The 112,356-nt window shown below is 59.4% G+C and carries 114 protein-coding genes, 1 tRNA gene and 4 pseudogenes (2 of these 119 running past the window's edge); 45 read left to right on the plus strand and 74 right to left on the minus strand.

Annotated features, from left to right (window positions below; translation table 11 throughout):
- The 7 genes from rplD to rpsL form a co-directional block, all read right to left on the minus strand.
- Positions 1-403, minus strand: the 5' portion of a protein-coding gene (gene rplD / locus D3Y57_RS09060) for a 50S ribosomal protein L4 (protein ID WP_121152712.1). Its footprint begins 227 nt before the window's first position; the window shows 403 of its 630 coding nt (coding positions 1-403); its start codon is at positions 401-403; its stop codon lies off the left edge, out of view.
- A gap of 2 nt (positions 404-405) precedes the next feature.
- Positions 406-1,161 (minus strand): 50S ribosomal protein L3, encoded by a 756-nt coding sequence (gene rplC / locus D3Y57_RS09065; protein WP_121155674.1) that lies wholly within the window; start codon positions 1,159-1,161, stop codon positions 406-408.
- A gap of 197 nt (positions 1,162-1,358) precedes the next feature.
- Entirely contained in the window at positions 1,359-1,670 is a 312-nt protein-coding gene (gene rpsJ, locus D3Y57_RS09070) for a 30S ribosomal protein S10 (RefSeq protein WP_121155676.1), read from the minus strand.
- A 101-nt stretch (positions 1,671-1,771) separates the two neighbouring features.
- The gene (tuf, locus tag D3Y57_RS09075) at positions 1,772-2,962 is read right to left on the minus strand and encodes an elongation factor Tu (protein WP_121152713.1); all 1,191 of its coding nucleotides are present in this window, start codon (positions 2,960-2,962) and stop codon (positions 1,772-1,774) included.
- A 78-nt stretch (positions 2,963-3,040) separates the two neighbouring features.
- Positions 3,041-5,116, minus strand: a complete 2,076-nt coding sequence (gene fusA / locus D3Y57_RS09080) for an elongation factor G (protein WP_121152714.1) — start codon at positions 5,114-5,116, stop codon at positions 3,041-3,043.
- Between the two features lie 122 nt (positions 5,117-5,238).
- Entirely contained in the window at positions 5,239-5,709 is a 471-nt protein-coding gene (gene rpsG, locus D3Y57_RS09085) for a 30S ribosomal protein S7 (RefSeq protein WP_121152715.1), read from the minus strand.
- A gap of 51 nt (positions 5,710-5,760) precedes the next feature.
- Entirely contained in the window at positions 5,761-6,132 is a 372-nt protein-coding gene (gene rpsL / locus D3Y57_RS09090; protein WP_121152716.1) for a 30S ribosomal protein S12, read from the minus strand.
- A gap of 198 nt (positions 6,133-6,330) precedes the next feature.
- Between rpsL and D3Y57_RS09095 the strand changes: the two genes are divergently transcribed.
- Positions 6,331-7,914, plus strand: a complete 1,584-nt coding sequence (locus D3Y57_RS09095) for an ArnT family glycosyltransferase (protein WP_121152717.1) — start codon at positions 6,331-6,333, stop codon at positions 7,912-7,914.
- Here D3Y57_RS09095 and D3Y57_RS09100 read toward each other — a convergent pair.
- The 5 genes from D3Y57_RS09100 to D3Y57_RS09120 form a co-directional block, all read right to left on the minus strand.
- Entirely contained in the window at positions 7,869-8,789 is a 921-nt protein-coding gene (locus D3Y57_RS09100; protein ID WP_121152718.1) for a cation diffusion facilitator family transporter, read from the minus strand. The genes D3Y57_RS09095 and D3Y57_RS09100 overlap by 46 nt on opposite strands.
- Positions 8,786-9,430 (minus strand): phosphatase PAP2 family protein, encoded by a 645-nt coding sequence (locus D3Y57_RS09105; protein ID WP_121152719.1) that lies wholly within the window; start codon positions 9,428-9,430, stop codon positions 8,786-8,788. Before D3Y57_RS09105 ends, D3Y57_RS09100 begins: the two co-directional genes overlap by 4 nt.
- On the minus strand, positions 9,430-10,701 hold the full coding sequence (locus D3Y57_RS09110; RefSeq protein WP_239026006.1) for a Xaa-Pro dipeptidase: 1,272 nt from the start codon (positions 10,699-10,701) through the stop codon (positions 9,430-9,432). Before D3Y57_RS09110 ends, D3Y57_RS09105 begins: the two co-directional genes overlap by 1 nt.
- Positions 10,702-10,765: 64 nt before the next feature.
- Positions 10,766-12,163, minus strand: a complete 1,398-nt coding sequence (gene lpdA, locus D3Y57_RS09115) for a dihydrolipoyl dehydrogenase (RefSeq protein ID WP_121152721.1) — start codon at positions 12,161-12,163, stop codon at positions 10,766-10,768.
- A gap of 76 nt (positions 12,164-12,239) precedes the next feature.
- Entirely contained in the window at positions 12,240-13,544 is a 1,305-nt protein-coding gene (locus D3Y57_RS09120; protein WP_121152722.1) for a pyruvate dehydrogenase complex dihydrolipoamide acetyltransferase, read from the minus strand.
- A 130-nt stretch (positions 13,545-13,674) separates the two neighbouring features.
- Here D3Y57_RS09120 and D3Y57_RS09125 point away from each other — a divergent pair, with 130 nt between their 5' ends.
- Both D3Y57_RS09125 and D3Y57_RS09130 read left to right on the plus strand, forming a co-directional pair.
- The gene (locus D3Y57_RS09125; RefSeq protein WP_121155678.1) at positions 13,675-14,127 is read left to right on the plus strand and encodes a universal stress protein; all 453 of its coding nucleotides are present in this window, start codon (positions 13,675-13,677) and stop codon (positions 14,125-14,127) included.
- 13 nt (positions 14,128-14,140) lie between these two features.
- Entirely contained in the window at positions 14,141-15,439 is a 1,299-nt protein-coding gene (locus D3Y57_RS09130) for a M28 family metallopeptidase (RefSeq protein ID WP_430739030.1), read from the plus strand.
- A 4-nt stretch (positions 15,440-15,443) separates the two neighbouring features.
- Here D3Y57_RS09130 and D3Y57_RS09135 read toward each other — a convergent pair whose 3' ends face one another.
- From D3Y57_RS09135 to D3Y57_RS09160, 6 genes are all read right to left on the minus strand, one after another.
- Positions 15,444-16,466: an RcnB family protein gene (locus D3Y57_RS09135; protein WP_121152724.1), complete on the minus strand. Its 1,023-nt coding sequence runs from the start codon at positions 16,464-16,466 to the stop codon at positions 15,444-15,446.
- Positions 16,467-16,591: 125 nt separating this feature from the next.
- The gene (locus D3Y57_RS09140) at positions 16,592-17,083 is read right to left on the minus strand and encodes a GAF domain-containing protein (protein WP_121152725.1); all 492 of its coding nucleotides are present in this window, start codon (positions 17,081-17,083) and stop codon (positions 16,592-16,594) included.
- Positions 17,084-17,111: 28 nt separating this feature from the next.
- Entirely contained in the window at positions 17,112-17,519 is a 408-nt protein-coding gene (gene arfB / locus D3Y57_RS09145; RefSeq protein ID WP_121152726.1) for an alternative ribosome rescue aminoacyl-tRNA hydrolase ArfB, read from the minus strand.
- Positions 17,512-18,231 (minus strand): RluA family pseudouridine synthase, encoded by a 720-nt coding sequence (locus D3Y57_RS09150; protein WP_121155680.1) that lies wholly within the window; start codon positions 18,229-18,231, stop codon positions 17,512-17,514. Before D3Y57_RS09150 ends, arfB begins: the two co-directional genes overlap by 8 nt.
- A gap of 134 nt (positions 18,232-18,365) precedes the next feature.
- Positions 18,366-18,944: an NAD(P)H:quinone oxidoreductase gene (gene wrbA, locus D3Y57_RS09155; RefSeq protein ID WP_121152727.1), complete on the minus strand. Its 579-nt coding sequence runs from the start codon at positions 18,942-18,944 to the stop codon at positions 18,366-18,368.
- A gap of 132 nt (positions 18,945-19,076) precedes the next feature.
- Positions 19,077-19,769, minus strand: coding sequence for a pirin family protein (locus D3Y57_RS09160; protein ID WP_121152728.1), 693 nt, complete (start codon positions 19,767-19,769; stop codon positions 19,077-19,079).
- 94 nt (positions 19,770-19,863) lie between these two features.
- Between D3Y57_RS09160 and D3Y57_RS09165 the strand changes: the two genes are divergently transcribed.
- Complete coding sequence (locus D3Y57_RS09165) at positions 19,864-20,781, plus strand: LysR family transcriptional regulator (RefSeq protein WP_121152729.1); 918 nt, start codon at positions 19,864-19,866, stop codon at positions 20,779-20,781.
- A 104-nt stretch (positions 20,782-20,885) separates the two neighbouring features.
- Entirely contained in the window at positions 20,886-21,599 is a 714-nt protein-coding gene (gene ctrA / locus D3Y57_RS09170; protein ID WP_121155682.1) for a response regulator transcription factor CtrA, read from the plus strand.
- A gap of 60 nt (positions 21,600-21,659) precedes the next feature.
- Here the strand turns inward: ctrA and D3Y57_RS09175 are convergent, their stop codons facing one another.
- The 4 genes from D3Y57_RS09175 to gntA form a co-directional block, all read right to left on the minus strand.
- Entirely contained in the window at positions 21,660-23,033 is a 1,374-nt protein-coding gene (locus D3Y57_RS09175) for a GMC family oxidoreductase N-terminal domain-containing protein (protein WP_347400422.1), read from the minus strand.
- Between the two features lie 56 nt (positions 23,034-23,089).
- The gene (locus tag D3Y57_RS20880) at positions 23,090-23,668 is read right to left on the minus strand and encodes a hypothetical protein (RefSeq protein WP_239026008.1); all 579 of its coding nucleotides are present in this window, start codon (positions 23,666-23,668) and stop codon (positions 23,090-23,092) included.
- Positions 23,669-23,738: 70 nt separating this feature from the next.
- Positions 23,739-24,329, minus strand: a complete 591-nt coding sequence (locus D3Y57_RS09180; RefSeq protein ID WP_121152730.1) for a DUF1989 domain-containing protein — start codon at positions 24,327-24,329, stop codon at positions 23,739-23,741.
- Positions 24,319-25,017, minus strand: a complete 699-nt coding sequence (gene gntA / locus D3Y57_RS09185; RefSeq protein ID WP_121152731.1) for a guanitoxin biosynthesis heme-dependent pre-guanitoxin N-hydroxylase GntA — start codon at positions 25,015-25,017, stop codon at positions 24,319-24,321. Before gntA ends, D3Y57_RS09180 begins: the two co-directional genes overlap by 11 nt.
- Positions 25,018-25,126: 109 nt before the next feature.
- On the opposite strand from gntA, the gene D3Y57_RS09190 reads away from it, so the two are divergent.
- The 7 genes from D3Y57_RS09190 to D3Y57_RS09220 all read left to right on the plus strand — a co-directional run bounded on the left by D3Y57_RS09190 (position 25,127) and on the right by D3Y57_RS09220 (position 30,572).
- Positions 25,127-26,569: a circularly permuted type 2 ATP-grasp protein gene (locus D3Y57_RS09190; protein ID WP_121152732.1), complete on the plus strand. Its 1,443-nt coding sequence runs from the start codon at positions 25,127-25,129 to the stop codon at positions 26,567-26,569.
- Positions 26,569-27,504 (plus strand): alpha-E domain-containing protein, encoded by a 936-nt coding sequence (locus tag D3Y57_RS09195; protein ID WP_121152733.1) that lies wholly within the window; start codon positions 26,569-26,571, stop codon positions 27,502-27,504. Before D3Y57_RS09190 ends, D3Y57_RS09195 begins: the two co-directional genes overlap by 1 nt.
- Positions 27,504-28,307, plus strand: a complete 804-nt coding sequence (locus tag D3Y57_RS09200; protein ID WP_121152734.1) for a transglutaminase family protein — start codon at positions 27,504-27,506, stop codon at positions 28,305-28,307. Before D3Y57_RS09195 ends, D3Y57_RS09200 begins: the two co-directional genes overlap by 1 nt.
- 42 nt (positions 28,308-28,349) lie before the next feature.
- Positions 28,350-29,099 carry a proteasome-type protease gene (locus D3Y57_RS09205; RefSeq protein ID WP_121152735.1) on the plus strand — a complete coding sequence of 250 codons (750 nt, stop codon included), beginning with the start codon at positions 28,350-28,352 and terminating at the stop codon, positions 29,097-29,099.
- Positions 29,100-29,213: 114 nt separating this feature from the next.
- The gene (gene rplU, locus D3Y57_RS09210; RefSeq protein ID WP_121152736.1) at positions 29,214-29,591 is read left to right on the plus strand and encodes a 50S ribosomal protein L21; all 378 of its coding nucleotides are present in this window, start codon (positions 29,214-29,216) and stop codon (positions 29,589-29,591) included.
- Positions 29,592-29,604: 13 nt separating this feature from the next.
- Positions 29,605-29,874 carry a 50S ribosomal protein L27 gene (rpmA, locus tag D3Y57_RS09215; protein WP_121152737.1) on the plus strand — a complete coding sequence of 90 codons (270 nt, stop codon included), beginning with the start codon at positions 29,605-29,607 and terminating at the stop codon, positions 29,872-29,874.
- Between the two features lie 167 nt (positions 29,875-30,041).
- Complete coding sequence (locus D3Y57_RS09220) at positions 30,042-30,572, plus strand: GNAT family N-acetyltransferase (RefSeq protein ID WP_121152738.1); 531 nt, start codon at positions 30,042-30,044, stop codon at positions 30,570-30,572.
- Here the strand turns inward: D3Y57_RS09220 and D3Y57_RS09225 are convergent.
- Both D3Y57_RS09225 and D3Y57_RS09230 read right to left on the minus strand, forming a co-directional pair.
- The gene (locus D3Y57_RS09225) at positions 30,547-31,086 is read right to left on the minus strand and encodes a GNAT family N-acetyltransferase (RefSeq protein ID WP_347400431.1); all 540 of its coding nucleotides are present in this window, start codon (positions 31,084-31,086) and stop codon (positions 30,547-30,549) included. The genes D3Y57_RS09220 and D3Y57_RS09225 overlap by 26 nt on opposite strands.
- Complete coding sequence (locus D3Y57_RS09230; protein ID WP_121152740.1) at positions 31,068-31,928, minus strand: metal-dependent hydrolase; 861 nt, start codon at positions 31,926-31,928, stop codon at positions 31,068-31,070. Before D3Y57_RS09230 ends, D3Y57_RS09225 begins: the two co-directional genes overlap by 19 nt.
- 44 nt (positions 31,929-31,972) lie before the next feature.
- Between D3Y57_RS09230 and D3Y57_RS09235 the strand changes: the two genes are divergently transcribed.
- Genes D3Y57_RS09235 through D3Y57_RS09250 form a run of 4 tightly spaced genes read left to right on the plus strand, consistent with a single transcriptional unit; the run spans position 31,973 to position 35,729 of the window.
- A complete protein-coding gene (locus D3Y57_RS09235) occupies positions 31,973-32,569 on the plus strand; it encodes a TetR family transcriptional regulator (RefSeq protein WP_121152741.1) in 597 nt (198 codons plus the stop codon).
- 43 nt (positions 32,570-32,612) lie between these two features.
- Complete coding sequence (gene obgE / locus D3Y57_RS09240) at positions 32,613-33,659, plus strand: GTPase ObgE (RefSeq protein ID WP_121152742.1); 1,047 nt, start codon at positions 32,613-32,615, stop codon at positions 33,657-33,659.
- Between the two features lie 49 nt (positions 33,660-33,708).
- Positions 33,709-34,830 carry a glutamate 5-kinase gene (proB, locus tag D3Y57_RS09245; RefSeq protein WP_121152743.1) on the plus strand — a complete coding sequence of 374 codons (1,122 nt, stop codon included), beginning with the start codon at positions 33,709-33,711 and terminating at the stop codon, positions 34,828-34,830.
- The gene (locus D3Y57_RS09250) at positions 34,830-35,729 is read left to right on the plus strand and encodes an NAD-dependent epimerase/dehydratase family protein (protein WP_205590110.1); all 900 of its coding nucleotides are present in this window, start codon (positions 34,830-34,832) and stop codon (positions 35,727-35,729) included. Before proB ends, D3Y57_RS09250 begins: the two co-directional genes overlap by 1 nt.
- On the opposite strand, the gene D3Y57_RS09255 is transcribed toward D3Y57_RS09250, so the two are convergent.
- Positions 35,724-36,257: a Pycsar system effector family protein gene (locus D3Y57_RS09255; protein ID WP_121152745.1), complete on the minus strand. Its 534-nt coding sequence runs from the start codon at positions 36,255-36,257 to the stop codon at positions 35,724-35,726. The two genes, D3Y57_RS09250 and D3Y57_RS09255, sit on opposite strands and share 6 nt — an antisense overlap.
- A gap of 122 nt (positions 36,258-36,379) precedes the next feature.
- Here D3Y57_RS09255 and D3Y57_RS09260 point away from each other — a divergent pair, with 122 nt between their 5' ends.
- Genes D3Y57_RS09260 through D3Y57_RS09270 form a run of 3 tightly spaced genes read left to right on the plus strand, consistent with a single transcriptional unit; the run spans position 36,380 to position 39,823 of the window.
- Entirely contained in the window at positions 36,380-36,622 is a 243-nt protein-coding gene (locus D3Y57_RS09260; protein ID WP_121152746.1) for an acyl carrier protein, read from the plus strand.
- Positions 36,619-37,830 (plus strand): serine palmitoyltransferase, encoded by a 1,212-nt coding sequence (gene spt, locus D3Y57_RS09265; RefSeq protein WP_121152747.1) that lies wholly within the window; start codon positions 36,619-36,621, stop codon positions 37,828-37,830. Before D3Y57_RS09260 ends, spt begins: the two co-directional genes overlap by 4 nt.
- 43 nt (positions 37,831-37,873) lie before the next feature.
- The gene (locus D3Y57_RS09270) at positions 37,874-39,823 is read left to right on the plus strand and encodes an ATP-binding protein (RefSeq protein ID WP_121152748.1); all 1,950 of its coding nucleotides are present in this window, start codon (positions 37,874-37,876) and stop codon (positions 39,821-39,823) included.
- Here D3Y57_RS09270 and D3Y57_RS09275 read toward each other — a convergent pair.
- Genes D3Y57_RS09275 through D3Y57_RS09285 form a run of 3 tightly spaced genes read right to left on the minus strand, consistent with a single transcriptional unit; the run spans position 39,820 to position 42,148 of the window.
- Positions 39,820-40,683 carry a hypothetical protein gene (locus D3Y57_RS09275; protein WP_121152749.1) on the minus strand — a complete coding sequence of 288 codons (864 nt, stop codon included), beginning with the start codon at positions 40,681-40,683 and terminating at the stop codon, positions 39,820-39,822. The genes D3Y57_RS09270 and D3Y57_RS09275 overlap by 4 nt on opposite strands.
- The gene (locus D3Y57_RS09280) at positions 40,680-41,642 is read right to left on the minus strand and encodes a diacylglycerol/lipid kinase family protein (protein WP_121152750.1); all 963 of its coding nucleotides are present in this window, start codon (positions 41,640-41,642) and stop codon (positions 40,680-40,682) included. Before D3Y57_RS09280 ends, D3Y57_RS09275 begins: the two co-directional genes overlap by 4 nt.
- On the minus strand, positions 41,642-42,148 hold the full coding sequence (locus D3Y57_RS09285; RefSeq protein WP_239026059.1) for a DUF2141 domain-containing protein: 507 nt from the start codon (positions 42,146-42,148) through the stop codon (positions 41,642-41,644). The genes D3Y57_RS09280 and D3Y57_RS09285 overlap by 1 nt, the downstream gene beginning before the upstream one ends.
- A gap of 143 nt (positions 42,149-42,291) precedes the next feature.
- Here D3Y57_RS09285 and D3Y57_RS09290 point away from each other — a divergent pair, with 143 nt between their 5' ends.
- From D3Y57_RS09290 to D3Y57_RS09305, 4 genes are all read left to right on the plus strand, one after another.
- A complete protein-coding gene (locus D3Y57_RS09290) occupies positions 42,292-43,497 on the plus strand; it encodes an LptF/LptG family permease (RefSeq protein ID WP_121152751.1) in 1,206 nt (401 codons plus the stop codon).
- A complete protein-coding gene (gene lptG / locus D3Y57_RS09295; RefSeq protein ID WP_121152752.1) occupies positions 43,497-44,591 on the plus strand; it encodes an LPS export ABC transporter permease LptG in 1,095 nt (364 codons plus the stop codon). The genes D3Y57_RS09290 and lptG overlap by 1 nt, the downstream gene beginning before the upstream one ends.
- Before the next feature lie 203 nt (positions 44,592-44,794).
- Positions 44,795-45,337, plus strand: a complete 543-nt coding sequence (locus D3Y57_RS09300; RefSeq protein ID WP_121152753.1) for a hypothetical protein — start codon at positions 44,795-44,797, stop codon at positions 45,335-45,337.
- A complete protein-coding gene (locus tag D3Y57_RS09305; protein ID WP_121152754.1) occupies positions 45,337-45,615 on the plus strand; it encodes a PEPxxWA-CTERM sorting domain-containing protein in 279 nt (92 codons plus the stop codon). The genes D3Y57_RS09300 and D3Y57_RS09305 overlap by 1 nt, the downstream gene beginning before the upstream one ends.
- 92 nt (positions 45,616-45,707) lie before the next feature.
- Here D3Y57_RS09305 and D3Y57_RS09310 read toward each other — a convergent pair whose 3' ends face one another.
- Positions 45,708-46,811, minus strand: coding sequence for a fatty acid desaturase family protein (locus tag D3Y57_RS09310; RefSeq protein ID WP_121152755.1), 1,104 nt, complete (start codon positions 46,809-46,811; stop codon positions 45,708-45,710).
- Positions 46,812-46,936: 125 nt separating this feature from the next.
- Between D3Y57_RS09310 and D3Y57_RS09315 the strand changes: the two genes are divergently transcribed.
- Positions 46,937-48,097, plus strand: coding sequence for an N-acetyltransferase (locus D3Y57_RS09315; protein WP_121152756.1), 1,161 nt, complete (start codon positions 46,937-46,939; stop codon positions 48,095-48,097).
- Positions 48,098-48,206: 109 nt separating this feature from the next.
- Here the strand turns inward: D3Y57_RS09315 and D3Y57_RS09320 are convergent, their stop codons facing one another.
- The 5 genes from D3Y57_RS09320 to D3Y57_RS09340 all read right to left on the minus strand — a co-directional run bounded on the left by D3Y57_RS09320 (position 48,207) and on the right by D3Y57_RS09340 (position 53,821).
- Positions 48,207-48,980 carry an exodeoxyribonuclease III gene (locus D3Y57_RS09320; RefSeq protein WP_121152757.1) on the minus strand — a complete coding sequence of 258 codons (774 nt, stop codon included), beginning with the start codon at positions 48,978-48,980 and terminating at the stop codon, positions 48,207-48,209.
- A 24-nt stretch (positions 48,981-49,004) separates the two neighbouring features.
- Positions 49,005-49,334: an iron-sulfur cluster insertion protein ErpA gene (gene erpA, locus D3Y57_RS09325; RefSeq protein WP_121152758.1), complete on the minus strand. Its 330-nt coding sequence runs from the start codon at positions 49,332-49,334 to the stop codon at positions 49,005-49,007.
- A gap of 57 nt (positions 49,335-49,391) precedes the next feature.
- Entirely contained in the window at positions 49,392-50,546 is a 1,155-nt protein-coding gene (locus tag D3Y57_RS09330; protein WP_239026010.1) for a M23 family metallopeptidase, read from the minus strand.
- Positions 50,547-50,759: 213 nt separating this feature from the next.
- Complete coding sequence (locus tag D3Y57_RS09335; protein ID WP_121152759.1) at positions 50,760-51,227, minus strand: peroxiredoxin; 468 nt, start codon at positions 51,225-51,227, stop codon at positions 50,760-50,762.
- Positions 51,224-53,821 carry a bifunctional [glutamine synthetase] adenylyltransferase/[glutamine synthetase]-adenylyl-L-tyrosine phosphorylase gene (locus D3Y57_RS09340; RefSeq protein ID WP_121155688.1) on the minus strand — a complete coding sequence of 866 codons (2,598 nt, stop codon included), beginning with the start codon at positions 53,819-53,821 and terminating at the stop codon, positions 51,224-51,226. The genes D3Y57_RS09335 and D3Y57_RS09340 overlap by 4 nt, the downstream gene beginning before the upstream one ends.
- A gap of 145 nt (positions 53,822-53,966) precedes the next feature.
- Here D3Y57_RS09340 and D3Y57_RS20175 point away from each other — a divergent pair, with 145 nt between their 5' ends.
- Positions 53,967-54,161 (plus strand): hypothetical protein, encoded by a 195-nt coding sequence (locus D3Y57_RS20175; RefSeq protein WP_162987067.1) that lies wholly within the window; start codon positions 53,967-53,969, stop codon positions 54,159-54,161.
- On the opposite strand, the gene D3Y57_RS09345 is transcribed toward D3Y57_RS20175, so the two are convergent.
- From D3Y57_RS09345 to D3Y57_RS09350, 3 genes are read right to left on the minus strand one after another with little or no spacing between them, the layout of a single operon-like run.
- Complete coding sequence (locus D3Y57_RS09345) at positions 54,145-54,771, minus strand: sigma-70 family RNA polymerase sigma factor (protein WP_121152760.1); 627 nt, start codon at positions 54,769-54,771, stop codon at positions 54,145-54,147. The genes D3Y57_RS20175 and D3Y57_RS09345 overlap by 17 nt on opposite strands.
- A 19-nt stretch (positions 54,772-54,790) precedes the next feature.
- On the minus strand, positions 54,791-54,928 hold the full coding sequence (locus D3Y57_RS20180) for a hypothetical protein (RefSeq protein ID WP_162987068.1): 138 nt from the start codon (positions 54,926-54,928) through the stop codon (positions 54,791-54,793).
- Between the two features lie 52 nt (positions 54,929-54,980).
- Positions 54,981-55,775: a response regulator gene (locus D3Y57_RS09350; protein ID WP_121152761.1), complete on the minus strand. Its 795-nt coding sequence runs from the start codon at positions 55,773-55,775 to the stop codon at positions 54,981-54,983.
- Positions 55,776-56,034: 259 nt separating this feature from the next.
- On the opposite strand from D3Y57_RS09350, the gene D3Y57_RS09355 reads away from it, so the two are divergent.
- From D3Y57_RS09355 to D3Y57_RS09365, 3 genes are all read left to right on the plus strand, one after another.
- Positions 56,035-56,214 (plus strand): NepR family anti-sigma factor, encoded by a 180-nt coding sequence (locus tag D3Y57_RS09355; protein ID WP_121152762.1) that lies wholly within the window; start codon positions 56,035-56,037, stop codon positions 56,212-56,214.
- A gap of 10 nt (positions 56,215-56,224) precedes the next feature.
- A complete protein-coding gene (locus D3Y57_RS09360) occupies positions 56,225-57,802 on the plus strand; it encodes a sensor histidine kinase (protein WP_121152763.1) in 1,578 nt (525 codons plus the stop codon).
- A 242-nt stretch (positions 57,803-58,044) separates the two neighbouring features.
- A complete protein-coding gene (locus D3Y57_RS09365) occupies positions 58,045-58,173 on the plus strand; it encodes an entericidin A/B family lipoprotein (RefSeq protein ID WP_121155690.1) in 129 nt (42 codons plus the stop codon).
- A gap of 10 nt (positions 58,174-58,183) precedes the next feature.
- Here the strand turns inward: D3Y57_RS09365 and tatC are convergent, their stop codons facing one another.
- The 9 genes and pseudogenes from tatC to pepN form a co-directional block, all read right to left on the minus strand.
- Entirely contained in the window at positions 58,184-58,951 is a 768-nt protein-coding gene (gene tatC, locus D3Y57_RS09370; protein ID WP_121152764.1) for a twin-arginine translocase subunit TatC, read from the minus strand.
- A 17-nt stretch (positions 58,952-58,968) separates the two neighbouring features.
- On the minus strand, positions 58,969-59,400 hold the full coding sequence (tatB, locus tag D3Y57_RS09375) for a Sec-independent protein translocase protein TatB (RefSeq protein ID WP_121152765.1): 432 nt from the start codon (positions 59,398-59,400) through the stop codon (positions 58,969-58,971).
- A gap of 29 nt (positions 59,401-59,429) precedes the next feature.
- Positions 59,430-59,693 (minus strand): twin-arginine translocase TatA/TatE family subunit, encoded by a 264-nt coding sequence (locus D3Y57_RS09380; protein WP_121152766.1) that lies wholly within the window; start codon positions 59,691-59,693, stop codon positions 59,430-59,432.
- A gap of 28 nt (positions 59,694-59,721) precedes the next feature.
- Positions 59,722-60,306, minus strand: coding sequence for an SMC-Scp complex subunit ScpB (gene scpB, locus D3Y57_RS09385; RefSeq protein ID WP_121152767.1), 585 nt, complete (start codon positions 60,304-60,306; stop codon positions 59,722-59,724).
- The gene (locus tag D3Y57_RS09390; protein ID WP_121152768.1) at positions 60,303-61,025 is read right to left on the minus strand and encodes a segregation and condensation protein A; all 723 of its coding nucleotides are present in this window, start codon (positions 61,023-61,025) and stop codon (positions 60,303-60,305) included. Before D3Y57_RS09390 ends, scpB begins: the two co-directional genes overlap by 4 nt.
- Positions 61,022-62,028, minus strand: a pseudogene (locus tag D3Y57_RS09395) (glycoside hydrolase family 3 N-terminal domain-containing protein). Before D3Y57_RS09395 ends, D3Y57_RS09390 begins: the two are co-directional and overlap by 4 nt.
- An 89-nt stretch (positions 62,029-62,117) precedes the next feature.
- The gene (locus tag D3Y57_RS09400) at positions 62,118-62,849 is read right to left on the minus strand and encodes an SPOR domain-containing protein (protein WP_121152769.1); all 732 of its coding nucleotides are present in this window, start codon (positions 62,847-62,849) and stop codon (positions 62,118-62,120) included.
- A gap of 1 nt (position 62,850) precedes the next feature.
- Positions 62,851-64,560, minus strand: a complete 1,710-nt coding sequence (gene argS / locus D3Y57_RS09405; protein ID WP_121155692.1) for an arginine--tRNA ligase — start codon at positions 64,558-64,560, stop codon at positions 62,851-62,853.
- Between the two features lie 70 nt (positions 64,561-64,630).
- Complete coding sequence (gene pepN / locus D3Y57_RS09410) at positions 64,631-67,237, minus strand: aminopeptidase N (RefSeq protein WP_121152770.1); 2,607 nt, start codon at positions 67,235-67,237, stop codon at positions 64,631-64,633.
- 92 nt (positions 67,238-67,329) lie between these two features.
- On the opposite strand from pepN, the gene D3Y57_RS09415 reads away from it, so the two are divergent.
- Together D3Y57_RS09415 and D3Y57_RS09420 are read left to right on the plus strand one after the other, a co-directional pair.
- Positions 67,330-68,559, plus strand: coding sequence for a M48 family metallopeptidase (locus tag D3Y57_RS09415; protein ID WP_239026011.1), 1,230 nt, complete (start codon positions 67,330-67,332; stop codon positions 68,557-68,559).
- A 4-nt stretch (positions 68,560-68,563) separates the two neighbouring features.
- Positions 68,564-69,391, plus strand: a complete 828-nt coding sequence (locus tag D3Y57_RS09420; protein WP_121152771.1) for a Rossmann-fold NAD(P)-binding domain-containing protein — start codon at positions 68,564-68,566, stop codon at positions 69,389-69,391.
- Here the strand turns inward: D3Y57_RS09420 and D3Y57_RS09425 are convergent.
- The 5 genes from D3Y57_RS09425 to ribB all read right to left on the minus strand — a co-directional run bounded on the left by D3Y57_RS09425 (position 69,295) and on the right by ribB (position 73,757).
- Positions 69,295-70,212 carry a DMT family transporter gene (locus D3Y57_RS09425; RefSeq protein WP_347400423.1) on the minus strand — a complete coding sequence of 306 codons (918 nt, stop codon included), beginning with the start codon at positions 70,210-70,212 and terminating at the stop codon, positions 69,295-69,297. The genes D3Y57_RS09420 and D3Y57_RS09425 overlap by 97 nt on opposite strands.
- A 24-nt stretch (positions 70,213-70,236) precedes the next feature.
- Positions 70,237-71,238, minus strand: coding sequence for a threonine aldolase family protein (locus tag D3Y57_RS09430; protein WP_121152773.1), 1,002 nt, complete (start codon positions 71,236-71,238; stop codon positions 70,237-70,239).
- Positions 71,239-71,269: 31 nt separating this feature from the next.
- On the minus strand, positions 71,270-71,968 hold the full coding sequence (gene aqpZ / locus D3Y57_RS09435) for an aquaporin Z (RefSeq protein ID WP_121152774.1): 699 nt from the start codon (positions 71,966-71,968) through the stop codon (positions 71,270-71,272).
- Between the two features lie 65 nt (positions 71,969-72,033).
- A complete protein-coding gene (ribH, locus tag D3Y57_RS09440) occupies positions 72,034-72,456 on the minus strand; it encodes a 6,7-dimethyl-8-ribityllumazine synthase (RefSeq protein WP_121152775.1) in 423 nt (140 codons plus the stop codon).
- Positions 72,456-73,757, minus strand: a complete 1,302-nt coding sequence (gene ribB / locus D3Y57_RS09445; RefSeq protein ID WP_121152776.1) for a 3,4-dihydroxy-2-butanone-4-phosphate synthase — start codon at positions 73,755-73,757, stop codon at positions 72,456-72,458. The genes ribH and ribB overlap by 1 nt, the downstream gene beginning before the upstream one ends.
- A gap of 376 nt (positions 73,758-74,133) precedes the next feature.
- Between ribB and D3Y57_RS09450 the strand changes: the two genes are divergently transcribed.
- Both D3Y57_RS09450 and D3Y57_RS21100 read left to right on the plus strand, forming a co-directional pair.
- Entirely contained in the window at positions 74,134-75,927 is a 1,794-nt protein-coding gene (locus D3Y57_RS09450) for a TonB-dependent receptor (RefSeq protein WP_277873343.1), read from the plus strand.
- Entirely contained in the window at positions 75,924-76,616 is a 693-nt protein-coding gene (locus D3Y57_RS21100) for a TonB-dependent receptor domain-containing protein (protein ID WP_277873344.1), read from the plus strand. Before D3Y57_RS09450 ends, D3Y57_RS21100 begins: the two co-directional genes overlap by 4 nt.
- Before the next feature lie 128 nt (positions 76,617-76,744).
- Here the strand turns inward: D3Y57_RS21100 and D3Y57_RS09455 are convergent, their stop codons facing one another.
- A complete protein-coding gene (locus D3Y57_RS09455) occupies positions 76,745-78,868 on the minus strand; it encodes an oxidoreductase (RefSeq protein ID WP_121152777.1) in 2,124 nt (707 codons plus the stop codon).
- A 34-nt stretch (positions 78,869-78,902) separates the two neighbouring features.
- Positions 78,903-80,161, minus strand: a pseudogene (locus D3Y57_RS21605) (alkene reductase).
- On the opposite strand from D3Y57_RS21605, the gene D3Y57_RS09465 reads away from it, so the two are divergent.
- The gene (locus D3Y57_RS09465) at positions 80,065-80,814 is read left to right on the plus strand and encodes an SDR family NAD(P)-dependent oxidoreductase (protein WP_239026014.1); all 750 of its coding nucleotides are present in this window, start codon (positions 80,065-80,067) and stop codon (positions 80,812-80,814) included. The pseudogene D3Y57_RS21605 and the gene D3Y57_RS09465 sit on opposite strands and share 97 nt — an antisense overlap.
- A gap of 123 nt (positions 80,815-80,937) precedes the next feature.
- Here D3Y57_RS09465 and D3Y57_RS09470 read toward each other — a convergent pair whose 3' ends face one another.
- From D3Y57_RS09470 to D3Y57_RS09490, 5 genes are all read right to left on the minus strand, one after another.
- Positions 80,938-81,435, minus strand: a complete 498-nt coding sequence (locus tag D3Y57_RS09470) for an Lrp/AsnC family transcriptional regulator (RefSeq protein WP_121152778.1) — start codon at positions 81,433-81,435, stop codon at positions 80,938-80,940.
- Between the two features lies 1 nt (position 81,436).
- Positions 81,437-81,910, minus strand: a complete 474-nt coding sequence (locus D3Y57_RS09475; RefSeq protein ID WP_121152779.1) for an Lrp/AsnC family transcriptional regulator — start codon at positions 81,908-81,910, stop codon at positions 81,437-81,439.
- 224 nt (positions 81,911-82,134) lie between these two features.
- Positions 82,135-83,430 (minus strand): spinster family MFS transporter, encoded by a 1,296-nt coding sequence (locus tag D3Y57_RS09480; protein ID WP_162987069.1) that lies wholly within the window; start codon positions 83,428-83,430, stop codon positions 82,135-82,137.
- A gap of 14 nt (positions 83,431-83,444) precedes the next feature.
- Positions 83,445-84,203 carry an SDR family NAD(P)-dependent oxidoreductase gene (locus D3Y57_RS09485; protein ID WP_162987070.1) on the minus strand — a complete coding sequence of 253 codons (759 nt, stop codon included), beginning with the start codon at positions 84,201-84,203 and terminating at the stop codon, positions 83,445-83,447.
- Between the two features lie 117 nt (positions 84,204-84,320).
- Positions 84,321-85,841, minus strand: a complete 1,521-nt coding sequence (locus D3Y57_RS09490) for an amidase (RefSeq protein ID WP_121152781.1) — start codon at positions 85,839-85,841, stop codon at positions 84,321-84,323.
- 443 nt (positions 85,842-86,284) lie between these two features.
- Between D3Y57_RS09490 and D3Y57_RS09500 the strand changes: the two genes are divergently transcribed.
- Positions 86,285-87,058 (plus strand): SDR family NAD(P)-dependent oxidoreductase, encoded by a 774-nt coding sequence (locus D3Y57_RS09500; RefSeq protein WP_121152783.1) that lies wholly within the window; start codon positions 86,285-86,287, stop codon positions 87,056-87,058.
- Between the two features lie 71 nt (positions 87,059-87,129).
- Positions 87,130-87,945 (plus strand): SDR family NAD(P)-dependent oxidoreductase, encoded by an 816-nt coding sequence (locus tag D3Y57_RS09505; RefSeq protein WP_239026015.1) that lies wholly within the window; start codon positions 87,130-87,132, stop codon positions 87,943-87,945.
- Positions 87,946-87,986: 41 nt separating this feature from the next.
- Here D3Y57_RS09505 and D3Y57_RS09510 read toward each other — a convergent pair whose 3' ends face one another.
- Positions 87,987-88,637, minus strand: a complete 651-nt coding sequence (locus D3Y57_RS09510) for a nuclear transport factor 2 family protein (RefSeq protein ID WP_121152785.1) — start codon at positions 88,635-88,637, stop codon at positions 87,987-87,989.
- A gap of 400 nt (positions 88,638-89,037) precedes the next feature.
- Here D3Y57_RS09510 and D3Y57_RS21105 point away from each other — a divergent pair, with 400 nt between their 5' ends.
- A complete protein-coding gene (locus tag D3Y57_RS21105) occupies positions 89,038-89,166 on the plus strand; it encodes a hypothetical protein (RefSeq protein ID WP_277873345.1) in 129 nt (42 codons plus the stop codon).
- Positions 89,163-90,553 (plus strand): annotated as a pseudogene (locus D3Y57_RS09515) (chloride channel protein). The gene D3Y57_RS21105 and the pseudogene D3Y57_RS09515 overlap by 4 nt, the downstream one beginning before the upstream one ends.
- A 280-nt stretch (positions 90,554-90,833) precedes the next feature.
- Here the strand turns inward: D3Y57_RS09515 and D3Y57_RS09520 are convergent.
- A tRNA-Thr gene (locus D3Y57_RS09520) sits at positions 90,834-90,908 on the minus strand.
- An 86-nt stretch (positions 90,909-90,994) separates the two neighbouring features.
- On the opposite strand from D3Y57_RS09520, the gene D3Y57_RS20185 reads away from it, so the two are divergent.
- Positions 90,995-91,162 (plus strand): hypothetical protein, encoded by a 168-nt coding sequence (locus tag D3Y57_RS20185; protein WP_162987071.1) that lies wholly within the window; start codon positions 90,995-90,997, stop codon positions 91,160-91,162.
- Positions 91,163-91,229: 67 nt separating this feature from the next.
- On the plus strand, positions 91,230-91,379 hold the full coding sequence (locus D3Y57_RS09525; protein WP_121155700.1) for a lmo0937 family membrane protein: 150 nt from the start codon (positions 91,230-91,232) through the stop codon (positions 91,377-91,379).
- A 6-nt stretch (positions 91,380-91,385) separates the two neighbouring features.
- Here D3Y57_RS09525 and D3Y57_RS09530 read toward each other — a convergent pair whose 3' ends face one another.
- On the minus strand, positions 91,386-92,894 hold the full coding sequence (locus D3Y57_RS09530; RefSeq protein ID WP_239026016.1) for a lipopolysaccharide biosynthesis protein: 1,509 nt from the start codon (positions 92,892-92,894) through the stop codon (positions 91,386-91,388).
- Positions 92,895-93,027: 133 nt separating this feature from the next.
- Complete coding sequence (locus D3Y57_RS09535) at positions 93,028-93,213, minus strand: hypothetical protein (RefSeq protein WP_121152786.1); 186 nt, start codon at positions 93,211-93,213, stop codon at positions 93,028-93,030.
- A gap of 105 nt (positions 93,214-93,318) precedes the next feature.
- On the opposite strand from D3Y57_RS09535, the gene D3Y57_RS09540 reads away from it, so the two are divergent.
- Together D3Y57_RS09540 and D3Y57_RS09545 are read left to right on the plus strand one after the other, a co-directional pair.
- Positions 93,319-94,077: a Crp/Fnr family transcriptional regulator gene (locus D3Y57_RS09540; protein WP_239026017.1), complete on the plus strand. Its 759-nt coding sequence runs from the start codon at positions 93,319-93,321 to the stop codon at positions 94,075-94,077.
- Between the two features lie 20 nt (positions 94,078-94,097).
- On the plus strand, positions 94,098-94,289 hold the full coding sequence (locus tag D3Y57_RS09545; RefSeq protein ID WP_121152787.1) for a hypothetical protein: 192 nt from the start codon (positions 94,098-94,100) through the stop codon (positions 94,287-94,289).
- A 38-nt stretch (positions 94,290-94,327) separates the two neighbouring features.
- Here the strand turns inward: D3Y57_RS09545 and typA are convergent, their stop codons facing one another.
- On the minus strand, positions 94,328-96,160 hold the full coding sequence (gene typA / locus D3Y57_RS09550) for a translational GTPase TypA (RefSeq protein ID WP_121152788.1): 1,833 nt from the start codon (positions 96,158-96,160) through the stop codon (positions 94,328-94,330).
- Positions 96,161-96,270: 110 nt separating this feature from the next.
- On the opposite strand from typA, the gene D3Y57_RS09555 reads away from it, so the two are divergent.
- A complete protein-coding gene (locus D3Y57_RS09555; protein ID WP_121152789.1) occupies positions 96,271-96,564 on the plus strand; it encodes a plasmid stabilization protein in 294 nt (97 codons plus the stop codon).
- Between the two features lie 166 nt (positions 96,565-96,730).
- On the opposite strand, the gene D3Y57_RS09560 is transcribed toward D3Y57_RS09555, so the two are convergent.
- From D3Y57_RS09560 to D3Y57_RS09570, 3 genes are read right to left on the minus strand one after another with little or no spacing between them, the layout of a single operon-like run.
- Positions 96,731-96,838 carry a DUF2474 family protein gene (locus D3Y57_RS09560; protein ID WP_121152790.1) on the minus strand — a complete coding sequence of 36 codons (108 nt, stop codon included), beginning with the start codon at positions 96,836-96,838 and terminating at the stop codon, positions 96,731-96,733.
- On the minus strand, positions 96,822-97,829 hold the full coding sequence (cydB, locus tag D3Y57_RS09565; RefSeq protein ID WP_121152791.1) for a cytochrome d ubiquinol oxidase subunit II: 1,008 nt from the start codon (positions 97,827-97,829) through the stop codon (positions 96,822-96,824). The genes D3Y57_RS09560 and cydB overlap by 17 nt, the downstream gene beginning before the upstream one ends.
- Positions 97,829-99,235, minus strand: coding sequence for a cytochrome ubiquinol oxidase subunit I (locus tag D3Y57_RS09570; RefSeq protein ID WP_121152792.1), 1,407 nt, complete (start codon positions 99,233-99,235; stop codon positions 97,829-97,831). Before D3Y57_RS09570 ends, cydB begins: the two co-directional genes overlap by 1 nt.
- Positions 99,236-99,376: 141 nt before the next feature.
- Between D3Y57_RS09570 and D3Y57_RS09575 the strand changes: the two genes are divergently transcribed.
- Together D3Y57_RS09575 and D3Y57_RS09580 are read left to right on the plus strand one after the other, a co-directional pair.
- Positions 99,377-100,576 carry a toxic anion resistance protein gene (locus D3Y57_RS09575; protein ID WP_430739031.1) on the plus strand — a complete coding sequence of 400 codons (1,200 nt, stop codon included), beginning with the start codon at positions 99,377-99,379 and terminating at the stop codon, positions 100,574-100,576.
- Complete coding sequence (locus D3Y57_RS09580) at positions 100,573-101,277, plus strand: hypothetical protein (protein ID WP_121152793.1); 705 nt, start codon at positions 100,573-100,575, stop codon at positions 101,275-101,277. The genes D3Y57_RS09575 and D3Y57_RS09580 overlap by 4 nt, the downstream gene beginning before the upstream one ends.
- 10 nt (positions 101,278-101,287) lie before the next feature.
- Here D3Y57_RS09580 and D3Y57_RS09585 read toward each other — a convergent pair whose 3' ends face one another.
- The 8 genes and pseudogenes from D3Y57_RS09585 to D3Y57_RS09620 all read right to left on the minus strand — a co-directional run bounded on the left by D3Y57_RS09585 (position 101,288) and on the right by D3Y57_RS09620 (position 111,836).
- Positions 101,288-101,959, minus strand: coding sequence for a class I SAM-dependent methyltransferase (locus tag D3Y57_RS09585; RefSeq protein WP_239026060.1), 672 nt, complete (start codon positions 101,957-101,959; stop codon positions 101,288-101,290).
- A gap of 53 nt (positions 101,960-102,012) precedes the next feature.
- Positions 102,013-103,140, minus strand: a complete 1,128-nt coding sequence (gene prfB / locus D3Y57_RS09590; protein WP_121152795.1) for a peptide chain release factor 2 — start codon at positions 103,138-103,140, stop codon at positions 102,013-102,015.
- 54 nt (positions 103,141-103,194) lie between these two features.
- Positions 103,195-105,720 carry a penicillin-binding protein 1A gene (locus D3Y57_RS09595; RefSeq protein WP_121152796.1) on the minus strand — a complete coding sequence of 842 codons (2,526 nt, stop codon included), beginning with the start codon at positions 105,718-105,720 and terminating at the stop codon, positions 103,195-103,197.
- Between the two features lie 42 nt (positions 105,721-105,762).
- Positions 105,763-106,038 (minus strand): ribbon-helix-helix domain-containing protein, encoded by a 276-nt coding sequence (locus D3Y57_RS09600; RefSeq protein WP_121152797.1) that lies wholly within the window; start codon positions 106,036-106,038, stop codon positions 105,763-105,765.
- Entirely contained in the window at positions 106,035-106,757 is a 723-nt protein-coding gene (gene phbB / locus D3Y57_RS09605; RefSeq protein ID WP_121152798.1) for an acetoacetyl-CoA reductase, read from the minus strand. Before phbB ends, D3Y57_RS09600 begins: the two co-directional genes overlap by 4 nt.
- 29 nt (positions 106,758-106,786) lie before the next feature.
- Positions 106,787-107,793 (minus strand): annotated as a pseudogene (gene hemH, locus D3Y57_RS09610) (ferrochelatase).
- Complete coding sequence (locus tag D3Y57_RS09615; protein WP_121152799.1) at positions 107,793-110,042, minus strand: xanthine dehydrogenase family protein molybdopterin-binding subunit; 2,250 nt, start codon at positions 110,040-110,042, stop codon at positions 107,793-107,795. Before D3Y57_RS09615 ends, hemH begins: the two are co-directional and overlap by 1 nt.
- Before the next feature lie 63 nt (positions 110,043-110,105).
- Positions 110,106-111,836: a class I adenylate-forming enzyme family protein gene (locus D3Y57_RS09620; protein WP_121152800.1), complete on the minus strand. Its 1,731-nt coding sequence runs from the start codon at positions 111,834-111,836 to the stop codon at positions 110,106-110,108.
- Positions 111,837-111,905: 69 nt separating this feature from the next.
- Between D3Y57_RS09620 and lgt the strand changes: the two genes are divergently transcribed.
- A protein-coding gene (gene lgt, locus D3Y57_RS09625) for a prolipoprotein diacylglyceryl transferase (protein WP_121152801.1) crosses the window boundary here: on the plus strand, positions 111,906-112,356 show its 5' portion. It continues 413 nt past the right edge of the window; only the first 451 of its 864 coding nucleotides appear in the window; it begins with the start codon at positions 111,906-111,908; the stop codon falls past the right edge of the window.

A 112,356-nucleotide genomic window follows, 5' to 3' on the forward strand; every position in this document is an offset into this window, starting at 1 on the left:
TGCCATTTTCGACAGCCAGATTGTCCATGACAATTAGCGTGCCGTCCTTGATCTTCGACGACAGGGCCATTTTGAGGCCCATCGCACGGATTTTCTTGTTTAGCGACGGGTTGAAGTCACGAACGCGAGCACCGTGAGCTTTACCACCGCCGATGAACGTTGGCGCGCGACGGTTACCGTGACGGGCGGTACCGCCACCCTTCTGGTTACCGAACTTTTTACCGGTGCGCGCAACATCAGCACGCTCGCGAGTGCCACGGGCCGTGCCGCGACGCTTTTCGAGCTGCCAGACGACAACACGGTGAAGAATGTCGGCGCGTGGGTCGAGACCGAACACGTCTTCATTCAATTCGACGTCCGAAGTTGACTTCGCGCCGTCGAGAGTCTGAACTTGCAGTTTCATGATCAGCCCTCCTGGCCGTCGGTCGCTGCTGCCGTCGTCTCAACGACTTCGGCAGGCGTGTCCGCTGCGGTGTTGGTGTTGGCAGGAGCCTTGACCGATGCAGGATATGGAGCGTCGGCATGGCGCGCGATTTTGGTCGCGTCCTTGACCATCAGCCATGTCCCCTTCGAGCCAGGAACCGAACCCTTAACGAACAACAGGCCGCGCTCGACGTCGGTCGATACGATCTCGAGGTTCTGCTGGGTACGCTGACGATCGCCCATATGGCCGGCCATCTTCTTGCCCTTGAAAACTTTACCTGGATCCTGACGTTGCCCGGTCGAACCCAGCGAACGGTGAGACACCGAAACACCGTGGGTTGCGCGGAGACCGCCAAAGTTCCAGCGCTTCATACCGCCCTGGAAGCCCTTACCCTGCGTATGACCCGTCACATCGACCATCTGGCCGGGGACGAAATGATCTGCAGAGATTTCTGCGCCGACATCGACGAGAGCATCTTCCGAAACGCGAAATTCGTAAACGCGCGCCTTCAGCTCGACTTCGGCTTTACCGAAGTGACCGCGCTGTGGTTTTGCAACGTTCTTGGCTTTCGCAGTACCCGCACCAACCTGAACAGCGACGTAACCGTCACGATCAGCAGTACGCTGCGAAATAACCTGGTTATTCTCAAGCGCCAAAACAGTGACGGGCACATGACGACCGTCGTCCTGGAACAAGCGGGTCATCCCCATTTTCTTCGCGATCACGCCAGTGCGCATGACCATGCTCCTCAAATGCAACAGAGGCCCGCAAGGACTATTCCTTACGGGCTTGCCTCAGCCCCATATATAAATGCGTGTCCCCGTCAGGGCTGGTTCCTCCGTTAGGAGGAGACGGGGGACGCAGACCCCAGCAAGCTGGGCGGTATCCCGAATCTCCGCTTGCGAATCCCGAAGGCCGCGGCGGAGACAGGTCATTAGGCCAAACGGATCTCTACGTCTACCCCTGCAGCGAGGTCGAGCTTCATCAAAGCATCAACTGTCTGCGGCGTAGGCTGAATGATATCAAGCAGGCGCTTGTAAGTGCGGACTTCGAACTGCTCACGCGACTTTTTGTCGACGTGCGGTCCACGGTTCACAGTGAACTTCTCGATGCGCGTAGGCAACGGGATCGGACCACGGATGAGGGCGCCTGTGCGCTTTGCCGTATCGGCAATATCACCAGTGGCCTGATCGAGCACACGATGATCGAACGCCTTCAGGCGAATGCGGATATTCTGCGTTTCCATGTCCATACCGATGCGAAAGAGCCGACCCGTCTTGCGGGCTTACATAAATAGCAAACCGCCCGACTCTCGGTTGAGAATCGAGCGGTGTGCGGTCGTCTATATTACTTGGTGATCGAAGCCACAACCCCGGAGCCGACCGTGCGGCCGCCTTCGCGGATCGAGAAGCGCAGGCCCTGCTCCATCGCGATTGGCGCGATAAGCTTGACACCGAGCTGCACGTTGTCGCCTGGCATGACCATTTCAGTGCCCTCTGGGAGGACAACTTCGCCGGTCACGTCGGTCGTACGGAAGTAGAACTGCGGACGGTAGTTTGCGAAGAACGGCGTATGACGGCCACCCTCGTCCTTCGACAGGACGTAAACTTCCGACTGGAATTCGGTGTGCGGCTTGATCGAACCGGGCTTGCAGAGAACCTGTCCACGCTCAACTTCTTCACGGCCAACACCGCGGATGAGTGCACCGATGTTGTCGCCGGCCTGACCCTGATCGAGCAGCTTGCGGAACATTTCGACGCCGGTCACGACGGTCTTCTTGGTGTCCTTAAGACCGACGATTTCAACTTCTTCGCCAACCTTAACGATGCCGGTTTCGACGCGACCGGTAACAACCGTACCGCGACCCGAAATCGAGAACACGTCCTCGATTGGCATCAGGAATGGCTTGTCCAGCGGACGAGCAGGCTGTGGGATCCAGCTGTCTACAGCGGCCATCAGCTTCAGAACGGCGTCATGGCCGATCTCAGGCTGCTTGTCGTCGAGCGCACAAACGGCCGAACCCTGGATGATGGGGATGTTATCGCCATCGAAATCATACTTCGAAAGAAGTTCGCGGATTTCCATTTCGACGAGCTCAAGGATTTCTGGATCATCGACCAGATCGACCTTGTTCATGAACACGACGAGCTGGGGGACACCAACCTGACGAGCGAGCAAAATGTGCTCGCGAGTCTGTGGCATAGGACCGTCAGTTGCGGAAACGACGAGAATGCCGCCATCCATCTGAGCAGCACCGGTGATCATGTTCTTCACATAATCGGCGTGGCCCGGGCAATCGACGTGCGCGTAGTGACGAGCTTCGGTTTCATATTCGACGTGTGCGGTCGAAATAGTGATGCCGCGCTCGCGCTCTTCGGGAGCCTTGTCGATGTTGGCATAGCTGGTGAAAGTCGCGCCGCCGGTTTCTGCGAGCACTTTCGTGATTGCAGCCGTCAGTGAAGTCTTACCGTGATCGACGTGACCGATCGTGCCGATGTTACAATGCGGCTTGGTCCGCTCGAACTTTGCTTTTGCCATGATTTCCTACCTTCGTTTTTCAAATATCTGCGGGCGCGCCGCGCCGGTGCGGCGTGGCCCATAATCACAATTTTACGATTACGCCAGCTTCGCTTTGACTTCTTCTGCAACGTTTGCCGGAACTTCCTCATAATGAGAGAATTCCATGCTGTACTGAGCACGTCCCTGAGTGAACGAACGCAGCTGATTCACATAGCCGAACATGTTAGCCAAAGGCACCATTGCCTCGACGGTTTGTGCGTTACCACGAGTGTCGGTGCCCTGAATCTGCCCGCGGCGTGAGTTCATGTCGCCGATGACGTCGCCCAGATAATCCTCTGGAGTGACGACTTCGACCTTCATGATCGGCTCGAGCAGCTTGATGCCTGCCTTCTGGGCACCTTCGCGCATCGCTGCACGTCCGGTGATTTCAAAAGCCAGCGCCGACGAATCGACGTCATGGTAGGCACCGTCTGTAAGATGGATCTCGAAATCGATGATGGGGAAGCCGATGAGCGAACCGGTGTTTGCGATTTCGCGCATACCCTTTTCGACCGACGGGATATATTCCTTGGGGATATTGCCGCCCTTGACCTCGTCGAAGAACAGCACACCTGTGCCACGCTCACCAGGGACCAGCGTCAGCTTTACGCGACCGAACTGCCCCGAACCACCCGACTGTTTCTTGTGGGTGTAATCGATGTCGACAGTCTTGCCGAGATACTCGCGATAGGCGACCTGTGGCGCGCCCACGTTGGCTTCGACCTTAAATTCGCGACGCATACGATCGACGGTGATTTCGAGGTGAAGCTCGCCCATCCCCTTGATGATCGTCTGACCCGATTCGTGATCTGTGCTAACGCGCAACGAAGGATCTTCGCGTGCAAGACGATTGAGAGCGATGCCCATCTTTTCCTGATCGGCCTTGGTCTTCGGTTCCACGGCAACCTCGATGACGGGGTCCGGAAACTCCATCCGCTCAAGGATGATCGGCGCGTTCAGGGCGCACAGGGTTTCACCCGTCGTCGTGTCTTTCAGACCAGCGAGCGCAACGATGTCGCCTGCATAGGCCACCTGGATATCTTCGCGGTCATTAGCATGCATCAACAGCATACGGCCGACCTTTTCTTTCTTGTCCTTAACCGAGTTCAACACGATCGACGACGTATCCAGCTTTCCCGAATAGATACGGGCAAAGGTCAGCGTACCGACGAAAGGATCGTTCATCACCTTGAACGCGAGCGCCGAGAACGGTGCTTCGTCGTTGGTTTCGCGCGATTCGACAGTCTCACCGTCGAGCTTCGTGCCTTCGACAGCAGGAACGTCGAGCGGCGACGGCAGATAGTCGACAACAGCGTCAAGCAAAGGCTGAACGCCCTTGTTCTTGAACGCCGAACCGCAAAGCACGGGAACGAATGCGAAAGCCAGCGTACCCTTGCGGATCAGCGCCTTCAGCGTCGCAGTGTCAGGCTCGGTGCCGTTGAGATAGGCCTCCATGACATCGTCGTCTTGCTCGACGGCCATTTCGATCAGCTCTGAACGAGCTGTCGCGGCTGCGTCGGCGAGATCGGCCGGAATGTCCTGATATTCGAACTTCGCGCCCAGCGACTCTTCGAGCCAGATGATCGCACGGTTCTCGACCAGATCGACGAGGCCCTTAAAGCCCCCCTCGATACCGATGGGGAGATACAGGACTGCCGGACGCGCGCCCAGGCGATCCTTGATCATGTCCACGCAACGCTGGAAGTTCGCGCCGGTACGGTCGAGCTTGTTGACGAAGCACATCCGCGGAACTTTATATTTGTCAGCCTGACGCCAGACAGTCTCGGACTGCGGCTCAACGCCGGCAACACCGTCGAAACAGGCTACCGCGCCATCGAGAACGCGCAACGAACGCTCGACTTCGATCGTGAAGTCAACGTGCCCGGGGGTGTCGATGATGTTGATGCGGTGGTCGTTCCAGAAGCACGTTGTAGCGGCGCTGGTGATCGTGATCCCGCGCTCTTGCTCCTGCTCCATCCAGTCCATCGTCGCGGTGCCTTCATGCACTTCGCCGATCTTGTAGGACTTTCCGGTGTAGTACAGAATCCGCTCTGTGGTCGTCGTTTTCCCGGCGTCGATGTGCGCCATGATGCCGATATTGCGATACATGCTGAGCGGATGGCTGCGGGCCATGACGGTAACTCCGAAAAAGTTTGGAGGCGAACCGCGACGGCCCGCCTCCGGATTATATAGTGACTACCAACGATGTTCTCAACATAATCGCTGCTACCAGCGTCATATCAAAAAACCCGTTGTTACCAACGGTAATGCGAGAATGCACGGTTGGCTTCTGCCATCCGGTGCGTGTCTTCGCGCTTCTTGACGGCGTTACCGCGATTGTTCGCAGCATCCATCAATTCACCCGAAAGACGTGCCGACATCGTATGCTCCGACCGCGCACGCGCCGCCGTGATGAGCCAACGAATAGCCAAAGCCTGCGAACGCTCGGTCCGCACTTCGACTGGCACCTGATAGGTGGCACCACCAACGCGACGCGAACGAACTTCGATGCCGGGCTTCACGTTGTTCAGCGCATCATGGAAAACACCGATCGGATCGCGCTTGGCGCGCGCTTCGACGGTTTCCATCGCGCTGTACACGATATTCTCGGCAACGGCTTTTTTACCGTCCAGCATGACGCTGTTCATGAATTTCGACAGAACCTGATCGCCAAAGCGTGGATCAGGCAGGATTTCCCGCTTTTCGGGACGACGACGACGTGCCATTTCAATTTCCTTCTAAACTTCAGCCTTTAGTGCCAGCAATAAACTGGCGGCTTACTTCGGACGCTTGGCGCCGTACTTGGAACGTGACTGCTTGCGATCCTTGACACCCTGGGTATCGAGAACGCCGCGCAGTACGTGGTAACGCACACCGGGAAGATCGCGAACACGACCGCCACGGATCAGCACGACCGAATGCTCCTGAAGGTTATGACCTTCACCCGGAATATAGCTGATAACTTCGCGCTGGTTCGTCAGGCGGATCTTGGCCACCTTGCGAAGCGCCGAGTTCGGCTTTTTCGGAGTCGTTGTGTAAACGCGCGTGCAAACGCCACGCTTCTGCGGATTTGCTTCCATCGCAGGGACCTTGGATTTGGCCTTCTGCGGGTCGCGACCCTTGCGGATCAACTGGTTAATCGTCGGCATTTGAAGCCTTCACCTTTTGATTGCGGTTACTTTGCCGGTAGCGCGACGTCCCTGACGGGAACGCGTTAAAGCCGGGTGGCTAAACGCCCCCCAGTCCATCACGCAGCGGCAATGTTCAAGCTTTCGTCCCGCCAGACTCACAAAGGGGTCGTGCGAAGCGAGGGCGGCCCTTAACGCAGGAGTCGGACAGGGTCAACATTGACGGCCCAAACGATTGCGCACATCGATGCCCGCCCCTATGCGGCCGCCATGGCCAGCGTCGTGATCGAACAAACCCCGAAGCGAACACAGAGTCTCCTCGACTCGATCGAACAGCTTGAGGGCTGGCGGCTGTTCGCATTTTTCGCCCTGATCGCGATCGTGGCGCGTTGGCAAACCTTCGGCAATCCAGTCGGTGGATTCGACGAGCAGTTCTACCTCGTCATGGGCGACCGGATGCTTCAGGGCGCGCTGCCCTATGTCGACATCTTCGATCGCAAGCCGATCGGCCTTTTCCTGATTTTCGGGTTCATCCGGCTTCTCGGCGGCGAAGGAACGATCCAGACACAGATTATCGCCTGCCTGTTCGTGATTGCGACCGCGATGCTGATCCATCGCCTCGCACGTAGGATAGCGCCACCCGGTGCAGCTCTGGCTGCAGGGGTTGCCTACATATTCTGGCTGAACTTCCTGGAAGGCGAGGGCAGTCAGGCTCCGGTATTCTTCAACCTGACGATGATCGCTGCTGCCCTGGTGGTTGCGCGTGCGTGGCGTAATCGCGGCGCAAACCTCGCCGCCCTCGGCACGGCAGCCATGCTGCTCGCCGGCATCGCCATCCAGATCAAATATACCGCGTTGTTCGAAGGCATTTTCTTCGGGCTTGCGTTGATGTGGACCGGCTGGCGGGCTGGCATCTCCCCTGTCCGGCTGATCGCGTTGGGAGCGCTGTGGGTAGCCGTTGCACTGCTGCCAACGGCGGTCGCGTTGGTCACTTACGTCGCGATGGGTCATGGGCAGGAATTCTTCTTTGCCAATTTCGTTTCAATGTTCGGCAAACAGGGCGACAGCGCGGCAACGAGTCGGGAAGGACTGGCAACCATGGCCGCGATATTATCGCCGCTGCTGGGACTTGCCGCCTTTCCCCCGCCTGCGACAAGCCCCGAAGAACTGTCGGAACGCCGCTTCGTGCAGCTTTGGCTGTTCGCCGCGATTGCCGGTCTGTTGATCTTCGGAAGTTTTCCAACCCCACAATATGCGATGCCACTGCTGGTGCCCGTCGTGATCGCCGCAGCGCCCCGCCTCGGACTCGGTAACGGGATCAAGACTTTCCGATGGGTGATGCTGATATGCGCACTGGTCGCGGGGCAGATCGTAATCGGGGCACTGATTCACAACAAGGGAGGTCGCGCCGAAGCTGCAGCGATTACCGCGGCCGCAATGCCCCGCCACGGCGGCTGCATATTCGTTTATGATGGCTACCCCGCGCTGTACCGGCTCACGCATAGCTGCTTGTTGTCGCGCTACGTTTTTCCCGGCCATCTCAACATGGAGAATGAGGACAGCATCAAAGCACTCGGCGTCGATGCATCGGATGAAGTCGAACGCATCATGCAGGCTGGTCCCGAAACGGTCATTGACGATTGGCCGACGTTCGAATTCGGCAATCACGTCGCGCACGCAACCGTCGTGCGCTATCTTGCCCGCGATTATCATCTCGTGCTGCGCCTGCCGACCGGCGCAAACCGCTTTCGCTTGGTCTATCGTCGCAACGAAACCGGTTCGATTTCCACCGGTCGAATGTAAAGCCTGGTAACTGTTGGAAACTGTTTGCGAACATCCGCTTCGATTTCCGCGATGATCCGCTCAACATCGCCCGCCGAAATCCGGTTGTCGAAGTCCACACTCATTGCCGCAACAATCTGATCGGGGGCGTTATGCACGGTGATAACTTCGCCTACCCGCATTATCCCGACTCGCGACGCAGCCTCTCGCAAGCCCGTCACCAAGGCCGGATCGGCCGCCTCCCCGATCAACAACCCCTTCGCTTCACGCGCGAGGAAAATTGCGACCATGCCCAGCAACAGCCCAATCACGATCGAGGCCGCACCATCGAAGTGCGGATTGCCCGTAACCTGCGAAAGCACCAGCCCGATCGCAGCCACGATCAGCCCCGCCATCGCCGCACCGTTCTCCAGCAGGACGATCACCACGGTTGCGTCCTTCGTGCCGGTCAGCGCCTTCCACCAGCTCTTGCCTCCTCGCGACCCGTTGAATTGGCGAAAAGCCGCAACGGTCGATCCACCTTCCAGCACGAAAGCCACCAGCAACACGCCATAGGCAATCAGCGGATCGACTGCCGGTTCGGGGGCGAGCATATGAAGGATACCCTCATAAACAGAAACTCCTGCACCCAACGCGAACACCAGCAGCGCGACCACGAAGCTCCAGAAATAAAGCTCCCGGCCATAGCCACCCGGATATCTTGCGTCGGGCGCTTTGACCGACCGCTTCTGCCCATAAAGCAACAGCAACTGGTTGGTTGAATCGACCAGGCTATGGACGCCTTCGGTCAGCATCGCCGACGATCCCGTCACTGCCGCAGCCACGAATTTTGCGACTGCAATGCCGACATTTGCTGCCAGCGCGACAATCAGAACGCGATTATTTCCGGGCTTCATGCCGATAGAGACGTTCGTGACGCCCGATCGATCCGTCGGGACAGGCTCGCCCCGATCAACGCGGCTCCGCCACCGAACATCCAGCCCCCAACAACGTCGCTCGGCCAATGCACCCCAAGCGAAACGCGCGACACACCGATCGCAGTTGCAAGCGCGATGGCCGCCACGGTCAGACGGCGATCCGCAACCAACAGAGCGGCCAGCAGCAACACGACCATCGAATTGGCCGAATGTCCGCTGGGGTAGGATAAATTGCTCGGGTTATCGAGCCAGGGCACCAGTCCGGGTCGCACCCGCCCGAAAACTTCCTTCAGCGCCGTGTCGGTGAACACCGTCACAGCGATAACGACGACGTACAGCACAACGTCGCGCCAGTGCCGCCGCATCGCCAGCACCAATATCGCGGCGAAGATATAGGCCGACCGGACCGAGGCCGACCCCAGCCAGCTCAACGCCTGTGCAACATTGATCGACCACCCCGAGGAATGCGCGCGGGTCAATGCCAGTGCCTTGAATATCGGATCATCGAACCCGGCGAGATACCCCCCCGCTGGCGACCCCATCATCACAATGATACCCAAAATGAGCGAGACGATGATGAGGACAATGCCCCACCACCCCGCCTTAGCAATGCCATTCATTACTTGCCGCCTTTGACAACCACCCCGCCCTTGATAACGGTATCGACGTGCTGCAACAGGGTGATGTCCGCAATCGGATCACCCGATACCGCGACGATGTCACCATAGCGACCAACGACAATTGCGCCGACGTCACCAGTCTTCCCCAATGCTTCGGCTGCGGATTTGGTTGCGGCCTGTATCGCCTGCATCGGCGTCATGCCCCATTTCACCATCGTGGCGAACTGCTTGCCATTGTCGCCGTGCGGATAAACCCCGGCATCGGTCCCGAACAGCATCGGCACACCCGCACGAACAGCTTTCCGGAACGTCTCACGCTGCAACCGCCCGATTAACTTTTCCTTATCGAGACTTTCCTGCTCTGTGCCGTTCGCAGTTCCCGTCGCAAGGATATAATCGTCGTTATAGATATCCATGTCGAACCAGGTCTTGTGCTCCGCCGCCAGCTTTATCGTCGCATCGTCGGCCAGCGAGCAATGTTCAATCGTGTCGATGCCCGCCAGAATCGCGGTCTTGATCCCGTCATTACCGTGCGCGTGCGCAGCGACACGCAGACCCAACATATGCGCCTCGTCCGCAATCGCTTTCATTTCCTCGAACGAAAGTTGCTGACCGCCAACGCTATCGCCCAGCGAAAATACACCACCGGTTGCGCAGATCTTGATAACGGTCGCACCGTATTTATGCAGCCAGCGCACCTTGGCCCGCGCTTCGTCGGGTGAATTGATCACCGACTTCTGCACCACGTCCATAGAGGGTGGCAGACCGCCCCGGTCGCAATGGCCGCCCGTCGAACCGATCGCATAGCCAGCAGTCGTCATACGAGGGCCCGGAATGTAGCCGCCGTCGATCGCCTGACGCAAACCGACGTCCTGAAAGTCGTCCGACCCAACATTGCGGACACTGGTGAAACCAGCGTTGATTGTTTTCAAGGCGTTGGCGACCCCAACCGCGCTCCAGAAACTGTCGGTATAGCGTAACCCCTGATAGCCGCCGACTTCCGCCAGCGCGGTCAGGTGGACGTGCATGTCGATCAAGCCCGGCAGGATCGTCCGCCCCGGCAGATCGATCAGCTTCGCACCCGCTGGAACGTTCAGCGAACCCTGACGACCGACCGCCGTGATCCGGCCATCCGTGACGACAACGAGCGGCTTGTCGGTTGTTTTCCCACTAAGCACATCGACCATATGATCGGCACTGATAGCGACGGTTTCGGCCTGAACAGTCGTCGTAAGCGTGAGCGCGACAAGCGCGGCTAGGATCAGTCGCATGAATTCCCCCCTGTGTAAGCTCGCGAACATACACGCACGCAAACGCCGGGGAAGCCATCAAAACCTAAAAATGAATTGCCCGGCCATAAGCGCCCAGCACGCTCTCATGCATCATCTCGCTCAGCGTCGGATGCGCGAACACCGTTTCCATCAGCGCTTCCTCGGTCGTCTCCAATTGCCGTGCAACGACATAGCCCTGAATCAGTTCGGTCACTTCGGCCCCGACCATATGCGCGCCGAGCAGTTCGCCTGTCTTTGCATCGAACACCGTCTTCACGAAACCTTCGGCCTCACCCAAGGCAATTGCCTTCCCGTTGCCGATAAAGGGGAACTTGCCGACCTTCAGCTCGAAACCAGCAGCCTTTGCCGCATCTTCCGTCATGCCGACGCTGGCAACCTGTGGCCGCGAATAGGTGCAACCGGGGATATTCCAGGTCTTGAACTCATGCGGGTTCAGTCCGGCAATCGCCTCGACGCAAACGATACCCTCATGGCTCGCCTTATGCGCCAGCCACGGGGGGCCGGTCACGTCACCGATGGCAAAGATGCCCGGCACGTTGGTACGGCCGAAACCATCGACCTTGATATGGAAACGCTTGTCCGGCTCAACGCCGACTTCCTCCAGCCCGATATTCTCGACATTCGGGACAATCCCGATTGCGACGATGGCGTGGCTGAATGTCTCGGTCGTGATGGTGCCGTCTGGTGCCTTCAACTCGGCAGTCACTTCAGTATCGGTCGTGGTCAGTTTCTGCACACCGGTCGAAACCAGCAGCTTCATTCCCTGCTTGGTCAGCGTCTTGTGCATGAACTCGCTGATCTCGACATCCTCGACCGGCAACACGCGGTCGAGCATTTCGACAATCGTCACGTCTGCACCCATGTCCGAATAGAATGACGCGAACTCAACCCCGATCGCGCCCGATCCGATGACCAGCAGCCTGGTCGGCATCTCGGGCGGCACCATTGCGTGACGGTATGTCCAGATGCGCTTTCCGTCGGCCTTGGCAAACGGCAAATCTCGCGCCCGCGCACCCGTTGCAACGATGATGTTCTTGGCTTCAAGCTTACGCACCTGATCGCCCGTCGTGACCGATAGCTTACCCGGCGCGGTCAGCTTGCCCTCGCCCTCGACCACCGTCACCTTGTTCTTCTTCATCAGGCCTTTGACGCCGGCATTAAGCGTTCCCGCTACCTTGCGGCTGCGATCGACGATCTTGCTCAGGTCGAAACTGACGTTCGTCGCCGACAGCCCATAGGCATCGGCGTGCGTCATGTAATGATAGATTTCCGAAGACCGCAGCAACGCCTTGGTGGGGATACACCCCCAGTTCAGACAAATCCCGCCCAGCCGCTCCCGCTCGACGATTGCGACTTTCATGCCGAGCTGACTCGCACGGATCGCCGCAACGTAACCGCCGGGACCGGAGCCAAGAATGATGAGGTCGTAGGTTTCAGACATGAACTACTCCAAGCCCCTCTTCCCTTGCGGAAGAGGGAGGGACCGCCACACCGGCAGCAAGTGTTAAAACGGCGGGCTAAGCAACCAACCCCAGCGGGTTTTCCACCAGCGCCTTGAACGCCTTCATCAGTTGCGCGCCGTCCGATCCATCGATCGCCCTATGATCGAACGAACCCGTCGCCGACATAACTGTCGCAATCGCCAGTGCATCATCGACAATATAGGGACGCTTTTCGCCCGCACCAATTGCCATAATCATCGCCTGTGGCGGGTTGATGACGGCGTCGAAATTCTTGATGCCGAACATGCCCATGTTCGAAATGCTCGCGGTGCCACCCTGATATTCGTTCGGCTGCAACTTGCCCGCCTTTGCCCGCTCGGCCAGATCTTTCATATCGACCGATATCGCCGACATGGCCTTGGTATCCGCACCGACGATGATCGGGGTAATCAGTCCGGCGGGGATCGAGACCGCAACCGAAATGTCGGCGCGGCTATATTTGATCAACGTGTCGCCGGCATAGCTGACGTTACACGCCGGAACCTCGATCAGCGAAAGCGCCAGCGCCTTGATCAGCATATCGTTGACGCTAAGTTTAATCCCACGCCCCGTCAAAGCAGCGTTCAATTCGCCACGCAGCTTCAACAACGCATCAAGGCGGATATCGACCGTCAGGTAAATATGCGGAACATTCTGTTTCGATTCGGTCAGGCGGCGCGCGATAACTTTGCGCATTCCCGACAGTTTGACGGATTCCTGGGGGATGGCGCTCGTCGCCGACTCAGGCGCGGCCTCGGTCGCGACCGGAGCATGCGCCGTCGGTATTGCAGCCGGAGCCGATGACTGAGCAACGCCCGCCGTCGCTCCTTCAACGTCGGCCCTCACAATGCGTCCGCCCGGACCCGATCCTGTCAGCCCCGACAGCTCAACACCCTTGGCAGCAGCCAGACGTTTGGCGAGCGGCGAGGCAATTACACGATCGCCAGCCTTCGCTGGCGCAGCCGTAGCGGTGGCAGGTGGAGGTGCAGCAGCTTCGGCCTTCGCTGCAACCTTGGGCTCTTCCGCCTTCGGCGCAGGCGCAGCAGCGGGCGCCTCTTCTTTCTTCGGTGCAGGTTCAGTTTTGGCAGGTTTCGCAGTTTCATCATCGCCCGCAATCAGCGCGATTACTGTACCGACCTTGACCTCGGTCCCTTCCGTCACGGTAATTTCAGAGATCGTTCCCTCATCCACCGCTTCGAATTCCATCGTCGCCTTGTCAGTTTCGATCTCTGCAAGCAGATCGCCCGACTTCACCGTATCGCCCACTTTCACCAGCCACTTGGCCAGCGTTCCGACCTCCATCGTTGGGGACAGTGCTGGCATTTTAAGCTCGATGGGCATGGGCTTCCTCGGTCCTTCGCGGTTACCACGACGTGTGGCCCGTCAATCGGGCACCCGGGCGGCAGGGTCAAGCACCGCTCTTGCGCATTTTAATCAGGTGACGCAGCTTTCGCGCAAAGAGGAACCGAAGATGCGTACTTACCTCGTCGTGATAGACGGAACGCCCGAGGCAGAGGTCGCATTGCGCTTCGCCGCTCGACGCGCTGCAAAAACCGGCGGGGGCGTCCAGATTCTCGCGCTGATCGCACCGACCGAGTTTGTCGCGTTCGGTGGCGTACAGGCAACGATCGAAGCCGAAGCGCGCGAGTCTACCGAAAGCATCGTCAATCGCGCAGCCGGGGCCATCGTCACAGAGGCTGGAATCACCCCCACGATCGTCGTGAAGACTGGGGAATCCATCGCGCTCATACTGGAAACCATCCACGAAAACCCGGACATCGGCGCGCTCGTTCTGGGCGCAGCGGTTGGCGCGCCCGGCCCCCTGATCGCGCATTTTGCAGGAGCTGAGTCGGGCAGCCTTCCCTGTCCGTTAATGATCGTGCCGGGCTCGCTGGATCGCGAAGCTCTCGACCGACTGAGCTAAGATGGAGCATATCGTGAAATACCTCCTCCCCATCCCAGCCGCCCTCCTGATCGCGGCGGCTCCGGCCCCCGACCCGACAGCCTTGCGCGCCAGCGTCAGCAAGCTTGTGAGCTTCGGTACACGGCACACTTTGTCTTCGCCGACTGATCCAAAGCGCGGCATCGGCGCGGCGCGCGCATGGGTGGCGAGCGAATTTCTCCGCATCGGCAAAGGCTGTGGCGGCTGCATCACCGTCGACCAGCCACACGCCAGCTTCCAGAATGCCCGCGCGCCACAGGGTGTCGATATCGTCGATGTTCTCGGTATTCAAAAGGGAACCGGCGACCCGAACCACGTCGTCATTGTCGCCGGGCATATCGACAGCCGCGTGACCGACGTGATGAACGTGACCAGCGATGCTCCGGGTGCCAACGACGATGCCTCGGGCGTCGCACTCGTCATTGAGGCGGCGCGGATATTGTCGCGCGAAAAGCATGAGGCAACAATCATTTACGCCGCACTTTCGGGAGAAGAACAGGGTCTGTTCGGCGGCCAGTTGCTCGCCAACACAGCCAAAGCGCGCGGCTGGCACGTCGCCGCGATGCTCAACAACGACATCGTCGGCAACACCCTGGGTATCGACGGTCGCGTCGTGGCAAACCGCGTCCGGGTGTTCAGCGAGGGCATACCGGCGTCGGCCGATCCCGCCGCGTTGAAACTGGCGCGTGCCAGCGGCGCTGAGGATGACAGCCCCTCTCGCGCGCTCGCCAAAACCGTCGGTCGGATAGCGACTGCAACGCCCGGCATTGGTCTCGAAGCTCTGCTCGTTCGCCGCCCCGACCGCTTTGGACGTGGCGGCGATCATAGTCCGATGCTCGACGCAGGGTTTCCCGCGATCAGGTTTTCGGTTGGCGTCGAGAACTACGACGCCCAGCATCAGGATCTACGTACCGAAAACGGCAGGATTTACGGCGACACGATCGACCGGATGGACTTCCCTTATCTGGCCCGCGTGACCGCGCTGAACGTCGCCACTCTGCGCCAGATCGCTGACGCTCCTCCCGCACCGGAGGGGGTATTTGCAGCAGGCGCACTCGGCACCGACACGACGATCAACTGGAAGGCCGTGCCCGGAGCCACCGGCTACCGCGTCCGCTGGCGTCGCGCTGACAAATCCGAATGGGAAAACGCAAAGGATTTTCCATCGACTGTCACACAGGCGGTTTTGAAAACGATCATCGTCGACGATAATTTTGTCGGGGTTTCGGCGCTGTCGACGAACGGCGCAGAGAGCATCGTTACCTTCGCCGGACTACCCCCGCCAAAACACTGACCGATCAGCTTCCGCAGGCGCAGGCTGGCTTTGGCCGTGGTTTATACCGCCGGACGACTTTCTTGCGCACCGGCACATAGCTGACGACATCGTAGCTGATCGTGCGCGTCGTCATGACCGGAGCGCCGGTGTTGACGACTACCGTCGTAACCGTCGTACCGCCGCCGTCATAACCATAGGACTGGCTATAGCCGCCGCCATAACTCGCGCCGCGATTGCCGCTGTCATATTCACCATTATTCCAGTGCGGATGAACGCTGCCACGCCATTCGCCCTGATAGGATTGCACAGGGCCGCCGTCCCAGCTTCCCGTCCAACGCCCCTTATAAGCGTATTTCTTGTCGTGCTTGCCGCGGTGACGCCTGTCATCGCGATAATCGCCCCCCCGGTCATCTTGGCCCCGATAATCGCCGCGATCGCTCCCGGCGTATCGTTCGTCATGATCGGCCCAGTTCACATCGTCGCGCCAGTCGTAAACGCGGCCCCACTGATCGGTCAGGACGGCATCGTCATAATAGCGCGACCAGCCGAAACCGCTCGCAAGGCGCGACAAGCCGTAACTGTCGAAATCGGCGATGAAATAATTCGGAGCAACCCATTCGCTGGGAAGCTGATAGCCATATGATGGGCGCTGGTAGGACGAGTGCTCCTGACGCCCCTCTGGCCGATTGCCCTCTGCCCAATCGGATCTACCGCGATCGGCACCACGACGGGGTTCATGTTGCGACGGTGAAGTCATTACCTGACGAGGCATTGGCGGAACGGCCATCTCTGGTGGAGCAATGGCCTGCGACCGCGCCACGGGGATTGATGCCTGCCGGGGCAGTTGCCTGATCGGAGCCACAACGGGTGCCGAAACAATTGGAGCAGCCGGTTTCGGCACAGCGGCTTTTGGCCGCGCCACGATCACCGGCGGCGCACCCACGCGCGAGTCGTCATTGACTGCCGGGGGCGCTGCATGAGCCAGAACGGGTACAGCAAATGCCAATGCAAACAACGAAACGCGAGGGTATTTGCGGCTCTGCATAGTTAACGCTCCCGTGGGCCACGCTCCGCAAAGTCACGGCATTGCATGGTTTCTTAACACTTTGTTAGCATTGTTCAGAAACCATCGCCAGCACCGGGGATCACCTCCCGCTGTCCCGTTCAGGGTCAGATGCGTGCCGAAAGCAGCGCCGCAACAGCCTCACAACCCGCCGCATCGCCTGTATCGAAACGCGCAACGTTCGGGCTGTCGAGATCAACCACACCCAGCAATTCGCCACCTCTTATCAAAGGCACGACAAGTTCGGACCGCGAAGCCGCATCGCACGCAATATGGCCGGGAAACGCATGGACATCCTCGACCAGTTGCGTCGTCCGCGTGGCAGCTGCGGTGCCGCAAACTCCAGCGCCGATAGCAATCCTGATACACGCCGCCTTGCCCTGAAACGGGCCAAGGACCAGCTCGCCATCGACCAGCCGGTAAATCCCGGCCCAGTTCACATCGGGGAGGTATTCGAACAGCAACGCCGCTGCATTTGCCATATTGGCAATGCCATCAGGCTCGCCAGCGGTGATCGCGTCGATCGCCGACAACAGGTCGCGCCATAACGCACCCTTGTCTCCGCCCTCGTCCAACGTCTGGATTTCAAAATTCTGCATCAGTTCCCAAACTCAATCGAGCCCAACATCAATCGAGCGCCACCTTTCCACGCCCCTTTTTAACCTCTCCCCGGATGACCTTCGAATTCACCCGCTTGGCCTTGGCATTCTTGCTCGGCCGGGTCTTCACCCGCCGCGCCTGAACGATATGGGCCTTGGCAACCAGTTCTGCCAGCCGCTCGCGCGCTTCGGCCCGGTTCGCTTCCTGCGTGCGATTGCTGCGCGCGGTCAGCACGATCTCGCCATCATTGGTCCAGCGACTTCCCGCCAGCACCTTCAACCGAACATAAGCGTGAGGCGAAAGACCAAGCGCGAACACGTCCAGCCTGATCTGAACCGCTGTCGCCACCTTGTTGACGTTCTGCCCACCCGGCCCCGTCGCGGCGAGGAACTTCTCCTCGATCGCGTCCTCGGGCAGCGGCGGCCAGTCAGCCATTTTCGGGTTCGGGGATTATTTCGGGCGTCCCGACAGTCGGCGTACCAACCACACTCCCGGTTACATCGGGGCCGAATCCGGCGTCGATGAAGCGGTCGGGAATCGGTGCCGTTGCCGCAATCGCGTCCTTACCCTCTCGGGGAAGCGACAGACCCGACGCGTGGAGCATCATCGGCCCCACGCCATCGCCGTAAACCGGGTCGCCCGATATAGCGAAGCCCAGACCCTCGACCGCATGAACGCGAAGCTGGTGCGTGCGGCCTGTCTCGGGACGGAAAGCGATCAACGCGCGCCCTTCGCGGACGCCCAGTTTCGTCCATCCAGTGCGCGCCGACTTGCCCTTGGGATCAACGACCATGCGCCAGCCTTCTTCGCGGCTGCTGATCTTGGCGAGCGGCAGGTCGATCATGCCCTCATTTTCTTGCGGGTTCCCAGTCAGGACCGCGAGATAGATTTTCTCGACCAACCCTGCCTCGAACGCCGCGCCGAAACGCTTGAGCGCCTTGGGATTGCGCGCCAGCAGCAGGCAACCCGACGTATCTCGATCGAGGCGATGCACCGCGTGCGGCACACGCCGGAAACCGAAACGCATCGAATCCAGATGGTTATGGATCGAAAGGGAGCCGTCGCGTGGCGGATCGACCGGCAAGCCCGAGGGCTTGTCGATAATGATCGCCTCGGCATCGATGAACAAAATTGTGTCGGCAAGCATCATGATAAAATATCCCCCCTCCCGCTTGCGGGAGGGGACGGGGGTGGGCCTGAATAATGCGCGTGTAGCGCGATGGCGTCTTCAGGCCCAGCCCCCGTCCGTTCAGGCACAGCCGCCGCCCGCCCGGCAGAGATTTAGCCGAACAGCCTGGTCGCAACCTCGGCCACCCGGCGACCCTGATACCGCGCACCATCAAGGTCGATTTTGGAAGGCTGACGTTCGCCCTGCCCGCCGGCAATCGTCGTCGCGCCATAAGGAGCACCGCCGACGACCTCAGCGAAACCCATTTGCCCGGCGTGTCCGTAATCCAGGCCGACAATCGTCATGCCAAAGTGAAGCAGGTTCGTGATGATCGAGAACAAAGTCGTTTCCTGACCGCCATGCTGGCTCGCGGTCGATACGAACGCGCCGCCGACCTTGCCGTTCAGTGCGCCGGTTGCCCACAATCCCCCCGCCTGATCGAGAAAGCCCGCCATCGCGCCGCTCATCCGACCGAAACGCGTACCGGTGCCGACCACGATTGCGTCATAATCAGCCAGTTCGGCGATTGTGGCCTGCGGGTCACTCGGACGGGCCGCTGGTGCGCCTTCCGCATCGGGAATGCGCTTTACGTCAACGGTTGCTCCTGCACCGCGAGCACCTTCGGCAATCGCGTCAGCCATCTGCGCAATATGGCCGTAATGAGAATAGTAGAGCACCAGAACTTTTGCCATGTCGTATCTCCTTGAAAGTGTTTGAATTTTCTCTCCCGCTTTCCTGAACCTGTCGATGGGCTGTCCCGCTTGCTTGGCTGAGCAAAGAAGGCCAGCTTTTCCACAAGCTCAAGGAAGCGGTTTTAGTAGAAATTAAGCAGCGTCCACGAGGACGAGTTCGCTGTCGTCATTGGCGAATATCGAATATTTTCCTTCACCCAGGGCAACACCGTCGCGGGTGTCGACTGCGACTCCATCGACTTCGATTCGGCCAAGTGCGGGGACGAGGTAAGCGTGACGGCCCGCGCCGACTTCGTGGGTAACGGACTCGCCGGCTTTCAGCACAGCACCCATCACCCGCGCGTCGGCACGAATCGGCAATGCGCCTTCGTCGTCAAACCCACTGGCGAGAATCTGGAACTGGCCCGAACGGTCGTCCTTTGGAAAGGGCTTTGCACCCCAGCCCGGAGCGCCACCGAATTCGCGGGGTTCGATCCAGATCTGGAACAGCGTCGTCGCTTCGTTTTCGACGTTGAACTCGGCGTGGCGAACGCCCGAACCAGCGCTCATTACCTGAACATCGCCAGCGCCGGTGCGACCTTTATTACCCATCGAATCTTCATGGGTGATCGCGCCGGTACGGACATAGGTGATGATTTCCATGTCGCGGTGGGGATGTGGCGGAAAACCGGAATTGGCAGCAATCGTGTCATCGTTCCAGACGCGAATGCTGCCCCAGCCCATGCGTTTCGGGTCGCGATAGTCAGCGAATGAAAAATGGTGATGCGCGTCGAGCCAGCCGTGGTTGGCGGCACCGAGCGATTTGAAGGGGCGAATATCGATCATTGGTTGCACTCCATTTGGAGGGGGGTTGTTGAGACACAACATAGGTGTCAGGATTGGATAAGAAATAGAAACCTTTGAAACGGATCGTTTCCATATGCGTCTTCCCGACCTTGAAGCCTGGGCCATTTTTGCCACCGTGGTGGAGCATCGCTCGTTCAGCGCGGCCGCCGTTGCGCTGGGACTGTCAAAGGCAACGGTTTCAAAAGCGATCACCCGTTTGGAGACGCAAACGGGGGCGAGCCTGTTCCACCGCACATCGCGCCGGTTGGCCCTGACGGAAACCGGCACCAGTCTCGCCGAGCGCGCGGCACGCATCCTTGCCGATGCTCAGGCGATCGACGAATGTGCGCGTGAAAGCACAACCGCGCCTGCGGGACTTGTCCGGCTGGCGGTGCCGATGAGTTTCGGCCTGAGCCACGTCGGCCCGATCATCTCGCGCTTTCTGACCGCATTTCCAAAAATCGACGTGGACCTTAATCTCAGCGACGAACGCGTCGATCTCGTCGGGGATGGCTATGACGCGGCATTGCGCATTGCCGCGCTCCCCGATTCATCGCTGCGTGCCCGTAAATTGCGCGACGTCGAAACCCGCATTGTCGCGGCACCGTCCTATCTTGAGCGGCGGGGCAATCCGCGCCACCCCGCCGACCTCAACCAGCATGACTGCTTCGGCTACGCCTATTTCTCGACTCCCGAACACTGGCGGTTGGTTAATGCCAAAAACAAGGAAATCGCCGTTGTGAAGCCCGGCGGCAGGCTGCGCACGAACAATGCCGACTCGATGCTACCCGCGCTTTTCGCGGGTCACGGCATCGCCATCGCCCCCGATTTCATCGTCGATGCGGCCATTGCAAACGGTCAGGTCGTTGCCATCCTCCACGGCTGGTCTCCGCCCGCCATTGCCCTGCACCTCGTAACCCCGCCCGGCCGACTCAGACCCCGCCGAGTCGAAGCGTTACTGGACTTCCTGACCGAGTCTTTAACCAGCGACTCGCGGATTCCTGCGGCTTAAGTAGAAATTAACCTTTTCCCTTCATCCGTTGTTTGGTTAATGGAGTGCGTCGCGCAGTCGATCGGGACTGGCAGACGACAGGGTTGAACAGGGGACTTTCGCCGATGCGTGTGCTTTTAATCGAAGATGAGCCAACGACGGCGAAGGCCATCGAACTGATGCTCTCTGCCGAAGGGTTTAACGTTTACACAACCGATTTGGGCGAAGAGGGCCTCGATCTTGGTAAACTGTATGACTATGATATCATCTGTCTCGACCTGAACTTGCCCGACATGCACGGGTACGACGTTCTAAAGAAATTGCGCGTTGCAAAGGTGTCCACGCCGGTCCTGATCCTGTCGGGTATCAGCGAAATGGATTCCAAGGTGCGCTCGTTCGGCTTCGGTGCCGATGATTATGTTACAAAGCCGTTCCACCGCGACGAACTGGTCGCCCGCATCCACGCCGTGGTTCGCCGTTCAAAGGGTCACAGCCAGTCGGTCATCCGTACCGGCAAGCTTGCCGTTAACCTCGATGCAAAGACCGTCGAAGTCGATGGCAGCCGCGTCCATCTGACCGGCAAGGAATATGCGATGCTCGAATTACTGAGCCTGCGCAAAAGCACCACGCTGACCAAGGAAATGTTCCTGAACCACCTTTATGGCGGCATGGACGAACCCGAACTCAAGATTATCGACGTGTTCATCTGCAAGCTGCGCAAGAAGCTGTCGCTGGCCTGTCAGGGTGAAAACTACATCGAGACTGTCTGGGGCCGCGGCTATGTCCTGCGCGATCCCGAAGACGCGATCCTCATGGAGCCTATCGCGCAAGTCGCTTAACGAAAACTCCCACCTACCCGGGTGCAACAGGCCGGCCGCAGCGATGCGGCCGGCTTTTTGTTATCCCACCGGAAACACCTGACGCCCGGCGGTCGCGTAATGTGCCATTGCCATCGTCGTGAGCTGTGCATTTACACGGATGCAGCTTGGAAAGACGCTGGCGTCGGTGACCAGTACATTGGTCGTACCGTGAACCCGGCAATCCAGATCGACGATGCCGCATTCGGGGTCCGCATTCATCGCGTTACCCCCGTGGGGGTGCGAGCTCGATAGCACCAAATCGTCGGCCTCGCGGATACCGTCCTCCAGAAAAGCCTCGATGTCGGTGTCTGGGTAAATCGTCCCGCCCCGCGCCAGCGCCGGATAAACCTCGACCGCCCCGCCAGCCAGATGGACTCGCGCCAGCGTCGCGATCGCACGCCGAATCAGCGGCAAGTCGACCTCGTTATCCAGCTTGAAATGCAGCTTCCCACCGATCAGCCGTCCGCGCCGATCTGCCGGAAACAGGATGCCAGCCGAAACGAGTCGCGAATAATTCTGCATCTTGCTGGCGTGATCGGAAAACCAGCCGCTCAACAGGCTCGCCATGCTCATCGGCGGCTGAAAGTGCGATTCCATCAGGAAATCACCGCGATCGACATAAGTCGCCATCTGGTCCTCGTCCCATGCGCGAACCGGCCGGTTTTCGGGCATCAGCGCGGATACAGGACTGGCGATGTTCAGCGAGATGCCCTCGCCCGCACCGTCGATGCCACTCGCGCTCAGCAATCGGCTCGACGCCATCGTTCCTGCCGCGACAACAACGCCCTGCGTCGTCAGAATCGTGCGACGCTGACCATCGGAAAACTCGACATCGACACCCGCGGCGACACATTTTCCATCGACCAGTTCCTCGTGCCACAGGATGTTAAGCACCCGCGCATCCGCCAATATCCGCGCTTTTTCGGCCCGCGCCTTGATCAGATACGACTGCGCCATCCCATTCTTGCGACCATAGGGGCAGCCGGTGTTGCAATAACCGCAATAGGCACAATCTGCTCCGATCCGACGCGGGCCATAGTTCTTGCGAAACCATAATGCGGGTGATGCATCATTGACCAACTTATTGGTTTCATTGGTGTAAACATGCCACCCGGCCAGCAAATGCGCACCATTGTTCAACCCGCTTTTCGGGTCGATCCGCTCAATTTCCAACTCCGCCTCAACCGCGTCATAGGCAGCACCGAATCGCACTTTGTCCACCGCCGCACCGATGCTCGCCCATTTCTCCAGAACATCGGGCGCATCAGGATGAATCAGCCCCGGCTGGTCGACCCGCAGCGCAATGCCATTGTTGATGACCGTACCGCCGCCCACACAATGCGCCTGGAATACGACGAAATCATTATCCCGGCTGGTCTGGATTCCACCATCGACAAATAGCCGCGCCGTCATCCGGCGCTCCTCGTGCGTTATCTCCTGCGAGGGATAATGCGGACCCGCCTCGATAATCAGGACATCATGCCCCTGCACCGCAAGGTTATAGGCGGCAACCGCCCCCCCGCCCCCGATCCCACGACGATCACGCCCACACTGTCTGGGCAGGCGCCATGCCCGACAAAATCCTGCGACGTCAGTTCACGTCCCTCGACCAGTGTCAGGGGAACGTCATCGACACCACGTTCGCGAAACAGCGGCAGCGTGAACCCGATCTGCGCGTGGACCGGATTACCTAAATTATCCTCCTGCGTATCGCCCTGCCAGTGGCCGTAATATCCCGCATAGATAATGGTGCGGATACGCGCGAGATCCTGAAGGAAATCGACCCGCGTCAGTTCCAGACGGGCCCGGATGGACCGGGCACGTTCCTTCGGCGACTGGAGCAAAAAGACAGGGCCACCCAGCACGATGAACACGGCATCGATCAGCAGCCCGATTTGCTGGGGCTTGCTCCCCGAAATCAACCCGAACTGATGCTGCAAATTCTCCACGACCTGCTCGGGAGAAATAACCATCTCGACGTCGAAGAACAAAGCTTCGGTAAGCGCTTCAAGGATGGAGGCCTGAATGGCATTGAACGGCTGTCGCACTTTCGTCTCCGGATAAGAGTGCGACCTCCTGTTTGGCCATATCTAACCGGTGTGCGGCGCTATGCCTATGCTATTCGACCAGATATTCGATCGGCTTGAACCGTCCATTGTTCGATTGCAGCGCCGAACATGCGGTCAGCCCAACGATCAGGTCCATGCGCGCGATGAACTTTATGTAATCGCCCGGCTTGCTCAGCGGTGGCAAAACGCTGATCGCGCCGGTCGTGCCGTCCACAGATACATTCATGAAACAGTTAAACGCGATCGGAATGGCATCGGGGAGCACGCCAAAAGGTTCCAGTGCTCCGGCAAGGTTGCCAAAGCATCCCTGATGCGGATCGGTGTCGCCATAGATGATCCTGAACGTGTCCTTCGAACAGGGCGTCAATAGAAAGTCGTGCCGTCCGACCATATCCTCAACGATCTCGAGCATCACATTGCTGCGGTTCGAATAGAGCGGGTCACCCGTCGTAAGATAGATGCGGCTCGCGTAATCGAGCGTCCGACCCGACGAAAGCGCCTCGCCGATGTCATGTGCGTTGAAGCACAAAAGGTCTGCGACCTGCTCGCCCTGCGGGTCGATGACCGTCAGCGTCTGCCCCGCCCCCACTTTGAACGCTGTCCCAGTGCGGGGGGCAATATGCATGGTCTCAAGCAGCATCGCTTTGCTCCTTACGCGGGTCAGAGAACGGGCAGCGCCATTCGGTACCGACAACCCGTCCACTATATTGTCGTGCCTCACTAAGGTCGCCGTGACGCGAAAGCATTGGATTAATCGAACCGGCCATCGCCATATCGCGGTCGAGGATCGCCCCACGCAACTTCTCATATCGACCTTCGGCGCGAAGCCGCTCGAACTGATCGTGCAGGTTGAACACCATTACCGGCACGGGAAAACGGCGCGCAGGACGGCTCGCCTTGGGATGCAGGCCAACTACAAAAAATGCCTCGCCGCCAAAGCTGAGTGAAAAATGCGGATGGTTAGGATCGGCGCTGACGCGGTGGTCATAATCCTGCCCCAGCCACGCGTCCTTATCGGCGATCGACTGGATTCGATCCCACATATTTGCCTCGAACGTCGCCTCGTCCAGATCGTCCGGCCCTTCGAAAATCACGGCAAGGCTCTGGAACAGCTTGTCCTCGGCGCGGTAGTTCGCAACGAATTCCAGCAACGCCGCATGCATTTCAAGATCGTTCCACCCGCTCGTAATCGACCGCGCAACGACTGTTTTGATCTGGTTACGCGCGAGCGCGGCCTTTGCCCCGACACAGGGGAAATCCTGATCGGCAATCGACGCGTGAAACTGGTCGATCAGCATATGGTTCTCGGTAAACGGCGAATTTGGCATCGGCTCCCTCAGCGATGGTGACGGTTTGGATTTGTTGCCCCCCTAACGCACGAGAAAATGATTCTTTCCGCTCTTGTGCGCCGCATCAAAGCAACGCAGTCTGTTCATAATGAAGCCAAAAGCGTTCGACGAGATTTGGGGCAAAAGCAGCGGCGATGTGCCGCGTGCTGCTTTTGCCTCGCTCGCACGTTGGATGGGCAACACGCCCCTGCACGAACTGGAACGCAGGCAACAATCTGCCGAAGCGACGTTCCGGCAACTCGGCATAACTTTTGCCGTCTATGGCGACGATGATGCCGCAGAACGAATCATCCCCTTCGACATTGTGCCACGCGTGTTCACAGCCAGCGAGTGGTCGCGATTGTCGGCTGGCCTGGTGCAACGGGTAGAGGCGATCAACGCCTTCCTGACCGACATATACAGCGATCGAAAGATAATTGCGGAGGGGTTGCTGCCCCCCGACATCGTCCTGACCAATCCGCAGTTCCGACCAGAGATCGTAGGGTCTGCGCCACCGCATAATATCTGGTCGCACATTTCGGGCATCGATCTCGTCCGCACCGGCCCCGATGATTTTTGGGTACTTGAGGATAATGCGCGCACCCCGTCGGGTGTGTCCTACATGCTGGAAAACCGCGAGGCGATGTTGCGCCTCTGCCCCGAACTGTTCCGCCAGTATAAGGTGCGGCCGGTTGACAGTTATGGCGATATGCTGCTCGAAACGCTGCGGTCGGTTGCCCCGATCGGTGCGGGCTCCGATCCGGTTTGCGTGATCCTGACGCCCGGCCGCTTCAATTCGGCCTATTATGAACACAGCTTTCTTGCCGACAGCCTCGGCATTGAATTGGTCGAAGCCGCCGATCTGGAAGTCGATGACGATTTCGTCTGGATGCGGACCATCTCTGGCCGCGTTCGCGTGGACGTTATCTACCGCCGTGTGGACGATGATTATATCGACCCGCTGGTCTTCAAGCCCGATTCGATGCTCGGCGTTCCCGGCTTGATCGCGGCCTATCGCGCGGGCCATGTCGCCATCGTCAACGCGCCCGGCACAGGCATTGCCGATGACAAGGCGATCTATAGCTATATGCCAGAGATCGTGAAGTTTTATGCCGATGCAGAGCCACTGCTGCCGATCGTCGAAACATGGCGCTGCCGCGAACCGCAGGCGCTAAAATATGTCCTCGACCGTCTGCCCGAACTCGTTGTGAAACTGGTCGACGGGTCGGGCGGCTATGGAATGCTGGTCGGGCCGACCGCGTCCAAGGCAGAGATCGAGATATTCCGTGCGGCTTTGATCGCAGAGCCACATCGTTACATCGCCCAGCCGACTTTGGCGCTGTCCACAGTGCCGACACTCACCGACAACGGCATCTCCCCGCGTCACGTCGATTTCCGCCCGTTCGTGCTGACCGGCACCAACGGCGTAAAGATCGTGCCCGGCGGCCTCACCCGCGTTGCCCTGAAAGAGGGCTCGCTGGTCGTCAATTCCAGTCAGGGTGGAGGCACCAAGGACAGTTTTGTCCTCGCCGATGATGGGGAGGCTGGCTAATGCTGAGCCGCACCGCAGCGTCGCTCTATTGGATGGGCCGTTACGTCGAACGTGCCGAATTTACCGCGCGCCTTGTCGAGGCAACCGTCCGCCTCGACGCCCTGTCGAGTTCGCCCGCAGGAGAAGCGGCATGGGCCAGTGCCTTGATGGTCATCGATTCGGACACCGAGTTCGCAGCGACTGGCGAAAAGCTGACCCCCCGCAATGTCGCCCGCTTCCTGACACTCTCCACGACTCACTCCGGCTCGGTCGTCAGTTGCCTCGACAAGGCCCGCGATAATGCAAAAGCCGTACGCACTGCCCTAACCCGCGAGGCATGGGCGACGATCAACCGCGCATGGTTATTGTTCCACGGACGGACCAGCCCCGGCGACACACAGGCGACTCTGAACCTCGTCAACGAGGCGCAAGCGGAAACGCGCGGGTTCGAGGGCGCGATCGGCCGGATGATGCGCAACCCATCGTCGTGGTTCATCCGTCTGGGCGCAACGATGGAGCGCGCCGATAACACCGCACGATTGCTCGACGTGAAATATCATATTCTTTTGCCAGAGGGCGAGAATGTCGGCGGCACCGTCGATCGCGACCAGTGGACGACGATCCTGCAAACCGTATCCGCCGTGAACGCCTATCGCTGGCTTTATCGCGACGGGTTGAAGCCGTGGTTCGTCACCGAACTGCTGATCCTGCGCCGTGAGCTACCGCGCTCACTCGCCGCCAGTGCAGAGGAAGTCGTCCAGCATCTGAATGCGCTCGGCAAACAAACCGGGTTTCAGGGAGAGGCCGACCGCCTTGCCCGTTTGCGCCATGCCCGCCTCGGTCTCACGAAAGTATCCACAATCGTCGGGGACGGCCTGCACGAGTATCTGGAGAATTTCATTGATGAAAATGCGGCATTGAGCAAAGCCATCGCTCGCCAGTTCAGGTTCGACTGATGCGCCTCGCGATCGACCATCACAGCACCTATAATTTCAGCCAGCCACAAGCACGCGTTGTTCAGTTACTGCGCGTCACACCGAATGATTACGCCGCGCAGACCGTGATCGACTGGCGTATCGACGTCGATTGCGACGCACGACTCCGCACGGGCTATGACGGCTACGGCAATACGACGACGATGCTGTACGTCGATGGCCCGATCGAACACATTGCAATCACGGTGCGCGGCGAAGTCCTGACCGAAGATATGGCCGGCATCGTCAAGGGCATCGACGAACCCCTGCCCCCGCTGTTCTACACGCGCACCACCCCGCTAACCGCACCCGACCCGACGATAGCTGCCCATGCGCGCAGCGTCGGATCGTCCGATCGCCTCGAACGTGCGCACGCCTTGAACGCACTCGTCGGCAGCAGCATCGCAATCCACGGTGGCCGCACAGCGGGAGCACTCCCCGCCGAAATCCTCGCGCGCGGCAGTGGCAGCGTAAAGGATGCCGCCCACTTGCTGGTCGCCGTCGGCCATGCCGCTGGCTATCCCGCGCGCATCGTCTCTGGTCACAGCCTTCACGGTCCCGATCGCGGAACCCGGCAAAGCGCACATTATTGGGCCGAGCTCTACGTCGAACGGCTCGGCTGGGTCGGTCTCGATCCCTGTTCGGGGTTCAGTCCCGACGAAAGCTATGTCAGGGTCGCCGTGGGACTCGATGGCTCCGACGTCACCCCGGTGTCCGGCATGCGAAAAGGCGGCGGTATCGAGGAACTCGATGTCGGCGTATTCGTGGGGCAGTCGCAGGACTGATTCGTTCGGCCAAACTGGGGCATTGCCGAAAGGGCGTGTTATATGACGTATTGCGTGGGATTGCTGGTCGATGCCGGCCTTGTGATCATTTCCGACACCCGCACCAACGCCGGTATCGACAACATCTCGACATATAAAAAACTACATACACTGATCGACGACGAGGAACGGACGGTCTTTGTCGCCAGCGCGGGGAGTCTGTCGGTAACCCAGTCGATGCTGTCCATGTTGAAGGAGGGGCTACCTTGCCTCGACGATACCGGCGTACCCCGCCGTGTCGAGACGCAGCACACGATGTTCCGCGTCGCTCAACTTGTCGGAGAAGCGCTATCGACGGCGCGGCGCGCTATCGGACACACGCTAGAGGGTACGAAAATCAATTCGAGCGCGTCGATCCTTCTTGGCGGACGACTCGGCGACGGCCCGCTGGCGCTCTACCTCGTCTATGCAGAGGGTAATTTCATCGAATGTATGCCCGATGCTCCGTTCATGCAGATCGGCGAACTCAAATATGGAAAACCGATTCTCGACCGCGCGTTGCAATGGGAGTCGCCGTTGGATGAAGCGGTGAAGGTTGCGCTGATGTCTTTCGATTCGACGATGCGATCGAACCTGTCGGTCGGCCTGCCTTTCGATCTGGTCGCGATATCCAGCGATAAGGATCAAAAGATCGTGAGGCTGCGAATCGAAGCGGACGACAGCTATTTTGCGCTGCTTTCGTCGGAATGGGGTCGCTTGCTGAATGAATCTCGCGCCGTGATCCCCGATCCGCCCTTTTTGCACCTCGATTAAGGCCCGCTGGGCCAACCACCGGCTTGACAGTTCGCGGACCTTTGCATAGGGCCGCCCTTCTTCCGACGGGCTTTCTGCCTTGTTGGAGCCATCTTTTTGACTTGAGTGAGAGCCATGTTCGCAGTCGTGCGCACGGGCGGCAAGCAGTATCGCGTTGCCGCAGGAGACAAAATCGTCGTCGAGAAAATCGACGGTGTAGCTGGTGCGCAGATTGCGCTGACCGACATTCTTTTCGCGGGTGCCGATGGCGTCGCGCAAGGGATTGCTGGGCTGACAGTCGCTGCCGAAATTATCGCGCAGGCGAAAGCCGAGAAGATTATCGTCTTCAAGAAAAAGCGTCGCCATAATTACCGTCGCAAAAACGGTCATCGCCAACAGCACACGATCCTCAGGATCCTGAGTGTGGGCGCAGAAGGCACCAAGGCTTCGGCCAAGGCCGCCAAAACCGAAACTGCAGCACCGGTCGCACCGGTCGCAGCAGCGACCGAATAAGGAGTAACAAACCGTGGCACATAAAAAGGCAGGTGGTTCATCCCGCAACGGTCGCGATTCGGCCGGACGTCGTCTTGGCGTGAAGAAATACGGCGGCGAAGCTGTCCTCGCGGGCAACATTCTCGTGCGTCAGCGCGGCACTCGCGTATGGCCAGGCAGAAATGTTGGTCTTGGCACGGATCATACTTTGTTCGCGCTCGTTGAGGGCCGCGTACAGTTTCATGATGGAAAGCAAGGCCGCAAATATGTGTCGGTTGATATGATTGCACAGGCAGCTGAATAACTGATGATCCTATTTACGGGTCATCCTCAGGGTGACCCGAAGACCTGCCAAGGCAGGTCGTGAGGGAGACGGGTCACCCCCGAGCTCCCTTTTTTGTATCTCCCTCACATCGTGTCGCCGTGCCGTAATCAAACGCGTGCATAGGCGATGGCAAGAGGAGAGCGACAGTGTTCGCAAGGACCGAAAGACTATTGCTGCGGCCCGGCTGGGTCGAAGACGCCCCCGCACTGGCGCAGGCGATCAACCGTGAAGATATCGTCCTTAATCTGGCGCACGTCCCGTGGCCCTATTCAGTCGCCGATGCGGAAAGTTTTTTAACTAACGACCGAGCAACGGGCGAAACCAACCTCTTGATCTTTGAACGTACATCGGCCGAACCACGGTTGATCGGCGGGATCGGCCTTGCCCGCAATGCGGGACAGACCATCCTCGGTTACTGGATCACGCCGTCCAGTTGGGGAAAAGGTTTTGCCACAGAGGCCGGACGCGCAGTGATCGACATAGCGCGCGAGACACTGCGTATCGGTCAGCTCACAGCCCGGCATTTTGTCGACAATCCGGCATCAGGGCAGGTTTTGCGCAAGCTCGGCTTTTGCGCGACGGGAGAACGCGAGCCGTTGTTCAGCAAAGGCCGCGGCACATCGTCACCGGGCCTGTCCTATACGCTCGACCTCAATGCGCTTGTCTTAGCCGCCTGAAAACGCGTGCCTCATCGGGGAGGTCCGCACACGCGACGTAACCATTGCGTGTCGCAACCTTCACCGATGCGGCATTGCCGTCAGAAATCAGGCATCGTGTTTCGGACGCGATCAGATTTACGTCCACCCAGGCGACCATCGCGCTGACCGCTTCGCTGGCGATCCCACTGCCCCATGCTTGCTGAGCAAAGGCCCAACCTATTTCGGGAGCGCCTTCCAATGCCACAATGCCGCGCCGGAAGTCGCTGAAGCCGCCCTCACCTATCAATATGCCGCTCTCACGATCGCATATCGCCCAGAGGCCATAGCCGATCAGCTGCCAGCTTCCGGTATATTGCAAAATCCGAAACCAAGCCTCCTGTGACGATTTCGGTACGCCGCCGATAAACCGCGTTACCTCGTTGTTTCCCCACAGCGCCGCGCAAGCGGGATGGTCCTCCACCCGGTGGGCACGGAGAACCAGTCGCTGCGTGACGATCGAAGGCGCGATTGCGGTCAGGCGGCCATCGCCGATTGCGGCAAAACTGCTGCCGCGTAATCGCTGTCGACCTTTGCAATCAGTGCGCGGTCATCATGATTCCAGGGATGAAAGCCCGGCATAAAAAAAGCGAGCCACGCGGGAATCATCCGACGGACCACGCCCGGCGTTCCCAACAGATACCAGGCCAGCCGCGCCTTGATACGCCATCCCGTCAATCCGTCCTGACGCAGTAATTCCAGCGTCGCGCGCCAACGCGCAGGCCAGAATGTTTTCGTAACGACCAGCATCATGATCGCCTTCACTTTCCAGCGCTTCCACGCCGACCAGTCGCGTGTCGCGTGCATCCAGGTATCGTAAGCAACACCCTTATGCTCGATTTCCTCGATCGCGTGCCAATCCCACATCGCCTTTAAATCGGGTGCCAGATTCGAAAAGTATTTCGGGTTAGCAAGCATTTGATGCGCCATCATCGCGGTATAATGCTCAAGCGCCATCGTCACGGCAAGATTCAGGATTTGCGGCCGATCCTTTGTCAATTCCAGACTATCGACAACAACTTTTTCAAGATCTGCGATCTGGTATCCGGCATCGACAACGCGATTGTTGAAAGCAACGTGTTCGCGGCTGTGCATGACCTCCTGCATTACGAACGACTTGATTTCCGCGCTCAATTTCGGCGATGCGCCATCACGAAACGCCTTCACCGATTCGACGAAAAACGCCTCACCCTTTGGAAAGGTGATCGACAGTGCGTCGTGGAATGTGCTCGCGATAGGGTCGTCGTTCAGCCACCAGCGCTTCTGTGCGGTACCACGCCCGAAACGTCGGTCGCGTGGGGTAATCGTCAGGTCGGTAGGCGTTTTGTCATGAGACATGCTAAGCACTCCTAATTCAACCAAACTAAAGCTTACTAACATTCATGTCAATAGAACGCAAACGCCTGTCGCCTGATGAAAGCCGCAGCGTGGCGCTGGATGCAGCGCGCGATATCCTGATTGCCGAAGGTCCACAAAGCGTCACTCTTAAGGCAGTATCTGCGCGAATCGGGAAAACCCACGCGAATCTGCTTCATCATTTTGGATCGGCGCTTGGTCTGCAAAAGGCGTTGGCGGCGATGCTTGCCGAAACCGTGTGTGACAACATTGCCGCCACTGTTTGCAAAGCGCGCCGTGGTGAGTGCAGTCCGCAGGCTATCGTCGATATGACATTCGACGCGTTCGATGGACAGGGTGCGGGTGCGCTGGCGGCATGGATGCTGATGACCGGCGACCGTGACGCGCTCGACCCTATACTCGAATCGATTCATCGGCTGGTCGACGAACTTAGTGTTGATAATGAGGATGGCTTAATTCGCGAGGATACCCTGACTCTCGTATTTATGGCATTGGGCGACGCACTGCTTGGCAAGGCGATGGCGAAAGCGCTCGGCCTTCCCCGTGAAGCGGCGCGAGAAATCGCCTATCGCCAACTCCTTTCATCGCCCGGCGTGCAAGCGCGTATGGCAGCTTTAATCTGACCCTTGCCCGGTAAAACGGGAACGGGGTAATCTGGAACTCGAAATGCATTTTCTCGATCAAGCCAAAGTCTATATTTCCTCCGGTGCCGGTGGGCCCGGCGCAGTTGCGTTTCGGCGTGAAAAATTCGTCGAATATGGTGGCCCCGACGGCGGCAACGGTGGCAAGGGCGGCGATATCATTTTCGAAGCCGTCGCTGGCCTCAACACGCTCATCGACTTTCGATATACCCAACACTTTCGTGCACCTCGCGGAAAAGGTGGGTCGGGCAGCAACCGCACTGGTGCCGGCGGTGACGACCTTATCATCCGCGTTCCGATCGGCACGCAATTGCTCAGCGACGACCGCGAACATGTCCTCGCCGATTTCACCAAAGTCGGCGAACGGCGCGTTTTCCTGCGCGGCGGCGACGGCGGACGTGGAAATGCCACCTACAAGACATCGACCAACCGCGCGCCGCGACAGCACGGCGTCGGCTGGCCGGGTGAGGAAATGTGGGTGTGGCTACGCCTGAAACTGCTGGCGGATGCCGGGCTGCTTGGCCTTCCCAATGCTGGGAAATCGACCTTCATCAATGCGGTTACCAATGCACGGGCAAAGGTTGGCGCTTATCCATTCACGACCGTCCGCCCACAACTCGGCGTCGTCACTTACCGCGATCGTGAGTGGGTCGTTGCCGATATTCCCGGCCTGATCGAAGGTGCTGCCGAAGGTGCGGGTATCGGCGATCGTTTCCTTGGTCACGTCGAACGCTGTCGGGTGCTGCTGCACCTTGTCGATGCCACCGGTGACGACCCCGTCGGTGCCTATCGCATCGTTCGCAAGGAACTCAAAAACTACGGCGCGGGCCTGATCGACAAGACCGAAGTGATCGGCCTGAACAAGATCGACGCGCTGGAGTCTGCCGAGGTCAAGAAACTCGTCACTAAACTGAAACGGGCATCCAAGGCCGAAGTATTCCCAATGTCGGGCGCGGCGGGAACCGGGCTGGACGTCGTGCTCGACCGACTGGCGGACGCGATACCTTCTGTCGGGATCAGCCCTGCGAAGGTGGAAGCGGGAGATCCCGCGTCCGAATGGTCGCCCCTCTGATTGGCGCACCGGGTTTCCCTGAAAGCAATCTCGCTTTAAGCCCGCCAGCGTGAATCATGCCTTGTCCCCTGCTGCTTGTCGCCGCCTGATTGTGAAGGTCGGATCTTCGCTGCTCGTCGATGCGAGCGGCGCGGTGCGGCGCGAATGGCTGGCGACACTGGTCGCGGACATCGCCCGGCGCATCGCTGCCGGACAACAGGTCGCGGTTGTTTCGTCCGGTGCGATTGCTTTGGGCGCGCGACGGCTAAAATTGACGAAGGGAGGTCGCGCAAACCTCGAAGATGCGCAAGCCGCCGCTGCGGTCGGGCAGATTGCACTTGCCGGCGTGTGGGCGGACTTGCTCGGCGATCATGGCCTAACTGCCGCGCAGATGCTCGTGACGCTTGACGACCTTGAAGATCGTCGCCGTTATCTCAACGCGTCCGCCACTCTGGAACGGCTGCTGTCGCTCAAGGTCGTTCCGATTATCAACGAGAACGACTCGGTTGCCACGCACGAAATAAAGTTCGGCGATAATGATCGGCTGGCTGCCCGAATCGGTGCGGCCGCAAATGCCCAGGGCGTCGTTCTGCTATCCGATGTCGATGGTCTCTACACCGCCGATCCCACGCGCGATACCACCGCCACCCGCATCGAACGCGTTACCCGCATCGATGCCAAAGTGCTGGCGATGGCTGGCACTGGCACATCATCCGGCATGGGATCGGGCGGCATGGCTTCGAAGATCGAAGCGGCGCGCATCGCCAATAGCGCAGGAGCCGACCTGATCATCATTTCCGGCCACGAAAGCCATCCGTTAACGCGCATGGATTCAGGTGAGAACGGCACGGTATTCGTGGCGTCGGCGCGAACAAAAGGGCGCAAGACATGGCTGGCCGGGCGATTGACCGTCCGTGGCACCATTCACGTTGATGCCGGGGCCGTGCGCGCGCTTGCGTCAGGCGCATCGTTGCTGGCAGCCGGAGCCAAACGCACCGAAGGAAGTTTCTCGCGTGGTGATGTTGTGGACATTGCCGGTCCCGATGGCACGCCGATCGCAAGGGGCCTCAGCGAATATGACGCAGCCGATGCTGCGCGAATTACGGGCCTGAAAAGCGACGCGATCGCTGCCGTCCTTGGCTACGCGCCACGGTCGGCCCTGATCCACCGCGATCATATGGTCCACCTTTGATGCGTATCGCGGTCACAGGAGCAACCGGCTTCGTCGGCGGCCATCTTTTGCCCCGGCTAATCGAAGCGGGGCACGAGGTCAGGGCACTGACCCGCAAACCTAAAGCAAGATGTGCAGGAATAACCTGGATCGATGGTGCCCTAAACGACGACACCGCACTCGCCCGCTTGTGCGAAGGCTGTGACGCCGTCATCCACGTCGCCGGCGTCGTGAGCGCGGACTTTGCAGGGTTCGATGCCGGGAACCGACTCGGCACGCTGGCTATCGTCCGTGCCGCCGAAACTGCCGGAGCAACGCGTTTCGTTCACATCTCCTCCCTCGCCGCGCGAGAACCCCAGCTTTCGATGTACGGAGCTTCGAAACACGCCGCAGAGGACGTCGTGACTGCCTCCAGCCTCGACTGGCGAATCGTTCGTCCAACCGCGATCTATGGCCCCGAAGACACGGGGATGCTCGACATATTTCGCATGGCAAAACACGGTTTCGTCGTGCTTCCCCCAACCGGCAGCATGTCGGTCATTCACGTCGATGATCTTTGCCGCCTGATCGTTGCGCTAACCGAAAGCCCCGATGGTCGCGTGCTCTACGAAGCAGACGACGGCGTTCCGGGCGGCTGGACTCATCGCGAATTTGCTGCCGCACTCGGTAAGGCGATGGACCGCAAGGGGATTGCTTTGCCGATGTCAAAGTCGGTGCTTTCGATCGCATCGCGGCTGGACGTCCTGTTCCGCGGGAAAAACGCAAAACTGACGGCCGATCGCGTCGGTTATCTTACTCATCCGGACTGGACGATCGCCCCCGGTCACCGCGTCCCCGCCACACTCTGGACGCCGCAAATCGCCACCCAGGCTGGCCTTGCGAACACCGCCAACTGGTACCGCGAACATCGGTGGTTATAGCACGCCTGTAAATTGCAGCGCGAATGCGGCCATCGTCAGCACCAGGCCAACGAGAAAGACTCGGTACGCCGCGCCCAGGAATTTATACTTCTTATGCTGTAACACCTGCCCATTCTGGTAAATGTCGCGGAGCATAGCGCGGTGAACCGTTGCAGGCTCACTAAGCAGGACCAGCATTTTATCGATATACTCGTCCTCGCTCATATTCGCGAAACTGCCGAAAAACAGCAGGTTGGGCTTTGCCGATGGTTTTGACCTGATCGACGGCATGATCGCGAACACCGCCAGCATCGCCGACAGAAACGCGAATGTCGCCACTATGATGAGCGCAACCGACAGATGTTCGCGGCTCGCTTGATTGACCGCAATCGTAAACACCACGAACGTTGCCCCCATCAGTATACTCGCCTTCTGGTCCGCCATTTGCGACAGGCTGACATTGATCTGCTCGGTCGTGCGGATCAGGTGGATGGCATCGGCGGCCAAGGGTCGAACGGGCAAATCGACGGGAGTTACAGGTTCGGGCATGGGTGTCGTCTCCCAGAGAAAAAGTGTGCGCGACCGTTACGAATTTGCATCCGCCTTAACCCTGCCCGACTCCCGCCGCAATCGCTTGGCAGGGCGGCCCCACACCCGTTAAGGAACGCGGCATGACCGAACGCACAGAAATCTATGACATCGTCGCCGCGCAGATCGCGCCTTTCAACAAAAAAGGCGTTGCGCTGAGCGAGGCCACAACCTTTGCCGGCGATCTCGAATGGGATTCGCTGACAGTCATGGATTTCGTTGCCGCGATCGAAGATGAATTCGACATCATCATCACGATGAACATGCAGGCCGAAATCGAAACCGTCGGGCAATTGATCGACGCAGTAGGCAAGTTGAAAGCATGAGCGACCTGTTTTCCAAATTCGACGCCCTGATCGAGGAACGTCAGGCGCTGCTCGATACCGGTGTGCGCGACCCCTATTCAATCGTCATGGAAAAAGTGCTGTCGCCGACGCGCGCGCTGATCAACGGCAAGGAAACTATCCTTGTCGGCACCTATAATTACATGGGCATGACCTTCGACCCCGACGTCATTCAGGCGGGCAAGGATGCGCTCGATCAGTTCGGCGCGGGCACGACTGGCAGCCGACTGCTCAATGGCACTTATCAGGGCCATCGCGAGTGCGAGGATGCGCTGAAAGAATTTTACGGCACCGATTACGCGATGGTGTTTTCGACCGGTTATCAGGCGAACCTCGGGCTGGTTTCGACCATCGCGGGCAAAGGTGACTACATCATCCTCGACGCCGACAGCCATGCGTCAATCTACGACGGCTGTGCTTTGGGGAATGCCGAAGTCGTCCGCTTCCGCCACAATTCGGTCGAAGATCTCGACAAGCGCCTCGGTCGCTTGCCACCCGAAGCAGGTAAGCTGGTAGTCCTTGAGGGCGTCTATTCGATGCTCGGCGACGTTGCACCGCTGCCCGAAATGGTCGCTGTCGCAAAGAAACACGGCTGCATGATCATGTGCGACGAAGCGCATGGCATGGGCTTTTTCGGCAAACATGGTCGTGGCGTCTTTGAGGAAATGGGCTGCGAAGGCGACATCGACTTTATCGTCGGCACGTTCAGTAAATCGGTCGGCACAGTCGGCGGCTTCGTCGTGTCCAATCACCCGAAGTTCGAAGTGCTCCGCCTCGTCACCCGTCCCTACGTCTTCACCGCGTCGCTGCCGCCCAGCGTTGTGGCGACCGCAGCGACCTCGATCCGCAAACTCATGCACGCAGGCAACAAACGCGCGCATCTATGGGAAAACTCGAAGCGGCTGCACGGCGGTTTGCGCGAACTCGGCTATAAACTCGGCACCGAAACCCCGCAGTCGGCCATCATCGCGATCATTCTCACGGATCAGGCTCAGGCAGTCGCACTGTGGCAATCGCTGCTCGAAGGCGGCGTTTATGTGAACCTCGCGCGTCCGCCAGCAACCCCTGCGGGCATGTTCCTGTTGCGCTGTTCTCTATGTGCCGAACATTCGGCCGAGGAGGTCGAAACAATCCTCGGATTGTTCGCTACTTCGGGACGGGCGGTTGGTTGCATCGGACCAGCCCGGTAGCCGCTCTTTCCACCCCAATTCCCTTGGGGTAGATTAGCCCGAAATGGTGAACCGTCTCAGCGAGGATAGTGCGCCGCGCCGCGGCTGGCGAACCGCAGCCCTGATGCTGGCGGGTCTGCTTGCCGTCGCCATAAGCGCTGCGCTGATCGTCTCGCTAAATACAGCCACTCGTCAGCGGGATTCCGCTCTTGGCTGGCAACAGCACAGCTACGAGGTCATGATCCTCGCTCGCGAGCTGGACGCCACGATGGCGAAATCCGAAGCCACGCTCGGACGCTTCGTCATCAGCGGCAACAAGGACGTCGGCCGCACCTATTTCGACGCGTGGCGCCGAGCGGGCACATTGCTCGACAAACTCACCAGCGAAACGAGCGATCGACCGGAGCAGCGCGCGCTGATTGCCGCTTTGCGAGATGCCTACACCGTGCGCGGCAGCGAATTGTCAGACGTCGCTCTCCGCACCAACTATGGCCAGAACGATCAGGCACTCTCCACTTATTACGAGGCTGGAAAAGCCCCCAGCCTGTCACGCCTGGATGGCCTCCTGACGCGGATCATCGCCAACGAACGCGCAATTCTCGACGCACGCACCAATACTGCCGACGATACGGTCGCACTCTCCAATCGAATTGCCACCATATTATCGTTTGTCGGCCTGATTATCCTGTTGTGCGCGGCATGGCTCGGGCGAAGCGCCTGGGCGGCATGGCGCGACCGTCAGGATGAAGAGCAGCGCAACAGTGAGCTGGAATATGCGGTCGCCGAAAGAACGGGGGAACTGAGTGATGCAAACACGCGGCTTATGGCCGAAATGGTCGAGCGCGAATTTGCCGAGGAGCGATTAAGGCAGGCGCAAAAGATGGAGGCCGTGGGCCAACTCACCGGTGGTATCGCACACGATTTCAACAATATGCTCGGTGTCGTAATCGGCGGGATAGAGCTTGCTCGGCGGCGGATTACCGAACCTGCCCCTGAAGTCGAACGTCATCTCGCCAATGCGATGGAGGGTGCCAATCGTGCTGCCGCGCTCACCAAACGGCTTCTGTCGTTCGCTCGGGCAGAACCGCTGCTCCCCGTCGGTCTGGACCCCGACACGCTGATTCGTGGCATGGGCGAAATGCTCGACCGCACGTTGGGGGACACGATCGAAGTCATCATTCTAGAGGGCGCGAGCTGGTCAGTTTTCATCGACGCGCACCAGATGGAAAACGCATTGCTGAACCTTGCCGTCAATGCGCGGGACGCGATGGAATATGGTGGTAAGCTCACCATCTCGACGGCCGACGTCAACCTCGTCGAAGGCGAAATCGCCGAAGCTCCTGTCGGTGATTATGTTCGCATCGCAGTCAGCGACACTGGTGAGGGCATGAGCGCAAAAGTGCTCGAACGCATCTTCGATCCGTTTTTCACCACCAAAACTGTTGGCAAAGGCACTGGTCTGGGCCTGTCGCAAATCTTTGGATTCGTGCGGCAGTCGGGTGGTGGGATTGCCGCTACATCGACGCCCGGACACGGAACCACCGTCTCAATTTATCTGCCCCGCCATTGCGGCAACGTCACAGCGATGGCGGATAGTGCCGAGCAATCGGACGGTCGATCGCATTATACCGGCGTCGTAACTTTGGTGATCGAGGACGACCCGCGCGTTCTGAACGCGACAGTCGGTGCGTTGCGCGAACTCGGTCATCTTCCCCTGCCCTGCGCCTCCGCCGCCGATGTACCAGCCCTTTTGCGCGAACACCGCGACATCGGCCTGATTGTCAGCGATGTGCTGATGCCCGGCGTCACCGGTCCAGAACTTGTCGCGGCGATCCACACGCTGCACCCTGAATTGCCGGTTCTGTTCGTGACGGGGTTTGCCGGTGATGTCGAAGACCCACAGGCGTTCGGCGGCCATGAAGTTCTGAGAAAACCATTCACGATCGCTAGCCTAGGCGATGCCGTTGAACGGGTACTAGACCGTGCCAACGCTGCGCAATCGAAGGCAGCTTAGCGAACAGCTCCGCTCCGCAACAAACGCGGGAGTAAGCTGACACCGCCCAATATCGGAAACCGCCGTTGCCACGGCTTTATCGCTATAGCGGTCCCGGCGTGGCGATTAATCTTCCACGCCAAATAATCGATCCCACCGGCAAAGGTCGCAGTGGCCTTTGCCAACCGTAGCACCGACATGATTTTTCCCCGTCGACGCAGCGTCGTCCAGCGTTGCTCCGCCTCTTCCCGACTCATCGGCACAACCGAAATAGCATCGGCAAATTGCGCATATCGTTCGGGGTCTGCATCGACCACCGCTCCCGGTCTCGCGCTGCTTTCCGCCCTCAATTCGGACGCATAGGTCAACTCGAATCCTCGCCTCCAAACATCCAGCAAGTCGCCGTTCGTCATAGGACGAGCCAGCGCAAGCAACGTCGGGGCAGCCTTGGCAACAGCACCGACCGCTGCGCCGCGCGCCACGCTATCGGCCACCCAAACCAGTCGCGAAGGTTGCGCAAACCGCGCCCACACCGAAACCGTGTCGGCGTCAGGGTCGCACAGCCTCGCAAAGTCAGCCTCGCTCAATACTGCATATTTGGCGGCTAATTTATCACTGGCGAAGGGGAAAACGTTCGGCGGGATGAGGCGATTAGCAGTCGCGAGCCAGCACCGGTCGAACGCAGCGGCGTAATCCGAAACGATCAGATAAAAATCGAGCATCAGCCCGTCGAGCTGCTTTTCGCGCAGGCATGACCCGTAAAATAGTACCGCCCGGGAAGCCGCGCCGTGTTTGGCAGCGATTGCCGCTGCCATGTCTGAAACTTCCTGAGCGACAGGCATCCCCAGCTCGTCTGCAACCAGCCGAGAGAGATCGCTCATGCAGCGAGGCGCAGAAACGCCATGGGCTTGGTCGGACGCAGGGTAATCGGCGCGCCGGGTCCGGTATGAAAGATCTCGCCGTCCAAAATAACGCTGCTACGGTCGCTCTCGATGCGGATATGGTCGCCATGCTCGACATGCACTCCGGTCATTGGGCGCGAACCAAGGCGCCCCATCAGTGCCGCATGAATAGCGCGAACCAGCGCAATCGCCGACTGATCGACCGCCATGAATTTGAGGCCGGGCCGCACGCCGCCCTCGGTCTTGCTACCCAGCAACATCTTCTCGAGCGTCGTAACGATCATTAGCGCAAACCGCCCGGTGACCTGCCCATCACGCATCAGCGAAATCCGCATCGGCGAAGGTAGTGGCGGCAGAAACTTTGCGCTGAAACCCGGAATCAATGAAAGCAAGACTGCCAAAACCGTCACAAAATGGCTGAGGCCATTCGACATACCCAGTGGATAGATCACATGGCGGCAATACAAAATCGAATCGGCCAGCCCCGCCCCACCGAGGAACATGCCCAGCACTGGCGGACGCCCACCTTCGCTGAGCGCGATCAACTCACGTCGCACGACATGGTCGTCGAGGTCCGATGCGGCCAGCTCCAGAATCCGCGCCAGTCCGGCAACCGGATCGCCAGTCGAGCCGAGGTCGAGCGCGATCAAATTGGTCTTGCCGTTGGGCAGCACCGCAACCGGCGGTGGATTGCCTTCGAAATAATTGCCCTGATGCAATTCGGTCAGTGCCGCCTGAACGGTACCGTCGCCGCCATTGATGACGAGAACGCGCGGCCGAACACAGGCGATTGAGCGCAGCGCCTCACCAATCTGGCCGACATGCTCAACCTCATAGTGAAACAGCTCACCATGTTCGGCGCAAAACTCACGAATGCGCGGCAGGAGAGCAAGATTGCCCGTGGAGCTCGGGTTGGACAGAAGCGCAACCCGCGCCATCAATTTTTGCCTACGGGGCGAATCGAGAAGCCGCTGCGATAATTCAGTACGACGCCGATTTCGCGCGGCACTTGCCCGACCGGGATGACCACTTTTTCAAAGTCCGGCTTCAGATGTAGCAAAGAGAGCGAAGGATTGCGCGAAAACGCCGCCCCATCGTCCCAACCTGATTTGCCACTGCCATCCACGTCGTGGCGCACAGCAATCGCGTATTTTCCGGGGCCAGGAACCGCTATACAAACGTCCATATAACCCGACGCCGTCACTGGCAGTTCGATCCGACGCAATTTTTTGCCCTTCGCCAGCCAGTCCGCCGGGTTGCCGCCATAGACCTGCACACGCAGCATACCCGTCCGCGCCTTGAATCCTTCGACCCGCACCAGTACCGCCGACGCAGTAGGGTTTGCGCAAGCCGCCGCGTCGCTTCCAAGAATAGCCGCGCGCGATGGCGCTGCGTTCAAAACAGCCAATGCAATGAGGACCGAACGTATCTTCAACAAAATCACCTCCAACGCAGGCAATGATGAAGCACGCTTGTACGCCCGCGCCCCTGTTCATTTTCCCCTGCAATGTTATTTGGGTGCGGTTTGCGGCCAAATAATGGTCAAGGTTCGGCGCAACATGCACAATCGCGGTCAAGGAATGGCAAATATCTAATTTTCTTACAGCCACGGACCGCTATCTGGCGCGCCTGATCATCGTTCCCCTGCTTTCATCGCTCGTAGTCGCGGCGATGCTGCTGGTGCTCGACCGCATGTTGCGCCTATTCGATTTCGTCGCATCCGAAGGCGGTCCGGTCAGCGTCGTGTGGAAAATGCTTGCCAATCTGCTGCCCGAATATTTGTCGCTCGGCATTCCGATCGGCGTTCTGCTCGGTATTTTGCTCGCGTTTCGAAAAATTGCGCTGTCGTCCGAACTCGACGTTCTGCTGGCCGTCGGGCAAAGCTATTGGCGGCTGCTGCGCGTACCCTTCATGTTTGCGGCGCTTTTCGCGCTCGTCAATTTCGCGATCCTCGGCTTCGTCCAGCCTTACACTCGCTACGCCTATGAAGGACTGCGCTTCGAGCTGCGTTCGGGCGCTCTCGGTGCCTCGATAAAGGTCGGAGAATTCACCCGACTCGGCAAGAACATGACCCTGCGCATCGAAAAGAGCGCAGATCAGGGGCGTCAACTGTCAGGCATCTTCGTCATGGCCAAGCAGGATGATGGCAAGACGCTCGCCGTCACTGCAAAAAGCGGTCAGTTCATGGCAACCGATGATCCCGACGTCATCATCCTGCGGCTCGCGGACGGCACTCTGGTCAACAACGCACCCGAGTTCAAAACCCCCCGCATCCTGACATTCAAGGCGCACGATCTGCCCATCGACCTGCCAAAAATCGAATCCTTCCGCGGTCGTGGTCAGGGTGAGCGCGAGTTAACGCTGCCCGAACTGGTTGCTGTCGGGAAAAGCACGAAAGCGACTGAGACGGTCCGCAACGAAATCCGCTCGCAAATCCATTTCCGACTGGTGCAGGTCGTCGTGATGATGTTCCTGCCGCTGCTGGCAGTTGCGCTCGCGGTGCCTCCCAAGCGATCGACGTCGGCGATCGGCGTATTCCTGTCGATCGTGATGCTGGTCGCCTATTACAAGATCAACGAATATGCCGAGGGTATGGGGTCGATCGGCTTGCTCAACCCGTTTTTTGCGATCTGGGTTCTATTCGTCGTCTTCGTTTCGCTAGTTGGCTGGATGTTCTACACGCTCGCCTATATCCCCGGCGGTCAGCCGATCGGCGGCCTCGACCGCGCATTCGGCAAGGCGTTCGCGGGCATCAAACAGCTGTTCACGCGATTTGTCAGGAAGCCACGCTGATGCCGAGCTTTTTCCCGTCCCGCACCATCGCGCTATATATGGGCAAGATGTTCGTCGTCCGTAGCTTTGCCGTGCTGGCTTTGCTTCTGCTCATCCTGCAAATGCTCGATCTTCTGAGCGAATCGGACAAGATTCTGGCCGTCAAAGGCAACGGCCAGCACGAAATCATGACCTATGTCGGACTGCGACTGCCACAATTGGCCCAGCGTTTCCTGCCATTCTGCGTCCTTCTCGGCACACTCATCACGCTCGTCACCCTCAACCAGAACAGTGAAGTCGTTTCGATGAAAGCGGCCGGTCTTTCCGCGCATCAGGTTCTTGCGCCGCTGATCGTCGCAAGTCTGGCGATCGCAACGATGTCATTCTTCTTCAACGAACGCATCGTCACACGCTCATCGGCCACGCTCGATCGTTGGCAAAACGCCAATTACGGCAAGATACCGTCGGGTGACGAAGCTCAGGCCAACGTCTGGGTACGCGCCGGCAACGATCTGATCCATGCCGAGGATGTCACTGGGCGCGGGACAAATGCTGTACTCACCGGCGTAGAAATCTACAGTCGCAAGAATGGCGAGCTCGCTGAAATCCTTCGCGCGCCACGTGGCACGGCGGTCCGCGGCGGCGGCTGGGCGTTGACGAGTGCAAACATATTCGACGTAACGAGCGGAACCATCCGAGAGCTTGGCCCGATCACCATCGGCAAGAACATCCGGCCCGACCAGTTCACCCTGTCGAACGTCGATGGCGCAGGCCTGTCGCTTCTCCAGCTTAAAAGCACGATCGACGAATTAGAGGCTGCCGGGCGACCAGTCGCATCCCTCCAGTCTATCTTGTGGCACAAGATTTCAGGTCCGCTATCCACCGTTCTCATGCCGCTGCTTGGCGCGGTTGCCGCATTTGGTCTCGCACGGTCGGGCGCGCTGTTCGTCCGTGCCGTCATCGGCATGGGCCTTGGCTTTGCTTATTTCGTGGCGGACAATTTCGGCCTGGCGATGGGAAATCTCGGCGCATATCCGCCCCTGCTGGCGGCATGGGGTCCGTTTTTCCTGTTTCTGCTGATCGGCGAAGCGGTGTTGATCCGCACCGAAGAGTAACCCCGCACCTTTCGCGCCTAAACGCCAGCATTACGCATTATGCAATCCGCGGAGCGCGTAGAAGTTGGCTCAATCCCTAGCAGCCCTACAGTGCTAAACCCCTGATTCTACAGACATTGTCCCATTTTGAGAACGATGCAGGTTTTTCAGTGACAACTGAATATTAACCGTATCTTAACGATCTAATAATGGGAGAGAATGTAATGAATAAGTTTACAGCATTTGCGATGTTTAGTGTTGCCAGCGCCCTGGCCATGCCAGCAGCGGCAGTCGAGAGCGTGATAACCGACTTGAACAGCCCAGTACCTGCCGGGACAAGTTGGGGCACTCTTCCCGGCGAAAACACAGGCACTGTCACCATAACTGGCACAGCTCCACGCTCAGGCAATGGTTCGCTCGAAATCACAGGTGACAGAACACGCGTTCAGACTGGCGTCCAATACGCACCCTTTACGACCGTCGTAGGCTCACTCAGCGATGCACAGAGCCTGACCTTCGACTGGCAAATTGCAGGCGACAGTGGTCGTCAGGAATACAGCCCGGCCTTGCGTCTGCTCACGCAGAGCGGCGACACGCGGAGCGAGTTGATCTGGGAATCAGCGTATCAGCCTGGCCCGACTCCGGGAACAAGTGAACAGTCACTGCCAAGTGGCAACTGGTATTCGTCCAGCCCGACCGATCTGTTTTACCAGAATGTGGCGGGGCGGGTCCAACATACGTTGGTGGGACTCAGAGCTATGTTTTGATGACACTCGCCGGTTGGGCAAGTTCCAGCTATTATGGTGCGGGCGCAACGGTGTCCGGGATCAGTGTCGGAGCAGGCAGTGGAGCAGGCGCAGATTACCACGCCTTTGCCGATAATGTGACATACACAACGACGCAGGGTTCAACGACCTACAACTTCGAAACCCTGGTTTCCGCGGCTCCGGAACCAGCAACCTGGGGCATGATGATTGTCGGCTTCGGCATTGTTGGCGGCGCGACCCGACGCCAGAAGCGTGGGGAGCGCGCGCTGCTCGCTTAAAAAATCACTCGCTAAATACAAACGGCCGCTGGTTCATAACCAGCGGCCGCTTTTTTGCATGCTACTAAAAAGAAACATCAAACAACCTGCGTTTAAGCCACCCCCCGCATCGTATTTGCCATCAAACTACGGACCAAACCCGGCAGTCCTGCATAGCTCGCCTTATGATAGGGCGAATCCTCGGTCACGGCCGCCGCAATCCGCCGGTGGGCCTCTCCCAGTGCATGATATGGCAAACTGGGCAACAGGTGGTGCAGCGCGTGATAGCGCAGCCCCACGGGCGCCCACAGCGCGGGCAGCAAGGTCGGCGGTGGCACATTCACCGTATCCAGATATTGCGCGGTCACCGTCATCGTCTCGCCGTCGTTTTCCCAAAGATGCGCGACCAGCGTCCGCACCTGATTGAGTACCGCGACACCCGAAGCCACGCCCAGAAAAATCAGGAACCCGCGCAACGGCACAACCCCGGTCGCGACCAGCGTCAACAGCGTGATTGCCCAGATGCTCGCGCCAGCTTCGAACCAGTGCCACAGCGTCCGCGCCTCACCCTCGGGCGCACGGCGGCGGAATGCGGGGTTGATCGCCAGTCCCGAATATTGGGCGACGATCCGTTCACGAAGTTTCGGAAACACCACGCCCAGTGGCGTCAGCACCGCAAACCGGACCAGCAAGACAATCGGCGCCAGCAATGAAACGACAACGAACAGCGGCAACGAATAGGGCTTCATCAGCGCCAGCGGCAAATATTCGGGATCATCGGTCGTGCCGTAACGCGTTCGCGCATGATGAAGCGTATGAACGCCCTCATAGAGGAACGACGGCACCAGCATCGGAATACCCATCAGCAGGTTCCAGCCAATGCGGAAACCCGGCACCGACGAATGCTTCATGTGCGTCAGTTCGTGAATAAAGCTGCCCGCACGATAGAGCGCCAACACGGACGCGACAGCCGCAAGAATCGCCCAGCCGACGGGCACCAACACGATCGCCGCATACAGCGCGCCATAGCCAAGCACAGCCGACCCCAGCATGTCGCCCCAATATATGGCCGGACGGGCGGCGGATATGTCGCGGGTCAGCTCGGCCGCAGCCCTCAGCATCGCCATATCGTCCGCGATCCGAACACGCGCCGCAGGGGCCGTCAGGACTGTCGGCGCTTCGGCTTCGAGGCCGTCCAGAAGAAGTGAGCTTTTCATGATCGTCGGTTCGTATCGAAAGATAATGGCAGCACCGTGGCGAATCCAGACCGGCAACCTCGCTCGCGACTTGACACCGCCGACCGAAGGCGGGACTTGGACACAAAGTCGAAAGGCGCCGTAAATTGGCCAACATCAACACCGTGACGATCCGCGAAGTCAAATCGAAGGCCGATCGCACGGCATTCGTCGACCTGCCTTTCCGCCTCTATGAAAACGACCCGAACTGGGTTCCCCCTCTGAAATACGAGGTCCATGGGCTTATCACGCCAGGCAAGAATCCGTGGTTCGAGCATGGCGAGGCGCAGCTTTTTCTGGCCGAAGCATCCGGTCGCGAGGTTGGTCGCATCTCTGCCCACATCGACTTCCTTGCGCTGACGCAACCCGTCGAACAGGGCATGGGTCCGGGGACTGGCAACTGGGGTCTGCTTGAGGCCGAGACTCAGGAAGTCGCCAGCGCTTTGATCGCTCGCGCCGAAGACTGGTTGCGCGCCAAGAAGATGACCCGCGTCCTCGCTCCGCTGTCGATTTCGATCTGGGATGAGCCGGGGTTGCTGACAAAGGGGTTCGATCACCCGCCGACGGTAATGATGGGACACAACAGCCCCGATTATCAGCCATGGATCGAAGGTGCCGGCTATGCGCCTGTTAAAACATTGCTTACCTACGAAATCCCCATCACCAAGGAATTTCCACCACTGGTCCAGCGGATCGTCAAATCGGGCGAACGCAATCCCCGTATCGTCATACGCCGCGTCGACAAGAGCAATTTCAAGGCCGAAGCTGCGCTCATCCTGAACATCCTGAACGATGCGTGGAGCGACAACTGGGGCTTCGTCCCGCTGACCGATTCCGAAATCGCCTATGTCGGTAAAAAGCTAAAAGACATTGTTTACGAGGACTTGATCCGCATTGCCGAGGTCGAGGGCAAGCCGGTCGCGTTCATGATGACGCTGCCGGATCTGAACGAGAAACTGATGGGCTATGGCGGTTCGCTGCTCCCGTTCAATTGGGCAAAACTGCTCTGGTGGTTGCGTGCGCCAAAGGTTCGGACAATGCGCGTACCGTTGATGGGCGTGCTGAAGGAATATCAGGCCACCCGCCTCGCGAGTCAGTTGGCTTTCATGTTGATCGAATTCATCCGTCGCGATGCGATCACGAAGTACGGCTCGACGCGCGGCGAATTCGGCTGGGTACTCGACGACAACAAGCCAATGCGTTCAGTCGGCGAAGCGATCGATGGCGTCATCAACAAGGTTTATACCATTTACGAAAAGCCGCTCTGACGGACTCACACGGCGCGGGCCACCTCCGGGCAAGCGCCATTCTACGTCATGCGCTTTCTATCGACCGTCAGGAAAGCTGGCTCAGAAATGCCGGGCGACCGGTCTTCGGTTAGGGCCTTAGCGTAATCCACGTCGGCGCATGATCGCTGGCCTTTTCCCGCCCCCGATAGTCGCGATCGACGCCGGCATCGCCTAACCGGTCAGCAGCCTCTGCGCTCAACATCAGATGGTCGATCCGAAACCCCGCATCGCGGGGCCAGGCGTTCATCTGATAATCCCAGAACGTCCATAATTTCTCATTCGGGTGCCGCGCATTTAACGCATCAGTCCATCCTTGAGCCGAAAACCTGCGAAATGCCGCACGGCTTTCCGGCTGGACGAGCGCATCGCCCTGCAATCCACGCGGCGACCAGATGTCATCGTCGGTCGGTACCACATTATAGTCGCCGGCCAGCACCGTCGGCTTTTCCTCCTCGAGCAGCAAAGCCGCCCGATCCATCAGCCGGTCAAACCATTTCAGTTTATAATCGAACTTCGGTCCCGGCTGGGGATTGCCGTTGGGCAGGTAAATCGACGCGATCACCACGCCATCCACCTCCGCTTCCAGATAGCGGCTGTGTGTGTCGTCGGGATCATCGGGAAGGCCACGAAGCCGCTCGATCGGGTCGTCGCCGCGCGCCAGTATGGCAACGCCGTTAAACCCTTTTTGCCCATGCCAGATGGCACCATAGCCAGCGGCGCGAATGTCAGCCTCTGGGAATGTCTCGTCGCTCGATTTCAGTTCCTGTAGGCACGCCACATCGGGCTTTGTCTCTTCGAGCCACTCAAGCAAACGCGGCAGACGCGCCTTGATACCATTGACGTTGTATGTTGCGATTTTCATGCCGGTGCCCCTCGAACGCCAGAGCTATACCGAAAAACTGGACCCGCACCCACAACCGCTGGCGGCATTCGGATTGGTCACCTTAAACGCCGATCCGCCCAGCGATTCGACATAATCGACCGCCGCACCCTGCACGAGGTCGAGGCTTACCGGATCGACAATCAAGCGTACACCATCGCGCGTCGCGACGCTGTCATCGGCATCAACGCTGTCCGCCAGCCCGAATTTATATTGAAATCCCGAACATCCTCCGCCCTCGACCGACAGACGCAGGATAGCAGGCTTGGCCTGTTTCGCCGCGATCGCCGCAACGCGGGCCGCAGCGGATGGAGTCAGGTCGATTGTTTCGTTCATGAACTCAAGATAGGCGCGAGCACCCGCATCAGCAAGCAGCCCACGATATTCCGTACCTTATTGAGCAGGACCACCCATCGCGAGTTGCCTGCTGCCGCTCTGTGCAGGGATCGCCGCCAGATAAGTCGCTGACTGCAAGAATGGCATCGGGTTCACCGCATGGCCATCAAGCCGCACTTCATAATGAAGATGCGAACCTGTCGAACGCCCGGTCGAACCCATGCGCGCGATCAGGTCGCCACGCTTCACCCGCTGTCCGGCATGGACAAGCGAAGCCGAAAGATGACCATAACGTGTTTGAATGCCGCGACCGTGATCGATCTCGACCAGATTGCCGTAACCGCCAGCCCATTCCGATCGTGCCACGATACCGTCGGCGGTTGCATAGACGTTCGACCCCATCCGTCCGGGCATATCGACGCCGGCGTGCATTGCGGCCGACGAACGAAAAGGATCGCTGCGCACGCCGAAACCGCTGCTGAATGTCATAGATTCAACGGGCTTCAACGATGGAATGGAAACCGTGCCCTGCTGCAATCGATCGAGCCGTTTCCACGACTGGAACAATGCGCGGAACTGAGGATCGGCCTGTCCCTTGGTCGCCGTCGTGTCGATCGGCTCGAAGGGTCCACCCATGGCGGAAACGTTGCGCCCCTTAAGCTGGCGTGGCGCGATGCCCATCTTGCGAAGCGAAGCGGTCGTCGCGGCATATTGCGCATCGACCACGGCCATCGCTTGCGTTGCCATCGCGGTCTGGCGACCCTCTACAGCCTGAAGCGGCGCGACGACTGATCCAGCCATCGCAGTCGCCGTGGTCGCCGACGCTGGCATCACAGGGCTGCCTTTGCCGGTCAGGATCGCAGTCAAGAAAGCTTGCTTTTGATCGACGCGGGCAGCGTGAGCGGCGGCTTCCTGCTTCAGTTTGGCGAGACCGGTCTGCATCGCAGCGACCTTGTGCTGCATCTGCGACACCTGAGCGTCCTGCGCAAATGCGGCGGTAATCATGGGAGCCGCGCCAGCGATCTGGGCAGTTGCGAAAAGCGAAAGGCCGATCGTCGCAGAAACCACCGACGCACCGATAGCCTGAGCCCGTGCCGAAAGGTGGATCCGCCGAAGCGTCGAACCATCGTGAAGAAACAGGTCACGAGCCCGGAAAGCGTTGCGAGCTTTTAACACAAGCCCGTTCACTTCAAAAAAAGTCATACGAAACATTCAAATCCCCGGGCGACCCGATTCGGAGTTTTTTTGCTTGCCGCTGGAAATTGCCCGTTTCCAATCGACAGGGATGTGATGTTGCATCAAGGTTAATATAGGCAACCCACAGGCGACCGGGACGGGGCGGGCCGCACTCGAAGTGCGGCGAAGCGATGAAATCACGATCGATCAGGGAACAAAACTGGCGGTTGTGCGTAACGTTAGGTCGAATCAAATCCGCGTTCGAGCAGCTTCCAGCACTGCGTCGGCGTGCCCGGTAACCTTCACCTTGTGCCAGATTTCGACCAGTTTTCCGTCGCTTGCGATAAGGAAAGTCGCGCGCTCGATGCCCATATATTTCCGGCCATAAAGCGTCTTTTCGACCCATACACCGAACGCCTCACACAGGCTTCCATCGCCGTCAGATCCCAGCGCGATCTTCAGATCATATTTACCGACGAACTTGTCATGGCGCGCCACGCTGTCTTTTGAAATGCCGACAACTGCAACGCCCGCCGCCGCGAAATCATCGGCCAGCGCCGTAAAATCCTGCGCCTCTCTGGTGCAACCAGTCGTATCGTCTTTCGGATAGAAATAGAGCACCAGGGGTGCGCCACGATAGTCTGCAATCGACTTGCGCACGCCGCCTGACACATCGAAACTGCCGTCCGGTGCCTGATTACCGATTTCCAATGTCATGCTTTCATCACCTTATCGACCACCGCGTCCCAATGTCGCGAAACACAGTGTTGCGCCACCTGAAGCCGGGCAAGCAAATCCTGCCAATCATCCGCTCCACAGGCGCGCGCAACGATTTCACGCGTCGCGGGCGCAGGTTCCGCCATCTTTGGCGACACCAACCGCAACGTAACAAGCAATCGCGTCAGCAAATCATGGGCATCGAGTAAGCCGGGCTCAACCAGCCCTTTCCCGGCCAGTATCGCAATCGCGCTGCCAAGATCGGGCGCGAACCCGGCACGCGTGGCAAGCTGTTGAAAATGCACAGCGAACTCCAGATCGACCAACCCCCCTTTGGAAAGTTTTACGTCCAGTGGTCCCAATGGCGGCTTGTTCAGCGCGATGTCGCCCCGCATTTCTACCACTTCCGTGGCCAGTGCCGGAATATCGCGCTCCTGTTCCAGAACCCCTGCGATTATCGCGTTCAAATCTGCGCGGGCAGCATCGGACCCGAACACCGGGCGGGCGCGGGTCAGCGCCATATGCTCCCATGTCCACGCATTCTCTCGCTGATATCGGGCAAAGGATTCGAACGAAACAACAAGCGGCCCCTGCTTTCCCGAAGGACGCAAGCGGGTATCGACCTCGTAAAGCGCGCCTGCCGATGTCGGCGCACTCAGGCCCGCCGTCAGTCGCTGCGCCAGCCGATTATAATAATGCGAAGCGCCCAATGGTTTCTCACCATTCGATTCCGCATGGAAATCACCAACAAACAGATAGACCAGATCGAGGTCGGATGCATGGGTCAGCAACCCGCCGCCAAACCGTCCAAGCGCCAGAACGACCATCTCCGACCCTGGAATCTCGCCATGTTTGCGGGAAAAATCGGCGGTCACGGTGTTTGCAACGGTCACTAATGCAGCCTCTGCGACGCGCGCATAACCAGCCGCAACGTCGATGGGATCGGCACGCCCCTCGACGATCTGGGTGCCGAGCGCAAACCGGTAGTCGCCCACGATATGGCGCACGCGATCGAATTGAGGTTCAACCTCCCCGCTGCGCTCACGCATTTCCGCAACCAAAGTCGAAACATCGCCAACCGGATCGAACGCGCTGGCATCGATCAACCTGTCGAGCAGCGCCGGATGCCCGCCGAGTGCTTCGGCCAGTGTCGGCGCATGGCTGAGTATATCGACAAGTTGCCTTGTCAGACGTGGTTGCGCCTCCAGCAGGCGGAAAAGGTTGATTGCACTTGGCAGGCCCGACACCAGACGATCGAAAGCAGCAAGCGCAGCGTCAGGATCGGGCGCGGCGCCAAACGCAACGATCAGTCCCGGCAGCGCAGCCTCCAGCGCTTCGAGAGCGGCCGGACTCCGCAGTGCGCGAACTTTGCCACTTCGCCATTCACCGATCCGCCGCGCCATTGCCGCCGGATCGGCATAGCCCGCTTTCACCAGCGCGGTTTCTGCCGCCACCGGAACACGCTGCGGCGCATCGCTGTCGAGCGCATCATACAAGGTACCGATCGCATCGACATGGGGAGCGAGCAGCGCCAGCAAAGCTGCACCGTCATCCAGACCGTGCAGTCGCGCGACACCATCCAACGCAATTTGATCCATTGGCAAAGTGTGAGTCTGGCGGTCATCGACCATCTGCAGACGATGTTCGATCGTGCGGAACAGACGGTATGCCGTTGTCAGGGTTTCCGCCGCTTTCGGTTCGATCCAGCCTGCGTCAGCCAGCGCCACGATCGCGCCCAATGTATTGGGAACCCTTAGTGCGGGATCGCGACCGCCGTGAATGAGCTGCTGTATCTGGACGAAAAATTCGATCTCGCGAATCCCGCCCCTTCCTCGCTTCAAATCGAAACCCGGCCCAAAAATCTGCCCCGCCGAATGATGCGCGCGAATGCGCTGCGACATTGCCCGCAATTCGCCGACCGCTCCGAAATCGAGCGAGCGTCGCCACACGAACGGCTTGATGGCGTCGAGGAAATCCTGTCCCATACGCACATCGCCCGCCGCCACACGCGCGCGGATAAATGCGGCTCTCTCCCACCCCAAAGCACTCGATTCATAATATGAAATCGCCGCTTCCACCGGCAATGCGATTTGCGTTGCCTCTGGCGAAGGTCGCAACCTCAGATCAACCCGAAAGACATATCCGTCGCCGTCACGGGTATTGAGCAAGTTGACCACCGACTTTGCAATTCGCACCGCACCCTCTGCCGGGTCTTCCCTCGGCTTCAGCGGGACCGTGTTGGGGTCGTAGATCAGGATCGGATCGATGTCCGAGCTGTAATTCAATTCGCGACTGCCATGTTTGCCGAGGGCAATCACCGCAAAGCCCGCTGGCTCGACGCCGGGAGTCCGTTGCTCCACCGCCTCGCCAATCGCCATTTCAAGCGCGCGGTCGGCAAAACCGGAAAGCTCGCCCACCACCCGCTCCAGCGGCAACGCTCCCGCCAGATCGCCGATTGCCACCGCAAGGGCCAGTCGATCCCGCTCGATACGCAAACGACGCGCAACCGGACCGTCGACTTCCGCTGCGCACGCAATGGCCCGTTCCATATTTCCAGCCTGAAGCAGGGCCGTGATCTCTGGCCGCCGCTCCATCGCTTCGCGTAAAAATGGCGCATGGCATCGGGCGCGCTCCAGCGCTTCGGCAAAATTTACGGCAGGAGGAGTTTCGATAGCGATCGCTGACCTCGTCTCAGGTGGCACGGCGCAACCTTCCGTCCCCTTACCGCGTTGGATCTATATGGTCCGCAGCGAATTTACAGGCACATTAAGCCAGACACCAGTACCCCGACTGGCATCCATGCCCGATCGCGGCGATGGCGTCGGTGCCGCTCTGCGATCGGTATCGCGTGTCGAACGTTCGTTGCCCAACGACATGACGAAGTTGCTGAACCTTCTCGACGCGATACCGGACCGCATTAACGGTTGCGGCTGAGTTCGCTCACTTCGGCCATAATCGTATCCAGAACGCTGACGCCCTCATTATCCGGGCCATCCCTTCTGGAAGGAAGCGACGGATCGGACATTGCAGCCTCCAGCGCGACCCGACCACGGGCAACGCGGCTCTTGATTGTGCCAACCGCCACGCCGCAGATTTCCGCCGCTTCTTCATAGGCAAAGCCGCCAGCGCCCACCAGAATCAGCGCCTCGCGTTGCGATTGTGGTAATTGTAGCAGGGCGCGCTGAAGATCACCCAATTCGACGTGCCGATCCTGAGAAGCGGGTGCCGCGAGAATACGGTCCGCCGTCAGATCGTCCCATTCGCCCCGGAAACGGCGACGGCGCACTTGTGAAAAATAGAGGTTGCGCAGGATGATGAAAGTCCAGGCGCGCATGTTTGTGCCCGCCTGAAAACGACCTCGAGCCGCCCACGCCTTCATTAGCGTTTCCTGCACCAGATCGTCCGCCAGATCCCGGTCCCCCGACAGCGAGCGCCCAAAAGCGCGCAACTGCGGGATGACCAGACCAAGCTGTTCCTTGAAGTCCTTGTCCGACAGAGCAACATGCTCGACGGGTGCGTCCTCCGCTTCGATTTCGTCGGTCATTTATTTCCCGTCGTATCGTTCAACGAGCGACATAAGAAGCGATGGCGAAGCCGACAACGACAAGCACCAAAGAAATCGCAAGAACATAGCGCACGATATGCGGCGTCTGACCGCCCCGCGCTTCGTTCGTGGTCACATGGACCGGTGGCTCTTCCATAACAACTCCCAGCGTTCACTACATAAACGCAGCGTAAACGCTCGTGGTTCCGTCACGCTGCCGGAACGGTCGCTTCATCGAAAAACAAAGCCTGTGCGATCGCCGCTTTCACCGTCGCCCGCTGAAAAGGCTTGGTAATCAGGAAGGTCGGCTCTGGCCGCTCGCCGGTAAGAAGACGCTCGGGGAATGCCGTGATAAAAATCACCGGCACCGAGAATTCAGCGAGTATGTCCTTCACCGCATCGATGCCCGAACTGTCGTCGGCCAACTGAATATCGGCAAGCACCAGCCCCGGACGATGCGCGCGCGCGGCGGCAACGGCTTCGTCGCGCGTCACGGCGATACCGCACACTTCATGCCCCTGATCGCGGACGATCGTTTCCAGATCCATCGCGATCAGCGGCTCATCCTCAATGATGAGCACGTTAGCCCGCGTCTGGCCCTCGATCTCCGTCAGCGCTTCATCGACCAGCGTTTCGACCTTTTCAGACGACTGACCAATCAGATAAGCGGCATCCTCAGTCGTGAAACCTTCCATTGCGGTCAGCAACAATGCCTGCCGCGACAATGGAGTCACGCGTGAGAGGCGCGCCTGGGCAATATCCTCCCCCGACCCGGTATCGAACGCGGACGGAGCCATTGGATCGGTCGACGACCAGATTGCATGGAATGTCCGGTACAGCCCCAGCCGTGCATCCACATCGCGCGGAAACTCGTCCGGTGCCGCGACAATGGCCTCTAGAGTGGCACGCACATAATTATCACCATTGGACTGGTTACCGGTGAGAGCGCGCGCATATCGGCGCAGAAAAGGTAAGTGCGGCGCTAATTGCTGACCGAGCGACATGATCTTGTGGGTCCTCCCGTAATGCCTAATCATTTCCGCCAGCAAGCACGCTTTTGCAAGTGTGCGCACGGCAGAAACCACGCGGAAAATTCCCCGCGTGCCAAATGGAACCAATGAGCACGTCTTTTGTTTCGTGACCGGGACAAGAGTTCTGCTATTCGGCCCGCGAGTGGGCGGAGAAGCAGGGTGTCACTCGGTCCAGACCCGCGCGGCCGCGCGTGTTTGAGAACGGAACTTGCTCGTATGTGTTTGGGGATCAATGGTTTCGACAGACAAAAAAGCCGGTGCAAAGAAAGCCAAGCCGGCTGGTTCCAGTCATCAGCATCATCGCTCGCCTGACGAAGGAGATGTGGGCACCGCCTTGCGCGCTGCGTATCAACAGGCCGTCGATGAAAAAATTCCTTCGGATCTGCTCGATCTGCTTGGCAAGCTTAGCTGATTAAAGTGGCATGAGCGGTCCCGATTCCACTGGGGGCGGGATGTTCGCGCGGCGATTTGCCGATCTTCCCACCGGCATAAAAATGCTAGCCATCATCAGCGTGGCTCTCATTCCGCTGGGCCTGATCGCCCTGCTGGCATCGCTTCAATCCAACCGAACCGCAGACCTTCAGCGCCGCGCCGATTTGCGAGTGGCAATAACCGAAGTCAGTCGCAAACTGGGTGGCGAACTGGGCGCGGACATCAGCGCCCTTGCGGTGGCAGCCGATATGGTTGCCGTCGGCGGCATGAACGAAGAAGCCTGCTCGCGCCTCCAGATCATTCTTAATTCGCGGGCAGCCAAACCGTCGGGCATCGCGGTAATCGGCCCGGACCGATCCGTCGTTTGCGGTAGCCGGCAATACCAGTCCACCGCCGCACCGTTTCTACCCGAACCATCCGCACCGCGCGCGGTATTCAAAGACGGCGGCGTCGATATCCGCGTTTTTTCAAAGACAGGCACGGCGGCAGCAGTCGCTCATTATTCCGTTAACGCAGTGGCGAGCCTCGTCCAGCCGATCGGCATACCGATTCCCTATAGCCTGGCATTGCTGGGCGACAGCGATCAACTGACCCTCGCCACGCATCAGTCATCTTATCTGAGCCCCACCGAAAAATTCGAAACGCCGGTCGGGTTGCTCGGCCTCAGCCTCCGCATGTCGGTCGAGCGGGCCCCGATCAGCGCAACCGAATTGCTCCTGACCTTCCTGCCGCTGTTGATGTGGGCTTCTGCTGCCGCGGTCAGTTTCCTTGTCGTCGACCGTTTGCTCATCCGGCCATTGGCGCAACTGCGCGCCGGGATTGCCGGATTGCAGCCGGGCGAACTTTACTCGGTGCCAAAGATTCGCACCCCAGCGCGAGAAATCCGCGAACTTGCAGAAACTTTCGAACGCGTCGGCAAAAACCTGACCGCGCATGAGATCGAGCTTGCCAGTGCATTGGCGAATCAGACCCGGCTGACACGCGAAGTCCATCATCGGGTAAAAAACAACCTTCAGGTCATTGCCAGCCTGATCAGCCTTCATGCCCGCGGCGTGCCGCCCGGTGAAACGGCCAATGCTTATGCGTCGATACAGCGACGCGTCGACGCGCTCGCCATCGTTCACCGCAATCATTATGCCGAACTGGAAGACGGCGGCATCAGCATGAAAGCGCTGATCGACGAACTTGCGACGAATCTGCGGGCCGGGTTTGCGGTGAACCGTCTGGCTCCGGCCATTATGACGACGACGCCCAGCCTGCGCGTGTCACAGGATGTGGCCGTGCCAATCGCGTTCCTGCTGACTGAACTCACCGAACTGTCGATGGCGAACGATCCGACTGCACCCCTGTCGATCAGTGTTTCCATCGCGAACGCACCCCATCGAGCCATTCTTTCCATCCAGTCGGCAGGCCTTCGTGCCAGTGATGCGCTGACGAACAAACTCGACGCACGATATGGCCGTATTATCACAGGTCTTTCTCGACAGCTCAGGGTTCCACTGATCCATGACGGTCAGGCGGGCCTTTATGAAATCGAGATTTCTACGCTGAATCAGGACGACGTATAATTTATCGAACAACGTGGAACCGCTTTTAATTTCGTTTGTTTTTAAATTCGGACAGCGACCTTTTGCCCCCCCGCTCTCGCTGTCCGGAACCAAGGGTCCGGAACCGTGCTACCCCCCAGCACGTTTTCGGACCCATATTTTTGTCCGGCACACGATGTGCTGCCATGAGCAATGGTGCCGCGACGGAACGAATCGGCGGCCTTAATCATTTTCATTTCGCATCAACTTCACGGAGACGAATTATGCGTAACAAAGTTCTGACGGTCGCTATCCTCGCCTGCGCATTCGCTGCAACCGCCTGCAACACCGTCCGTGGCGCAGGCCGTGACGTGAAGTCGGCTGGCTCGGCTGTGGAAAAAAGCGCCAACTAATACGATTTCGTTACTCGACGGCCGCTGCGTCCTCGCGGGCGCGGCGGCGTCCCGTAAACCAGGTCGCCACCAGCGTCAGCTCGTACAGAATACAGAGCGGCACAGCGAGCAGCATCATCGACCCGATATCGGGCGGAGTTAATACCGCCGCCACCGCAGCGTTGGCGACGATCGCGTAACGCCGGAATGCCACCAGTTGAGCGCGGGTCACGATCCCCGCGACTTCCAGCAGCATCAGCAGCACCGGCAACAGAAACGCGAGGCCAAAGCCGAACATGAACTGCATCACGAATTTCAGATAGCTGCCAACGTCCGGCAGCGCCTGTTGCGTAACGCCGCCAAGATCCCCCTGAAAACCGAGCAGAAATTTCAGGGCAAGCGGAATCGCCACGAAATAAGCGAGGCTGGCACCCGCCGCGAACAGCAACGGAGTCGCCATCAGGAACGGCAACAGCGCCTTACGTTCCTTTTTATAAAGGCCCGGCGCGACAAACAGCCAGAGCTGATTGGCGATCACCGGAAACGCGATCATCAACGCAGAAAAGAATGCGACCTTCATCTCGACGAAAAACCCGCCATAGATTTCGGTGTTGATCAGCGTTTTTTGTCCAGCAATTTGCAGCGGCTCGACCAGCACGACGAGAATCTTGCGCGCGAAATAAAGGCAAAAACAAAACGCAGCACCCAGCGCCAGAAACGACCACAACAACCGGCGTCTCAGCTCGATCAGATGTTCGAGTAGCGGGGCACGGCTGGCATCGATCTCGTCAACCGGCATGTCGTCCACAGTATCGCTCAAGCGGGGCGCTCCGGCTGTTCGGGGAAGGGTAACCCCGGCTCGGCGGGCGATACAGGCATGATCGGCTTCTGAACCACGGCCCCGGTCGCAGGCACCGGTTCGATCACGGGCGCAGGCTCAGCCACAGCAGCCGGAACAGTCGAAGGGGCAGGCACATTCTCGATCGGCGTACTGTTCTCGATCAGCGCACTGGTGGGATAAGCCTGCATGATGCGCTCATTCTCTTCCTTCCACTTCTTCTCCATGTCCTCCAGCTCGGCCTCGCGGATCATGTTGTCGAAGCCCGATCGGAAATGACGCGCCATACCGCGCGCCTTGCCGACCCATTGACCGACCACGCGCATGACGCGTGGCAAATCCTTCGGCCCAATGACGAGCAGAGCAATCACCGCCACGGCGATCAATTCAGAAGGTGCAATGTCGAACATTCGTAGCTGGCCTTTCGCCCGCAGGCGGATCAGGCGATAGGATCGGTCGGTTTCTGAGCAGCCGCAGCTTTGTTCCGTTCATGCTCGGCGATGATATCGGCGGCCGTCCGACCTTCGATCAACGGAGCAGCCGGCGGGGTAAGCGTTGGCGCATTCTCTTCGTCGGCCATACCCTTTTTGAAGTTCTTCACGCCCTTCGCCACGTCGCCCATAAGTGCGGAAAAGCGACCGCCGCCAAGCAGCAGAGCAGCCACGACCGCGAGGATCAGAATATGCGGAAGCGACAAACCCATAACGTAAACTCCTGAATGCCCATCCTATCTAGTCGTCTTCGCCGGAGGTTTCCAGTTCGCCGTCGAATCCTGTGCCATCGCCATTGGGATCGGACTTGTCGAGCAAACCTGCAGCGCGCAAATCCTCTATGCCGGGAAGGTCGCGGCGGTCGCTTAACCCAAAATGCGTCAGGAAATCAGCGGTCGTTGCGTATGTTAACGGGCGACCCGGCATCTCACGCCGACCGGCGGGCGCAATCCACCCGGCCTCCATCAGAACATCGAGCGTTCCTCTGGAAATCTGAACGCCACGTATCGCTTCGATTTCGGCCCGACTAACGGGTTCGTGATAAGCAATGATCGCAAGCGTCTCGGTGCCAGCCCGACTCAATCGCCGCACCGATTCGCGGGTTTCGCGAAGGAGGTGCGCAAGATCGGCTGCCGTCTGGAAATGCCAGCGCCCACCCCGTTCGACCAGATTAATGCCATGTCCCGCGTGGCGCGCCGTCACCGCTTCAAGAGCAGCCTCCACCCCCGCGCTCACGCCAAGCCGCTGCTTGATTTCGTCGATCGCCAACGGTGTCTCACTGGCAAACAACAGCGCTTCGACCGCCCTATGAAGTTCGGCGGTCACGCCGCGCGCACCATCAACGGCGCAAACGGGGCGTCCTGCTGCAAGTCGATCACGCCGCGCCGGGCCAGTTCCAGCGTTGCAACCACAGTCGATGCCAGCGCCGAACGTCGATAATCCGGGGTACCATCCACCGGCAGAAACGCAGCGATAGCGGTCCAGTCACCGATACGCCCCAGCATCGCCTCGATCCGTAGCATTGCCGCCTCCAGCGAGAGCACGGGTCGCCGTGACACCTGATGCAGCACCGGGGCGCTGCGGGCCTGAACCACGCCATAGGCCACAAGCAGATCATAGAGGCTTGCTTTCCAGATCGTGTGTCGCTCGGTCGCAAGGCCCTCCGGCGAAGCCCGCCTGAACACATCGCGACCGATCAGGTCACGCGCCATCAATCGCGCGCCCGCTTCACGCATCGCATCGAGCCGCAACAGTCGTTGCTGAAGGCGGAATGCAAGTTCTTCCGGGCTAGGATCTTCCTGCTCTACGCGCGGCAGCAACAGACAGGATTTCAGATAAGCAAGCCACGCCGCCATAACGAGATAGTCCGCCGCCTGATCGAGCCGTTCGGCCCCCGCGCGCTTCAGATAATCGAGATATTGGTCGACAAGTGCCAATATCGAAATCTGATGCAGATCGACTTTCTGCGTCCGTGCGAGCGCCAATAATAGGTCGAGCGGCCCTTCCCAGCCATCGAGGTCGAGCGTCAGTTGGTCGTTATTCACACAAGCGCCAGCAACGCGTCGCGTTTCGCGATCAGGTCGGCAATTTCCGAATAATCCGTCACCGGGGCAATCGTCGCCATCGCACGCCCCAGCCGTTCCGCGCCGATGCTCGTGATCTCGGGCAGGGCTTCGACGATTGCGATCATCTCATCCATACGGCCCCAGCAATTCAGCGCGATGTCACAGCCCGCCGCAATGCACGCGGCCGCGCGGTCGCTGACTTCACCCGACAGCGCCTTCATATCCAGGTCGTCGCTCATCAACAGGCCATCGAAACCGATCCGCCCGCGGATGATCTCCGCGATAATCGTCGGCGACATCGTGACGCAGCGTTCGCCGTCCCACGCCGGAAACATGATGTGCCCCGTCATCGCCATCGGTGCATTGTTCAGTCGTTCGAACGGCCGCAAATCTATCGCCAGTTCCTCGTCTGTCGCATCGACCACCGGCAAGTCATGGTGGCTATCGACCACCGCGCGCCCCTGGCCCGGCATATGTTTGACGATGCCGACCACGCCCCCTTCACGCAGGCCGTCGATTACGAACCGCCCCAGTGAAGCCACCCGCATCGGATCGGCACCCAATGCGCGGTCGCCAATTGCAGGGTGTGTCTCGGCTGTCCGCACATCGAGCAACGGCAGCGCATCGACGGTGATCCCGACCTCCGCCAGCGTCAGCCCGATCGCCTTTGCATTGACGCGTGCCGCCTCCATCGCTGAAATCGGAGCCACATTGTAAAGCGCATCGAACGCCGCGCCCGCTGGGAACGCCGGCCATTCGGGCGGCTGCATCCGGGATACGCGCCCCCCTTCCTGATCGATCAGGATAGCCAGATCGTCCCGTCCGCTCAGCGCGCGCAAATCATCGGTCAGCGCCCGTAACTGCGTCCGGTCGACGCAGTTACGTTTGAACATGATGTAACCAGCGGGTCACAATCGCGAAAGAACGCGCGTTCGTCAGGGGTCAGTTTGGGGCCGGACAGGCCAAAGATTACGGGCTTCATCGAAAACGCATACTCCGCTTCCCTGAGCCTGTCGAAGGATTGCCCTTCGGCAGGCTCAGGGAAGCGATATCTACTAAGTTCGTCAGCCCTTAATTAACCAACAGACAGTTCTCACCGGCAACCTTCAGCTTGCCACAGATCGTGCTGGCGTCGGCTCCGGCATTCGCGCGCAGGCGATAGAAATCGCTGCCGTTGACCGTCGCAGCTTCGACCGATTTCGTCAGCGGTGCCAGATAGGCAAACCGCTTCGTCAGCTTGACCCAGGCCGCACTCGCCTGTGCTTCCGAATTGAACGAACCCAGTTGCACCAGCGAACCCGAAGCCGCCGCCGCGCTGCCGCGAGCAGCAGCCTTTGCTGGCGGAGTCGCAACCAGCGTGCCACCCGACGCAGGCATTGATGTCGTCGCGACCTTCGATGCGGGCGCCCCCGCAGGTGTCGCCAGCCCGGCCTTGCCACTCGCAACCGGCGCTTCCGCTGTCGCGTTCAGGTCTATCTTGCCATTCGCCTCAGCCCCTTCCGAAGCTGCAAACGCGCTGTCGCCCTGTCCTTCGACCTTCATGCCACCAGGCGCATCGGGACGCACTTTATAGTCGCCCTCCTGCGCCGCGATCAGCTTGCCATCGCCCTGCGGCCCCGGCCCATGATTACGCAGCAGCCACACGCCGCCAATGACCAGCCCCAGCGCCGCGAGTGCCGCCAGAACGAATCCGGCCAGCTTCCCCGTCGAAACGCGGTCATTGTCCTCGTCATTCACCGCCTCAAGCCAAGGCAGCCGGTCTTCGTCGTTGAGCGACAGTGCTTCGCGATCGGTATCGGTCAAATTACATCTCCTCGGCGGCGGTCACGCCCATGATCGACAAGCCATTACGGATAATCTGTCCGATGCCATCCACCATGAAAAGCCGGGCCTGTGTCAAATCGGGATCGTTAACTATCAGAACCCGCCGATCAGGCCGATCATTGCCAACATTAAAAAATGCGTGGAACGCGGCGGCGAGGTCATAAAGATAGAATGCAACACGGTGCGGCTCCCGACTCGACGCTGCCGACTCGACGATTCGCGGAAACTGCGCCGCCATTTTGATGAGCGTCAGATCCTCGGCATCAAGCTTTGCAACATCGGGATTCCCCCCTGAAATGCCCGCCTCTGCAATCTTGCGCGCCAGCGACCTGATCCGCGCATGGGCATATTGGACATAGAAAACCGGATTGTCCTTCGACGCCTCGACCACCTTGGCAAAGTCGAAATCCATCTGCGCATCGGCCTTGCGGCTCAACATCGTGAACCGGACGACATCCTTGCCGACTTCGCCCACGACATCGGCCAGCGTCACAAAATTACCCGACCGCTTTGACATCTTCACCGGCTCGCCATCGCGTAACAGCCGCACCATCTGGATCAGCTTCACGTCGAACGGCTTACCCCCCGTCAGCGCCGCAACCGCCGCCCGGATACGCTTCACCGTGCCCGCATGATCCGCACCCCAAATGTCGATCAGCGCATCCGCCGTCTCCGACTTCTGGAAATGATACGCCATGTCGGCACCGAAATACGTCCAGCTACCATCGGACTTTTTGATCGGCCGATCCTGATCGTCACCGAACTTCGTACTACGGAACAACGGCAGCTCGACCGGCTCCCACTCCTCATCGACCTGCCCCTTTGGCGCTTCCAGCACGCCGTCGTAAACCAGCCCCTCAGCTCGCAATCGCGCTTCCGCAGCCTCGGGCTTTTTCGCAGCCTGAACCTCTGCTTCCGAAGAAAACACGTCGTGATGAATACCGAGCAGCGCCAGATCGGCCTTGATCAGCACCAGCATCGCCGCAACCGCACGCGTCCGAAACGGCACCAGCCACTCAGCCTCGGGAGCATCGACGTATTTGTCGCCAAACTCCGCCGCTAACGCCTGCCCAACCGGGATCAGATAGTCGCCCGGATACAATCCCTCCGGTATCTCCCCGACATCGGAACCCAGCGCCTCACGGTACCGAACGTGCGCCGATCGGGCCAGAACATCGACCTGCCCGCCAGCGTCGTTGACGTAATATTCCTTGATGACCCGGTGCCCCGAGTACTGAAGCAATGTCGCCAGAGCATCGCCGACAACCGCACCCCGGCAATGCCCCATGTGCATCGGCCCGGTCGGATTGGCCGACACATATTCAATATTGACGATCTGGTTCGCGCCCGTGTCCAACCGCCCATAATCGCCAGCCGCCGCGTGAATGCGCGTCAATTCATCACGCCAAACCTGATCCGCCAGCCGCAGATTGATGAAACCCGGCCCAGCGATTTCCACCGCAGTCACACCCGGTACCGCCTCCAGCAGCGGCTTCAACGCCTCCGCCAGATCACGCGGCTTTACGCCCGCGCCCTTTGCCAGCACCATCGCCGCATTGGTCGCCAGATCGCCATGCGCCGGATCGCGCGGCGGCTCGACCGCGATGTTGGCGCGGTTCAGCCCCTCGACAAGAGGAAGCTGGTCGAGCGCGGCGTTCAGATGCGCGGTGTAATCGAGGTAAAGCGTCAAAGGAAAATCCCGGATCAAGGCAAAGCGCGGCCCTTAACCGGGAATGCCGAAAAGGTCACGCCGCCTAAGATTAAGCCAGCGACTTGGAAACCTGCTCGAACACATCCTTCGACAATCCCGGCGTCGCCAAAATCCGCTCCAGCGCCGCCCGCATTAACGCCTGCCGCTCCGCATCGAACCGCCGCCAGCGGCCCAGCGACGGCACCATCTTCGCCGCCGTCTGCGCATTCACCGGGTCGAGCGCGATGATCTGGTCGGCGAAAAATGCATAACCCCGCCCGTCCGCCGCATGGAACGACCGCTGATTCATCCCGAACGCCCCGACCAAAGCCCGGAATCGATTTGGATTGCTCAGCGTGAAATCGGGATGCCCCGCCAGTTCGATAACCGCCTCTACCGTATCGGCCCGCGTTGAAACCGCCTGCGTCGTGAACCATTTGTCCAGCACCAGCGCATTGTCGCGATACCGCCGATAAAAGATGTCCAGCGCCGCCACCCGCAATTCGGCCTGACTGTTCGCCAGCGTACCCAGTGCGGCCAGCCGGTCGGTCATATTATCCGCCGCCCCGAATTGCGTGAAAGCCAGCTTTGCCCCCGCATCGGCATCGGCCGCCATGATATAGCCCAGCGCCACATTCCGAATCCGCCGCGCGCCCTTGGCCGCTGGCGAATATTCGAACGACCGCCCGCCATTCGCGGCATAAATCTCCTGCCACTTCGCCAGATGCGCATTTGCCAGGGCAAGCCGCAGCGCCTCTCGCGCCGTCGCAATCGCATCGGGATCGACCACCAGCATCTGATCGCCGATGAAGGCATCGCTGGGCAACACGACCGCCTCACCAATAAACGCCGGATCGAGCGCCCCATCGCTCAGCGTCTCGCCCACGCCCTTGATGACCGCCGCATGGTCCGCAACGCCGGTCGAAATCGCCGCGACCAGCGTATTCAGCATCAACTGCTGCATCGCCTCGTAACGCGCGAACGGATCATCATCCTCCGCCGCCAGAAACGCCAGGTCGGCCTCCGTACGGTTCGTTTCCAGAACAACGGGCGCACTGAAATCGCGATTGATCGACAATACCGGCGGCTGGGCAAACCCGTCGAACGTCAGCGTTGTCGTATCGGTATCGAGCACAACCAATTGCTCGCCCCCGCTCTCTCCCGTCGCGCGATCGAACAGCGCCATTCGGATCGGCAGGGTCATCGGCTGCTTCACCGGTTGCCCCGGCGTCGGCGGCACCAGTTGAGTCAGCGTCAGCGTTGCCTGCTTCGTATCCGCATCATGCGCGATTGCCGCCATCAGCTTCGGCGTCCCCGCCTGCGCATACCAGCGTTTGAACACGCTCAGATCGACCCCGCTCGCATCCTGCATCGCGGCCACGAAATCGTCACACGTAACCGCTTGCCCGTCATGCCGTTCGAAATACAGATCCGACCCTGCGCGAAATTTCTCAGCACCCAGCAAAGTGTGGATCATCCGTATGATTTCGGCGCCCTTGTTATAGATGGTCGCCGTATAGAAATTGCCGATCTCCATATAGGAATCGGGCCGGATCGGATGCGCCAGCGGGCCGCCATCCTCGGGAAACTGGCTCCCGCGCAATGCCCGCACATCCTCGATCCGCTGAACCGCCGCCGATCCCTGATCCGCCGAAAAACTCTGGTCGCGAAAGACCGTAAAGCCTTCCTTTAACGATAGCTGGAACCAGTCGCGGCAGGTGACGCGATTGCCCGACCAGTTATGAAAATACTCATGCGCCACGACGCCCTGAACATTGTCATAATCGACATCGGTCGCCGTATCGGCATCCGCCAATATGTAGCGCGAGTTAAAGACGTTGAGTCCCTTGTTCTCCATCGCGCCGAAGTTGAAATCATCGACCGCGACGATGTTGAACACCCCCAGATCATATTCGCGACCGTAAACATCCTCGTCCCATTTCATTGATGTTTTCAGCGCCGCCATCGCGTACGCGGTCTTCGGCACATCGGCCTCGCGCACCCATATCCCCAGTTCGACCGTTCGCCCCGACATCGTCGTGAAACTGTCGCGATTGGCCTTCAGATCGCCCGCTACCAGCGCAAAAAGATAGCTCGGCTTCAGGAACGGGTCGTTCCATTCGGCCCAATGCCGCCCCTCACCCGCATCGCCGTTCGCGACATTGTCACCATTCGCCAGCAACACCGGATAGGCGCTCTTGTCCGCCGTCATGCGCACCGAATACCGGCTCAGAACATCGGGCCGGTCGGGAAAGAAAGTGATCCGTCGAAACCCCTCGGCCTCGCACTGGGTACAAAGCAGCCCGCCGCTCGCATAAAGCCCCATCAACTGCGTATTGCGTTCGGGGGAAAGTTCGACTTCGGTTTCGATGACATGATCGTCGCCCGACAGGTCGATAACCAGCCGACCATCGTCGATCCGCCAGTCATTGATCGCCTGCCCATCGACCCGAACCGCCAGCGGCGTCAGCGTCTCGCCCTCAAGCACCAGTGGCCGACCGTGCCCGCCATTACGTGAAACCGTCAGTCGCGCCGTCACCCGCGTTTTCGCCGGGCCAAGATCGAAATCCAGCCCAATCTCCGGCACCATCCAGTCGGGCGGGCGATAATCCTCGCGTCGAATGATGTGCGGCGTTGAAAGCGGAACCGCAGTGGCGGTGGTCTGAATATCGAGCATAAACGACAGTTAAGGGCACGGAGAGGACGGCACAACCGCTTGCCACACGCTAATCCAGGCGTATCACGTCAGTAATACACAGGGAGTTTCATATGCTCGTCAACATATTGGCAGCAGCAGCCACGACATTCGACCCCGAAGCGGCAACACAGGCCTATCTCGCCACGGTAAAGGGGGCCGCCCGCGTGAAATCGGACGGCTATTTCGAAGGGGGCTATTGGCTGATCCTCTGGGGCGCAATCGTCGCGATCCTCTCCGACTTCATCATCCTGCAATCGCGCCTCTCCGCCCGTTTCCGCGACTGGGCGACACGCGTCTGCAAATGGCGCTGGCTGGTCCCGGCGCTCTACGTCATTCCTTACACGATCATCGGCACCCTGATTATGTTGCCTTGGACGATCTACACCTGCTTCATCCGTGAAAAACAATATGACCTGATGAACCAGAGTTTTGCCGACTGGGCGCTCGATCAGAGCAAGGGGCTTGGTGTCGGCATTATCTCGGCGGCAGTCATGTTCGTGATTATCTTTGCCGTGATCCGCAAAAGCCCGAAACTCTGGTGGCTATGGGGGGCGGTCGCGATGAGTGCCGTGCTTGCGCTGACCGTGATGATCTCGCCGGTCTATCTCGCGCCCCTGTTCAATACGTACACTGAAATGAAGCCCGGCCCGGTACGCGACCGCATTGTTGCGATGGCAACCGCAAACCATGTGCCGGCCGAACATATCTATGTCTTCGACGCATCGAAACAGACCAAACGCATCTCGGCCAACGTCTCCGGCCTTGGCCCCACGGTGCGCATCTCGCTCAACGACAACCTGCTGAACCGCACCACGCCTGCGCAAACCGCGGCGGTCATGGGCCATGAATTGGGCCACTACGTCCTCGGGCATATTCCACGCATGATGGCGATGTTCACCGTGCTGTTCCTGCTCGCCTTCTGGCTCTTGTCGCGCATTGCGCCAGCGATAATCGCCCGGCGTGGCGAACGATGGGACGTGCACGGGATCAGCGACCCAGCCGTCATTCCCCTGTTCGGAATCCTCGCCACGACATTCCTGTTCGTGCTGACGCCAGTGACCAACACTATGGTCCGCATCAACGAAAGCGAGGCCGATGCCTTCGGTCTCGAAGCCGCGCGCGAACCCGATGGTTTTGCCCAGACCGCGCTCGCCATATCCGAATATCGCAAGCTCGAACCCGGCCCGATAGAGGAAGCCCTGTTTTTCGATCACCCGTCGGGCGCGACGCGCATCAGGATGGCGATGAACTGGAAAGCGGCTCATCTGGCCGAGGTCGAAGCAAAGGCAAAGGCGAAGTAACGGAATGGCACGACTGTGGATATTCGGGCTGGGTTACACCGCGTCGCGGATAGCAGCGCGGTTGCGTGCGGACGGCTGGGAAGTCTCGGGAACGGGTCGGGCGGGCGTGGCTTTCGATGACGATGCGGCGGTGCGTGATGGCGTCGCCCGCGCCACGCACGTCCTGTCCTCCGTCCCGCCCGCTGACGACGGTGATCCGGTTCTGATGCGATACGGCGATGTGATGGGCGGGGCATTGGGCGGGCGCTGGCTTGGCTATTTGTCCTCAACCGGCGTCTATGGCGACGTCGGCGGCGCGTGGGTCGATGAAAGCGCACCCGTTCGCGGACGTCGCGCCAATCGCAACCGTGCCGATCTCGACTGGCAGGACAACGGCGCGCATGTTTTCAGATTGCCGGGAATCTATGGCCCCGGCCGCTCCGCCCTGGAACGTGTGGCAGAGGGAAAGGCGCACCGGATCGACCTTCCCGACCAGATATTCAGCCGGGTTCATGTCGATGATATCGTCACCGGCGTGATTGCGGGGTTCGACGCACCGGCTGGCGTTTACAACCTGTCCGACGACCATCCCGCACCCCAGAACGCGGTGATCGAGGAAGCGGCAGCTCTGCTCGGCTTACCCGTTCCCGGTGGCGTTTCGCTCGAAAACCTGTCGCCGATGGCACGCAGTTTCTATGCCGAAAACCGCCGCGTCGCCAATGGCAAGGCAAAGCGCGTACTCGGCTGGAAACCCATTTACGCCGATTTTACCGCCGGTTTACGCGCACTAAGCGCCACTATCAGCCCGATAAGCGCCACAACACCGCCCGAAACCGCCAATAACGTCCAGTGATAGTGTTCGAACACCGTCGATAACAGCATTGCGATAACTGGCGTTATCACTCCCGAATAAGCCGCTCGCCCCGGCCCGATCGCCCGGATCACTCCAAAATAAAGCGTAAACGCGACAGCACTCGCCATCACTCCAAGGTACAGCGTCCCCGCGAGATATACCGGCGTCAATTCAATCACCGGTGCACCCACCGTGACCAAACCCATCACCGCATTCATCCCCGCTCCCCAGAACATTCCCCACGCCAGCATCGCCGCCATCGACATCCCGCGCCCCCGGTCGGTCCCCTGCATGACGTTCGCCGCGGAAGCGGAAAAGACACCCGCCAGAGTCAGGCCCAGCCCCAGTAACGAAGTATGCGCACTGGCAGTATCGGCACGGGCTTCCTTAAGGATCAGCAATCCGACACCGGTCAGCGCGATCAGCGATCCGACCAGGAATCTGCCGGTAATCGGCTGCTTCAGAAAGGCGCGGGCGAAAATCGCATTGGGAACGAACAGCAGCGAAAACACCACGGCCACCAGACCGGATGTGATCAGCCCTTCTGCACGATAGACGAAATTGAAGTTCATGAAAAACTGCGCAAAGCCAAGCAAGGCAGCAAACATATGCCCCCGCCAGTCGAGCCTCAGCGGTGCCTTCGTCCCGAGCGCGTAAATGAACATCGCAACCGCCCCCACAAGGAAGCGATAGCACACGGACCATGTCGGCGGCACGACACCTAGCTGTCCCCGGATAACCAGCCAGGTCGAACCCCAGATGATTGTCACGATGGCAAAGGGGATCATGATCCGCGCGCTGAGCATCGGACTGTTACTCACGGGCGCCGCCCCACAGTGCAAAAATCACAGGGCTGCCAGTGCAGTAGCGAGCGCTGCGATCTCGGCCTCGGGTTGGTCCCAGGACACGACGAACCGCGCTTCACCCGGACCCCAATCGTAAAAGTCGAAACCCTGTTCGCGCAGTTTCGCGACCTCCCCGGCGTGCATCACGACAAATACTTCGTTGGCCTGTACCGGATTAATCAGGCGACCAGCAGCGGCTTCAGCTAACCGGATTGCGCCAGCATTCGCCGCCCGCGCATTCGTCAGCCAGAGATCGCCTTTCAGCATCGCCAGTATCTGCGCCGCCTGATAGCGACCCTTCGACGACAAATGACCGGCCCGCTTGCGTCGGATGCGAACTTCGTCGGCAAGGCTGCGGTCGAACAGGATCAGCGCTTCGGCGGACAAACCCCCGTTCTTGATAAAGCCGAAACTCAGCGCCTCGACACCGCTGCGCCACGTCAGGTCGGCGGGAGTAGCGCCGGTATGGACGACGGCGTTAGCGAACCGTGCCCCATCCATATGCAAACGCAGGCCACGCTCTTTCGCCAATGCACCGATGGCAGTGACCTCTGAAGGAGCATAGCTTTGCCCGTATTCGGTAGCGTTGGTGATCGAGATCGCGGCGGCCTGTGTACGGTGGACGTCGTTAGCAATCCCGTCGAGCAACCCGGTGATCGTGGCAGGCGTCAGCTTGGCTGCCTCACCCTCTGCGCCCAACAACTTTGCGCCCCCTGAATAAAACTCAGGAGCGCCAGCCTCGTCGTTCTGAATATGTGCATCGCGGTGACAGACGATGCCGCGATAAGGGGGGCACAATGTTGCCAAAGCAAGTGCGTTCGCCGCCGTTCCCGTAGCGATCCACAGGGCCGTCACCTCGGTTTCGAAAACTTCCGAAAACGCGGCATCGAGTGCGCCACTCAGCGCATCGCCGTCATAAGCCGTGTCCACATGGTTGGCCTGCGCCATTGCGTCGAGAACACTGGGATGGACCGAAGCCGCATTGTCTGAGAAAAACCGCATGGGTATTCCATGCGGTCCTCTCAACCGCGCGTCAATCGCGCAACGGGCTCAGCCATTTATACCCTGCGCCGCCGATGATCCCGCCCAGAATTGGGGCAAGCCAGAACAGCCAGAGCTGGTGCAGCGCGATACCCCCCTCGATCAAGGCAGGCCCGGTCGACCGCGCCGGATTGACCGAAGTATTGGTAACGGGAATCGAGATTAAATGGATCAACGTCAGGCACAGTCCGATCGCAATCGGGGCAAATCCTTTTGGCGCATTACCGTGGGTGGCCCCCATAATCACGAACAGGAATCCTGCCGTCAGCACCACTTCGATGATGAATGCCGATCGCAGCGAATACCCGCCCGGTGAGTGTTCGCCAAAGCCGTTGGATGCGACGCCCCCGGTAAACGATCCATCCATCTTGCCGCTCGCGATCAAGTACAGGAGCGCGGAGGCAACGACGGCACCCAAGACCTGTGCAACGATATAGCCAGCGATATCACGGCCCGGAAACCGACCACCCGCCCACAAACCGATCGTTACGGCAGGGTTCAAATGGCAGCCTGAAATGTGGCCGATCGCAAAGGCCATCGTCAGCACCGTCAGGCCGAATGCCAAACTGACCCCGACAAAGCCGATGCCCAGCGCAGGAAAGCCCGCCGCCAGAACAGCGCTGCCACAACCGCCGAACACCAGCCAAAACGTTCCAAACGCCTCGGCCGCCAGTGGATTGAGATTTTTCATATTTTCCTCCCCCTTGCACAGAGCAAGTAGGGGAGGTTTGATACGACACCGTTCCGATGTAAAGCCTAGCTTCCGAAACGCTCTTTCAGTGCCATCATGGTCAGGGCCGCGCGCGCAGCCTCGCCGCCCTTATTCTTTTCGTCGGGTCGAGCGCGGGTCAGCGCCTGGGCTTCGTTTTCGACGGTGAGAATACCGTTACCGATCGCCAGTCCGTCCATTGTCAAAGCCATCACGCCTCGCGCGCTTTCGCCGGCAACGATTTCGAAATGATAGGTTTCGCCCCGGATCACGACACCCAGCGCAACATAGCCATCATAGCGACCGCTCTCTGCGGCCAACGAAATTGCCCCCGGAACCTCGAGCGCGCCCGGGACCGTGATCGTGTCGTGATGATGGCCAGCATCCTCGATCGCTGCACGTGTTCCGCTAAGCAGCAGATCGTTCAGATGGTCGTAGAACCGTGCTTCTACGATGAGCAGCTTTGCCATTATTGAATACCTGTCAGTGGAATGGGTCGCTCACCGACAATCGACAGGCCGTAGCCCTCGAGTCCGATGAGCATATGATGCGTATTGGTCAGCAGGATCATGTCCTGCACGCCCAGTTCGGCCAGCACCTGCGCACCGATGCCATAATCACGCAGTTCCTCCGCCTCCGGCTCCCCTGCCCGCTTGCCCTGCGCGCGCAGATTCATGAGACGGGTCACGCTATCCTGCATGTTGCGATTTATCACGACGATAACGCCGGAACCTTCCTCGGCGATCACTTTCATCGATTCCGAAAGCAGTCCTGACCGCTGGTTCTGCTCACCGAAAGTATCGACGAAGATCGAATGGGTGTGCATCCGCACCAGCACGGGCTTTTCGGGATCGAGATACCCTTTGACCAGCGCGACGGTCTCATCGCCGGTGGCCTTGTTGTAAAACGTCATCGCGGTCCAGTCGCCACCCCAGCGACTGACGAAGCGCATCTCAGTCCGCTTTTCGATCAGATGGTCGTGCTTATGGCGATAAGCGATGAGGTCGCGAATCGTACCCATCTTCAGTCCATGCAGCCGCGCAAAGGAGATAAGATCGTCCATCCGCGCCATCGTGCCGTCGTCTTTCATGATCTCACAGATCACACCCGACGGGTTAAGACCGGCAAGCCGCGCAACATCGACAGCAGCTTCGGTATGACCGGTGCGCACCAGCACGCCACCATCGCGTGCAATCAGCGGAAAAACATGTCCCGGTGTAACGATATCGGCCGCGCCCTTTGCGCCGTCGATGGCGACCGAAATTGTCCGCGACCGATCTGCCGCCGAAATACCCGTCGTGACCCCCTCGAGTGCTTCGATCGAAGTCGTGAAGGCGGTTTCATGACGCGTGCCATTCGCGCGGCTCATCAATTGAAGCCCGAGGGTGTCGACCCGCTCCTTGGTCAGCGCGAGACAGATCAGCCCGCGGCCATGCGTCGCCATGAAGTTGATTGCGTCGGGAGTAGCCATCTGGGCCGGTATGATCAGATCGCCTTCGTTCTCACGGTCCTCATCGTCGACCAGAATGAACATTCGCCCATTGCGCGCCTCATCGATAATTTCCTCGATCGGCACCAGCGATGGCCGGTCGTCGTTCGCAAGCAAATAAGTTTCAAGCTTCCGAAGCGTGTCGGACGTCGGGTTCCAATCTGCGGAATCCAGATCACGCAGAGTGTTTGCATGAAGCCCCGCCGCGCGGGCGAGACCCGAACGCGAAACGCCACCGATGGAGACGTGTTCACGTACTTTATCTATCAGGGATGTGCTCATAAAGCCACAATCTCACATTATAATGTGATCGTCAACTTCCCTCACATCGGAAAGACATCGGCGGATAAACCGGCCCTGTCGCGGGGAATTACACGCCAATCCCTGCCTTGCCAACCGACCGGCTAAAAAGAAACCGTCGTTCGCGACGGGAGTTACCTGCCCCACTCCCCCATGCTCGGAAAAGGCCGTCAGAGCGATACCAAACGACGAAGTTCCCGCAAAACTTCCGTTTTCATTGGTCATATGCGGATTTTAGATTGACATTGATTACGCATACAACCGATAGTGAGCGAATAATAATAAGGGGAGAGGGAATATGTCCGTTCGAATTTTGCGCGCCACCCAATGGTTGGCGCTCGCTACAAGCAGCCTCACAATGGCAACTGTTGCCCTGGCCCAAGAGGCTGCGCCTCCGGTTAACTCCGGCCTCGATGAAATCGTTGTGACGGCACAAAAACGCGCACAGAATTTGCAGGATGTGCCGATCGCCATCAGCGCCATCAGTGCGGAAAAAATCGCCCAGCTTGGGATCCATGATTCCCGCGATCTGAGTGGCCTGGCACCCAATGTCACCATCGTGCAGGGAACGACGAGCAATAGCGCAGCGGTATTCTCGATCCGGGGCATTTCCAACGGCGGAAGTGAGAGTTTCGGCGTCGATTCCGCCAACGGCCTATATATCGACGGCGTTTATATCGCCCGTTCCGGCGCAGCTGGCATGGACGTCATGGATGTCGAGCGTGTCGAAGTCTTGCGGGGCCCGCAGGGCACGTTGTTCGGTCGCAACACCACGGGCGGCGCCATTCATTTCATATCGCGCGCACCCAGCCCTACGTTTCAGCTCAAAGCCGAAACCGGGTATGGCAATTTCGACGCCTGGAACGGCAAGATTACGCTCGATCCAGGTAAGATCGCAGGTATCTCCACGAGCTTTTCCTACAGCCATCGCCAACGTGACGGCGTTGTCGATAATATTTTACAGCCTCAGGATTCGAAAGACCCGGGCGCTCTCAAATCAGACTCTTTCCGCATAGCGGCGCGGACGGAACTGGGTGGCACCGGCAGCATCCAATATATATTCGACTGGAGCCGGGTCAACGGCACGCCGATGCCTTTCCAGTTGACCAACACGGCCAACGGCGCGCCTCTGGCCCCGATAAATGTGAACGGCCAGCAAGTCGTATCGGTACAGCAAGCTCCGGTTGCCCAGTATCTCGCTGCCGCGACTTTCCTGAACCCGGCATGCGCGGCACTGGCCGTGCCCACGCGCGTCTATCGGGATAAAGTGTGTAACAACATACTCAGCACGGCCCGCGACCAGACATGGGGCCACAATCTGCAAATAGAAAACGACTTTGGCATCTTTAAAGTTAAGTCCACCACCGGCTATCGCTTCTGGAACAGCAGTAGCACTAACGATCTCGACGGCATCGGCAGTTTCAGTGGACCGGCTTTTTCCAGCGCTTCGCTGTTTAACGGCATGCCCGTATCGCTACTGCAATTCATCCCCTCCATTCCTGCAGCGGCGCGGGCTAGCATCGCCGCCGCTCCCGTTCCCACAGTCGTCCAGGATCTGTTCGACACTAACAATCGGCGGAAACACAAACAGTTCAGCCAGGAAATCGAGTTTTCCGGTAGTGGCGATTCGCTCGACTGGGTCGTGGGTGGTTTCTACTTCTGGGAGAAAGGATCGGAATATAATCCGCAAAGCAGCGGCTTCATTCTCGACACTAACAGCACCTTTCTCTCCAGTTTCGGTGCCTTGGGACCCAGCTTTGTCGCCGCCAATCCGGCCCGCTACCGGCTCGTGCCGACACTGGCGATACTCAATTACACGGCAACCAGCGAAAGCACCGCTGTATATGGGCAATTCACATACTATCCCGGCGGCCATGCCAGCGGCATCCGCCTGACAGCCGGCGGACGCTATACATGGGATCAGAAGCGGCTATTCCGCCAACAGAACGGACCCGCGCCGCTTGCCATACCCGAAACCGGCAGCGCAGGATTCCAGAAATTCACCTGGAACCTGATGGCCGGTTATAATGTTGCCGAGGGCATTAATCTCTATGCCCGTGCGGCGACCGGTTACCGGTCAGGGGGTTCAACTCGCAGGATCCGGTCATTCCGGGCACCCACACCTTGGCGAGTTTCAAGCCGGAAACCGTGACCTCCTATGAGATCGGGGTGAAAACCGAACTATTCGACCGTCGCCTGCGCGTGAACATTGCGGGCTATCACAACATATACAAGAATCTGGCCGTCAATATTCCCCGCACCGATGCACCGGCTGGCACTTTCGCCACGCAGATCGGTAACGCGGGAAGGGTTAACTATACCGGCGTCGAAATGGACATGCAGGCCATTTTGACCGACAATTTTTCGGTCGACGGCAATATCGGCTATGTCGACGTGAAATATAAGCAATTCCTTGCCGGCCAGTCTCCGACGGCTGGGGCGCCACCAGTCAACATCGCCTCGATCGTCACGCCGGGCTATACCTCGCCGCTTACGGCCAATGCTGCAATCAATGCTCAATTCCCGTTAAACCGGGGTAACGCCCGGCTTATCGGTCGTGTTGGCTATACGCACGAGGATGGCAAATACAGTTTTTCCAGCATCAATTCGGCACCGTTCAACGAAGCGTTGAAGGGTGACAATCGGGACACTATCGACGCGCAGTTAGGCGTCGACCGCATCTCCATTGGCGGTGCCGAGGGCGAAATTCGTTTCTGGGCAAAGAACCTAACCAACGCGAAGGATTTCGTTCGCGGTGTCGATTTTGGCCAACTCGGATTTGCAGGCGGCTACTTCGCCGAACCGCGGACCTACGGAGTAACGGTAGGCGCGAAATTCTGACACTCGGGTTCGAAATATGGCCTAATCCCATCAGGGGTTAGGCCATACTTTTTTCGCTTCGGGCGATCGCAGCCCATACGCCGCAGCGGGATCTGACCTATCGCATTATCAAAACGCTTGAAACGGCGTCAGGCGGATAGTTTCGCCACTGACTTTGCACCGCCCCTGATCGCCCCCTCGATGTAAGTGACGCCAAGGCAGTCACCGACCGTCTCAACCTGAAACCCCTCTGCGCGCAAGCTGTCGGCGAGAGACGTATCGCCCCGCGCGCCCATTGCGACAATCACATGATCCGCCCGCGCATCGTGCGACGCGCCATCTGCAGCGCTGAACGATACCGCCTCGGGTCCGATCGCAATGTCTCTTGCACCGGCATGCAGAGCCACACCATGTTCCTTCAGTTCCGACACCAGACGCATCCGCCGGACCAGCAGCAATCCCTTGCCCACTCGGGGGCCGGGTTCCACAACAGTCACATGACGACCGCGCTCGTGCAGAAATTCAGCCAGTTCCAGACCAACCAGTTCACCGCCGATAATCACGATACGCTTGCCAAGGGGCATCCATTTCCGGCTGGCCGCGCGAACGAATTCCAGATTACTCGTAAGACCCGTAGCCGCGCCCAATCGAGTGGCCACGCGCGTCGCCAACCCCAGCTTTCGCGTCAAAGCGCCCGAGGTCTCGCCCATAAGCATATTGCGCATATCGTCGCCGCTGAAAACATGGGCCTGATCGCTGCCCGAAATGTCGGGCATATCCCGTCGCGCGCCGGTCGCGACAATGATGGCATCGGGTGCAAGGACGCGAAGCATGTCAGGCGTAGCGTCCGTATTGAGCCGCACATCGACCCCGGACCGCTGGGTGCGGGCTGCGAGCCAAACGAGCAGATCTTCGTTCGGAGGATAGGCAAGTGCAGCGAAACGCAGCGTCCCGCCCAAACGATTGCCTTTCTCGATCAGGGTGACGGTATTGCCTGCCTCCGCCATTCGACAGGCGGCCTCCATGCCGCCCGGACCGCCCCCGATAACCACGATGCGCATTCCCGTGCGCACGGGCGGCACACGCTCGCATTCAAAGCCTGTTTCGGGATTAACCGCACAGCGCAGCGGCTCTCGCGTGTAAGCCGCGCTGACACAGGTGTAGCAATAGATGCATGGCCGTACTGTATCCGCCATGCCCGCCGCTAACTTGTTCGGCAGCGCGGGATCGGCCAGCAATTTGCGGCCCATCGCGAGGAAATCATAATCACCAGCACCGATATGCGTATTGGCCGCCTTCGCCTCGACACGCCCCGACGCAATAATCGGGAGCGCTACAGCCGATTTGAACGCACGGGCGGCAGCGATATTGGTTTCCGGCACATGCGGAATATTCGAGCCGGAATGCAGCTTTCCCATACCGACATTGTGATAAGACGTAACGGTGATGGCATCGACACCCGCCGCTTCGACCAGACGCGCGGTTTCGATCGCCACGTCGAGGGTAATGCCGCCGTCCTTGCCGATCTCACGCGCGTCAAGCTTGCACCAGACAGGGAAATCGGAACCGACCTCAGCGCGTATCGCCCCGATCACTTCGAGCAGGAGGCGCGCGCGGTTTTCCAGCGGACCGCCGTAGCGATCGGTTCGGCTGTTCGTCTTGGGCGACAGAAAGGACGATAGCAGATAGCCATGCCCGGAATGGATTTCGACACCATCGAATCCCGCCTGCTTGGCGCGCCGCGCGCCCGCTGCAAATTGCGACACGACAATAGCGATGTCCGCCTCGTCCATCACCTTGATCCGGGGCATCTTACCGCCAGCAAAGGAAGCCATTTCTTCGGGCAAAAAATAGCTCAGAAAATCACCTTGCATCGGTGGTGGCAAGCAGGGCGCCCAGATCATCTCATCGAAAGCATCGCCGGAATAGCCGGCCACCAGCCCGCCATGATGCAATTGCGCTGCGATTTTCGTGCCGTGGCGGTGCACCCGCTCGGCAAGCGCCCGCAGGCCGGGCAGGAAGCGATCGTGAGAAATGGCGCTCTGATTGGGTTGAACCGCGCCCGTCGGCCAGGCGACACCCGCAACGCCAGAAATAATAAGCCCCGCCCCGCCCCGGGCCTGCTCTTCATGATAGGCGATCAGCCGTTCGCCACACTGGCCATCCGGCTCGGACAGGCTGACCCCCATGGCCGTAACAAAGATGCGGTTACGCACATCGAGTGTTCCGATCCGACCCGGCGCGAGTAGATGCGCATAGTCATCGTTCGCCATCAGACATCATTCCTTATGTCATTGCCGCCACGCGTCATGCCGAGGCACTCGCCACAAGGGGAGGGTAATCGATATACCCCCTCTCCTCACCCGCATAGAGCAGGGAGAAATCGGGTTTTGCCAGCGGCGCGTTGTCGCGAAGCCTTTCAACAAGATCGGGATTGGCAATAAAGGCCCGGCCGAAACTGACGGCATCCGCCCTGTCCTGCTCGAGCAGCCTTCGAGCCGAATCGGACTTCAGATTGTTGTTGGCGATTATCGGGCCCGACCAGCGCCCCCGCAGCATTTTCAGGATCGGCAGGTCAGGAATCTGCATATCGACAAGATGCAGATAGGCCAGTCCCAGACCGTCAACCGCCTGAACGAACGGGAGAAACGTATCGACGGGGTTGGCCGGGTCCATGCCGTTATAGGGGTTGCCCGGCGAGATACGGAACCCGACGCGATCCGCACCGATTGCGGCTGACATGGCCTCCAATACCTGAACTGGAAAGCGGATCCGGTTTTGCACTCCGCCGCCATAATCATCGTCGCGCGCGTTACTGATGGGATTGAGAAACTGGTTGATCAGATAACCGCTGGCACAATGCAGTTCTACGCCGTCCATCCCTGCGTCCATGGCATTTCTGGCTGCGGTCGCAAAATCATCGATCAGTGCCGGGATTTCGCTCCTCGGAATGGCGCGGGGCATGGCCGTGGGTGCCGGCACACCATCCGGACCGGGGACTTTTTCCGGACAGGAAATCGCAGACGGCGCGATGATATCCGCTTCGAATCCCCGATTGGCTGGCACGACCACACGGCCACAGTGCATGAGTTGCATGACTATTCGCCCCCGCGCTTGTGAACGGCGCTCGTTACGGCCCGCCAACCCTCGATCTGCGCCTCACTATGGATACCCGGTGTGCGCCAATAACCCTTACCCGCTGGTGTCGGCTGCACACCCTCCGTCACGAGCAAACCGGCGGTGGCGCGCTGTCGATAATAATCCACCATCAGCGAGGTTGGAATGTCGTCATCCCCTGCGCGACCACGAGTCATCGGCGCCATAACGATCCGATTGGAAAGCGCTATTCCACCAAGAAGTGTGGGGACAAATAAAGGATCAACCACGTAGTTCGCTTTCAATATGGACCGTTGACCGGTGTTTGCGTCGTAAACTATACCTTTGGATACGCAATTCAAGGATGATGCGCATGAATTATGGTTTTGAAGGACGGGTCGCGCTGGTGACCGGAGCGGGCGGCGGAATCGGTCGCGCCACAGCGATCGCCTTCGCTGCATCGGGAGCATCGGTTGTTGTATCTGACATCGCTGAGGAAGGAGGACGGGAAACCGTCGAACTCATCGTAAAAGCTGGCGGCCGCGCACTTTTTCAACGGTGCAATGTTGCTGACCCGGAAGATGTAAAGGCGTTGATCAATCACACGATCACTGAATTTGGCGCTCTCGACTTCGCCCATAATAACGCGGGCATCAACAGTCCGACGGCCAACGAATATGAGGACGACGTCTGGGCACGCAGCCTGTCGATCAACCTGTCAGGCATCATGTATTGTATGCGCGAGGAAGCAGAGGCGATGCTCAAGCGCGGCAAGGGTGCCATCGTCAACACCGCTTCCATCAACGGGCTTGTCGGCAACGGCGCACAACCTGCCTATGTTGCGGCCAAGCATGGCGTGGTTGGCCTTACTCGTCACGGCGCGCTGCGCTGGGCCAAAAATGGCATTCGCGTCAACGCCGTGTGCCCCGGCGTTATCGAAACTCCGATGACAGCACCGCTCACATCAAACCCAGAAATGCGCAAGGTTCTGGATGGCATGACTCCGATGGGTCGCATGGGTCAACCCGAAGAAATCGCCGCAGCGGTGCTCTGGCTTTGCTCCGATCAGGCCAGTTTCGTTACTGGCCATCCTCTGGTCGTCGACGGCGGTGCCACCGCCTGAACGACGAGGTGGCACCGCATTCTACGGGGTGGTCCTGATCGGGACCGCCCCCGTAGCACGCCATCAAACTGCAACTGGAAATCGCCGATAGGCACGGGGTTTGCAGAATTGTTATTCTACACATCAAGCCAGGTTGGGCGCGCCCTCCGTGGTCACCAAGTCCGTGATGCGCACGATCCGCGGATTATATTTGACGGTTTTAACTGCGATCGAGGTTTCGATATGGTGGACACCCGGCAACGATAATATCTGTTCCGACGCCAGTTCATGCAATTGATCGAGATCGTCGAACAGGCAAATGGTCAGAATATTGAATCGGCCCATGGTAATCATCACCGCCTTCACCATCGGCAATTCAGAAATCTTCTGCCCGATCTCACGCGCATTCTGAATTTCCGCCTGAACACCGACAAAAGCGAGCTTGGCGGAATTGGCGAGCCCGAGGCTGGTGATCGCGGTAAAAGCGATCATTCCATCCTGCTGCAGCCGCTTGATCCGTCCGCGCACCGTCCCTTCGGTGACTTTAAGATCAGCCGCTATCTTGCGGTTCGACACGCGCGCGTCACGCGCCAATATTTCGATTAACTGCCTGTCGAGTTCATCAAGTTGCGGCGTGCTCATATCATTCCCTCGCCTCGATCGGCGCCACATCAAAGTGGTATTTGAGGACATCGAGCGCAATCGCCGGAGTAATCGAGCGGATACCGCGCACGTTCGCGAATTTGGCCGACATGAGATTCGACAGTTCGTCAAAATCACGCAGCACGACCAACAGGTCGATGTCGTAACGTCCCGTGACCAGATGTGCAGCGAACACTTCCGGAAAAGCTGCCAGTTCCTCGGCCACTTCGGATGCCGGTCGCCCCTTCACTTCTATCACCATCTGCATGAGCACATTATAACCATGCGCCGCAAAGTCCGACACCGCGACCACACGCAGCTTATTGGCATCCTCCAGGCGGCGAATGCGTGCCGAAACGGTCGCCGCCGTCAGGTCGAGCATGTCGGCAATCTGCTGATTGGTCGCTCGCCCGTTGGCCCGCAGAAGCTCTACGATCTTCCAATCGACGTTATCGACGGCGAAACGATCACCCATGCGTTTACCTGATCCCTTGTTAGTTGGCACCTGCCCCCCTGTTCTAATAAAGGTCAACTGGAATGTGCATCACGCCCCCGCACAGTCGACGACGTTGCGGACGCACCGAGTTCGTGTCCCATCATCGCGAGACTAAAGCCAACTTGTAGCGCGGATAGCGATGGTCACCGACCGACGCAAAGCGGATTATCGGAACATCCGGTTCGGGGACCGAAAGCACCGCCTCATCCCGCCGCGGCCGTGGAGCGCACCCGCACACTCAATGCTTCGTCCAGCGCATCCAGCGCCGCCCGGCCCCGCTCCACCTTTATGCTTGCCAGCCATCCAAACAGCGCGGCCAGAAATCCGAACGGAATGACGACGCTGAGCGCAATCCGAAGCGAATGAATATCGTTGCCGAGCGACTCGCTGATTACGCCAACCGCCCATGGTCCGACACAAAAGCCGATCAGAGTCGTTACCGACAGGAACAGGGCCGTTGCGCCCGCACGGATGCGACCGGGCAATATATATTGCAGCGTCGCCAGGAAACCGACCGACCACCCGCCACCCAACAGGCCGGCGGGAATGGCGAGCAATCGGGCAACAGCAAAGCTGTCGGCCCAGGTCGCAACGAGGATCGCCATCGTCGCGGCACCCACCGCAATGGCGGAAAGCCGTGCTGGCCAGACCATGCCCCGACGCGACATCCGGTCGGAAATGGCTCCGAACGAGAGCATACCGATTATACCCGACAGCCCGAAATTTACCGCAAACGTCGTTTTGGCAACCACCGGATCAAGCCCGTAACTGCGCGCAAACAACTCCGGCCCCCAATAGCCGAAAGCGACGCCCGACAACGCTCCACAGGCAAAGGCCAGCATCATCCATACATAAGCCGGCGTGGCACCGAGCGCCCGCACCAGCGCCATGAACGGCATGGCTACGCCCGTGCGTCCACCAGACGAAACGCGCTCCGGCTCGCGGATCACAAGCAAAGCCACGATCGCCAGCACCACGCCGATGCCACCCATGAGATAAAATGCGCTGCGCCATTCGAAATGCGCAGCAATGGCGGGTCCACCGCCCTGACCTGCGATCTGACCAATATAAGTCGCAAGCCCCAAGATCGCGAAAGCCATGCCCCGACGTTCGGCACGAAAATAGTCGGACAGCAGCGAATAAGCTGGCGCAACAAAAGCCGCTTCACCGACCCCAACTCCGACCCGCGCCAATGACAAGTCCAAAAGACTGGTCGCCAGTCCCGTCGCTGCGGTCGCGCAACTCCAGAGCAAGCAGCCTATGGCGATGATCCGAACGCGCGACCACCGATCCGCCAGTCGGGCGAATGGAACGCCGAGCACCACATAAAGCAGCACGAAAGCCGGCCCCATCAACAGGCCCATCGTTCCGTCGCCAACGCCGAATTCAGCCTTGATCGGCCCGACCAGTCCCGTGATCAGATAACGGTCGGCAAAGCTGAAAATATAGATAAACAACAGCGTCGCGAGAACGACCCAGGGATTGGAAGCGCGGGTCATGGGCATTTACCTCCTCAATCGCGAAACAGCGATCCGCCATTGACGTGCCACAACTGGCCATTGACCCACGCGCTGTCTTCCGACGCCAGAAAGGCGACAGCCGCCGCGATATCCTCTGGCTGGCCGAGCCGCCGATGAGGCACGGTGCGCAGCATTGAGGTGACATATTCGTCGGTCAGATGCTCCGCCACTGCCTCGGTCAGGACCACGCCCGGACAAATGCCGTTGGCGCGAATGCCCTTCTTGCCGTATTTGCGCGCAACGTGGCGGACAAGGGCGTGAACCGCGTTCTTTGTCATTGGATAGGCAACCTGCAACGGATTGCCTCCGATCGCCGCACCGGAAGACGTATAGATCATCGCTCCGCCACCGCTCTCGATCAGCACGGGCAAGGCGGCCTGGGTCGCGAGGAAATGGCTCTTGGCGTTAATCGCGAAGGATCGATCCAGCACTTCTTCGGTGCAATTCAGCACGTCGATGTCACCTTCTGTCCCGCCCGCAAGGTTGGAATGATAGAAGTTGAGCGCACCGAACTCGTCGATCGCCATTGCCACGATGGCAGCCTGCGATGCTGCTTTGGTTCCATCAAGATGCACGCCAACCGCCTTGCCACCGCCACCACGGATGGCGGCGGCCGTATCAACCGCCCATTGTTCGACGATATCGCCAATGACGACGCTCGCACCTTCCTCAGCAAGACGCCGCGCTGTCGCGGCACCGATGCCTCGTCCGCCGCCCGCCACCACGCCTACCTTGCCAGCTAATCCGCGCACTTCCGTCTCCAATGCAATTTATGCGTTATTTTCTAGAATTATTTATACGCGTTACACGGGCGTATTCAAGTTAATACTTTTGATTTGCGTAATCCACGTCCGTCGTCGGAAAGTCGATCAGAGTATCGGCCGCCGATCCTTCCAGGGCGCAGCTTTCTCCAGTTGGCCCGCCAGACGAAACAGCGTCGCTTCGTCGCCGTAACGCCCCATGAACATCACGCCGATGGGCAGCCCCGTGCTCGACATGCTGAGCGGCACCGACATGGCCGGCTGGCCGGTCATATTGGCAAGCTGGGTGAAGGGAGAGAAGGTCGCCGCGCGCTCGCCCCAATGCATGAAATCAGTATCGGGTGAGAGGTTGATCCGCCCGATCGCGAGCGGCGGCGCACCGAGCGTGGGCGACAGGATTACGTCGTAGTTCGCCATGAACCGCGCCACCGCCAGCGCTGCGGTCTGAAGCGTGTTATTGGCGCGGGCAAAATCCATTCCCGTGGTTTTCTGCCCATAGGCGACGAAGTCCCGCGTGATCTGTTCCAGCACATCGGGTCCGATCGCCACACCCGTAGCTTTCGCACGGTCGAGCATATCGGCAGCGACCGACGACGCGATCAGCACGAAGCTGGCCCCACCCAGCGCAGCCGCATCGATTGGCGGCGCAGCTTCCTCAACATGATGCCCAAGGCTTTCGCACAGCCGCGCCGCCGCCCGCGCAGCTTCGACACATTCCGGATCGATCGGGCTACCCGTCGCAGATTTCAACATCAGCGCCACGCGCAACCGCTGCGGCGCTTTCGTCACCTGCGACAGAAAACTCTCGCCGGGCGTCGGCGCCGCATAACGGCTACCCAGTTCCGGCCCCTGCGTCGCATCAAGGATAGCCGCCGAATCGCGCACGCTGCGAGATACGGCATGATGAACCGACAGACCCGCCCAGCCCTCGGTACGCGGTGGCCCCATTGGCACACGCCCCCGACTCGGCTTCAAGCCAAAAAGTCCGCAACAGGATGCCGGAATACGGATGGAGCCTCCGCCATCTGTGGCGTGAGCCGCGGGCAGCACACCCGCTGCCACCGCCGCCGCCGCTCCGCCCGACGATCCGCCGGTGGTATGAGCCGGGTTCCACGGGTTGCGGGTATCACCGGTCAGTTTATTCTCGGTCGTGCCTGTCAGGCCCAGTTCGGGCACTGTGGTCTTGCCAAAAACGACAAAACCCGCCCGCTCGATCCGGTTGACCAATTCCGATGTAACATCGGGCCGGTAGCCCTTGAAGAAACGGCTACCATTTTCGGTAGGCAGACCCGCGATATAGGTATTGAGATCCTTCAGCAGCCAGGGAGCGCCGGTAAACGGCCCCTGTGGCAGACCTTTGGCGATCGCCGCCCGACCATAAGCATAATGCCTCTGGGCAATGAAGTTGAAACGCGGGTTGAGCGCCTCCGCTCGGGCGATCGCGCGGTCCAGCAACTCCGTTGGCGACACCTGTCGCTTGCGGACCAGTTCGGCGAGCCCCAGCGCATCATGGCTATCGAGCGGATCGGCGGCCTTTACCGCCGCGCCAGTCGAAATATTCGCCATGCCCAGCGCCGCCGCGCCACTCGCCACAATCTCGCGGCGAGTCATGCCCCTGCCTTCGCCCATATCCTGCTCCTCAGCCCTGCGCATAATAGCGCGAAAAAGCGTGTGCGGAATTGCGGGGTCAGCCCAGTGACAGGAGCCACATTCGCTTCAGACATTTGACCCTCTCCGATTCAACGCATCATTTTTATTGATTGGACGATATTACACTATTTGCGAAATTCAAGCTTATTTTGATTACGCATTATTCAGAAAAAACGCCTTTTATACCAACAAGCGCGAAAAATATGATCATTGACCTCTTTCATTGCTTGCTACTGCACACCCCGGCCAGCGTCGCGATCAAAACTGGCGACAATCATCACTCACCCGATATATTCGTAATTTACATGCCTTTAAGATACGCATACAATCAGTATCAACAGGTCGCGCATGTTGATTGCGTTTTGACCGGAAAAATATGTCGGACACATAAATCAAGACATTATTAAAGGATCGGATTGCTGATGAGTCAGGATTTTTCAGGCCAGGTCGCCATCGTCACAGGTGGTAGCGACGGCATCGGCCTCGCGACCGCCGCACTGCTCGTGCGCCGTGGCGCGCAGGTTGTCATTTGCGGACGTCGACAGGAACAGCTCGATAAAGCGCTGGCCCGAATCGCGAGCGAAGGCGGCAAGGCAGAAGCGATCCAGCTCGACGTCTCGGACGATGTGGCCTTTACCGCGATGGTCGAGGGCGTCGGTCAGAAATATGGCCGTCTCGACATGATGGTCAATAATGCCATGTCCGCTCACTATGCTCCGATTTCCCAGCTAACGCTGGAACAGTGGCGCAAGGATTTCACGGTCAATGCCGACGCTGTCTTCGTCGGCACCAAGGCCGCGATGAAAGTCATGGCGGCGGCCGGCAAGGGAGCCATCGTCAATATTTCTTCGACCTGCGGCATTCGCGCGACCCCCAACATGTCGAGCTATTCTGCGTCAAAGGCTGCGCTTATCCAGTTCACAGCCGTCGCCGCGATGGAAGGTGCCCGGTTAGGCATCCGTGTCAACGCCATCGTACCGGGTCAGGTGCAAACCGCCGGAACGGAAGATTTTGCCGCTCGCGCGCCGGAAATCGCGGGCAAGACGATGGACGCCATCCCCATGGGCCGTGGCGGTCGCCCGGAGGAGTTGGCAGAAGCCATCGTCTTTATGCTTTCCGACGCCGCAAGCTATATTACCGGCGCGGCGCTGCCCGTCGATGGTGGCAAGGCGGCGCAGCTTTACATGCCGGGCTGACACCGCCTTGATCGGCGCAAAAAAATAAAGCGTGCGCCAAAGGTGACACGCCAAATAATTGAGGAGAATGAATGATGGCAGGACGTCTGGACGGCCGCGCGGCGATCGTGACCGGCGCGGGGCGCGGCATCGGTCGCGCCATAGTCGAACGGCTGGTGGCAGAGGGCGCGCAGGTCGCCGCGCTGGACCTCAATCCGGGTGAGGTTGAAACCCTTTCCGGCGTGCTGCCGATCGCCTGCAACGTCGCCGACTCTGCATCGGTGGCAAAAGCGATCGCCGTCGCGCGAGAAAGCTTCGGCCGACTCGACATAGCGGTCAATAACGCCGGCATCGGCCGTGCGGCCGGTGACGGGTCGGACGAATTTTACGGCGCAATGGCCGCTCGAGAAGCCGAGGTCGCAGAGAAAGGCAGTTCCACCATCTTCGTGGATCAGTTGATTCACATGGAGGACGATGGCTGGGCGGGCGTCATGGCCGTCAACCTCAACGGCACCTTCTATGTCTGTCGCGAATTTGCCCGCCAGCAGGCGAGGGACGGCCGTGCAGGCGCAATCATCAATGTCAGTTCGACCAGCGCACAGTCGGGCGAAGGAAGCACCCATTACGTCGCCAGCAAGGCGGCGGTAATCGGCCTCACGCGGCAGTTGGCGCGCGAGTTGGCACCCCGCAAGATCCGGGTCAACGCCATCGCCCCCGGCCCTACCGACACCCCGATCATGCAGGGCATTCCCGATGCGTGGATCAAGTCGATGGAACAGTCCGTGCCACTGGGTCGAATGGCCGACCCGGCCGAAATCGCCGCGGCCGTCGCCTTTTTGGCCAGCGACGACGCCAGCTTCGTCAATGGCTCCGTCCTCGCAGTTAACGGTGCCAGTTACTATATCTGAACGGGTCGGGAGGCAAAAGCCTCCCGGTCCATCCTTGCGGCTTACTCCGCCCGCACCTTGACCTTCGGTGCCGCCGCACCCCGTCGCATGGCGTTCAGGAACCCCTCCAGTGGCGCAGGCTCGGCGACCGGGCCACCGTGATCGTCGGCACGCGCCCAGAACTCGGCATAACTCGGGAAAAGCTTGTGGAAGTTTCCCGCTACCCACTCAGTATCAGGCCAGCGCATCTTGCGCTCGCCAATGGGCGGCTTGTTCAGGTCGGTCGCGTACCAATACAGCGGCAGCCGTCGCGCGAAATACCAGCGCAGGCCGTCCGGTCCGGCGGCACGGACATAATCATCCACGTACATCATCTGCATGATGACCCATTCGTCGCCGGTTTCATGCTCGTTCTTGGAATAGACTATTCCATGAGCATGGTCCGGATCGTCGAATTCGATCACATGCCCGCCAATGTGATGGGACGTGCCGGTAAAGGGCGAACGCAGGGTCCCGTCCATATAACTCCGTAGCGCCATGCGGCCCGACGCGTCTCGACCGACGCGCACATCGTCCGGAAAAAGCGAAACCATCGCGTCCATGTCCCGCATGTCGAGCGCCAGCGCATATTTGGCTGGCAATTGCCGGATTGCATCAAGCGATTCCAGGCGATCCACGCGCGCAAGCAGCGTTTCCGATTCTACAGGCCCCATGTGCCTTTTCTCCCAAAATAATATACCCGTTCCGCCATATGCGGAACATTGATAGCCGCACCCCTTGATACAACAAGAATTATAACCGCACAAATTCTCAATACGCGTAATATTATATAACTATTATTACGCATGATCGGCGTATCGAAGCAAACTCTCCGCGCCCTGCTGAACGGCCACGCCAGCCAGTCTGCCAAAGTGGAAGTTCGCTTTGAAAAAACGTTCGGCATAAGGGCCGATACGTTGACGCGGGTGCAAACTGCATATGGACTTACACAAGCACACGCGCATGAAGATAACTAAAGGTGGAACGTATCGCAAAGGCAGCCTGATCGACAGGCACCGCGCGCAAAATCGCGCGCATGGCCGGTTTGATTGATTGAGCTAGGAGGGCTACATTATGCGCTGTTATTATACCGTCAGGCACCAGACTGAAGCGGCCAAGATCGGCCTCTTTCTTGGTTCGATCCTCTCCGCGCTCGCCGACTTTGCGATTCTGCGCATGGCACCATGGACAGCGCACTCATGAGGTTGTTTCCCCGCGTGAAGCAACTGGCCGCCGTATGGCAGGGCCTGGTGTCAGGCGATGCGACCGATAAAGCCCGCGACGCACTGTCCGTGTTCAGGCGCCGGATCGCTACCGGCATCGGCGCCGTGCTGCTGGGTCTGTTTGCCATCGCCTTCGCGAAAATGGGCGACCTGGCACAGCGGATATTTCTCCAGGTGGATAATCTATGGCCTTATGGGGCCTTGCTGCTGACGCCGGCAGTGTTTGCCGGCGTCATCTATTTCACCAATCGCCTTGCACCCGAAGCGCGCGGCTCCGGTATACCCCAGGTGATCGCGGCCTCTCGCAATCCAGGTCGGGAAGCCTTGGGGCCCCTGGTATCTCTGAAGACGGCTGCGGTGAAGCTGATCATGACGATCGTGATGCTCTGCGCGGGCGGATCAGTCGGGCGGGAAGGGCCGACCGTGCAGGTCAGCGCCGCAATCATGGTGGCGGTGCATCGCGCGCTGCGGGTTCCGATAACGGCGGGGTGCTGATTGCAGGCGGCGCTGCCGGTGTAGCCGCCGCCTTCAATACGCCGCTGGCGGGCGTCGCCTTTGCGATCGAGGAGCTGGCGTCTGCCTATGAGCAGAAGGTCGCTGTGCTGGTCATGGCGGCAGTCATGGTGGCTGGCCTCGTCAGCCTGGGTATCGCGGGTGACTATATCTATTTCGGCGCGATGCGACAGACGCTCGATTTGCGTTCGGTCCTTGTCGTAGCCCCTCTTGCAGGTATCGCTGGAGGATTGGCGGGAGGGCTGTTCTCGCGTGCGTTGCTGGCCTTCGCCGCTCCGACCCATCCCTGGATTCGTGTCGCCAAAAAGCGGCCAGTTCTGCTCGCGGCTGTCTGCGGCCTGATCGTCGCCGTGCTGGGCATCGCGACTGCGGGCGCGACTTGGGGGACGGGCTATGAAGCGACCCGTCATCTCGTTGAATCCCAGGGCGGCTCATCCTGGTTCGGCCCCGCGAAGTTCCTGGCCACGATGGCGACCGCCTTGAGTGGCGCGCCGGGCGGTATATTCGCGCCATCGCTGTCCGTTGGTGCGGGGTTCGGCGATCTCCTGACCGGAATCTTTCCCGATGATCCCAAGGGGGCAATCGTGCTGCTGGGCATGATCGGCTATTTTGTGGGGGTCGTGCGCGCGCCCCTGACGGCGGTAATCATCGTGACCGAGACCACCGCCAGTCGCGGAATGATCGTGCCGCTGTTTGTGACTGCCCTGATCGCGGATCTCGTCAGTGCGCTGGTCTGCCGCGAGCGACTCTATCATGGCCTGGCCAAACCTTTCACCCATGGGCGCGGTGCGCCACAGGACAGCGGTCAGACAAAGGATGCTGCGACCACCGATGGACATACGCAGCAGGGTTAGCGCGCTCTTCCTGTCAAAAGTGGTCGATCAGTGCGGCACCGCGCCCGCTTCCATGCCGGTCCTGACGTAGCGACGGTGGCTGCCTTGGTAATCACCGAATTGGGCGAATTTCTGCTAAATCGCGCTGGTGTATGGGGGGATGAAAAATAAAAATCGCTATTTTGAGGCCCATTGGTCTCAAACCATTCGGATCAATCAGCGGCGCTTATCCAGTGCTTGTGCGGACCCATTCGCCTCTTATCTCAAAACCCCCAAACACCACCCAAGTGCCTGAGAGTAATGGTGCTGCCGCGGAGGATTGAACTCCGGACCTCAGCCTTACCAAGGATGCGCTCTACCACTGAGCTACGGCAGCACATTGACTCAAACGAGCGTCAATAGAGGCGCGCCTATGAACAAAGCCGGTGGACGGGTCAAGGCACAGGAGCCTATCAAGAGCAAATGGTTCAGGCAGACCCCGAAAAACTGGCAGCGGCGCTGCGCGAGAATCTTCGCAAGCGCAAAGCTCAAAGCCGCGCGCCGCAGCCAACTTATGGCGCTGATGAAGAAGGCGATTTCCCCCCGGAACAGGACGCCCGAAAACAGCCTGACAAAGGTTCATCGGAATAAGATTCCGCATGTGGAACGTGTTGTTTCACGGAACGTTCTTCCTTCTGGTATCACGGAAGGAAATCCAATGTTCGGAATGATAGCAGCGGTTCTCGTCGTGCTGTGGTTGCTCGGGTTCCTGGCGTTTCACGTCGCCGGCGGGTTGATCCATCTGTTACTGGTTGTCGCCGTAATCATGCTCGTGATTCATTTCGTCAGCGGTCGTCGAGCGGTCTAGCCGACCTCAGGCACGGGTTCGCCGCGCGAGGCCGAGGATATCGTTCAGGATCGGACGAGCAAATATCCCGGCTGCGGCGGCGAATGCGATCGCCCCAGTGGTGACCAAAATAATTAGGTGGGGAAGTGTCGAGAGCGTTGGCAACGCATTATCGACCATCGCAACCACCACCGCCATTAATGCGGCAGCAGTCACCGGCCCAGCCAAACCGCGCAACAACGTATTTGCGCCCAGCCCTATCACCGGCAAAGACATGGCTCCGGTCGCTATCGTCAATATCGGAAATCCGACCATCCAAGCCTTGGTCAGGCCGATTGTTCCATGCTGGACGCCGATCGCAAAGCACGCCGTCATGATTATCGCGCCCGCCATCGAGCTATAGACCGCCATCCTTGGCTTACCCAGGGCATTGGTCACCGGAGCAAACAGGATTTGCAGTGTCACGAACGGCATGATCCACGCAAGATGCGTGATCAACGGTGCCACGCCCGCCCAGTGTGGCCCCAGCACCGTCAGCACCAGCGGCTTGGCCGTCAGCGCCATTCCGGCGTAAAACGGCAACGACACGAACATAATCATCGCCGTCGACCGGACGAAGGCATCGGCCACGGCAGGACGGTCATCCTGCAAACGTGCATAGGCGGAATAGGCGATCTCGTTCATCGGCGGCACGAATTTGCTGGTCAGTAACTGAGCCAGAAACAAAGCGGTCGTATAAAGCCCAAGGTCGCTGGCCGACAGGAACCGCCCGCCGATAAAAATATCCGACTGCGTTTGGATGAACCAGAAAAGCTGGCTTGTAATCATCGCAATGCCAAAGCCCATCGTCGCCCCGGCACCGCGAAAGGTGAAACTCGGCGTCAAATCGACCCTCGCGGCAATCGCCATGCCGATCGTGCGCGTCCAGATCATGGCTATTGGTGCGAATACGAGGGTCCATACCCCCCACCCCGCCAGCGCCCCTGTAAGGGCCGTCCCAGCGCCCGCAAACGCCGAAGCAAAGTTCGCCAGAGCCTGTGCTTTGAAGTCCATCTTGCGACTGAGCAACGCGACCGACAGGGCCAGCACGGGATTGGCAAGGTAGATCAGCGTCTGCACACGCAGCAAATCGGCGATGATGGGCTGGCGATAATAGGCGGCAACTGTCGGTGCGACCATGAACTGCACGATCCCAAGCGCACCGTTCAGCAGGATCAGCAGTCCCAGAACTTGCCGAACATGGTGCTGATCCAATGACGGGGAACGGACGAGTGCGCTTGCAAAACTTCCCCCGCTCAACATGCTGAGCAGAAAGAGCACGCTGGATGTCATGGCAAACACGCCATAATCGGCGGGGGCCAGCAGGCGAATGACGATGAACGTCGCCGACCAGGTGAATAGCTGGGCGAAAATCTGGCTGCCAGACCGCCACACAAGACTTTTCACGACGTGCGAGCCAAGTCCGGCAGAGGCCATGGGCATATCATCGGCCGTGACGATTGGGCCATGATGGCTGAGTTCGTCAGATATCGACATTGATACTGCATTTCCCTGCGGCTCGGACATCCATGCGTCCGCCAAGGATCAGACCAGTATCAGCAATTCCGTTAAACAACCGCCCGGTTGTTCAAATAATCTCGCGGCGACTTCCGTGCATGAACAGACGATATCAACGCCCGCCAAAGCGCGCTGGCGGCGATTCGATCTCGATCTGGCTCTTTGCGACGATCTTTTCGTAATGCTCCGCCATCTCGATATGAATGCGCGCAATTGACGCATTGGCGGATGTCCGCGCCAGTTCACGTTCACGAAGGGCGCGGCCCTGATAATATTCCATGTTATTGTGCTCGTTCATTAAAACAGCCCCTCGCCGACCCCTGAATATGCCTCTGAAACGAAATCACGAATAACCTCGATCAATTCATTTTGACGCAAAGGGAGCTAACGCGGGAACGAAACGTTGCGCTCAGGACACGAATATTGGGCGTGCATATTGGGGGACATGATGCTGAGCAGCCGGTTTTTGATGGGCCGTCACCGCGAAGACCTGAGTGAAATTGAATTGACCGCGCTGGAACAGGCCGCCGATTCGGTAACGACCTATGGCGCGCGTGAGGAACTGGTTCACCACGGCACCGAGATCAATCACAGTATGTTGCTCGTGGAGGGGTTCGTCTGCCGTTACATGGACGGGCTGGAAGGTGACCGGCAATTGGTCGCGCTCCATGTTCCCGGCGATTTCGTTGATCTGCACGGATTTCCATTGCGGCGGCTGGATCATGACATCGCCTCGCTGATCGAGGTTAAAGTCGCGAATTATCCGCACCCCGTTTTGTCGAAACTTATTATCGACCACCCCAATCTTGGGCGGATGCTGTGGTTCAGCACGTTGCTCGACGCGGCAATGCATCGTGAGTGGATTTTCCGGCTTGGGCGTCTGGGCGCGAGCGGCCGGGTCGCGCATTTCTTTGCAGAGATTGGGCGGCGGCTTCAGATGGTCGGGCTGAGCGACGGTTGCAATTTCCCGTTACCGCTCCACCAGTCCGACCTCGCAGAAGCCTGTGGCATCACGGCAGTCCATGCCAACCGCGTTCTGCGCGAATTGCGCGAGCGCAATATCGTCACATTCAAGGGCGGCCATGTGAACGTCACCGACATCCGTGCGCTCCACTCGATTGCGGAGTTCGATGATGGATATCTTTATCCGTCCGCGCATTGAACCCTAAAGGAGTTGGCTGGATGAGCAGCAAGACCGAAAATCAGGCCGGCAAGGTACAGGCCGAAAGTGGTGTCGTCATAATCGATGGCCCCGATGCGGTAGCGTTATCGATGACACCCGAGGCCGCGGCCAAAATGGGCAAACGGATGATCGACGCCGCCGGGGAAGCTGTTGCACACCCCGAAACCAAAGAAAAACGCCGCCGCCCCTGAGGGGCGACGGCGTTTTTGAATCAAGCAGCCTAGGTTAATCAGGCAGCCTTGGCACGACTGGCGCGCTTGCGCTCGTTCGGATCAAGGTAACGCTTGCGAAGACGAATGCTCTTGGGCGTAACTTCGACCAGTTCATCGTCATCGATATAGGCAATCGCCTGCTCCAGCGTCAGACGCTTCGGCGGGGTCAGGCGGATCGTGTCTTCCTTGCCGCTCACCCGGAAGTTGGTCAGCGCCTTCGACTTCATGGGATTGACTTCCAGATCGTCGGTCTTCGCGTTTTCGCCGACGATCATGCCCTCATAAAGCTGCTCCTGTGGAGCAACCATCAGGATGCCGCGCTCTTCAAGCGGGCCGAGCGCATAGGCATTCGCCTCGCCCGCTCCGTTCGAAATCAACACGCCATTCTTGCGGCCTTCGATCTTGCCCTTGTGCGGACCGTACTTCTCGAACAGCCGGTTCATGATCCCGGTGCCGCGCGTGTCGGACAGGAATTCACCGTGATAACCGATCATCCCGCGTGCTGGCGCACTGAAGGTGATGCGGGTCTTGCCGCCGCCCGACGGACGCATGTCGGTCATTTCGGCTTTACGGATGTTCATCTTGTCGACGACCGTGCCCGAATATTCCTCATCGACGTCGATGATGACGATTTCATACGGCTCGGTCTTCGCGCCGCTGTCATCCTCGGCGAACAGCACGCGTGGGCGGCTGATACCGAGTTCGAAACCTTCGCGACGCATCGTCTCGATGAGAACGCCAAGCTGAAGCTCGCCACGACCGGCAACTTCATAGCTGTCCTTGTCGGACGATTCGGTCACCTTGATCGCGACGTTCGATTCGGCTTCGCGGAACAAGCGATCGCGGATCATGCGGCTCGTAACCTTGCTGCCTTCGCGGCCCGCCATCGGCGAATCGTTCACGGCAAAACGCATCGACAGCGTTGGCGGATCGATCGCCTGCGCATGCAGCGGCTCAGTTACGCTCGGATCGCAGATCGTGTTTGCGACGGTGGCGACGGTCAGGCCGGCAAGGCTGATGATGTCGCCCGCATTGGCTTCATCGACAGGAACACGCTCAAGGCCACGGAACGCCATGATCTTCGATGCCCGGCCGGTTTCGACGATCTTGCCGTCCGGGTCGAGCGCATGGATCGCCATGTTGGTCTTGACCGAACCACTGAACACCATCCCGGTCAGAATACGACCAAGGAAGTTATCGCGGTCGAGCAGCGTGACGAGGAACTTGAACGGACCATCAGGATCGGCCGACGGTGCTGGCACATGCTTGACGATCGTTTCGAACAACGGGGTCAGCGTACCTTCGCGAACGTCAGGCGTATCGCCCGCATAACCGTTACGGCCACTGGCGAAAATGACTGGGAAATCAAGCTGTTCGTCGGTCGCATCAAGGCTGACGAAAAGGTCGAACACCTCGTCCAGCACTTCCTGGGCGCGCGCATCCTGACGATCGATCTTGTTGACGACGACGATCGGACGCAGCCCCAGCGCAAGTGCCTTGCCGGTGACGAACTTGGTCTGTGGCATCGCGCCTTCGGCTGCATCGACCAACAGGACAACGCCGTCGACCATCGAAAGAATCCGCTCCACTTCGCCGCCGAAATCGGCATGGCCGGGCGTGTCGACGATGTTGATCCGGGTCTTTTCGCCGTGATGGTCATCCCATTCGATCGACGTGCACTTGGCAAGAATCGTGATCCCGCGCTCTTTTTCAAGATCGTTCGAATCCATCGCGCGCTCTTCAACCCGCTGGTTGTCGCGGAAAGTTCCCGACTGACGAAACAGTTGATCGACGAGAGTTGTTTTACCATGATCGACGTGCGCGATGATGGCTACATTACGTAGGCTCATGAAATATCCTGGGTGAACGAACTGGGAGTTGGCGCGCGCTTAGCCGAAATGACGCTCTGCAACAAGGTGCGAGGTCAGGCGTTACGCGCTTCTGGAAAAGGAGAGCCGAAATGCCCCGTGGATCGAAGGACGTTTATACCGACAAACAGAAGCGTAAAGCCGAGCATATCGAGGAGAGCTACGAAGACCGTGGCGTCCCGAAAAAAGCCGCAGAAGCACGGGCATGGGCCACCGTGAACAAGGAAAGCGGCGGCGGGAACAAGTCGGGGTCGGGACGCGGCAAGAAGGACACCCACGTATCCTCATCGCGCGGCGGAAAAGCAAATGACGGCACATCGGCAGAAGGGCGTTCGGCGGCAGCCCGCAAAGGCTGGGTGACGAGACGCAAGAATGCCGGGAAATAGCTGAGCACAGTCGCGGTTGAGCGCAAGCCCACTAATCTCAACCCCAATAGTCTCCGTTTCTCTGAGCTTGTCGAAGGGCTGCCCTTCTAAAGGGTCAACGCAGGACAACCCTTCGACAAGCTCAGGAACACGGGTTTTATGGCAGACAGATTATGGCTTCAACAACTTATGGTTTCAGCAACGCTCTGATCGCAAATCCGACCACGCCAAGTGTGGCGACGCTGGCGACCCAGATCAGGATCAACCAGCCCACCTGCTTAATGGTCGTGCGCATGATAGCCGTCTTCGCCGACCTTTCCGCGAAACACCCAATACGACCAGCCTGTGTAGGCAAGGATAAGGGGCACCATGACTCCCGCCCCGACCAGCATGAATAACTGGCTGACAGGCGGCGACGCAGCTTCCCAGATCGTAACACGACCGGGGATTACGTCCGGCCAGATCGACACGGCCAGACCCGCCATCGACAGGCCAAAGATAGCAAGCGCCCAAAGGAATGGTGAGTGGTCCTTGCCCTTATGTACAGTACGCCACAACATGATCGCCGCCACACCGACCAGTATCGGCATCGGGATCGCAACGAACAGGCCCGGCGAACTTAACCAGCGTACGTAATATTGCCCGTCCAGAAAAGGTGTGGCGAGACTTACCAGGCCAAGGGCAACGACCATTGCCGGGGTCAACCATTTGGCAAATCGGCGCGCATCGTCATGGACCGGTCCTTCGGTCCGCCAGATCAGCCAACAGGCACCCAGCAGGGCATAACCGACCAGCAGGCTGAACCCGCAGAGCAACGAGAACGGGGTCAGCCAATCCCACCAGCCACCGCCATAGCTACGCCCGTTGACGGCAATACCCTGTAACAGCGCGCCCAGAGTGATCCCTTGAGCAAATGTCGCGACCGACGAACCGATACAAAATGCCGCATCCCAAGCCTTGCGATGGTTCGGGTCGCGCCATCTGAATTCAAATGCGACCCCGCGAAAGATCAGCCCAAGCAACATCGCGATCAACGGCGCATAAAGAGCAGGCAGGACAATCGCATAGGCCAGCGGAAACGCAGCCATCAGCCCGCCTCCACCAAGCACCAGCCATGTCTCGTTCCCGTCCCAGACCGGCGCGATGGCGTTCATTGCCATGTCGCGTTCGCTGCCCACCCTGAAACGCGGAAACAGGATACCGATGCCCAGATCGAAACCATCCATGACGACATACATGGCAACGGCGAAGGCGATGATTCCAGCCCAGATTACGGTCAGGTCCATTACGCTTTCTCCGCCATCTGGCCCTCCATCGCGGGCGTGGTTCCGCTTGTGCGGATCGGTCCGGCGACATTGTCGGGCTCATCCTCGTGCGGGGGGACCGCCATCAGCTTCAGAATATACCATGTGCCCGCCGAGAACGCGGCGAAATAGACGATCACGAACGCCGCCAGCGACGTTGCGACGCCCGGCGTGGCGATGGCCGACGAAGCATCCGACGTGCGCAACAAGCCAGTTATTACCCAAGGCTGGCGGCCCACTTCCGTCGTCGCCCAGCCTGCAAGAACGGCAACCGTTCCAGACGGTCCCATCAATATCCCGGCACGGTGCAGCCAGCTCCAGTCATATAGTTTGCCACGAGCCCGTGCGAGCAAGCTCCACAGGCCCAGCCCAAGCATCGCAAAACCGATGCCGACCATGATGCGGAACGTCCAGAATACGATCGCGACCGGCGGCTGGTCGGCGCGCTTTACCGTATCCAGGCCTTTCAGCGGCGCGTTCAGGTCATGCTTCAGGATCAGCGATGACAGCTTCGGAATCTCGAGCGCATAGCGCACGGTCTGGGCATCCTGATCGGGCAGGCCGAACAGGATCAGTGGCGCGCCGTCAGGATGGCTTTGAAAATGCCCCTCCATCGCCATGATCTTTACCGGCTGATGTTCCAGTGTGTTCAGGCCGTGCATATCGCCCGCGAAAATCTGGATCGGCGCGACGATCGCCGCCATCCACATCGCCATTGAAAAGCTCTTTTTGACCGCAGGGGTCTTGTTGCCCTTCAACAAATGCCACGCCCCGACCCCGCCGACGATAAACGCGGTCGTCAGATAGGCCGCGATAACCGTGTGGACGAGGCGGAATGGAAAGCTGGGGTTGAAGATGATCGGCAACCAACCGTCCTTCGGCACGAACTGACCGACGGCGTTGACCGCCCAGCCCGTCGGCGTCTGCATCCAGCTATTAACGCTCAATATCCAGAATGCAGAGATAAACGTGCCGATGGCTACCATCAGCGTCGCACCGAAGTGCAATCGCGGACCGACCTTTTTCATGCCGAACAGCATGACGCCCAGGAAACCGGCTTCGAGGAAGAACGCGGTCAGCACTTCATAGGCCATCAGCGGCCCGATGATCGGTCCCGCCTTGTCAGAGAATACCGCCCAGTTGGTCCCGAACTGATAGGACATGACGATGCCCGAAACGACACCCATCGCGAACACGATGGCAAAGATGCGGACCCAATATCGGAACAGGTCGATGTAAACCTGCTTGCCGGTCTTCAACCACAGCCCCTCAAGGACAGCGAGGTAGCTCGCCAGTCCGATCGAAAAGCTGGGGAAGATGAAATGGAATGAAACCGTGAACGCGAACTGGGCGCGAGCAAGGATTAGCGCGGTTTCGGCTGGGGTCATTGCGCGCGATTACGCCTGTTATGGCCGCGATAGAAGAAGAATCGACGACAGTGCGATTGCAGTAACTGCAATTAACTGTGTCACTTGAATAAGACACGTATCCCCGCTTATCTAGGGGGGAACTTGAAGAAGGCGATGACGATGGCGACCCAGACTGCCGAACCCGCAGACCTTGTCCTGACCGCGCCCGATCCCGTGCCGGTTGTCGCTCCTGAAAAGGCGAGCGGGCTTGTCCCTCTGGAGGATGCACAAAAGACTCAGTTGGAGGCCAAGGCAGAGAATTTCGTCGAAGAACTGGCCGCGCAGGATGTGAACTCGCCTGAATTCGGCAAGCGCGTCGATCAGATTTCCGACATGGGCCGCCGCGAGATCGCCGATGCTGCGGGCCAGTCAAACCGCTTTCTCGACCGTCCGGTACGCGCGATGGACAAGGAGAGCGGCGTCGGCACCGACCTCGCCGAACTGCGCCGCACGATAGAGGATCTGGACCCCGGCGCGCGCGGCAACCTGACCGCACCGCGCAAGCTGTTCGGCATCCTGCCCTTCGGCAACAAGATGCGAAATTACTTCGACGGCTATAAATCCGCACAATCGCACATCGCGTCCATCCTCACCCGCCTTCAGGGCGGCAAGGACGAGTTGCTGAAAGACAATGCCGCGATCTCGGTCGAGCGTCAGTCTCTATGGGCGGCAATGGGTCGGTTGGAACAAATGATCCACGTCTCAAAGGCTCTGGACGCAAAGCTCGAAGCCAAGGCGTTCGAACTGGAAACCAGCGACCCGGCCAAGGCGAAGGCGATCCGCGAAACCGCTCTGTTCTACGTCCGCCAGCGCACGACCGATCTACTCACTCAGATGGCCGTGACGGTGCAGGGTTATCTCGCGCTCGATCTCGTCAAAAAGAACAATGTCGAACTGGTAAAGGGCGTCGATCGCGCCTCGACCACTACGGTCTCCGCGCTGCGCACCGCTGTCACCGTGGCGCAGGCCATGACCAACCAGCGGCTGGTGCTCGAACAGATCACCGCACTGAACACCACGACCGCGAACATCATCGATTCGACCGGTGCGCTGTTGAAAGCGAATACGGCCGCCATCCACGAACAGGCCGCTGGATCGACGATCCCGCTCGACACCCTGAAACGCGCGTTCCAGAATATCTATGACACAATGGACAGCATCGACACGTTCAAGGCCAAGGCGTTGATCTCGATGAAAACCACGATCGACGCGCTGGGAACCGAAGTCGAGAAATCGCGCGGCTATATCGCCCGTACCGAAGGCGCATCGCAGGCCCGCATCGGGAGCAGCACCGCGCCCAGCCCATTCGAGCCGGTATGAACTCCAACGAAGTCCTCGCCCGCGCAGAAGCCGTTCTCCAGCGTCACGGCACCGCCCCGCGCATGGAACAACGCGTCCGCGCGGCACAGCGCCGTTCCGCCGCGCGAAAGGCTATGCGGATAGTCTGGGCCGCGATGGCAATCCTGCTGACCGTCATCATCGCCGGCTTCATCCTGCCAACCGGGGTCGGCACCACTGGCGTGATGATCGCCGGCCTCATATTCCTGCTGGTCGCGCTGGGTGTCATCATGATGCCGGGCGAACGCCAGCCCGATGCAGCAGCACTCCCCACCACCGCGCTGGCACAACTGCCGCTGCGCACCGAAAACTGGCTCGCCAGTCAACGTGCGCTGCTACCCGCTCCAGCCCAACGGCTAAGCGACGGCATCGGCCTGAAACTCGAAGCACTCGCCCCGCAACTTCAGACGCTGGATGAGCGCGAACCCGCCGCGGCTGAGATCCGCCGCCTGATTGCCGACGAACTGCCCGAACTGGTGAAAGGCTATGGCCGCGTCCCCGTCGCTCTCCGTAGAGAGGGCGTCGATGGCATGGCTCCCGACAAACAACTGATCGACGGCCTGACCGTCGTGGACAGCGAACTGGCCCGAATGAGCGAACAACTGGCGCGCGGCGATCTTGAGAAACTGGCGACGCAGGGCAAGTATCTGGAATTAAAGTATCAGGGCGACGTGCTCGGTTAAACCCCGGCGATCACCGCGTCCCGCACGCCTTGATTGCGTCCGCCTCAGGTCGCAGCCCGCGTGGTTCATAGGCCGCCAGATACCCGCCCGCCGACGGCATCACCTGCATATCGACCCGCGCATAGCCGACCGCCGCAAACTCGCAGTCGAGCAATTTCGGCGGCGTACCATGCTGATTGGTCGGGCGGTCGGCATCGACCACGATCACCCGCCCCCCGCTTTTGACCGCAGGCCGCAGGTTCCAGAGAAACGCATAGGGACTCGCGATCTCGTGATACATATGAACCAGAAATATCCGGTCGAAACTGTTTTCGGGCAATTCCGGGTTATCGGGTTCACCCAGTTTCACGCTGACAGTATCGAGCCGTTCCCGCGTCACGCGTTCGGCCAGCGCATCGCGTACCTCGGGTACGATATCCTGCGCCAGAACGCGCCCCTTGGCACCCACACGAGCGGCAAGGCGGACGGTGTAATAACCCTCGCCCGCGCCGATATCGGCTACCGTCATGCCGGGCTTCACGCCGGCGCGGTTCATCACCTCGGTCGCTTCACCGGCACGGTCGCGCGTATCCTCATCGGACCAGCGCGGCGACACAATGGACGCAACCGGACGTTCGGCCGACGGAAAATCGGTTGAGCGCGGATTTTGCGGCTGAGCATGGCAGGCGGTGAAGAGAAACATCGAAAACAGTCCGACATTTTTCATCACCCGCACGTACCGAGGCTCGCTCACGCTCAATCCACGTCCTCCACTTCGACAGTTTCTCCGGTCACGCGCTGCGACAGGGCCGCCGCCATGAACATGTCGAGATCACCGTCTAGGACATCGCCGGGCGCAGTCGAAACGACGCCAGTCCGCAAATCCTTTACCATCTGGTACGGCTGCAAAACATAGGATCGGATCTGGTGCCCCCATCCGATGTCGGTCTTGCTCGCCGCCGTTGCGTTTGCTTCCAGCTCGCGCTTGCGCAACTCAGCTTCATAAAGCCGCGCGCGAAGCTGGTTCATCGCCTCCGCCTTGTTCTTGTGCTGCGACCGCTGGTTCTGGCACTGAACGACGATGTTGGTCGGAATATGGGTGATGCGCACCGCAGAATCGGTCGTATTGATGTGCTGCCCACCGGCACCCGACGCGCGGTAGGTATCGATGCGCAGTTCGCTCTCTACGATCTCGATGTCGATATTCTCGTCCACCACAGGATAGACCCAGACGCTGGCGAAACTGGTGTGCCGCCGCGCCGCCGAATCATACGGACTGATGCGGACAAGCCGATGCACACCGCTTTCGGTCTTCGCATAACCATAGGCGTTCTCGCCCTTGAGCATCAGCGTCGCCGATTTCAGCCCCGCCTGCTCACCCGAATGGCTGTCGATCAGTTCGACCTTCATGCCGCGCCGTTCGGCCCAACGCTGATACATGCGTGTCAGCATCCCGGCCCAGTCCTGACTTTCCGTGCCGCCCGCGCCCGCATTCACTTCGACATAAGTGTCGTTGCCATCGGCCTCGCCAGCCAGCAGCGCCGAAACCTTGTCGCGCTCGGCCCGTTCGGCAAGCGCAGCCAGTCCCGCCACGCCTTCATCGACCATGGCCGAATCGCCCTCGGCCTCGGCCATTTCCATCAGCTCGGTCGTGTCGTCCATTTCACTCTGGATGGCACGCGTCGCAGTGATCGCCTCGTCCAGACGGCGACGTTCGCGCATGACCGCCTGCGCCGCCTTTGGATCGTTCCAAAGCGCCTGATCCTCGACCTTTGCATTCAGTTCGTCGAGCCGCTTCAGCGCGCGATCCCAATCGAGAAAGCGGCGCAACAGCTCTAGAGCGGCATTGATCTGATCGATATGAGCCTGCGCTTCGGCGCGCATGGTCTTTTCCTTAAATAAACTTAGGGGCAGTAACGGGGAATATAGGTTCGGTAGCTAGTAAATGCCGCCCTGCCTTTGCAAGAAATCGCTGTCGGGGCGGTTTGTCGATTGCGCCTTCGCCGCAGCCTTTGGACGCGCGACCGGTAATTCGTCCTTGCGGATCGAACGTCGCGGTTCGCTCTCGGGCTTGAACGCTTCCCATATCACAGCCGCCTTGGGGTCGTCGATATTGGGCCATACGCCATACACGCGCTTGCCCGATCGCCGGTCTATACGCACCATGCGAATGCCCGCCGTCGCGCGGAATGGCACGACCGGCATATCCTTCATGGCCCTCTTCGCAAACTGGTCGAAGATCGGCGCGGCAATCCGTCCACCCTGGGCATAACCACCCATCGAGCGGGGTGTGTCGAAACCCATATAAATGCCGCCGACCAGATCCTGTGATCCGCCGACGAACCACACGTTGGTTGGCCCGGACGTCGTCCCCGTCTTGCCGAAAATCGGGCGGTTCAAATCGCGCAACACCGTTGCCGTTCCACGCTGAACAACACCTTCGGCAATATGGACGACCTGATAGGCGGTCATCGGATCGATCACCTGCTTTGTGCTGGCGGGCGGGCGCGGCATCGGTTTGCCGTCATATTGCGCCATGTTGCAACGATCGCACGGGCGTCCGTCGGCACGATAAATGACCTTGCCGTTACGGTCCTGAACGAAATCGATCAGCGTCGGCTTCAGCGCGCGCCCGTTATTCGCCAGTATCGAAAAGGCATTGGTCATACGCATCACGGTCGTCTCACCCGCGCCGAGCGCAATCGCGAGCACCTTTGGATAGGGTTTGCCCGGCGCGCTGATCCCGACGGCGTCCGCCATCTTCACGACGTTATCCATGCCGGTCTCGCTTGCGGCCCGCACGGTCATCAGGTTGCGCGACTGTTCCACGCCCCAGCGCATCGTTTGCGGTCCCGCGCCACGCGCGTTGCCAAAGTTGCGGAAGCATTTCTGGCCGAGCCTCGCGCCCTGATAAACGCAGAACGGCCCATCGACGATGATCGACGCAGGGGTCATGCCGTGGTCGAGTGCGGCGGCGTAAACGAATGGTTTGAAACTGGAACCCGGCTGGCGGAGCGCCTGCGTCGCGCGATTGAACGAAGCCAGACGCGCGTCGAATCCGCCCTGCATCGCCAAAACCTGACCGGTATGGGGATTTTGCACCATCATGCCGCCCGAAACCTCCGGCACGTTGCGGAGTGCCCAATTGCTGCCTTCAGGGGCCACAACGATGATATCGCCCGGCTGCATGGCACTGAACGCGCTCGTCGCAGTCCCATGCCGTGGCATCGTGGCGGAGGCAGCCGACATGGTGCCCGAACTGCCATTTGCAAAGCCGATCTGTGCCGCTCCGCCCGTCTTTGCGAGCACGACGGCCGTACGCCAGTCCTTATACGATATACCGATATTGGCGGCCGCAAACTTGCCGGGCCATTCATCGTCCATCGCGATGTGTCCCGACGGCCCGCTCCATCCGTGGCCGCGATCAAAGCGCAACAAGCCGTCCCGAAGCGCGTCCTGCGCATATGTTTGCAAAGCGGGGTCAAGGGACGACCGCACCCACAGCCCGCCGGAATAAACCGAGTAAGGACCATCTTTCGCGGTTTCGCCGAACTTTGCGATCAACGATCGGCGAACTTCCTCCATGAAATAATCGCCGACATCGGTTTCACGCGCCGCAACGCGATTAACGGTGCCGAGGGGAGCCGAACGGGCAGCGGCATATTGATCGTCGGTAATATAGCCGTTCTTGTTCATTTCGGTCAGCACATAGTTGCGCCGATCGGTTGCCTTCTTGGTATCCCGGTCGGGATCATAGTTTGACGGAGCCTTGGGCAAAATCGCAAGATACGCTGCTTCGGGCAGAGTCAGCTCGCCGACATCCTTGCCGAAATAAGCGCGCGATGCCGACTGCACGCCATAGGCATTACGCCCAAGGAAAATCTGGTTGAGATAGATTTCCAATATCTGCTTTTTAGAAAGAGCGGCTTCGATTCGATAGGCAAGGATCGCCTCCTTTACCTTGCGCCCGATGGAATATTCGTTGCCGACAAGCAGGTTCTTGGCGACCTGCTGGGTGATGGTCGACCCGCCTCGCGCCCGCCTGCCGCTCCCGATCTTGCTCACATAATCGACTACCGCGCCCGCAACGCCCGTGTAATCGACGCCGCCATGCGAAAAGAAAGTCTTGTCCTCGGCGGAAATGAACGCGTCGATGACGAGCTTGGGATATTCATCGAAAGAAAGCTGGACGCGGCGTTCGCGGGCATAACTATGAATCGGCGTCCCGTCATAACCGCGCACATTGGTCGGCAGCGGTGGTTGATAGGCAAGCAATTGATGCGCGTCAGGCAGGTCGCGCGCAAAAACCATCCAGACCCCAAACCACACCACGATCAGCGCCGCGACCGCGAGCACCACACTGCGACCGATGCGGTTCGCCCACACGCCACGGCCCCAGCCAAGCGCGGCACCCCCTTCGCGCGTCAGGCGCAATTTCAGCGGTTCGTCTTCTGGTTCGGCCATTGCAAGGGCGGCTCTAGCAAGTTTACGCGCGCTTGCCAGCCATCACGGCTGCGAACTTTTTGCAGATTGCGCAGCGACCATCAGCCACTGACGGATTGCGCTCGCCAGATTTGGCGGATCGGCGGTGGCAATACGCTCCACATCGATGCGTGCGATCAGGGCATTCAGGGGCAAGGATTGCGCCTGTGCTGCGACTCGCAATGCCGTCCAGAATATCGGCTCCAACGTAATCGCCGTCTCATGACCCGCGATCGTAACTGAATGTTTGACGGGGGACCGGTAAACGAAGGTCGTCCCGTCTTTCCCTTCTCCGCTCAATACATATGCTGCCCGCCGTTGAGCGACAGTGTCGATCCTGTCACGAAGCCGCCATTCTCGGACACCAGAAACGAAACACCGCGCGCGATTTCACGCGCGTGGCCCAAACGGCCGACGGGTATCTTTGCCACGATCTTGGCAAGCACATCGGCAGGAACGGCAGCAACCATGTCGGTGTCGATATATCCAGGCGCGATCGCGTTGACGGTCACACCCTTTTTCGCGCCCTCCTGCGCCAGAGCTTTGGTAAAACCATGAATGCCCGACTTGGCAGCAGCATAATTGACCTGTCCATATTGCCCGGCCTGCCCGTTGATCGAACCGATATTCACGATCCGTCCCCAGCCACGCGAAACCATGCCGGGAAATGTCGCCTTTGCCATGTTGAAACACCCGCCAAGGTTCACGCGCATGACGTCGTTCCAATCCTCGAACGACATCCGGGCCAGTGTGCCATCGCGTGTGATACCTGCGTTGTTGACGACGATATCGACCGCCCCGATTTCATCTTCGACCCGCGCGCAACCGTCCAGACAGGCCTGATGATCGCCGACATCCCAGCGATAAACCGCGATTCCGGTACGTTCGGAAAATTCCTTCGCCTTCACATCATCGCCGCCATAATTCGCGGCAACCGTGATGCCCATTTTTTGCAGGGCAAGACAGATCGCTTCGCCGATTCCGCGTGTTCCCCCGGTTACGATTGCGACGCGTGGCATTCTATCTCTCCTGGTTACTCCGCGTGAGACTAAACGGGCGCACTCCAGCCTTCAAGCTCACGCCCAAGTATAATTCGTAACATTTCAATACCCGGCGCGCTGTCGTTCAGGCATGGCAGACAAGCGAAATTCTGTCCCCCGCCGCCATGAACGTTCCGCGTCCCCGGATGGCGATTTCCTCGAGCGTTTCCAGATTGTCGGCAGAGAATCCCGGCGTCACCACCGCCACGGATCGCACGCCCTCACCCGCCAGCCGCGCCAATGTCGCCTCAGTCGAAGGCCCCAGCCATTTCGCCCGCCCCAGCTTCGACTGGAAACTCACCACCAGATCACGCCCGAGCGCCGCCCCCAGCAACCGCGCCGTCTTCTGGCATTGGCAGTGATAGGGATCGCCCTTCATCAGCGTGGCTTCGGGCATCGAATGGAAACTTGCCACCACCACGTCGGGCTGAAAATCCAGCTCCGCCAGCGCCCCCTCGGTCGAAGTCTTCAGCGCCGCGATATAGGCCGGGTCATCGTGATACTGCGGCAGCGTGCGGATCGCCGGTTGCCAGCGCATCGCCGCCAGCGTCTCGAACGCCTTGTCGTTGACCGTCGCCGTCGTCGCCCCCGAATATTGCGGATACAGTGGCGCAATCAGGATTCGTTCACACCCCGCCGCCTTCAGGGCGTGAAGCTTTTCGGGAATGCCGGGCCGACCGTAACGCATCGCGAAATCGACCGCGACATTCGGCCCAAAGCTGCCCGCCAGCGCCCGGACCTGCGCACGCGTGATCGCATCCAGCGGCGACCCGTCATCCGTCCACACCTGACTATACGCATGAGCCGATATCTTTGGCCGCGTATTCAACACGACCCCGCGCAAAATCGGCTGCCAAAGGAGCGGCGGCAGTTCGACCACCCGCCGATCCGACAGAAACTCCCGCAGATACTTTTTAACCGCCCCCGGCGTCGCCGCATCGGGCGTCCCCAGATTAACGAGCAGCACGCCAATCTTCGGCTCAACGACCGGCGGATGATCGGCTGGCTTTTCCATCAATCAGTCTCTGGCCCCAGCAACGGCAGCGTCCGATAGCGTCGCCCTGTAGCTGCAAACAAAGCATTCGCGATTGCGGGTCCAACCGGCGGCACCGATATTTCGCCCACGCCGCCAGCAGGATGCGGACTGGCAAGCAATTCGATCGTAATGCGCGGCGCATCGCCCAGCTTTGGCAGGTGCAGCGCACCCAGCCGTTCAGGCCCGGCAAGTCCCCGCCCAACATGGACCGGCGCACCCGTCGCTGCCGACATGCCAAAGATCATTCCGCCCGCGATCTGCTGGCGCACGATATCGGGGTTGATGATCTGACCACAGTCAACGACCGCGACCAGCCGATCGACCTTTACACGCCCGTTATCGCCGATCCGCGCCTCTGCCATGACCGCGACATGCGACCCCGCCATCGAGTGGCAAGCGATCCCCTGCCCCGTACCCGGTCCGCCGCCGTTCCATCCGCCAAGCGTCGCAGCTTTCGACAGGCACAGTGCCAGCCGGGGATTGTCCACCAGCAATCCCATGCGGAACGAAAATGGCTCGATCCCCTGCGAAGCCGCCAGTTCGTCGATAAAACATTCGGTGAAAAACGCGCTCAGCCCATGCGCCCGCCCGCGCCAGTCGCCCGTCGGCACACCGATATTGACCGGATGATGATCGACCGCGACACTCGGGATGGCATAAGGTGGCACCGCACCGGCAACCGACGCCGGCATCGAAACCCCGGCCTGCGCGATCATAGCATCATGCGCACGGACACCATCCAGCGCCCGCGCCTTCAGTTCGCCAGTCGTGGCAGGCGAAGCAATCTTTGCAAGCCACGCCTCGATCCGCCCGCCCGGAGCCATCCGCGCCGCCATCTTTGCCGCCGCTGCGGGTCGAAAGCGGTCCTGCCGCATATCCTCCGCCCGCGACCAGGTCAGTTGAACCGGGCGTTTCAGCTTGTGCGCAAGGATTGCGGCCTGTGCGGCAATTTCCACCTCGTACCGGCGACCGAACGATCCTCCGATCAGCATCGGATAAACCGTGACTTTCGCCTCATCGAATCCGATGGCGCGCGCTGCCGCTTTGGCCGCAAGCCCCGGAACCTGCGTCCCGATCCACAATTGCAGCTCGCCATGATCGATGCTCGCGGTCGCACTCATCGGCTCGATGGCCGCATGGGCTGCAAGACCGATGCGGTATTCGGCGGTCAACACTTGGGCGTCGCGAAAGGCCGCGCCAACATCCCCCATGCTCGAAACGCGCATGCCCCCGCCCAACGTAGCGTCGAATGCAGCGTCCAACGCCTTGTCGATTCTGTGGTCGCTCGCAAATCCGCCAGTCGTTTCAAACTTCGGACGCATCGCCAGCAGCGCCTTGTTCGCGGCCCACCAGTTCGTCGCGACGGCGGCGACCCAGCCGTCGGTCTGCACCACCGCCACCACCCCGGCGATCTTCTCACCTGCCTGCCGATCGATGGATTTCAACCGCGTATCGCCCAGCGGCCCCTGCGCGATGCTCGCATAAACCATATCGGGCAGGCGCACGTCGGCGGCATATTGCGCGGTGCCATCGACTTTCGACGGAGCATCCAGCCGAGGCAGAGACTTGCCCGTCAGCCGATTTTCACGACCCTCGCGGCGCTCCACCCCGGTCGGCAGCTTTTGTGTGGCGGCGTCCGCTGCCACTTCGCCAAAACGCACCCGGTCGTTACCGCGCGTCACGAACCCGGCCGCCGTATCGCAGGCCTGCCAGTCCGCATCCCAGCGCGCCGCCGCCGCAACGCAAAGCAACGCCCGCGCCGCCGCCCCCGCATCGCGCAACCGTTGTTCGAAACCACGAACGGAGGTCGATCCGCCTGTCACCATCAACCCCTCGCGCGCCGACCACTGGTCGACTATCGCTCGTGGCATCCGGCTTCCCGCCTCGTCTTCCCATTCTTCGACAAACAGCGTGTTGGCATATAGCGGATTGTGGGGTGCCGCCTCGACCCCGATCGTCCGCCAGTCCGCACCCAGTTCGTCGGCAACGATCTGCGGCAATGTCGTATAGACTCCCTGCCCCATTTCGACCTGCGGCACGATTACCGTGACATGACCGTCCACGCCGATCTTCACGAACGGGTTGAATATCTTTTCGCCGGGCGCGGTGTTCAAATTGGCCCGGTATGTCCGGGGCCAGACAGCCCATCCGATCAGCAGGCCAACACCCGCGCCACCACCGATCAGCAAGCCGCGGCGGGTTATAAAAGGGGATCGGTCGACAGCCATTACCTGCCTGATAGGCAAGCCTATGGAATCGCGCCAGACCCCGCACCAATCCTTTCCACAGGACTAGGCGTGAACAGGGCTCGGGCTATAGATTTCGCGATAGGCGCGGCGGATGCTGACCTTGTCGATTTTCTCGGTTCCCAGCTTCGGCAAAGGTGCTTCGGAAATCCAGACCTGCGCCGGCACTTTGAACGCGGCCAGTTGCTCACCAACAAAAACCCGCAGCGCGTCTTCGCTCAGGTGATCGCCGGGATGAAAGTAAACCACCGCCCCCACGATCTCACCGAGCCGCTCGTCGGGCAGGCCGAATACACATGCTTCTGCGACGGCAGGATTGGTATAGATCGCCGCCTCGACCTCCTGACAGCTAATATTCTCACCACCACGAATGATGATGTCCTTCTTGCGGTCCACAATGAAAAGATAGCCTTCGGGGTCGAGGTAGCCGATGTCACCGGACCGGAAATAGCCATCCTTCGTGATCGAAGCCTCGGTTGCTTCCGGCAGATTCCAGTAACCGGAAAAATTGGCGACCGAACGAATGCAAATTTCGCCGCGTTCACCCTGCGGAACCGCTGCGCCCGCATCGTCAAGGATGGCAACTTCGACGATTGGCTTGGTCGCCTTGCCGGTCGAATTGGGCTTGTCGATATAGTTCGACATAAAATTGCCGCAGCCGACCGCATTGGTCTCCGTCAGGCCATAGCCAAGCGCAGGGGGAGCAGACATTTCATCGTTGAGCCGTCGGACATGCTCAGGCGCGCGCGGTGCGCCTCCGGCAAAGAAGGATTGCACCGTGGACAAATCATATTGGCTGCGGTCGGGATGGTTGAGGATTTCCCAGCTCATCAGCGGGACACCTGTGAAATTGGTGACCTGCTCCTTTTCGATCAGCTTCATTGCCTCAAGCGCATCCCATTTCGGCATCAGGACCATCTTGCGCCCGATGGCAAAGCTCATCAGCATCATCGGAACCTCGCCAGTCACATGGAATAGCGGAACGGTCATCAACTGCGCGTGTTGCGGCCGGTCTTCCTTGATCAGGCCGTCCTCAGTGCCCAGCTTCAGGATCACCAGAGCGGTGGCAAGATAACTATAGGTTGCCTGCACGACCGCGCGATGAGTGGAATACGCCCCCTTCGACTGGCCGGTCGATCCACTGGTAAACAGGATCGTCGCCAGATCGTCCGGCCCGATTTCAGGAAGAACGGCGTCATCGCCCGCTCCCCTAACAGCCCGTGACGTAACGGGTTTGAGTGCCTCGGCCATCGGCAACGCAACGTCGATCGACACGATTTCGCACTTGGGGTCACGGCCGCACTGGCCGATACGCTTGACGCGCGGGGGGTCGGCGAACACGAGTTTGGCCTCAACATTCTCGATGCCGCTGAACAGTTCGGAACCCTGCCACCATCCATTCAACAGGGTGGCGACACCGCCCGCCATCAACGTTCCCATATACAGGATGATCCAGCTTGGCGCGTTACGCATCGCTATGCCCACCCGGTCGCCCGGCTTTATGCCGAATCCGCCGACCAGCGCGTTCGCCACTTCGACAGCCGCGGCATAACCCTGGGTGAAACTGATCCGTTCGCTGCCATCGACGATAAAATCGGCATCGCCATGCTCGGCACAATAATGGGCGAAATAGGCGTTGAGCGTCGGGGGAGCGGTCGCGATCATCGGAACCACCACACCGCCGGGCAGCGTAAAATCGTTCAGCGGTAAGGGGCCGCCTTCCTTTATCAGGTCACGGATGGCCTGTTCGATCCGAACGTCCAGTACCGATTGCATTGCAATTTCTCTCCGCTTGGTCTTCGCCAATCCCCTCTGTATGGAACGCAAAACCCTCGGGGAAAAGCATTGATCGTACAGATTGCAAGTGACGCTACGGCAGCCATCAATTGGAGCGACCTTCACCTGTCGCCGATTGCTCTGGACCTCGGATTTTTCAAATTACGCTGGTACAGCCTCGCCTATATTTCAGGGATTCTCATCGGTTGGTGGTATCTCCTGAAACTCCTCGCCCAGCCCGGCGCACCGATGGCGCGGCGTCATGCCGACGACCTCGTTTTCTATGTGACGCTCGGCATCATTCTCGGCGGTCGATTGGGGTACATCCTGTTCTACAAGCCAGAGATGATCGCCACGCCGCTCGAAATGCTAAAGCTGTGGGAGGGCGGAATGTCGCTCCACGGCGGCTTCATCGGCGTCATCCTCGCGCTGCTCTACTTCACCCGCAAACATAAACTGAACATGATGCGAGTGTGCGATTACGTCGCCTGCGTCACACCGTTCGGCCTGTTTTTCGGGC

This window comes from Sphingomonas paeninsulae, from assembly GCF_003660165.1.
Taxonomy (GTDB): Bacteria; Pseudomonadota; Alphaproteobacteria; order Sphingomonadales; family Sphingomonadaceae; genus Sphingomonas_O; species Sphingomonas_O paeninsulae.

Excerpts from the sequence above, each read along its gene's own strand:
- D3Y57_RS09300 (WP_121152753.1), top strand. The coding sequence starts at position 44,795 with ATGAATAAGTTTACAGCATTTGCGATGTTTAGTGTTGCCAGCGCCCTG.
- D3Y57_RS09490 (WP_121152781.1), bottom strand. The coding sequence starts at position 85,841 with ATGGGCGAAGGCAGGGGCATGACTCGCCGCGAGATTGTGGCGAGTGGC.
- erpA (WP_121152758.1), bottom strand. The coding sequence starts at position 49,334 with ATGAACGAAACAATCGACCTGACTCCATCCGCTGCGGCCCGCGTTGCG.
- D3Y57_RS09475 (WP_121152779.1), bottom strand. The coding sequence starts at position 81,910 with ATGGGTGATCGTTTCGCCGTCGATAACGTCGATTGGAAGATCGTAGAG.
- D3Y57_RS09280 (WP_121152750.1), bottom strand. The coding sequence starts at position 41,642 with ATGGCGCGGGTTGCGCTTCTGTCCAACCCGAGCTCCACGGGCAATCTT.
- D3Y57_RS09380 (WP_121152766.1), bottom strand. The coding sequence starts at position 59,693 with ATGGGTTTGTCGCTTCCGCATATTCTGATCCTCGCGGTCGTGGCTGCT.
- tatC (WP_121152764.1), bottom strand. The coding sequence starts at position 58,951 with ATGCCGGTTGACGAGATCGATGCCAGCCGTGCCCCGCTACTCGAACAT.
- phbB (WP_121152798.1), bottom strand. The coding sequence starts at position 106,757 with ATGCCACGCGTCGCAATCGTAACCGGGGGAACACGCGGAATCGGCGAA.
- D3Y57_RS09110 (WP_239026006.1), bottom strand. The coding sequence starts at position 10,701 with ATGCGACTGATCCTAGCCGCGCTTGTCGCGCTCACGCTTACGACGACT.
- D3Y57_RS09270 (WP_121152748.1), top strand. The coding sequence starts at position 37,874 with ATGGTGAACCGTCTCAGCGAGGATAGTGCGCCGCGCCGCGGCTGGCGA.
- D3Y57_RS09150 (WP_121155680.1), bottom strand. The coding sequence starts at position 18,231 with ATGCTTGCCGACACAATTTTGTTCATCGATGCCGAGGCGATCATTATC.
- lpdA (WP_121152721.1), bottom strand. The coding sequence starts at position 12,163 with ATGTCTGAAACCTACGACCTCATCATTCTTGGCTCCGGTCCCGGCGGT.
- rplU (WP_121152736.1), top strand. The coding sequence starts at position 29,214 with ATGTTCGCAGTCGTGCGCACGGGCGGCAAGCAGTATCGCGTTGCCGCA.
- D3Y57_RS09125 (WP_121155678.1), top strand. The coding sequence starts at position 13,675 with ATGCGTACTTACCTCGTCGTGATAGACGGAACGCCCGAGGCAGAGGTC.
- D3Y57_RS09555 (WP_121152789.1), top strand. The coding sequence starts at position 96,271 with ATGCCCCGTGGATCGAAGGACGTTTATACCGACAAACAGAAGCGTAAA.
- obgE (WP_121152742.1), top strand. The coding sequence starts at position 32,613 with ATGCATTTTCTCGATCAAGCCAAAGTCTATATTTCCTCCGGTGCCGGT.
- D3Y57_RS09275 (WP_121152749.1), bottom strand. The coding sequence starts at position 40,683 with ATGAGCGATCTCTCTCGGCTGGTTGCAGACGAGCTGGGGATGCCTGTC.
- lptG (WP_121152752.1), top strand. The coding sequence starts at position 43,497 with ATGCCGAGCTTTTTCCCGTCCCGCACCATCGCGCTATATATGGGCAAG.
- D3Y57_RS09500 (WP_121152783.1), top strand. The coding sequence starts at position 86,285 with ATGAGTCAGGATTTTTCAGGCCAGGTCGCCATCGTCACAGGTGGTAGC.
- D3Y57_RS09255 (WP_121152745.1), bottom strand. The coding sequence starts at position 36,257 with ATGCCCGAACCTGTAACTCCCGTCGATTTGCCCGTTCGACCCTTGGCC.
- D3Y57_RS09350 (WP_121152761.1), bottom strand. The coding sequence starts at position 55,775 with ATGTCGCTCGGTCAGCAATTAGCGCCGCACTTACCTTTTCTGCGCCGA.
- ribB (WP_121152776.1), bottom strand. The coding sequence starts at position 73,757 with ATGAGCACATCCCTGATAGATAAAGTACGTGAACACGTCTCCATCGGT.
- D3Y57_RS09330 (WP_239026010.1), bottom strand. The coding sequence starts at position 50,546 with ATGTTTCGTATGACTTTTTTTGAAGTGAACGGGCTTGTGTTAAAAGCT.
- D3Y57_RS09135 (WP_121152724.1), bottom strand. The coding sequence starts at position 16,466 with ATGCAGAGCCGCAAATACCCTCGCGTTTCGTTGTTTGCATTGGCATTT.
- D3Y57_RS09175 (WP_347400422.1), bottom strand. The coding sequence starts at position 23,033 with ATGACGGCGCGGCTATTTGTCGATGGTGGAATCCAGACCAGCCGGGAT.
- D3Y57_RS09360 (WP_121152763.1), top strand. The coding sequence starts at position 56,225 with ATGAGCGGTCCCGATTCCACTGGGGGCGGGATGTTCGCGCGGCGATTT.
- D3Y57_RS09200 (WP_121152734.1), top strand. The coding sequence starts at position 27,504 with ATGCGCCTCGCGATCGACCATCACAGCACCTATAATTTCAGCCAGCCA.
- D3Y57_RS09335 (WP_121152759.1), bottom strand. The coding sequence starts at position 51,227 with ATGACATTGGAAATCGGTAATCAGGCACCGGACGGCAGTTTCGATGTG.
- fusA (WP_121152714.1), bottom strand. The coding sequence starts at position 5,116 with ATGGCCCGCAGCCATCCGCTCAGCATGTATCGCAATATCGGCATCATG.
- D3Y57_RS20180 (WP_162987068.1), bottom strand. The coding sequence starts at position 54,928 with ATGGAAGAGCCACCGGTCCATGTGACCACGAACGAAGCGCGGGGCGGT.
- D3Y57_RS09470 (WP_121152778.1), bottom strand. The coding sequence starts at position 81,435 with ATGAGCACGCCGCAACTTGATGAACTCGACAGGCAGTTAATCGAAATA.
- D3Y57_RS20175 (WP_162987067.1), top strand. The coding sequence starts at position 53,967 with ATGGTCCGCAGCGAATTTACAGGCACATTAAGCCAGACACCAGTACCC.
- spt (WP_121152747.1), top strand. The coding sequence starts at position 36,619 with ATGAGCGACCTGTTTTCCAAATTCGACGCCCTGATCGAGGAACGTCAG.
- cydB (WP_121152791.1), bottom strand. The coding sequence starts at position 97,829 with ATGGACCTGACCGTAATCTGGGCTGGAATCATCGCCTTCGCCGTTGCC.
- arfB (WP_121152726.1), bottom strand. The coding sequence starts at position 17,519 with ATGGCTGACTGGCCGCCGCTGCCCGAGGACGCGATCGAGGAGAAGTTC.
- D3Y57_RS09535 (WP_121152786.1), bottom strand. The coding sequence starts at position 93,213 with ATGAACGAGCACAATAACATGGAATATTATCAGGGCCGCGCCCTTCGT.
- D3Y57_RS09480 (WP_162987069.1), bottom strand. The coding sequence starts at position 83,430 with ATGACCCGCGCTTCCAATCCCTGGGTCGTTCTCGCGACGCTGTTGTTT.
- D3Y57_RS09250 (WP_205590110.1), top strand. The coding sequence starts at position 34,830 with ATGCGTATCGCGGTCACAGGAGCAACCGGCTTCGTCGGCGGCCATCTT.
- D3Y57_RS09575 (WP_430739031.1), top strand. The coding sequence starts at position 99,377 with ATGGCGACCCAGACTGCCGAACCCGCAGACCTTGTCCTGACCGCGCCC.
- D3Y57_RS09595 (WP_121152796.1), bottom strand. The coding sequence starts at position 105,720 with ATGGCCGAACCAGAAGACGAACCGCTGAAATTGCGCCTGACGCGCGAA.
- gntA (WP_121152731.1), bottom strand. The coding sequence starts at position 25,017 with ATGCCAAATTCGCCGTTTACCGAGAACCATATGCTGATCGACCAGTTT.
- D3Y57_RS09180 (WP_121152730.1), bottom strand. The coding sequence starts at position 24,329 with ATGCTGCTTGAGACCATGCATATTGCCCCCCGCACTGGGACAGCGTTC.
- pepN (WP_121152770.1), bottom strand. The coding sequence starts at position 67,237 with ATGCTCGATATTCAGACCACCGCCACTGCGGTTCCGCTTTCAACGCCG.
- tatB (WP_121152765.1), bottom strand. The coding sequence starts at position 59,400 with ATGTTCGACATTGCACCTTCTGAATTGATCGCCGTGGCGGTGATTGCT.
- D3Y57_RS09305 (WP_121152754.1), top strand. The coding sequence starts at position 45,337 with ATGACACTCGCCGGTTGGGCAAGTTCCAGCTATTATGGTGCGGGCGCA.
- D3Y57_RS09340 (WP_121155688.1), bottom strand. The coding sequence starts at position 53,821 with ATGGAGCGGCGGCCAGAGATCACGGCCCTGCTTCAGGCTGGAAATATG.
- D3Y57_RS09230 (WP_121152740.1), bottom strand. The coding sequence starts at position 31,928 with ATGTCTCATGACAAAACGCCTACCGACCTGACGATTACCCCACGCGAC.
- D3Y57_RS09100 (WP_121152718.1), bottom strand. The coding sequence starts at position 8,789 with ATGAAGCCCGGAAATAATCGCGTTCTGATTGTCGCGCTGGCAGCAAAT.
- D3Y57_RS09140 (WP_121152725.1), bottom strand. The coding sequence starts at position 17,083 with ATGCAGAATTTTGAAATCCAGACGTTGGACGAGGGCGGAGACAAGGGT.
- prfB (WP_121152795.1), bottom strand. The coding sequence starts at position 103,140 with ATGCGCGCCGAAGCGCAGGCTCATATCGATCAGATCAATGCCGCTCTA.
- D3Y57_RS09365 (WP_121155690.1), top strand. The coding sequence starts at position 58,045 with ATGCGTAACAAAGTTCTGACGGTCGCTATCCTCGCCTGCGCATTCGCT.
- D3Y57_RS09355 (WP_121152762.1), top strand. The coding sequence starts at position 56,035 with ATGGTTTCGACAGACAAAAAAGCCGGTGCAAAGAAAGCCAAGCCGGCT.
- D3Y57_RS09585 (WP_239026060.1), bottom strand. The coding sequence starts at position 101,959 with ATGTTTCTCTTCACCGCCTGCCATGCTCAGCCGCAAAATCCGCGCTCA.
- D3Y57_RS09450 (WP_277873343.1), top strand. The coding sequence starts at position 74,134 with ATGGCAACTGTTGCCCTGGCCCAAGAGGCTGCGCCTCCGGTTAACTCC.
- D3Y57_RS09320 (WP_121152757.1), bottom strand. The coding sequence starts at position 48,980 with ATGAAAATCGCAACATACAACGTCAATGGTATCAAGGCGCGTCTGCCG.
- D3Y57_RS09205 (WP_121152735.1), top strand. The coding sequence starts at position 28,350 with ATGACGTATTGCGTGGGATTGCTGGTCGATGCCGGCCTTGTGATCATT.
- D3Y57_RS09560 (WP_121152790.1), bottom strand. The coding sequence starts at position 96,838 with ATGCGCACGACCATTAAGCAGGTGGGCTGGTTGATCCTGATCTGGGTC.
- D3Y57_RS09505 (WP_239026015.1), top strand. The coding sequence starts at position 87,130 with ATGATGGCAGGACGTCTGGACGGCCGCGCGGCGATCGTGACCGGCGCG.
- D3Y57_RS09260 (WP_121152746.1), top strand. The coding sequence starts at position 36,380 with ATGACCGAACGCACAGAAATCTATGACATCGTCGCCGCGCAGATCGCG.
- D3Y57_RS09190 (WP_121152732.1), top strand. The coding sequence starts at position 25,127 with ATGAAGCCAAAAGCGTTCGACGAGATTTGGGGCAAAAGCAGCGGCGAT.
- D3Y57_RS09530 (WP_239026016.1), bottom strand. The coding sequence starts at position 92,894 with ATGTCGATATCTGACGAACTCAGCCATCATGGCCCAATCGTCACGGCC.
- tuf (WP_121152713.1), bottom strand. The coding sequence starts at position 2,962 with ATGGCAAAAGCAAAGTTCGAGCGGACCAAGCCGCATTGTAACATCGGC.
- D3Y57_RS09165 (WP_121152729.1), top strand. The coding sequence starts at position 19,864 with ATGCGTCTTCCCGACCTTGAAGCCTGGGCCATTTTTGCCACCGTGGTG.
- D3Y57_RS09570 (WP_121152792.1), bottom strand. The coding sequence starts at position 99,235 with ATGACCCCAGCCGAAACCGCGCTAATCCTTGCTCGCGCCCAGTTCGCG.
- ribH (WP_121152775.1), bottom strand. The coding sequence starts at position 72,456 with ATGGCAAAGCTGCTCATCGTAGAAGCACGGTTCTACGACCATCTGAAC.
- D3Y57_RS09545 (WP_121152787.1), top strand. The coding sequence starts at position 94,098 with ATGAGCAGCAAGACCGAAAATCAGGCCGGCAAGGTACAGGCCGAAAGT.
- rplC (WP_121155674.1), bottom strand. The coding sequence starts at position 1,161 with ATGCGCACTGGCGTGATCGCGAAGAAAATGGGGATGACCCGCTTGTTC.
- D3Y57_RS21105 (WP_277873345.1), top strand. The coding sequence starts at position 89,038 with ATGCGCTGTTATTATACCGTCAGGCACCAGACTGAAGCGGCCAAGATC.
- D3Y57_RS09620 (WP_121152800.1), bottom strand. The coding sequence starts at position 111,836 with ATGCAATCGGTACTGGACGTTCGGATCGAACAGGCCATCCGTGACCTG.
- rpsL (WP_121152716.1), bottom strand. The coding sequence starts at position 6,132 with ATGCCGACGATTAACCAGTTGATCCGCAAGGGTCGCGACCCGCAGAAG.
- D3Y57_RS09525 (WP_121155700.1), top strand. The coding sequence starts at position 91,230 with ATGTTCGGAATGATAGCAGCGGTTCTCGTCGTGCTGTGGTTGCTCGGG.
- D3Y57_RS09420 (WP_121152771.1), top strand. The coding sequence starts at position 68,564 with ATGGCACGACTGTGGATATTCGGGCTGGGTTACACCGCGTCGCGGATA.
- D3Y57_RS09235 (WP_121152741.1), top strand. The coding sequence starts at position 31,973 with ATGTCAATAGAACGCAAACGCCTGTCGCCTGATGAAAGCCGCAGCGTG.
- aqpZ (WP_121152774.1), bottom strand. The coding sequence starts at position 71,968 with ATGAAAAATCTCAATCCACTGGCGGCCGAGGCGTTTGGAACGTTTTGG.
- D3Y57_RS09580 (WP_121152793.1), top strand. The coding sequence starts at position 100,573 with ATGAACTCCAACGAAGTCCTCGCCCGCGCAGAAGCCGTTCTCCAGCGT.
- typA (WP_121152788.1), bottom strand. The coding sequence starts at position 96,160 with ATGAGCCTACGTAATGTAGCCATCATCGCGCACGTCGATCATGGTAAA.
- D3Y57_RS09465 (WP_239026014.1), top strand. The coding sequence starts at position 80,065 with ATGAATTATGGTTTTGAAGGACGGGTCGCGCTGGTGACCGGAGCGGGC.
- wrbA (WP_121152727.1), bottom strand. The coding sequence starts at position 18,944 with ATGGCAAAAGTTCTGGTGCTCTACTATTCTCATTACGGCCATATTGCG.
- D3Y57_RS09415 (WP_239026011.1), top strand. The coding sequence starts at position 67,330 with ATGCTCGTCAACATATTGGCAGCAGCAGCCACGACATTCGACCCCGAA.
- rpsG (WP_121152715.1), bottom strand. The coding sequence starts at position 5,709 with ATGGCACGTCGTCGTCGTCCCGAAAAGCGGGAAATCCTGCCTGATCCA.
- D3Y57_RS09195 (WP_121152733.1), top strand. The coding sequence starts at position 26,569 with ATGCTGAGCCGCACCGCAGCGTCGCTCTATTGGATGGGCCGTTACGTC.
- ctrA (WP_121155682.1), top strand. The coding sequence starts at position 20,886 with ATGCGTGTGCTTTTAATCGAAGATGAGCCAACGACGGCGAAGGCCATC.
- D3Y57_RS09345 (WP_121152760.1), bottom strand. The coding sequence starts at position 54,771 with ATGACCGACGAAATCGAAGCGGAGGACGCACCCGTCGAGCATGTTGCT.
- D3Y57_RS09160 (WP_121152728.1), bottom strand. The coding sequence starts at position 19,769 with ATGATCGATATTCGCCCCTTCAAATCGCTCGGTGCCGCCAACCACGGC.
- D3Y57_RS09310 (WP_121152755.1), bottom strand. The coding sequence starts at position 46,811 with ATGAAAAGCTCACTTCTTCTGGACGGCCTCGAAGCCGAAGCGCCGACA.
- D3Y57_RS09615 (WP_121152799.1), bottom strand. The coding sequence starts at position 110,042 with ATGGCTGTCGACCGATCCCCTTTTATAACCCGCCGCGGCTTGCTGATC.
- D3Y57_RS09455 (WP_121152777.1), bottom strand. The coding sequence starts at position 78,868 with ATGGCGAACGATGACTATGCGCATCTACTCGCGCCGGGTCGGATCGGA.
- rpsJ (WP_121155676.1), bottom strand. The coding sequence starts at position 1,670 with ATGGAAACGCAGAATATCCGCATTCGCCTGAAGGCGTTCGATCATCGT.
- D3Y57_RS09510 (WP_121152785.1), bottom strand. The coding sequence starts at position 88,637 with ATGGGGCCTGTAGAATCGGAAACGCTGCTTGCGCGCGTGGATCGCCTG.
- D3Y57_RS09120 (WP_121152722.1), bottom strand. The coding sequence starts at position 13,544 with ATGCCCATCGAGCTTAAAATGCCAGCACTGTCCCCAACGATGGAGGTC.
- D3Y57_RS09430 (WP_121152773.1), bottom strand. The coding sequence starts at position 71,238 with ATGCGGTTTTTCTCAGACAATGCGGCTTCGGTCCATCCCAGTGTTCTC.
- D3Y57_RS20185 (WP_162987071.1), top strand. The coding sequence starts at position 90,995 with ATGGTTCAGGCAGACCCCGAAAAACTGGCAGCGGCGCTGCGCGAGAAT.
- D3Y57_RS09105 (WP_121152719.1), bottom strand. The coding sequence starts at position 9,430 with ATGAATGGCATTGCTAAGGCGGGGTGGTGGGGCATTGTCCTCATCATC.